106 protein-coding genes (1 of these 106 running past the window's edge) are annotated in these 111,542 nt (G+C 72.7%); 48 read left to right on the top strand and 58 right to left on the bottom strand.

All coding sequences use genetic code 11. The features are described 5' to 3' along the window. Positions 1–179, bottom strand: partial view of a FadD3 family acyl-CoA ligase gene (locus ACF062_RS31160; protein ID WP_392142960.1) — the beginning only. The gene continues 1,429 nt to the left of window position 1, outside the view; only the first 179 of its 1,608 coding nucleotides appear in the window; it begins with the start codon at positions 177–179; its stop codon lies beyond the left edge, outside the window. A gap of 122 nt (positions 180–301) precedes the next feature. Between ACF062_RS31160 and ACF062_RS31155 the strand changes: the two genes are divergently transcribed. The 4 genes from ACF062_RS31155 (at position 302) to ACF062_RS31140 (ending at position 3,434) form a co-directional block, all read left to right on the top strand. Further along, on the top strand, positions 302–1,453 hold the full coding sequence (locus tag ACF062_RS31155; protein ID WP_392142959.1) for a lipid-transfer protein: 1,152 nt from the start codon (positions 302–304) through the stop codon (positions 1,451–1,453). A gap of 96 nt (positions 1,454–1,549) precedes the next feature. Next, positions 1,550–2,014 carry a Zn-ribbon domain-containing OB-fold protein gene (locus tag ACF062_RS31150; protein WP_392142958.1) on the top strand — a complete coding sequence of 155 codons (465 nt, stop codon included), beginning with the start codon at positions 1,550–1,552 and terminating at the stop codon, positions 2,012–2,014. Further along, a complete protein-coding gene (locus tag ACF062_RS31145; RefSeq protein ID WP_392142957.1) occupies positions 2,011–2,796 on the top strand; it encodes an enoyl-CoA hydratase/isomerase family protein in 786 nt (261 codons plus the stop codon). The genes ACF062_RS31150 and ACF062_RS31145 overlap by 4 nt, the downstream gene beginning before the upstream one ends. Positions 2,797–2,873: 77 nt before the next feature. Continuing rightward, on the top strand, positions 2,874–3,434 hold the full coding sequence (locus tag ACF062_RS31140) for a hypothetical protein (protein WP_392142956.1): 561 nt from the start codon (positions 2,874–2,876) through the stop codon (positions 3,432–3,434). A gap of 129 nt (positions 3,435–3,563) precedes the next feature. Here ACF062_RS31140 and ACF062_RS31135 read toward each other — a convergent pair whose 3' ends face one another. After that, the gene (locus tag ACF062_RS31135; RefSeq protein WP_392142955.1) at positions 3,564–5,945 is read right to left on the bottom strand and encodes a PQQ-binding-like beta-propeller repeat protein; all 2,382 of its coding nucleotides are present in this window, start codon (positions 5,943–5,945) and stop codon (positions 3,564–3,566) included. Positions 5,946–6,165: 220 nt separating this feature from the next. Beyond that, positions 6,166–7,029 carry a VOC family protein gene (locus ACF062_RS31130; RefSeq protein WP_392142954.1) on the bottom strand — a complete coding sequence of 288 codons (864 nt, stop codon included), beginning with the start codon at positions 7,027–7,029 and terminating at the stop codon, positions 6,166–6,168. Between the two features lie 158 nt (positions 7,030–7,187). Here ACF062_RS31130 and ACF062_RS31125 point away from each other — a divergent pair, with 158 nt between their 5' ends. Then, on the top strand, positions 7,188–7,835 hold the full coding sequence (locus tag ACF062_RS31125; RefSeq protein WP_223775232.1) for a TetR family transcriptional regulator: 648 nt from the start codon (positions 7,188–7,190) through the stop codon (positions 7,833–7,835). Positions 7,836–7,895: 60 nt separating this feature from the next. Here ACF062_RS31125 and ACF062_RS31120 read toward each other — a convergent pair whose 3' ends face one another. Further along, positions 7,896–8,417: a nitroreductase family deazaflavin-dependent oxidoreductase gene (locus ACF062_RS31120; protein WP_392143028.1), complete on the bottom strand. Its 522-nt coding sequence runs from the start codon at positions 8,415–8,417 to the stop codon at positions 7,896–7,898. Between the two features lie 83 nt (positions 8,418–8,500). Beyond that, positions 8,501–9,718, bottom strand: coding sequence for an acyl-CoA dehydrogenase family protein (locus ACF062_RS31115; protein ID WP_392142953.1), 1,218 nt, complete (start codon positions 9,716–9,718; stop codon positions 8,501–8,503). 157 nt (positions 9,719–9,875) lie between these two features. Between ACF062_RS31115 and ACF062_RS31110 the strand changes: the two genes are divergently transcribed. Together ACF062_RS31110 and ACF062_RS31105 are read left to right on the top strand one after the other, a co-directional pair. Beyond that, complete coding sequence (locus ACF062_RS31110; protein ID WP_392142952.1) at positions 9,876–11,057, top strand: acetyl-CoA acetyltransferase; 1,182 nt, start codon at positions 9,876–9,878, stop codon at positions 11,055–11,057. Positions 11,058–11,191: 134 nt separating this feature from the next. Further along, complete coding sequence (locus tag ACF062_RS31105; protein ID WP_392142951.1) at positions 11,192–11,935, top strand: pyridoxal 5'-phosphate synthase; 744 nt, start codon at positions 11,192–11,194, stop codon at positions 11,933–11,935. Positions 11,936–11,968: 33 nt separating this feature from the next. On the opposite strand, the gene ACF062_RS31100 is transcribed toward ACF062_RS31105, so the two are convergent. The 3 genes from ACF062_RS31100 to ACF062_RS31090 are packed head-to-tail and all read right to left on the bottom strand — an operon-like array spanning position 11,969 to position 13,762. Next, a complete protein-coding gene (locus ACF062_RS31100) occupies positions 11,969–12,841 on the bottom strand; it encodes a GNAT family N-acetyltransferase (protein ID WP_392142950.1) in 873 nt (290 codons plus the stop codon). Positions 12,842–12,893: 52 nt separating this feature from the next. Beyond that, on the bottom strand, positions 12,894–13,313 hold the full coding sequence (locus tag ACF062_RS31095; RefSeq protein WP_392142949.1) for a Zn-ribbon domain-containing OB-fold protein: 420 nt from the start codon (positions 13,311–13,313) through the stop codon (positions 12,894–12,896). After that, the gene (locus ACF062_RS31090) at positions 13,310–13,762 is read right to left on the bottom strand and encodes a DoxX family protein (protein ID WP_392142948.1); all 453 of its coding nucleotides are present in this window, start codon (positions 13,760–13,762) and stop codon (positions 13,310–13,312) included. The genes ACF062_RS31095 and ACF062_RS31090 overlap by 4 nt, the downstream gene beginning before the upstream one ends. A 174-nt stretch (positions 13,763–13,936) precedes the next feature. Here ACF062_RS31090 and ACF062_RS31085 point away from each other — a divergent pair, with 174 nt between their 5' ends. The 3 genes from ACF062_RS31085 (at position 13,937) to ACF062_RS31075 (ending at position 18,753) form a co-directional block, all read left to right on the top strand. Next, a complete protein-coding gene (locus ACF062_RS31085; RefSeq protein ID WP_392142947.1) occupies positions 13,937–15,106 on the top strand; it encodes a flavin-containing monooxygenase in 1,170 nt (389 codons plus the stop codon). Between the two features lie 481 nt (positions 15,107–15,587). Continuing rightward, complete coding sequence (locus ACF062_RS31080; RefSeq protein ID WP_392142946.1) at positions 15,588–17,813, top strand: acetate--CoA ligase family protein; 2,226 nt, start codon at positions 15,588–15,590, stop codon at positions 17,811–17,813. 112 nt (positions 17,814–17,925) lie between these two features. Beyond that, a complete protein-coding gene (locus ACF062_RS31075; RefSeq protein WP_392143027.1) occupies positions 17,926–18,753 on the top strand; it encodes an enoyl-CoA hydratase/isomerase family protein in 828 nt (275 codons plus the stop codon). Positions 18,754–18,806: 53 nt separating this feature from the next. Here the strand turns inward: ACF062_RS31075 and ACF062_RS31070 are convergent, their stop codons facing one another. Further along, positions 18,807–19,769 (bottom strand): hypothetical protein, encoded by a 963-nt coding sequence (locus tag ACF062_RS31070; RefSeq protein ID WP_392142945.1) that lies wholly within the window; start codon positions 19,767–19,769, stop codon positions 18,807–18,809. 83 nt (positions 19,770–19,852) lie between these two features. On the opposite strand from ACF062_RS31070, the gene ACF062_RS31065 reads away from it, so the two are divergent. Then, a complete protein-coding gene (locus tag ACF062_RS31065; RefSeq protein ID WP_392142944.1) occupies positions 19,853–20,476 on the top strand; it encodes a flavin reductase family protein in 624 nt (207 codons plus the stop codon). Here ACF062_RS31065 and ACF062_RS31060 read toward each other — a convergent pair. Continuing rightward, positions 20,466–21,713 (bottom strand): MFS transporter, encoded by a 1,248-nt coding sequence (locus ACF062_RS31060; protein ID WP_392143026.1) that lies wholly within the window; start codon positions 21,711–21,713, stop codon positions 20,466–20,468. The genes ACF062_RS31065 and ACF062_RS31060 overlap by 11 nt on opposite strands. Positions 21,714–21,919: 206 nt before the next feature. Here ACF062_RS31060 and ACF062_RS31055 point away from each other — a divergent pair, with 206 nt between their 5' ends. Further along, positions 21,920–22,927 carry a GlxA family transcriptional regulator gene (locus tag ACF062_RS31055; RefSeq protein ID WP_392142943.1) on the top strand — a complete coding sequence of 336 codons (1,008 nt, stop codon included), beginning with the start codon at positions 21,920–21,922 and terminating at the stop codon, positions 22,925–22,927. Here ACF062_RS31055 and ACF062_RS31050 read toward each other — a convergent pair. From ACF062_RS31050 to ACF062_RS31035, 4 genes are all read right to left on the bottom strand, one after another. Beyond that, positions 22,859–24,100: an MFS transporter gene (locus tag ACF062_RS31050; RefSeq protein WP_392142942.1), complete on the bottom strand. Its 1,242-nt coding sequence runs from the start codon at positions 24,098–24,100 to the stop codon at positions 22,859–22,861. The genes ACF062_RS31055 and ACF062_RS31050 overlap by 69 nt on opposite strands. 349 nt (positions 24,101–24,449) lie before the next feature. Then, on the bottom strand, positions 24,450–24,674 hold the full coding sequence (locus ACF062_RS31045; protein ID WP_392142941.1) for a hypothetical protein: 225 nt from the start codon (positions 24,672–24,674) through the stop codon (positions 24,450–24,452). A gap of 375 nt (positions 24,675–25,049) precedes the next feature. Then, positions 25,050–25,313 (bottom strand): hypothetical protein, encoded by a 264-nt coding sequence (locus ACF062_RS31040; protein WP_392142940.1) that lies wholly within the window; start codon positions 25,311–25,313, stop codon positions 25,050–25,052. Beyond that, the gene (locus ACF062_RS31035) at positions 25,265–25,507 is read right to left on the bottom strand and encodes a hypothetical protein (RefSeq protein ID WP_392142939.1); all 243 of its coding nucleotides are present in this window, start codon (positions 25,505–25,507) and stop codon (positions 25,265–25,267) included. The genes ACF062_RS31040 and ACF062_RS31035 overlap by 49 nt, the downstream gene beginning before the upstream one ends. A 155-nt stretch (positions 25,508–25,662) precedes the next feature. On the opposite strand from ACF062_RS31035, the gene ACF062_RS31030 reads away from it, so the two are divergent. Further along, positions 25,663–26,832 carry a helix-turn-helix domain-containing protein gene (locus ACF062_RS31030; RefSeq protein WP_392142938.1) on the top strand — a complete coding sequence of 390 codons (1,170 nt, stop codon included), beginning with the start codon at positions 25,663–25,665 and terminating at the stop codon, positions 26,830–26,832. Between the two features lie 698 nt (positions 26,833–27,530). Here ACF062_RS31030 and ACF062_RS31025 read toward each other — a convergent pair. From ACF062_RS31025 to ACF062_RS31015, 3 genes are read right to left on the bottom strand one after another with little or no spacing between them, the layout of a single operon-like run. Continuing rightward, complete coding sequence (locus ACF062_RS31025; protein WP_392142937.1) at positions 27,531–28,580, bottom strand: Zn-dependent alcohol dehydrogenase; 1,050 nt, start codon at positions 28,578–28,580, stop codon at positions 27,531–27,533. 10 nt (positions 28,581–28,590) lie between these two features. Further along, complete coding sequence (locus tag ACF062_RS31020; protein ID WP_392142936.1) at positions 28,591–29,811, bottom strand: acyl-CoA dehydrogenase family protein; 1,221 nt, start codon at positions 29,809–29,811, stop codon at positions 28,591–28,593. A 15-nt stretch (positions 29,812–29,826) separates the two neighbouring features. Then, the gene (locus tag ACF062_RS31015) at positions 29,827–30,738 is read right to left on the bottom strand and encodes an SDR family NAD(P)-dependent oxidoreductase (protein WP_392142935.1); all 912 of its coding nucleotides are present in this window, start codon (positions 30,736–30,738) and stop codon (positions 29,827–29,829) included. A gap of 83 nt (positions 30,739–30,821) precedes the next feature. On the opposite strand from ACF062_RS31015, the gene ACF062_RS31010 reads away from it, so the two are divergent. Beyond that, on the top strand, positions 30,822–31,748 hold the full coding sequence (locus ACF062_RS31010) for a cyclase family protein (protein WP_392142934.1): 927 nt from the start codon (positions 30,822–30,824) through the stop codon (positions 31,746–31,748). A gap of 336 nt (positions 31,749–32,084) precedes the next feature. Here the strand turns inward: ACF062_RS31010 and ACF062_RS31005 are convergent, their stop codons facing one another. The 4 genes from ACF062_RS31005 to ACF062_RS30990 all read right to left on the bottom strand — a co-directional run bounded on the left by ACF062_RS31005 (position 32,085) and on the right by ACF062_RS30990 (position 36,159). Next, on the bottom strand, positions 32,085–32,567 hold the full coding sequence (locus tag ACF062_RS31005) for an ATP-binding protein (protein ID WP_223775250.1): 483 nt from the start codon (positions 32,565–32,567) through the stop codon (positions 32,085–32,087). Between the two features lie 400 nt (positions 32,568–32,967). Continuing rightward, positions 32,968–33,807: an acyl-CoA dehydrogenase family protein gene (locus ACF062_RS31000; RefSeq protein WP_392142933.1), complete on the bottom strand. Its 840-nt coding sequence runs from the start codon at positions 33,805–33,807 to the stop codon at positions 32,968–32,970. 8 nt (positions 33,808–33,815) lie between these two features. Continuing rightward, positions 33,816–34,958: an acyl-CoA dehydrogenase family protein gene (locus ACF062_RS30995; RefSeq protein WP_392142932.1), complete on the bottom strand. Its 1,143-nt coding sequence runs from the start codon at positions 34,956–34,958 to the stop codon at positions 33,816–33,818. 7 nt (positions 34,959–34,965) lie between these two features. Continuing rightward, a complete protein-coding gene (locus ACF062_RS30990) occupies positions 34,966–36,159 on the bottom strand; it encodes an amidohydrolase family protein (RefSeq protein ID WP_392142931.1) in 1,194 nt (397 codons plus the stop codon). Between the two features lie 198 nt (positions 36,160–36,357). On the opposite strand from ACF062_RS30990, the gene ACF062_RS30985 reads away from it, so the two are divergent. Continuing rightward, a complete protein-coding gene (locus ACF062_RS30985; protein WP_392142930.1) occupies positions 36,358–37,926 on the top strand; it encodes a class I adenylate-forming enzyme family protein in 1,569 nt (522 codons plus the stop codon). 15 nt (positions 37,927–37,941) lie between these two features. Here the strand turns inward: ACF062_RS30985 and ACF062_RS30980 are convergent, their stop codons facing one another. Continuing rightward, a complete protein-coding gene (locus ACF062_RS30980; protein WP_392142929.1) occupies positions 37,942–38,454 on the bottom strand; it encodes an EF-hand domain-containing protein in 513 nt (170 codons plus the stop codon). Positions 38,455–38,599: 145 nt separating this feature from the next. Between ACF062_RS30980 and ACF062_RS30975 the strand changes: the two genes are divergently transcribed. Beyond that, positions 38,600–39,040, top strand: coding sequence for a hypothetical protein (locus tag ACF062_RS30975; RefSeq protein ID WP_392142928.1), 441 nt, complete (start codon positions 38,600–38,602; stop codon positions 39,038–39,040). A 38-nt stretch (positions 39,041–39,078) separates the two neighbouring features. Here ACF062_RS30975 and ACF062_RS30970 read toward each other — a convergent pair whose 3' ends face one another. Continuing rightward, complete coding sequence (locus ACF062_RS30970; RefSeq protein WP_392142927.1) at positions 39,079–39,453, bottom strand: STAS domain-containing protein; 375 nt, start codon at positions 39,451–39,453, stop codon at positions 39,079–39,081. Positions 39,454–39,765: 312 nt separating this feature from the next. Here ACF062_RS30970 and ACF062_RS30965 point away from each other — a divergent pair, with 312 nt between their 5' ends. Both ACF062_RS30965 and ACF062_RS30960 read left to right on the top strand, forming a co-directional pair. Then, positions 39,766–40,371 carry a sigma-70 family RNA polymerase sigma factor gene (locus ACF062_RS30965; RefSeq protein ID WP_392142926.1) on the top strand — a complete coding sequence of 202 codons (606 nt, stop codon included), beginning with the start codon at positions 39,766–39,768 and terminating at the stop codon, positions 40,369–40,371. Beyond that, positions 40,368–41,684 (top strand): zf-HC2 domain-containing protein, encoded by a 1,317-nt coding sequence (locus ACF062_RS30960; protein ID WP_392142925.1) that lies wholly within the window; start codon positions 40,368–40,370, stop codon positions 41,682–41,684. The genes ACF062_RS30965 and ACF062_RS30960 overlap by 4 nt, the downstream gene beginning before the upstream one ends. A 36-nt stretch (positions 41,685–41,720) precedes the next feature. Here ACF062_RS30960 and purU read toward each other — a convergent pair whose 3' ends face one another. Continuing rightward, positions 41,721–42,602, bottom strand: coding sequence for a formyltetrahydrofolate deformylase (purU, locus tag ACF062_RS30955; RefSeq protein WP_223775259.1), 882 nt, complete (start codon positions 42,600–42,602; stop codon positions 41,721–41,723). A 65-nt stretch (positions 42,603–42,667) separates the two neighbouring features. Further along, positions 42,668–43,168 carry a hypothetical protein gene (locus ACF062_RS30950; protein ID WP_392142924.1) on the bottom strand — a complete coding sequence of 167 codons (501 nt, stop codon included), beginning with the start codon at positions 43,166–43,168 and terminating at the stop codon, positions 42,668–42,670. Positions 43,169–43,286: 118 nt separating this feature from the next. Here ACF062_RS30950 and ACF062_RS30945 point away from each other — a divergent pair, with 118 nt between their 5' ends. After that, the gene (locus tag ACF062_RS30945) at positions 43,287–44,573 is read left to right on the top strand and encodes an ABC transporter substrate-binding protein (protein WP_392142923.1); all 1,287 of its coding nucleotides are present in this window, start codon (positions 43,287–43,289) and stop codon (positions 44,571–44,573) included. 24 nt (positions 44,574–44,597) lie between these two features. Here ACF062_RS30945 and ACF062_RS30940 read toward each other — a convergent pair whose 3' ends face one another. Together ACF062_RS30940 and ACF062_RS30935 are read right to left on the bottom strand one after the other, a co-directional pair. Further along, positions 44,598–46,466: a hypothetical protein gene (locus ACF062_RS30940; RefSeq protein WP_392142922.1), complete on the bottom strand. Its 1,869-nt coding sequence runs from the start codon at positions 46,464–46,466 to the stop codon at positions 44,598–44,600. Between the two features lie 156 nt (positions 46,467–46,622). Then, positions 46,623–48,011 (bottom strand): transcriptional regulator, encoded by a 1,389-nt coding sequence (locus ACF062_RS30935; protein WP_392142921.1) that lies wholly within the window; start codon positions 48,009–48,011, stop codon positions 46,623–46,625. A gap of 326 nt (positions 48,012–48,337) precedes the next feature. Between ACF062_RS30935 and ACF062_RS30930 the strand changes: the two genes are divergently transcribed. The 5 genes from ACF062_RS30930 to ACF062_RS30910 all read left to right on the top strand — a co-directional run bounded on the left by ACF062_RS30930 (position 48,338) and on the right by ACF062_RS30910 (position 53,939). After that, on the top strand, positions 48,338–48,997 hold the full coding sequence (locus ACF062_RS30930; RefSeq protein WP_223775263.1) for a bifunctional DNA primase/polymerase: 660 nt from the start codon (positions 48,338–48,340) through the stop codon (positions 48,995–48,997). 74 nt (positions 48,998–49,071) lie between these two features. Then, entirely contained in the window at positions 49,072–49,848 is a 777-nt protein-coding gene (locus tag ACF062_RS30925; protein ID WP_356574113.1) for an ABC transporter ATP-binding protein, read from the top strand. Continuing rightward, on the top strand, positions 49,845–51,461 hold the full coding sequence (locus ACF062_RS30920; protein WP_392142920.1) for a transporter: 1,617 nt from the start codon (positions 49,845–49,847) through the stop codon (positions 51,459–51,461). The genes ACF062_RS30925 and ACF062_RS30920 overlap by 4 nt, the downstream gene beginning before the upstream one ends. Positions 51,462–51,564: 103 nt before the next feature. Continuing rightward, positions 51,565–52,137 carry a dihydrofolate reductase family protein gene (locus ACF062_RS30915; RefSeq protein WP_392142919.1) on the top strand — a complete coding sequence of 191 codons (573 nt, stop codon included), beginning with the start codon at positions 51,565–51,567 and terminating at the stop codon, positions 52,135–52,137. A gap of 431 nt (positions 52,138–52,568) precedes the next feature. Beyond that, positions 52,569–53,939 (top strand): PAS domain-containing protein, encoded by a 1,371-nt coding sequence (locus tag ACF062_RS30910; protein WP_392142918.1) that lies wholly within the window; start codon positions 52,569–52,571, stop codon positions 53,937–53,939. 199 nt (positions 53,940–54,138) lie between these two features. Here ACF062_RS30910 and ACF062_RS30905 read toward each other — a convergent pair whose 3' ends face one another. Genes ACF062_RS30905 through ACF062_RS30890 form a run of 4 tightly spaced genes read right to left on the bottom strand, consistent with a single transcriptional unit; the run spans position 54,139 to position 57,636 of the window. Further along, positions 54,139–55,359, bottom strand: a complete 1,221-nt coding sequence (locus ACF062_RS30905) for an ABC transporter permease (protein ID WP_392142917.1) — start codon at positions 55,357–55,359, stop codon at positions 54,139–54,141. Next, on the bottom strand, positions 55,356–56,069 hold the full coding sequence (locus tag ACF062_RS30900) for an ABC transporter ATP-binding protein (RefSeq protein WP_392142916.1): 714 nt from the start codon (positions 56,067–56,069) through the stop codon (positions 55,356–55,358). Before ACF062_RS30900 ends, ACF062_RS30905 begins: the two co-directional genes overlap by 4 nt. Continuing rightward, on the bottom strand, positions 56,066–57,136 hold the full coding sequence (locus ACF062_RS30895) for a peptidoglycan-binding protein (protein WP_392142915.1): 1,071 nt from the start codon (positions 57,134–57,136) through the stop codon (positions 56,066–56,068). Before ACF062_RS30895 ends, ACF062_RS30900 begins: the two co-directional genes overlap by 4 nt. Next, positions 57,133–57,636: a hypothetical protein gene (locus ACF062_RS30890; protein WP_392142914.1), complete on the bottom strand. Its 504-nt coding sequence runs from the start codon at positions 57,634–57,636 to the stop codon at positions 57,133–57,135. Before ACF062_RS30890 ends, ACF062_RS30895 begins: the two co-directional genes overlap by 4 nt. A gap of 121 nt (positions 57,637–57,757) precedes the next feature. Between ACF062_RS30890 and ACF062_RS30885 the strand changes: the two genes are divergently transcribed. Both ACF062_RS30885 and ACF062_RS30880 read left to right on the top strand, forming a co-directional pair. Next, positions 57,758–58,426: a response regulator transcription factor gene (locus tag ACF062_RS30885; protein ID WP_392142913.1), complete on the top strand. Its 669-nt coding sequence runs from the start codon at positions 57,758–57,760 to the stop codon at positions 58,424–58,426. 26 nt (positions 58,427–58,452) lie between these two features. Continuing rightward, the gene (locus tag ACF062_RS30880) at positions 58,453–59,643 is read left to right on the top strand and encodes a sensor histidine kinase (protein ID WP_392143025.1); all 1,191 of its coding nucleotides are present in this window, start codon (positions 58,453–58,455) and stop codon (positions 59,641–59,643) included. 8 nt (positions 59,644–59,651) lie between these two features. On the opposite strand, the gene ACF062_RS30875 is transcribed toward ACF062_RS30880, so the two are convergent. Continuing rightward, positions 59,652–60,416 (bottom strand): SIS domain-containing protein, encoded by a 765-nt coding sequence (locus ACF062_RS30875; RefSeq protein ID WP_392142912.1) that lies wholly within the window; start codon positions 60,414–60,416, stop codon positions 59,652–59,654. Positions 60,417–60,565: 149 nt separating this feature from the next. Between ACF062_RS30875 and ACF062_RS30870 the strand changes: the two genes are divergently transcribed. Together ACF062_RS30870 and ACF062_RS30865 are read left to right on the top strand one after the other, a co-directional pair. Further along, positions 60,566–61,258, top strand: coding sequence for a metal-dependent transcriptional regulator (locus tag ACF062_RS30870; RefSeq protein WP_392142911.1), 693 nt, complete (start codon positions 60,566–60,568; stop codon positions 61,256–61,258). A 581-nt stretch (positions 61,259–61,839) separates the two neighbouring features. After that, positions 61,840–62,703 carry an alpha/beta fold hydrolase gene (locus tag ACF062_RS30865; RefSeq protein ID WP_392142910.1) on the top strand — a complete coding sequence of 288 codons (864 nt, stop codon included), beginning with the start codon at positions 61,840–61,842 and terminating at the stop codon, positions 62,701–62,703. 21 nt (positions 62,704–62,724) lie between these two features. On the opposite strand, the gene pdxH is transcribed toward ACF062_RS30865, so the two are convergent. Continuing rightward, complete coding sequence (pdxH, locus tag ACF062_RS30860; protein WP_392143024.1) at positions 62,725–63,360, bottom strand: pyridoxamine 5'-phosphate oxidase; 636 nt, start codon at positions 63,358–63,360, stop codon at positions 62,725–62,727. A 425-nt stretch (positions 63,361–63,785) separates the two neighbouring features. On the opposite strand from pdxH, the gene ACF062_RS30855 reads away from it, so the two are divergent. Beyond that, complete coding sequence (locus ACF062_RS30855) at positions 63,786–64,886, top strand: citrate synthase 2 (RefSeq protein WP_223775273.1); 1,101 nt, start codon at positions 63,786–63,788, stop codon at positions 64,884–64,886. A 12-nt stretch (positions 64,887–64,898) separates the two neighbouring features. On the opposite strand, the gene ACF062_RS30850 is transcribed toward ACF062_RS30855, so the two are convergent. The 11 genes from ACF062_RS30850 to ACF062_RS30800 all read right to left on the bottom strand — a co-directional run bounded on the left by ACF062_RS30850 (position 64,899) and on the right by ACF062_RS30800 (position 78,250). Beyond that, positions 64,899–65,489 carry a TetR/AcrR family transcriptional regulator gene (locus tag ACF062_RS30850; RefSeq protein ID WP_392142909.1) on the bottom strand — a complete coding sequence of 197 codons (591 nt, stop codon included), beginning with the start codon at positions 65,487–65,489 and terminating at the stop codon, positions 64,899–64,901. After that, on the bottom strand, positions 65,477–66,211 hold the full coding sequence (locus ACF062_RS30845; RefSeq protein WP_392142908.1) for an enoyl-CoA hydratase family protein: 735 nt from the start codon (positions 66,209–66,211) through the stop codon (positions 65,477–65,479). The genes ACF062_RS30850 and ACF062_RS30845 overlap by 13 nt, the downstream gene beginning before the upstream one ends. Before the next feature lie 22 nt (positions 66,212–66,233). After that, positions 66,234–67,424 carry an acyl-CoA dehydrogenase family protein gene (locus ACF062_RS30840; RefSeq protein ID WP_392142907.1) on the bottom strand — a complete coding sequence of 397 codons (1,191 nt, stop codon included), beginning with the start codon at positions 67,422–67,424 and terminating at the stop codon, positions 66,234–66,236. After that, positions 67,421–69,298 (bottom strand): biotin carboxylase N-terminal domain-containing protein, encoded by a 1,878-nt coding sequence (locus ACF062_RS30835; protein ID WP_392142906.1) that lies wholly within the window; start codon positions 69,296–69,298, stop codon positions 67,421–67,423. Before ACF062_RS30835 ends, ACF062_RS30840 begins: the two co-directional genes overlap by 4 nt. Before the next feature lie 11 nt (positions 69,299–69,309). After that, on the bottom strand, positions 69,310–70,914 hold the full coding sequence (locus ACF062_RS30830; protein ID WP_392142905.1) for an acyl-CoA carboxylase subunit beta: 1,605 nt from the start codon (positions 70,912–70,914) through the stop codon (positions 69,310–69,312). A gap of 34 nt (positions 70,915–70,948) precedes the next feature. Beyond that, positions 70,949–72,652 (bottom strand): acyclic terpene utilization AtuA family protein, encoded by a 1,704-nt coding sequence (locus tag ACF062_RS30825; RefSeq protein ID WP_392142904.1) that lies wholly within the window; start codon positions 72,650–72,652, stop codon positions 70,949–70,951. Then, positions 72,649–73,455, bottom strand: coding sequence for a TIGR03084 family metal-binding protein (locus tag ACF062_RS30820; protein WP_392142903.1), 807 nt, complete (start codon positions 73,453–73,455; stop codon positions 72,649–72,651). Before ACF062_RS30820 ends, ACF062_RS30825 begins: the two co-directional genes overlap by 4 nt. A gap of 80 nt (positions 73,456–73,535) precedes the next feature. Further along, a complete protein-coding gene (locus ACF062_RS30815; RefSeq protein WP_392142902.1) occupies positions 73,536–73,922 on the bottom strand; it encodes a hypothetical protein in 387 nt (128 codons plus the stop codon). Between the two features lies 1 nt (position 73,923). Then, positions 73,924–74,931, bottom strand: coding sequence for a DMT family transporter (locus ACF062_RS30810; protein ID WP_392142901.1), 1,008 nt, complete (start codon positions 74,929–74,931; stop codon positions 73,924–73,926). Positions 74,932–75,017: 86 nt separating this feature from the next. Further along, positions 75,018–75,260, bottom strand: coding sequence for a hypothetical protein (locus ACF062_RS30805; RefSeq protein ID WP_392142900.1), 243 nt, complete (start codon positions 75,258–75,260; stop codon positions 75,018–75,020). Beyond that, positions 75,257–78,250, bottom strand: a complete 2,994-nt coding sequence (locus tag ACF062_RS30800) for an FAD-binding and (Fe-S)-binding domain-containing protein (RefSeq protein WP_392142899.1) — start codon at positions 78,248–78,250, stop codon at positions 75,257–75,259. The genes ACF062_RS30805 and ACF062_RS30800 overlap by 4 nt, the downstream gene beginning before the upstream one ends. Before the next feature lie 188 nt (positions 78,251–78,438). Between ACF062_RS30800 and ACF062_RS30795 the strand changes: the two genes are divergently transcribed. From ACF062_RS30795 to serC, 7 genes are all read left to right on the top strand, one after another. Further along, entirely contained in the window at positions 78,439–80,442 is a 2,004-nt protein-coding gene (locus tag ACF062_RS30795; RefSeq protein WP_392142898.1) for a sensor histidine kinase, read from the top strand. Beyond that, positions 80,439–80,891: a roadblock/LC7 domain-containing protein gene (locus tag ACF062_RS30790; protein WP_392142897.1), complete on the top strand. Its 453-nt coding sequence runs from the start codon at positions 80,439–80,441 to the stop codon at positions 80,889–80,891. The genes ACF062_RS30795 and ACF062_RS30790 overlap by 4 nt, the downstream gene beginning before the upstream one ends. A 2-nt stretch (positions 80,892–80,893) precedes the next feature. Further along, positions 80,894–81,250 (top strand): DUF742 domain-containing protein, encoded by a 357-nt coding sequence (locus ACF062_RS30785; RefSeq protein WP_392143023.1) that lies wholly within the window; start codon positions 80,894–80,896, stop codon positions 81,248–81,250. Further along, positions 81,231–81,854, top strand: coding sequence for an ATP/GTP-binding protein (locus ACF062_RS30780; RefSeq protein WP_223775285.1), 624 nt, complete (start codon positions 81,231–81,233; stop codon positions 81,852–81,854). The genes ACF062_RS30785 and ACF062_RS30780 overlap by 20 nt, the downstream gene beginning before the upstream one ends. Next, a complete protein-coding gene (locus tag ACF062_RS30775; RefSeq protein ID WP_392142896.1) occupies positions 81,851–83,113 on the top strand; it encodes a cytochrome P450 in 1,263 nt (420 codons plus the stop codon). The genes ACF062_RS30780 and ACF062_RS30775 overlap by 4 nt, the downstream gene beginning before the upstream one ends. After that, on the top strand, positions 83,110–84,348 hold the full coding sequence (locus ACF062_RS30770; RefSeq protein ID WP_392142895.1) for a cytochrome P450: 1,239 nt from the start codon (positions 83,110–83,112) through the stop codon (positions 84,346–84,348). Before ACF062_RS30775 ends, ACF062_RS30770 begins: the two co-directional genes overlap by 4 nt. A 107-nt stretch (positions 84,349–84,455) precedes the next feature. Next, the gene (gene serC / locus ACF062_RS30765; protein WP_392142894.1) at positions 84,456–85,574 is read left to right on the top strand and encodes a phosphoserine transaminase; all 1,119 of its coding nucleotides are present in this window, start codon (positions 84,456–84,458) and stop codon (positions 85,572–85,574) included. Positions 85,575–85,642: 68 nt separating this feature from the next. On the opposite strand, the gene ACF062_RS30760 is transcribed toward serC, so the two are convergent. After that, on the bottom strand, positions 85,643–86,473 hold the full coding sequence (locus ACF062_RS30760) for an ABC transporter permease (protein WP_392142893.1): 831 nt from the start codon (positions 86,471–86,473) through the stop codon (positions 85,643–85,645). Beyond that, the gene (locus tag ACF062_RS30755; protein WP_392142892.1) at positions 86,470–87,501 is read right to left on the bottom strand and encodes an ATP-binding cassette domain-containing protein; all 1,032 of its coding nucleotides are present in this window, start codon (positions 87,499–87,501) and stop codon (positions 86,470–86,472) included. The genes ACF062_RS30760 and ACF062_RS30755 overlap by 4 nt, the downstream gene beginning before the upstream one ends. A gap of 124 nt (positions 87,502–87,625) precedes the next feature. Between ACF062_RS30755 and ACF062_RS30750 the strand changes: the two genes are divergently transcribed. Beyond that, the gene (locus ACF062_RS30750; RefSeq protein ID WP_392142891.1) at positions 87,626–88,393 is read left to right on the top strand and encodes a TetR/AcrR family transcriptional regulator; all 768 of its coding nucleotides are present in this window, start codon (positions 87,626–87,628) and stop codon (positions 88,391–88,393) included. A 58-nt stretch (positions 88,394–88,451) separates the two neighbouring features. Here the strand turns inward: ACF062_RS30750 and ACF062_RS30745 are convergent, their stop codons facing one another. Further along, positions 88,452–89,477 carry a WD40 repeat domain-containing protein gene (locus ACF062_RS30745; protein ID WP_392142890.1) on the bottom strand — a complete coding sequence of 342 codons (1,026 nt, stop codon included), beginning with the start codon at positions 89,475–89,477 and terminating at the stop codon, positions 88,452–88,454. Between the two features lie 86 nt (positions 89,478–89,563). Here ACF062_RS30745 and ACF062_RS30740 point away from each other — a divergent pair, with 86 nt between their 5' ends. After that, on the top strand, positions 89,564–90,265 hold the full coding sequence (locus ACF062_RS30740; RefSeq protein ID WP_392142889.1) for a GDSL-type esterase/lipase family protein: 702 nt from the start codon (positions 89,564–89,566) through the stop codon (positions 90,263–90,265). Here the strand turns inward: ACF062_RS30740 and ACF062_RS30735 are convergent. Further along, positions 90,246–91,136: an MBL fold metallo-hydrolase gene (locus tag ACF062_RS30735; protein ID WP_392142888.1), complete on the bottom strand. Its 891-nt coding sequence runs from the start codon at positions 91,134–91,136 to the stop codon at positions 90,246–90,248. The two genes, ACF062_RS30740 and ACF062_RS30735, sit on opposite strands and share 20 nt — an antisense overlap. Positions 91,137–91,246: 110 nt before the next feature. Between ACF062_RS30735 and ACF062_RS30730 the strand changes: the two genes are divergently transcribed. Then, positions 91,247–92,224, top strand: a complete 978-nt coding sequence (locus tag ACF062_RS30730) for an AraC family transcriptional regulator (protein WP_392142887.1) — start codon at positions 91,247–91,249, stop codon at positions 92,222–92,224. A 90-nt stretch (positions 92,225–92,314) separates the two neighbouring features. After that, positions 92,315–92,761, top strand: coding sequence for a hypothetical protein (locus ACF062_RS30725; RefSeq protein WP_392142886.1), 447 nt, complete (start codon positions 92,315–92,317; stop codon positions 92,759–92,761). 31 nt (positions 92,762–92,792) lie between these two features. On the opposite strand, the gene ACF062_RS30720 is transcribed toward ACF062_RS30725, so the two are convergent. Beyond that, the gene (locus ACF062_RS30720) at positions 92,793–93,203 is read right to left on the bottom strand and encodes a hypothetical protein (RefSeq protein WP_392142885.1); all 411 of its coding nucleotides are present in this window, start codon (positions 93,201–93,203) and stop codon (positions 92,793–92,795) included. A gap of 83 nt (positions 93,204–93,286) precedes the next feature. Here ACF062_RS30720 and ACF062_RS30715 point away from each other — a divergent pair, with 83 nt between their 5' ends. Together ACF062_RS30715 and ACF062_RS30710 are read left to right on the top strand one after the other, a co-directional pair. Next, positions 93,287–94,096, top strand: coding sequence for a helix-turn-helix domain-containing protein (locus tag ACF062_RS30715; RefSeq protein ID WP_392142884.1), 810 nt, complete (start codon positions 93,287–93,289; stop codon positions 94,094–94,096). Further along, positions 94,093–94,356 (top strand): DUF397 domain-containing protein, encoded by a 264-nt coding sequence (locus ACF062_RS30710; protein ID WP_392142883.1) that lies wholly within the window; start codon positions 94,093–94,095, stop codon positions 94,354–94,356. Before ACF062_RS30715 ends, ACF062_RS30710 begins: the two co-directional genes overlap by 4 nt. On the opposite strand, the gene ACF062_RS30705 is transcribed toward ACF062_RS30710, so the two are convergent. Together ACF062_RS30705 and ACF062_RS30700 are read right to left on the bottom strand one after the other, a co-directional pair. Continuing rightward, positions 94,310–95,407 (bottom strand): hypothetical protein, encoded by a 1,098-nt coding sequence (locus tag ACF062_RS30705; RefSeq protein WP_392142882.1) that lies wholly within the window; start codon positions 95,405–95,407, stop codon positions 94,310–94,312. The two genes, ACF062_RS30710 and ACF062_RS30705, sit on opposite strands and share 47 nt — an antisense overlap. Positions 95,408–95,535: 128 nt before the next feature. Next, positions 95,536–96,051: a carboxymuconolactone decarboxylase family protein gene (locus ACF062_RS30700; RefSeq protein ID WP_392142881.1), complete on the bottom strand. Its 516-nt coding sequence runs from the start codon at positions 96,049–96,051 to the stop codon at positions 95,536–95,538. Between the two features lie 24 nt (positions 96,052–96,075). On the opposite strand from ACF062_RS30700, the gene ACF062_RS30695 reads away from it, so the two are divergent. The 3 genes from ACF062_RS30695 to ACF062_RS30685 all read left to right on the top strand — a co-directional run bounded on the left by ACF062_RS30695 (position 96,076) and on the right by ACF062_RS30685 (position 98,296). Further along, on the top strand, positions 96,076–96,585 hold the full coding sequence (locus ACF062_RS30695) for a MarR family winged helix-turn-helix transcriptional regulator (protein WP_392142880.1): 510 nt from the start codon (positions 96,076–96,078) through the stop codon (positions 96,583–96,585). Between the two features lie 81 nt (positions 96,586–96,666). Next, positions 96,667–97,257: a Uma2 family endonuclease gene (locus ACF062_RS30690; RefSeq protein ID WP_356574170.1), complete on the top strand. Its 591-nt coding sequence runs from the start codon at positions 96,667–96,669 to the stop codon at positions 97,255–97,257. A gap of 49 nt (positions 97,258–97,306) precedes the next feature. Next, positions 97,307–98,296, top strand: a complete 990-nt coding sequence (locus ACF062_RS30685) for an aldo/keto reductase (protein WP_392142879.1) — start codon at positions 97,307–97,309, stop codon at positions 98,294–98,296. A gap of 136 nt (positions 98,297–98,432) precedes the next feature. On the opposite strand, the gene thpR is transcribed toward ACF062_RS30685, so the two are convergent. Further along, positions 98,433–99,023, bottom strand: a complete 591-nt coding sequence (gene thpR, locus ACF062_RS30680; protein ID WP_392142878.1) for an RNA 2',3'-cyclic phosphodiesterase — start codon at positions 99,021–99,023, stop codon at positions 98,433–98,435. A gap of 51 nt (positions 99,024–99,074) precedes the next feature. Between thpR and ACF062_RS30675 the strand changes: the two genes are divergently transcribed. Further along, entirely contained in the window at positions 99,075–99,332 is a 258-nt protein-coding gene (locus ACF062_RS30675) for a hypothetical protein (RefSeq protein ID WP_392142877.1), read from the top strand. Between the two features lie 38 nt (positions 99,333–99,370). Here the strand turns inward: ACF062_RS30675 and ACF062_RS30670 are convergent, their stop codons facing one another. The 3 genes from ACF062_RS30670 to ACF062_RS30660 all read right to left on the bottom strand — a co-directional run bounded on the left by ACF062_RS30670 (position 99,371) and on the right by ACF062_RS30660 (position 102,902). Then, positions 99,371–100,732, bottom strand: coding sequence for an MFS transporter (locus ACF062_RS30670; RefSeq protein ID WP_392142876.1), 1,362 nt, complete (start codon positions 100,730–100,732; stop codon positions 99,371–99,373). Between the two features lie 107 nt (positions 100,733–100,839). Next, complete coding sequence (locus tag ACF062_RS30665) at positions 100,840–101,277, bottom strand: MarR family winged helix-turn-helix transcriptional regulator (RefSeq protein ID WP_127910828.1); 438 nt, start codon at positions 101,275–101,277, stop codon at positions 100,840–100,842. 176 nt (positions 101,278–101,453) lie between these two features. Beyond that, positions 101,454–102,902: an NCS2 family permease gene (locus ACF062_RS30660; protein ID WP_392142875.1), complete on the bottom strand. Its 1,449-nt coding sequence runs from the start codon at positions 102,900–102,902 to the stop codon at positions 101,454–101,456. A 157-nt stretch (positions 102,903–103,059) separates the two neighbouring features. Between ACF062_RS30660 and ACF062_RS30655 the strand changes: the two genes are divergently transcribed. Both ACF062_RS30655 and ACF062_RS30650 read left to right on the top strand, forming a co-directional pair. Continuing rightward, positions 103,060–103,317 carry a DUF2530 domain-containing protein gene (locus ACF062_RS30655; protein WP_223775301.1) on the top strand — a complete coding sequence of 86 codons (258 nt, stop codon included), beginning with the start codon at positions 103,060–103,062 and terminating at the stop codon, positions 103,315–103,317. A 95-nt stretch (positions 103,318–103,412) separates the two neighbouring features. Beyond that, the gene (locus ACF062_RS30650) at positions 103,413–105,815 is read left to right on the top strand and encodes an HAD-IC family P-type ATPase (protein WP_392142874.1); all 2,403 of its coding nucleotides are present in this window, start codon (positions 103,413–103,415) and stop codon (positions 105,813–105,815) included. Positions 105,816–105,833: 18 nt separating this feature from the next. Here the strand turns inward: ACF062_RS30650 and ACF062_RS30645 are convergent, their stop codons facing one another. The 3 genes from ACF062_RS30645 to ACF062_RS30635 all read right to left on the bottom strand — a co-directional run bounded on the left by ACF062_RS30645 (position 105,834) and on the right by ACF062_RS30635 (position 111,374). Beyond that, positions 105,834–106,676 (bottom strand): DUF5707 domain-containing protein, encoded by an 843-nt coding sequence (locus tag ACF062_RS30645; RefSeq protein WP_392142873.1) that lies wholly within the window; start codon positions 106,674–106,676, stop codon positions 105,834–105,836. A gap of 206 nt (positions 106,677–106,882) precedes the next feature. Next, positions 106,883–110,041 carry a sacsin N-terminal ATP-binding-like domain-containing protein gene (locus ACF062_RS30640; RefSeq protein WP_392142872.1) on the bottom strand — a complete coding sequence of 1,053 codons (3,159 nt, stop codon included), beginning with the start codon at positions 110,039–110,041 and terminating at the stop codon, positions 106,883–106,885. 394 nt (positions 110,042–110,435) lie between these two features. Beyond that, positions 110,436–111,374 (bottom strand): DUF3027 domain-containing protein, encoded by a 939-nt coding sequence (locus tag ACF062_RS30635; RefSeq protein WP_392142871.1) that lies wholly within the window; start codon positions 111,372–111,374, stop codon positions 110,436–110,438. Positions 111,375–111,542: the final 168 nt, after the last annotated feature.

Here is a 111,542-nt window from a genome sequence, read left to right as displayed (position 1 = left end):
CGGTCGCCGGGCTCGACGCCGTTCGCGACGCAGGCGGCCGCCGCGTGCTCCACGCGCCGGCCCAGTTCTCCGTACGAGACACGGGTGCGGCCCTCCACGACCGCTTCCCGCTCGCCGTACCGCTCGGCGGCCGCCCGCACCAGCCCCGGGACGCTGCCCCACCGCAGATCGCCGCGCATCGCAAGCCCTCCCACCGCAGTAGCTGACCGTCCGTCAGATTAGCGGTAGCCTGACGCACTGTCAGCAGGCCGGACGCAGCCGGGCGCTGACCGTTTCCCGTCTCCCGGAGGTGCCGCTTCCCATGCCCTCGTTCAAGGACGCCACAGCGATCGTCGGGATAGGCCAGACCCCCTTCGCGAAACAACTCGCCGACAGCGAGAAGACGTTGGCGTGCCGGGCCGTCCTCGCCGCGCTCGACGACGCGGGCATCGCCCCGTCCGAGGTGGACGCCTTCGCCTCGTACACGATGGAGGAGACCGACGAGGTCGAGGTCGCCAAGGCCATCGGCGCCGGCGACGTCACCTTCTTCAGCAAGGTCGGCTACGGCGGCGGCGGTTCGTGCGCGACCGTCGGCCACCTCGCCTCCGCCATCGCCACCGGCCAGGCGAGCGTGGGCATCGCCTGGCGCTCCCGCAAACGCGGCAGCGGCCCCCGCCCCTGGAAGAACACCACCGTCCAGCTCCCCACGCCCGCCCAGTGGACCCGCCCCTTCGGCCTGCTCCGCCCCGTCGACGAGATCGCGATGCTCGCGCGCCGCCACATGCACGAGTACGGCACCACCCGCGACCACCTCTTCAACGTTGCCCTGGCCTGCCGCAACCGTGCCAACCAGAACCCCGCCGCGATGATGTACGACCGTCCGCTGACCCGCGACATGTATATGACGTCGCGCTGGATCAGTGAACCGCTCTGCCTCTTCGACAACTGCCTGGAGACCGACGGCGCGCTGGCGTGCGTGGTCGTGTCGGCCGAGCGGGCCCGCGACTGCCGCACCAGACCCGTGTACGTCCACTCCGCCGCACAGGGCCTGCCCGCGCAGCACCACGGCATGGTCAACTACTGGAACGACGACCCGCTCTCCGGGCCCGCCTGGACGGCCGCCCGGCACCTGTGGAAGCAGGCCGACTTCGGCCCCGAGGACGTGGACGTCGCCCAGATCTACGACGCGTTCACCGCCCTCATCCCGCTCTCCCTGGAGGGCTACGGCTTCTGCGGACGCGGCGAGGGCGGCGCGTTCACCGAGGGCGGCGCCCTGGAGAGCGGCGGCCGGCTCCCCATCAACACCGGGGGCGGCGGCCTCAGCGAGGCATACGTCCACGGCTTCAACCTCATCAACGAGGGCGTGAAACAGCTGCGGGGCACGAGCACGGCCCAGGTCCCGAACGCGACGACGTGCCTGGTGACGGCGGGCGAGGGCGTCCCCACGTCGGCACTTCTGCTGCGGGCCCCGTGACCGCGCCGCCCCTGAAGGCCCGCAAGGGGCCTTTCAGGGGCGCGGGGAACTGCGCGACCAGCCACAACGAACCCGCACCCGGCAAAGGACACCCACATGGCAGACGCGACAACCGGACCAACCGGACCCGAACCCCTCCTCCGGCCCACCCCGGACGACGACGGCGCCCCCTTCTGGTCCTACGCCGCCCGAGGCGAACTCCGCATACAGACCTGCACCACCTGCGCCGAGCCGAGGTTCCCACCCAGACCCTGCTGCCCCCACTGCCAGTCCTTCGACACCACCTGGCGCAGGATGACCGGCCACGGCCGCATCTGGTCCTACGTCATCCCGCACCCGCCCCTCCTCCCCGCCTACGCCGCCCACGCCCCGTACAACACGATCCTCGTCGAGCTCGCCGACGCCCCCCGCATCCGCCTCGTCGGCAACCTCGTCACCACCCCCGACGCCCCGCTGAACTCCGTCGACCCCGCGAAGCTCCGCATCGGCGCGAAGGTGCAGGTCGTCTTCGCGGACGTGGCCGGGACGACGGTGCCCCGCTGGATCCTGGAGCGGCCGTGACACCGGCGCGCGCGCTGCGGACGAGCACCGACGACGGCACGGGCGTCACCGTCCTCACCCTCGACCGCCCGGAGCGCCACAACGCCGTCGACGTGGCGATGGCGGCCGAGCTCGGCGCGGCCTGGCGGGCGTTCCGGTACGACGACTCGGTGCGGGCGATCGTGCTGACCGGCGCGGGCGACAAGGCGTTCTGCACGGGCATCGACCGCGCCGCCCAGGTGCCTCAGCCGGGCTCCCCCTACACGATCGACGACCCGCTCCTCGCGATCGGCCCGAAGGCGAACGACCTCTGGAAGCCGGTGATCGCCGCCGTCAACGGCATGGCGTGCGGGGGCGCCTTCTACCTCCTCGGCGAGGCCGAGTTCCTGGTCGCCGACGAGCACGCCACGTTCTTCGACCCGCACACCACGTACGGCATGGTCAGCGCGTTCGAGACGATCCACATGGCGCAGCGCATGCCGTTCGGCGAGGTCGCCAGGATGTCGCTGATGGGCACGGCCGAACGGATCTCCGCGCGCAGAGCGTACGAGACCGGCCTGGTCTCCGAAGTCACCGCGCCGGGCGGGGCATTGGCGGCGGCCGTCCGGGCCGCCGAGACCATCGCGTCCTACCCCACGGAGGCGGTGCAGGGCACGGTCAGGGCGCTCTGGTCGGCGAAGGAGGCGGCCCGCGCCCAGGCCCTGGCGCACGCGCCCCATCTGATCGCCCTCGGGAATCTGCCGGCCGAGCGACAGGCGGAGCTGTTCGAGGCACGGCGGGGGCGTGGCTTCCGCACCCGGTAGCCCCAGGTGAGCGAGGGGCGCCACGTGGCGGCGGGGACGCACCCGGCGTAGCGTCCATCGTGAGAGGAGGCCCCGGCATGGTCCGCAACGTCCTCGGGACGGTCCTCGCTCTCATCGGAGCGACGGCCGCCGTATGGAGCCCCTTCCGAGCCTGGTACGACGGCCGTCTCGGACGCCACTTCCGCCTCGCCGAACTCTTCTCGGGCGGCGGGATCACGGCCGCCCACGCGGAACTCTTCGCCTCGCTCTTCCTGCCCTTCGCCTTCGCGGCGCTGGTGACGCTGGCCGGGCTGCTGCTGCGGTCCCGCCTGGCGGTGGCCTTCGCGGGCGTCGTCGTCCTCGGCTTCGCGGTGCTGTGGATGGTGCGCCAGGGCCAGGCGGCGGGCAGCCTCTCCGTGGCCGGCGACGGCTCGGGCCTCGGCCTCGGCGTCCTCGGCGCACTGGGCGGCGGCGTCCTGCTGCTGCTCGCGGCGGCGCTCATGGCGGGCCGGGTCCGCGCCGCGGGGCCGCCTCCGCCCGACGACGAGACCTACCCGCGGCCGAAGCCGCGCCGCTTCGGCGCCCGCCGCCTCCGCAACCGCTCCCCGCACCACACGGAGGAGCCCCAGCCCCCTGCCGGGCCCCTACCCGGACGGTGAAAGCCGCCGAGTTTCGGGTGGGTGGGTGGGAGACATCCGCCGCGCAGCGGCGGCGCAGACCGGATTCGACCCGCACCCGAGCACCCTCGCCCCCCGCTGCGGGGCACTAGGAGGGCAAGGGGCCCGCCCCTACGTACGGGGCGACGTCCCCGTCCCGCGCTCCGCGTCCAACGCGTACACACAGCGGTCCTTGCTGCACGCGTACACGACCCCGTCCCGCACCACCGGCGCCCCCGTGATCTCCCCGCCCGTCGCCAGCTTCCACCGCAGCCGCCCGTCGTCGGCCTTCAGCGTGTACAGCAGGTGATCCGTGGACCCGAAGTGGATGCGCCGGTCGGCGACGACGGGCGTGCCGACGACCTCGCCACCGGCCTGGAACCGCCACTTCGGGGTGCCGGTCACGGCGTCGAGGGTGTAGAGCCCCTTGCCGCTGCCGACGTGGACGTGGCCGTCCGCGACGAGGACGGGCTCGATGGAGGAGCGGGACTCCGTGGCGATGCGCCAGCGGTCACGGCCGTCCGTGGCGTCGAGCGCGTACACCGTTCCGAGGTAGTCGGCGAGGTACACGCCACCACCCGTCACGGCGGGCCCCGGCGCGAACGCGGGCGGGCAGAGGAAGGCGGCGGGCGCCTCGAAGTGCCAGCGGACATGCCCGGCGGCCACGTCGATGGCGAGGACGCGGGTGCCGGCGGCGACGTACACGTAGCCGTCCTGCGCCTGGGTGACCCGCACGGGCACCCCGCCGCAGGAGGCCGCGTCGCCCACGGGGTACGACCAGCGCTCCTCGCCGGTCCGCGCCTCCAGCGCCCGCAGCCGCGCGTCCTTCCAGACGTACACCGTGCCGTCGAAGACGGCGGGCCCGGCCTCCGGGGTCTCGAAGTCGGTCTGCGCGCCGGTGATCTCCCAGAGCTTCTCGCCGTTGGCGGCCTCCCACGCCTGGACGCCGCCGCCGCGCGTGCCGGTGACGACCGTGCCGCGGGCGGCCTGGAGGGAGTACACCCAGGCGTCGGTCGGCAGCCGCCACAGGTCGGAGCCGTCGGAGCCGTCGAGGGCGTAGAGGGTCGGGCCGTCGGAGGCGTGGACGCGGCCGTCGGCCACCGCCATGGACCAGGCGACGTCCCGCGTCTTGAAGCTGCGCCGGCCGGTGCCGACGTCCAGCGCGTGGACCTCGAAGGAGGTGACGTAGACGAGGTTGCCGGCGACGGCGGGCGTGCCCCACACGTCGTTGGACATCCGGAACCGCCACGGCCGCCACGTCTTGGCCCCGGCGTCCGGCGCCACGGCGGGCGCGGGCACGGCGGGCGCCTGCGGGGCGACGCCGTTGGCCCCGGCCTTGGGCGCCGAGGACCGCGACCAGGACGCGGCGAGCCCGTGGTCGCCGGGCGCGGCGGCCGCCCGGGAGTCGGCGACGCGCGGCCCTGGCCCGATCGGCACCTTCGCCCCGGCGAGCCGCACGGGCCCCGCGTCGGGCGCGCCCGCGAACGGCGGCCGGGACGGCGCGGGCGGCGGCTGCTGCGGGGGCGGCGGCGCGGTGGCGGGTGCCGGGGGCGGCGCGGCACCCCGGCCGCCGCTGCGCCCTGCGGTGGCCGGGACCCGGGCGGGGGGCCGGCCGTTCCTACGGGCCTCGATGAGCGCGACGGCCCGCTCCGGCAGCCAGGCGGAGGCCGTGCCGCTGTCGTCGTTGTCGGCGCTCTCGGAGGCGAAGAGGTGCGGGGCGAGCTGTGCCTGGAGGTCGGCGGGGCTGGGCCGCAGCGCCGCCTCCATCTGCATGCAGGACTCGATCAGCGGGCGCAGCTCGTCGGGGAGCCCTTCGAGGTCCGGGCCCTCCCGGAGCAGCATGAAGACCGTCTCGACGGGGTTGGCGCCGTGGAAGGGCGCGTGCCCGGTGGCGGCGAAGACGAGCGTGGAGCCGAGCGAGAAGACGTCGCTCGCGCCGGTCACGCTGCGCGAGTCCTTGGCCTGCTCGGGTGACATGTACGCGGGCGTGCCCACGGCGACGTTGGTCATCGTCAGCCGGGTGTTGGAGACGCCGGACGCGATGCCGAAGTCGATGACGCGCGGACCGTCCTCGACGACGAGGACGTTCGACGGCTTGAGGTCACGGTGGACCAGACCTGCGCCGTGGATGGACTCCAGGGCCTCGGCCACGCCCGCCGCCAGCCACCGCACCGCCTGGGTGGGCAGCGGCCCGTGTTCATTCACTATTTCCTCGAGGGAGGGCGCGGGGACGTAGGCCGTGGCGAGCCACGGCACGGCGGCCCTCGGGTCGGCGTCCACCACGGCGGCCGTGTAGAAGCCGGAGACGGCGCGCGCCGCCTCGACCTCGCGCGTGAAGCGGACACGGAACAGCTGGTCCTCGGCGAGCTCGGTCCGCACCGTCTTGATCGCCACGCGCCGCCCCGACGCGGAGCGCGCGAGATAGACCAGACCCATGCCACCGGCGCCCAGCCTGCCGAGGACCTCGAACGGGCCGATCCGCCTCGGATCGTGCTGCGTCAGCTGATCCACCACTTGCCCTGCCACCTCCCCGTACGCGGCCGCCGAAGAAGACAGCCCCGTGCAGCGTCTCACCACCCGAGCCGCTACGGCGGCACGCACCCTGATTCTTCCTGTCCGAGGCGGCCGTGGCGAACCCGGGGCGGGATCGGGGTGTCTCGGGTTGTCTGGGGGGTTCCCGGGACAAAAGGCCCGCGGAGGGCACCCCGGGGCGGCCTCTGGTCCAGCAGGAAAGCTAGTCCTGTAGGACAGCGAAGGTCGCCCCTTGGTTGTCCCTGAGGACCGCGATACGCCCGTACGGGATGTCGTGGGGCGGCATCTGCACGCGGCCGCCGAGCCGGGTCACCGCCGCGGCCGTCGCGTCGGCGTCGGTGACGTTGAAGTAGACGAGGAAGTGCGGGGGCGTCTCAGGTGTGCTGTAGCCGTCGGCGGCCGGGTCCATCAGGCTGCGTCCGCCGATGGCGGTCTCGGGTCCGGCCGGGGCCCCGGGGGGCGACCAGGTGCGGAAGGAGACCCCGTCAAGGCCGAGGTCGAAGCCGCCGTATCCGAAGACACCCTCGTAGAAGGGGTCGACCCGGTCCTTGTCCCGGGAGTAGACCTCCGTCCAGCAGTACGAGCCGGGCTGGCTCTCCTTGCCGAAGCCCTGGTGCGTGCCGGCCTGCCAGATCCCGAAGACGGCGCCCTCGGGATCGGCGGCGAGGCCCACCGTCCCGAGGGGTCCGACGGGCATGGGCTCCCTGATCACGGAGCCGCCCGCGCGCCTGACGCGTTCGGCGAGCGCGGCGGCGTCCGGGGTCGCGAGGTAGACGGTCCACACGGTGGGCATACGGCCGTCGGTCTTGGGCGCGAGCGCGGCGACGGGCAGACCGTCGCTGTACGCCTGCGCCCCGGAGCCCACCGAGCCCCCGGTGCTCCCGGTGCTCGCGGTGCTCCCGGTGCTCGCGGTGCTCGCGGTGAACGTCCAGCCGAAGAGCTCGCCGTAGAACCGCTTCCCGCCCTCGACGTCGGGCAGCGTCGCGTCGACCCAGCAGGGCACGCCCTCCGCGTATCCGTGCCGCCCCGTGTCCCCGCCCTCCGCGTCCCGCTCTGCGTAGTCCATGCAAGTCAAGCTAGCGGCCCTCCCGGACCCTCGCAGCGCACACGTATTCGAACGTTTGGTCAATTCCTACGGGCGCGCCCTCCGCCGCCCTCACGCGCCCCAACCCCATTTGCACTCGGCCGAATCGCGCTCCGATCACCCCTCGGTAAGCTGACGGCATGACAGGACAGGTACGTACCGTCGACGGCCGTGTGGCCGGTCGGCGCGGTCAAGCGACGCGTCAGAAGCTGCTCGACTGCCTCAGCGAGATGCTCAGCTCCTCGCCCTATCGGGACGTCAAAGTCATCGACGTGGCCCGCAAGGCGGGGACTTCACCAGCGACCTTCTACCAGTACTTCCCGGACGTGGAGGGCGCCGTCCTGGAGATCGCCGAGCAAATGGCGGCCGAGGGAGCGGAGTTGACCCACCTCCTTGAGGGCCGCTCATGGGTCGGCAAGGCGGGCTGGCAGACCTCGCAGGAGCTGGTCGAGGGCTTCCTCGACTTCTGGCGCAAAAACGACGCGATCCTGCGCGTCGTCGACCTCGGCGCGGCCGAGGGCGACAAGCGCTTCTACAAGATCCGGATGAAGATCCTCAACTCGGTGAACAACTCCCTTACGGACACCGTGAAGGAGCTCCAGGCCAAGGGCAAGGTCGACAAGGACGTCAGCCCGGCGGCCATGGCGGGTTCGATCGTCGCGATGCTGGCGGCGGTCGCCTCGCACCAGCGCGGATTCCAGACGTGGGGCGTCAAACAGGCCGAACTCAAGCCCAACCTGGCGATGTTGGTGCATTTGGGCGTCACCGGCAAGAAGCCGACGAAGTAGCAAAGCGGTACCGACGCCCTGACGGGCGCGCTTTCCCAGTCCTGTCGGCACGGCGGCGGATCACTCAGGTGGTCCGCCGCCGTGCTCTGCGCGCCCGTCGTCGTCCTCGCGTCCCCCTTCGCGGATCCGTCCGCGCCGCTCCAGGCGAAAGAGCCTGATCTCCCGGTCCACCCGGGCCTGGTACGTGGCGTACGGCGGCCAGAAGTCCAGCGCCGCCGCCCAGACCGCCGCCCGCTCCCGCCCCGTCAACAGCCGGGCCCGCACCGGGATGTCCGCGCCGCGCCAGCTGACCGAGGCCTCCGGGTGGGCGAGCAGGTTCGCGGTCCACGCGGGGTGGCCGGGCCGCCCGAAGTTGGACCCGACCAGCACCCATCCGCCGCTCTCCTCGTCGGGCATGCACGCCAACGGCGTACGCCTCGGCAGCCCGCTCCTCGCGCCGCGCGCCGTCAGGACGAGACCGGGCAGCATCCGCGCGCTGAGCAGCACCTTGCCTCGGGTCAGCCGGTGCACGGCGCGGTCCATCGCGGGGATGAAGTGCGGGGCCGCCTTCGCGAAGGCGCGGGTGGTCGACACCTTCCGCATCAGACGCAGCCCGATGCGCGCCCGGCGCGGTCCGGTCGGCTCCGTCCGGCGCGGCGTCTTCGTCCGGCGCGGTCCGGGCGCCATCAGACGGCCTCTCGCAGGGCGTGATCCTCGAACAGCCCGGCCCGTTCGGCCGACCGCGCCCGCAGGCGGTGCGCGGGACCGAAGAGCAGCTCGTCACCGGAGGCCCGCTTGAAGTAGAGGTGCGCCTCGTGCTCCCAGGTGAAGCCGATGCCGCCGTGCAGCTGTACGGCTTCGGACGCGGCGGCCCGCAGCGCGTCAAGGCCCTGCGCGAGCGCGAGCCCGCCGGCTCGCTCGGCGCCCTGCCCGCCGAACCCGGCGGACTCCGCCCCGGCCGCCCACGCCGCGTAGTACGCGGCCGAACGCGCGGCCTGGACCTGCACGTACACCTCGGCGAGACGGTGCTTGACGGCCTGGAAGGACCCGATCGCGCGCCCGAACTGCTCGCGCCGGCAGACGTATTCCACGGTCCGCTCCAGCGCGCGGTCCGCCGCCCCGACGGCCTCGGCGGCGAGCACGGTGGCGGCGACGTCCCCGACGGCGGCGAGCGCGCCCGGCACATCACCCCCGTCACCGCCCAGCAACTCCGCTTCCACGTCGCGCAGTTCGACGCGCGCCTGGGTGCGGGTCTCGTCGAGCGCGGTCTGCCGGTTCCGCGCCAGGCCGGACGCGTCCGCACGCACGAGGAAGAGGAGCGTACGGGACCGGGCGAAGCCCCCCGTGTGCGCGGCGACGACGAGGAGCCCCGCGCTGTGCCCGTCCAGCACCTGCTCCGCCTGTCCGTACAGCCGCCACGTCCCGTCACCGGCCCTCGCCTGTACGCCGCCCGCGCGTCCGCCGCCGGACCAGTCCCCCGCGTTGTCGCCGACCAGGCCGAGGGCCGTGGTGAGCCCCGTGCCGGGCACGGCGAGCGCGACGGTCAGCTCTCCCGCGGCGATCCGGGGCAGGTGCGCGGCGCGCTGCTCCTCGGTGCCGAGGGCGAGGATCAGCGGGGCGGCGAGTACGGCGGTGGCGAGGAGCGGTGAGGGGACGAGGGCGCGGCCCAGCTCCTCGCAGCCGAGGGCGAGCTCCGCGGCCGTGCATCCGACGCCCCCGTACGCCTCGGGAAGCGCGAGGCCGGGCAGGCCGAGCTGCGCGGCGAGGGCGGCCCACAGGGCGGAGTCATGGCCGGCCGGGGTGCGGACGGCGGCCTTGACGTCGTCGGGCCCGCAGCGTCTGGTGATCAGTTCACGAAGGGTGCGGCGGATCTCGTCCTGCTCCGCGCTGAAGGCGGCGTCCATCGGCGGGCTCCTCCCCCGGGCCCGGCGGCCGGACCCGGATCTGACGGACCGTCATGCTAGGACCGCCGCGCCGAGATGCACAGAGCGCGGACGCGGCGAGAGGGGGCGCGGGCCGCGGCCTCCTCAGGCAGCCGCGATCTGATGTACCGTCAGATACATGCCGCCTCATACCGGTTCGACTCCCCGCAAGGTCGCCGTCGTCGGTGTCGCCCTCTCGGACTGCGGCAGGGTCGACGAGGCAACGCCCTACGCCCTGCACGCCCAAGCGGCGCGCCGCGCGCTCGCCGACTCCGGCCTGGGGCGCGACGTGGTCGACGGCCTCGCGTCCGCGGGCCTCGGCACGCTGGCGCCCGTGGAGGTCGCCGAGTACCTGGGTCTCACGCCCCGCTGGGTGGACTCCACCTCCGTCGGCGGCGCCACCTGGGAGGTCATGGCCGCGCACGCGACGGAGGCGATAGCGGCGGGACGGGCGAACGCCGTGCTCCTCGTCTACGGCTCGACCGCCCGCGCGGACATCAAGGCCGGGCGCCGCACATCGAACCTCTCCTTCGGCGCGCGGGGCCCGGCGCAGTTCGAAGTCCCCTACGGGCACTCCCTCATCGCCAAGTACGCGATGGCCGCGCGCCGCCACATGCACGAGTACGGCACGACCCTGGAACAGCTCGCCTCGGTGGCCGTCCAGGCCCGGGCCAACGCGGCGGCCAACCCCGACGCGATGTTCCGCGACCCGATCACGGTGGACGACGTCCTGGCAGGACCGATGATCGCGGACCCGTTCACCAAGCTGCACTGCTGCGTACGGTCCGACGGCGGCTGCGCGGTGCTGCTCGCCGCCGAGGAGTACGTGGCGGACTGCGCGTCGGAGCCGGTGTGGGTCCTCGGCGCGGGCGAGCACGTCTCGCATACGACGATGTCGGAGTGGGACGACTTCACGGTCTCCCCGGCGGCGGTGAGCGGCCGTCTCGCCTTCGAGCGGGCGGGGGTGCGGCCCGAGGACATCGACGTGGCCCAGATCTACGACGCGTTCACCTATATGACGTTGGTGACGCTGGAGGACCTCGGCTTCTGCGGGAAGGGCGAGGGCGGCGCGTTCGTGGAGAAGGGCCGCCTGCTGCGCACGGGCGGCCTCCCGACCAACACGGACGGCGGCGGCCTGTCCGCCCAGCACCCCGGCATGCGGGGCCTCTTCCTGCTGGTGGAGGCCACCCGACAGCTGCGCGGCCAGGGGGGCGAATGCCAGGTCAGACGCCCGGACGCCACCCTGCCGGAACTCGCTGTGGCGTCGGGGACGGGCGGGTGGTTCTGCTCCTCGGGGACGGTGGTGCTGGGGCGGGGGTGAGGGGCCGCCGGGGCGGGGGCGAGGGGTCGCCGGGGCGGGGGCGAGGGGCCGCCGGGGCGGGGGCGAGGGGCCGCCGGGGCGGGAGTGAGGGGCCGATTCGCCCGGTGCCGGGGCGCGCGCGACAGAATCGGCGCATGACGACACCCGGAACTCCGCCGCCGTCCTCCGCGCCCCATGACGCCGCCCCGCCGACCCCGTTCCAGCGGCTGCTGCGGACGCAGCGCGTGTGGGACGTGGAACTGCCCGCCTTCGATCCGGCCGGGGCGCCCGCCGACCCGCTGTCCCTCTTCCACGCGTGGTTCGCGGAGGCGGTGGCCGCCGGGCAGGCCGAGCCGCACACCATGGGGCTCGCGACGGTCGCCGAGGACGGCGGCCCCGACGTGCGGACCGTGATGCTGCACGACGCGGACGACCGGGGCTGGCACTTCGCCTCGCACGCGAGCAGCAGGAAGGGCCGCCAGCTCGCCGCCCGCCCGGAGGCCGCCCTGCACTTCTACTGGGCGTCGCAGGGCCGGCAGATCCGGATCAGGGGCCGGGTCGCCGCGGCCCCGCACGCCGAGAGCCTCGCCGATCTGCACGCGCGGTCGACGGGCGCCCTCGCCGCCGCGCTCGTGGGCCGCCAGAGCGAAGTCCTCGACTCCTACGACGAGTTGGCGCGGTCCTCCGCCGCCGCCTGGGACCACGCCCGGGCCGAACCGGACGCCGACGCGCCGACCTGGACGCTGTACGTCCTGGAACCCTCGGAGGTGGAGTTCTTCCAGGGCGACGAGCGGCGGCGCCACATCCGCTTGCGCTACCGCAGGGCCCTGGCCGACCGGGCCCACCAGACCGACCGGGCCGCCGCCGAGGCCTGGACGCGCGAGCTGCTCTGGCCCTGAGCCGCCCCCCTTCCCGGCCGTGGGGCCGTGGCCTCAACCGCTGAAGTCGTACTGCGTGAAGTCCCCGACCGGGCGGTAGCCGATCCGCTGGTAGAGGCCGTTGCTCGTCGGGTTGGCGAGGTCGGTGAAGAGCAGGACCTCGGCGGCGCCCGCGTCGAGGGCGGCGCGGCTCACGGCGGCGGTCGCGGCACCGCCGTAGCCGCGGCCGCGGAGGGCTGCCGGTGTGTACACGGGGGCGACGCGGACCTGACCGGCGATGCGGCGGGTGACGCCGGCCATCGCCACGGGCGTTCCGTCGGGGGTCTCCCAGAGGGTGACGCCCCCATAGGCGAGGCGGGAGTCCACCCATGCGCCGGAGCCCATGAAGGCCGGTTCGCCGACCGCCTCCGCGAACTCCCCGTGCCAGCGCTCAAGCAGGGCCCTGTCCCCGTCGTCGGCGAGCCGGGCGCGGCCCGGCGGTGCGGGCTCGGGCGGGGTGAGGGCGGCGAGGCGGTAGAGCCGCTGCCGGTGGCCGGGCGTGGCGGTGGCCCCCGTGTGCTTCTCCCAGGCCCGGGCGAAGGCCTCCGCGGTGTCCCGGTCGGCGACGATTCCCGGCGGGGCGTGGCCGGAGTCGGCGAGCTGCCGGGCGAGGATGTCGGCGGCTTCAGGGGCGACGGGCGAGAGGAGCAGCCGGTGCGGCGGGGTCCGCAGGAAGGCTCCCCGGACGCGGCCCGCCTCATCGGCGTACGTACCGAACTGGGGCGCCCCCTCCCCGTACGCCTGGAGCCCCCGCTCGCGCAGGGTGTCGGTGACGCTGAGGAGAGCGGTGTGCGGGGCCGGCGCGGAGGACAGGAACTCCTCGGCGCGCGCGTGAAAGCCGTCGAGGTCGTCGGTCAGCTGCCAGGAGGAACGCGGGTCGGTGGGCATGGGCCATGATCCCGCGGGCCGCCCACCGGAGACAAAGAGATTTCGGCCCTCTCTACGCCGCCCTGAACACCGGCACAGCGAACTCCCCGGCCGCCCGGAACGCCACTTCGAGCCCCATCCCGATCCACGGCTCCTGTGCCCCGGGGCCGACGACCTCCGTCATCATCCGCGGCCCCTCGGCGAGATCGACGACCGCGGCGACGTACGGGACGCGCGCGCCGAACGGCGGCAGGTCGTTCCTGTGCACGACCGACCAGGTGTAGAGCGTGGCCCGGCCGCTCGCCCGCTCCCAGGTGACGTCCTCGCTCCAGCAGCGCGGGCAGAACTCGCGGGGATAGTGGTGCGCCGCCCCGCACGCCCCGCAGCGGCGGATCAGCAGCCGCCCCTCGGCCGCCGCGTCCCAGTAGGGGCGGGTGAAGGCGTCGGGTTCGGGAAGGTCGAAGCGCGGGCCGCCACCCGCCGCCGTACTCATCCGAAGAGTCCGAGCGCGTCGTCGAGGGACCAGGTCTGCCAGGACATGGCGAAGAGGGCGACGAGCGAGATGAGCGCCATCATCGCGTTCTGCCCCTGCTCGGCCCAGTCGTGGATCATGAGGACGAGGTAGAGCAGGTTGAGGAGCAGCCCGCCGACCAGGGCGACGGGGGTCAGGAACCCGGCGACCAGGCCGAGCCCCAGGGCGAGCTCGGCATAGACCACGACGTACGCCATCACCTTCGGGCGCGGCGCGACGACGGCGTCGAAGCCGCTGCGGACCGCGTGCCACCTGTGCTCGGCAGCCACGTCGGACGCCCACGCGATGCCCGTACCCCGCTCGAACCAGCCTTTCTTGTCCTTGTGGCGCCAGCTCTCCAGCCACCACAGGCCAAGGCCTATGCGGAGCACGGCGAGCCATTCGGCGCCGGTGAGCCAGATCGAGTCCATGCCGTGGCCACTCCCATTTCGGCGGTCGTACGCAGCTTTCTGACGGTACGTCAGTTCAGCGCACAGGGCGGCGCATGCGCAAGGGGCGGACGCCGCGCGGGGCCGTGATCGATTCGCAACCGGTTCCGGACTTGACCGTCACCCATCAAGTAGGCGCGCGGTTACTCTCCAGTCATGTCCGACTCGACAGCTCCGCAGTCGCCCCGGCAGGACCGCCCCGTGTACGTCATCGGGGGTGGCCCCGGCGGACTCGCCGTCGCCGCGGCGCTGCGCGCACGCGGTGTCCGCGCGATCGTCCTGGAGAAGTCGGAGCACCTCGGCGCCTCCTGGCGCGGCCACTACGACCGCCTCCACCTGCATACGACGCGTCGCCTCTCCGCCCTGCCCGGCCTGGCGATCCCGCGGTCGGCCGGCCGGTGGGTGTCACGGGACGACCTGATCCGCTACCTGGAGCGGTACGCGGAACACCACGCCCTCGACATCGTCACCGGAGTCGAGGTCACCGGCCTGGAACGGACCGCCGACGGCACCGGCTGGCTACTGCGCGCGACCGGCGGCCGGGAGCTGACCGGCAGCGCGGTGGTGGTCGCCACCGGCCACAACCACACGCCCCTGCTGCCCGACTGGCCCGGCCGCGACACGTACTCCGGAGACCTCCTGCACGCCCGCGACTACCGCGAACCGAGCCCCTTCGCCGGCAAGGACGTCCTGGTCGTCGGCGTCGGCAACACCGGCGCGGAGATCGCCGTCGACCTCGCCGCCGGTGGCGCCGCCCGGGTCCGCCTCGCGGTGCGCACCGCCCCGCACATCGTGCGCCGCTCCACGGCCGGGTGGCCCGCGCAGCTGTCGGGCATCCTGTGCCGCAGGCTTCCAGTGCTCCTGACCGACCGCCTCGCGTCCCTGGTCGCCCGCGCGTCCGTCCCCGACCTGTCGGCACACGGACTGCCACGCCCCCGCACCGGCCTCTTCTCGAGGACCAGGGAAGGGGCGATCCCGGTCCAGGACGTCGGCCTCATCGACGCCGTACGCAAGGGCCTGGTCGAGCCGGTGGCCGCCGTGGAGGCGTTCGACGGCGGCAAGGTGGTCCTGGCGGACGGCACGCGGATCGCGCCGCAGACGGTCATCGCGGCGACGGGCTACCGCCGCGCCCTGGAGGGCCTGGTCGGCGGCCTGGGCATCCTCGACCCCCACGGCCGCCCCACCACCCACGGCCACCGCAGCCCGAAGCAGACCCCGAACCTGTACTTCACCGGCTTCACCACCCCGGTCAGCGGCACACTCCGCGAACTCGCCCGAGACGCCAAAAAGATCGCGAAGGCAATAGCAAGAACCCACCCCCAATAACCGAGGCTTCCAGGACGAACAAAAACCCACCCCGTAGAACCGCCCCACCAGGGGCGCGGGGAACTGCGCAACCAGCCCCCACGACCCGCACCCAAAAACCCACCCCGCAGAACCGCCCCGCCAGGGGCGCGGGGAACTGCGCGACCAGCCCCCACCAACCCGCACCCAAAAACCCCACCCCCAAGGGGCGCGGGGAACGGCGCAGGGCCGCCCCCCGCCCCGCACCCAACAAATCCAGCCCCGTCCGATTCCCCACCTTGGCACCCCCCAATTTCTGCGCTTCCGTAGAAGAAGCAGCCCCGCCCACCCCTCCCACCCCACGCCCCACCACACCGCACAGCCCCGCACCGCACCGCACAGCCCCGCACCGCACACGGCCAGTCTTTGCCTGCACCCCCATTCCTGACACAGCGTCAGTTCAGTAATCTGACTATGCGTCAGGTAAGCAGGTAAGTGCTGTCACACAGGAGCGGGCGGACCGATGCTTGGATCGACACACGGCACCTTCACCACCGACCCCCGCCGCGCGCGTGTCATGGCCTGCGGCGAACCCCCACCCCCCACGGTCCACGGCAGCGCCCCCACCGCCGACGACCTGGACGTCAGCGGCCGCCCACTGCACGCCGACGTACCCGACCTGGACCGCTTCTTCCGCCCCGAATCCGTCGCCGTCATCGGCGCCTCGGACGCCGAGGGCCGCCCCGGCGCCGGCATCACCCGCCGGCTGATCGCCTGGGCCGAGCGGGTCGGCGCGCGCCTGCACCCCGTGCACCCCACCCGCCGGACGGTATTCGGCATCCCCTGCTTCCCCTCCGTCGCCGACCTGCCCGAACAGGTCGACCTCGCCGTACTGCTGGTCGGCGACCCGCTGCCGGCGATCGAGCAGCTAGCCGAGGCGAAGGTGCGCTTCGCCGTCGCCTTCGCCTCCGGGTTCGCCGAGACGGGCGAGGCGGGCGCGGCCGCCCAGGCCCGCCTCGCGGCCGCCGTGCGGCGCTCGGGCCTGCGCCTTCTCGGGCCGAACACCAACCTCAACGCCTTCGAGGAGTTCCGCGAGGATCTCGAAGGCCCCGCCATCGCGCTGATCACCCAGTCCGGCCACCAGGGCCGCCCCGTCTTCACCCTCCAGGAACTCGGCATCCGCCTCTCCCACTGGGCGCCCACCGGCAACGAGGCCGACCTGGAGACCGCCGACTTCATCTCCTACTTCGCCGAGCGCCCCGAGATCGGCGCCATCGCCTGCTACATCGAGGGCCTCAAGGACGGCCGCGCCTTCCTGCTCGCCGCCGACCGCGCGGCCCGGCGCGGGGTGCCCGTCATCGCCGTCAAGGTCGGCCGGACCGAGACCGGTGCCCGCACGGCCGCCTCACACACCGGCAAGCTGACCGGCGCCGACGCGGTGGTGGACGCGGCGATGCGGCAGTTCGGTGTCATCCGTGTCGACGGGCTCGACGAACTACAGGACACCTCAGCCCTGTTGGCACGGGCCCGCAGGCCGTCGGCCGACGGCGTGGCCGTGTATTCGATCTCGGGCGGCACGGGCGCGCACTTCTCGGACCTGGCGGCCGAGGCGGGCCTCACCCTGCCCACGCTCGGCGCCGCCAAGCAGGCGGAGCTGCACCAGTGGATACCGGAGTACCTGAACGTCGCCAACCCCATCGACAACGGCGGACACCCCGTCGGCGACTGGCGCGGCCGGAAGATCATCGACGCGATCCTCGACGATCCGCAGGTGGGGGTGCTCATCTGCCCCATCACCGGGCCCTTCCCGCCGATGAGCGACAAGCTCGCGCAGGACCTGGTGGACGCGGCGGAGGAGACGGACAAGCTGGTGTGCGTGGTGTGGGGATCGCCCCTCGGCACCGAGGACGCCTACCGCCAGACGCTGCTCGGCTCCTCGCGCGTGGCCACCTTCCGCACCTTCGCCAACTGCATCACGGCGGTCCGCGCCCACCTGGACCATCACCGCTTCACGACCGGCTACCGCTCCCCCTTCGACGAGGCGCCGCGCAGCCCCTCCCCCTCCTTCCGCAAGGCGCAGGCGCTGATGCGGCCGGGCCAGCAGCTCAGCGAGCACGCGGCGAAACAGCTGCTGCGCGCGTACGGGATCCGCGTACCTCGCGAGCAGTTGGTGACGAGCGCGGCGGCGGCCGTCCGCGCGGCCGGCCTCGTCGGCTACCCGGTCGTCATGAAGGCGTCGGGGCCCCAGCTGGCGCACAAGACCGAGCTGGGCCTGGTGAAGATCGGCCTGACCTCCGCCAGCCAGGTGCGCGACGCCTATCGGGAGTTGACGGACATCGCCCGCTACGAGGACGTGCCGCTGGACGGCGTGCTGGTCTGCCAGATGGTGGAGCGGGGCGTCGAGATGGTCGTCGGCGTCACGCACGACGCGCTCTTCGGGCCGACCGTGACGGTGGGGCTCGGCGGCGTACTCGTCGAGGTCCTTCGGGACGCGGCGGTGCGGGTGCCGCCCTTCGGCGAGGACCAGGCGAAGGCGATGCTGTCCGAACTGCGGGGCCGAGCCCTGCTGGACGGAGTGCGGGGGGCGGCGCCCGCCGATGTCGACGCGCTCGTCGAGGTCGTGCTGCGCGTCCAGCGCATGGCGCTCGAACTCGGGGACGAGCTGGCGGAGTTGGACATCAACCCGCTGATGGTGCTGCCCCGCGGGCAGGGCGCCGTCGCCCTCGACGCGTTCGCCGTCTGCCGCTGAGGGGCGCCCGCACGAGCCGACCGCCGCCGCCCGTGTCACCGCCGAGACGCCGACTGCCGCGCACCATCGCCCAGCGAAACGGAGCCACGCCCCCATGACGCCCAAGACACCCATGCCGTCCTCCCCCGACCCGACGACCTCCTCCGAACCCCTCGACTCATTGATACTCCACACCACTGACAACGCCGTCTCATGGATCACGCTCAACCGCCCCGAGGCCATGAACGCCGTCACCTGGGACCAGCGCGAACGAATCATCGCGCTGCTCGACGAGGCCTCCGGCGACCCCGACGTACGAGCCGTCGTGATCACCGCCACCGGCAAGGGGTTCTGCGCGGGCGCCGACCTGCGCGGCGCCCCCGCCGCGGGCGAGCGGGTACCGGGGGATGTCGCCCGGACGGTCAGGCAGGGCGCCCAGCGGCTGATCTCCGCCGTCCTGGACTGCGAGAAACCGGTGATCGCCGCGGTGAACGGCACGGCGGCCGGCATCGGCGCCCATTTGGCGTTCGCGTGCGACCTGGCGATCGCCGCCGAACCGGCCACCTTCATCGAGGTGTTCGTGCGCCGGGGCCTCGTACCGGACGGCGGCGGCGCCTATCTGCTGCCGCGGCTGATCGGGCCGCGGCGGGCCAAGGAGCTGATGTTCTTCGGGGACGCCGTGTCCGCCGCCGACGCGGAGCGGCTCGGCCTCGTCAACCGCGTCGTACCGGCCGACGACCTGGAGAGAACGGCGCGGGAGTGGGCGCAGCGCCTCGCGGCGGGGCCGACCCGCGCCCTGGCCCTGACGAAACAGCTGGTGAACGCCTCCCTGGAGGCGGACCGCGCGACCGCCTTCGCGGCGGAGGCCGCCGCCCAGGAGATCAACATGACCACGACGGACGCGAACGAGGGCGTGGCGGCCTTCGTGGAGCGCCGCGCACCCTCCTACCGAGGTCGCTGACCCTTGCCGAGGCCGCTGACCCCTACCGAGGCCGCTGACCGGCGTCGCGCCCCTCAGCCGCGCCGGCGCACCAGCACCTCGATGTCCGGTGAGTCCGGGTCCCCGAAGAGCACGAAGAGTTCGGGCTCGGCCGCCGTGCCGCCGATGGTCCACGTCTGACTGTCGCTGCCGCACCCCTCCACGGCGATGACGACGGCCGGCCGGTCCTCGTATCGGGCTTCGCCGACCCGCCACGTGCCGGTGGAGTCGCAGCGCGCCAGCCTGTCGCTGCCACCGGACGCGTCACTCTCCTCGTACGCGTCACCCATCTCGTACGCGTGACTCGACTCGTACGGAAGCCCGGTGACCACCGCGCGCCCGTCCGCCCCCAGCCGCAGACGCTCGTCGTCCCCGCCCCGCCAGGTGCCAGCGAGCTGCGCGGCGGTCAGCTCGGGCGGCTCGTACTCCTTGATGAGGCCCGTCGCCGTGCCCACGACCGCCCCGCCGAAGACCGCCACACACACGCCGAGCGAGGTGAGTCCCGACAGGATCCACACCTTGCGCAGCGGCCTGCCGAGGCGTTCCTCGCGCCGCCGGCAGTACGCCACGTGCAGCGCGGGCAGTATGCCGCCCGCCGCGATCCACAGTGCGGGCCCTACGAACGGGGCGCCCAGCACGGCGAAGCAAGCCGCCCACGCGGCCCCGACCGGCAGCAGGCAGGCGAGGGACCACGCCCACTCCGGGCCCCGGCCGAGACGCGCGGCGCCCAGGCGGCCGAGCCCGACCGCGGGGAGCGTGAGCACCGCGGAGTGCAGCAGTCCGACGACCGGCAGCAGGAGCGGCCCGAAGACGAAGAGGCAGGCCAGGCCGAGGGCGGGGCCGCCCCCCGTCCCGCGGCTGTCGTCGTCGAGCGTCAGCGTGAACGCCACCATCCCGGCCACCGGCAGCTGCGCCGCGCACGCCGCCCCGGCCGCCCGCATCCGCACGTCACTCCAGGTCCCCCGCGGACGCGCTTCCCCGGTGTTTCCCCACCTCATGGGCCCGAAGATACGCGTGGGGCGGGAGGGGCCCGGCCGCACCCTTCCCATCTGACGCCCCGTCAGCTTCAATGGTGGGCGTGATGGGACACGCAGGGATGGCGGCCACCGCCCTCCGCTACCTCAGGTCGGTCGGGGCCCCCACCACCACGGGCCCGTTCGAAACGCTGCCGCGCCCCGAGCTGCGGGCGGTCGGCGACGACGAGCGTGCCCCGCTCGATCCCGGCGAGTTCCGCCGCGTCCTCGGGCACTTCGCGACGGGCGTCACCGTGATCACGGCTCCCCCGTGCGATGAGGGCGAGGGCCCCGCGGGCTTCGCCTGCCAGTCCTTCGCCTCGCTCTCCCTGGACCCGCCGCTGGTCTCCTTCATGGTGGCCCGCACTTCGACGACATGGCCGCGCATCGCGCGCGCGGGCGTCTTCTGCGTGAACATCCTCGGCGCCGACCAGGGCGGGCTGTGCCGGGCCTTCGCCGTGAGCGGCGCCGACAAGTTCGCCGGGGTGGAGTACGACGCGGCGCCCGTGTCCGGCTCACCCCGACTGGCGGGCGCCACCGCCTGGGTCGACTGCGCGATCCAGGCGGTGCACACCGGTGGCGACCACCTCATCGTGGTGGGCCGGGTGAAGGCTCTCGGCACCGCCGACGGCGACGACGCCGACGGGCCGCTCCTCTTCCATCAGGGCAGGTTCGGCCGCTTCACGTCGTGAGGACGGGAGCGGCCGCCGGGTCGCGCCGCCGGATCACCAGCGCCATCAGCGCCGCCGCCGCGCACAGTGCCCCGGAGGCGTACCAGATGACGTCGTAGGACCCGAAGGTGTCCCGCACGACCCCGCCGAGGAACGCGACGACGGCGGCGCCGACCTGGTGCGAGGCCAGGACCCAGCCGAAGACGATGGCGCTGTCGTCGCCGTACTGCTCGCGGCAGAGCGCGAGGGTCGGCGGGACGGTCGCGACCCAGTCCAGGCCGTAGAAGACGATGAAGAAGATCATCGGCGGGTGGACGTTCGGGGCGAGGAGGATCGGCAGGAAGAGCAGCGAGACGCCGCGCAGCGCGTAGTAGACGGCGAGCAGGCGCCGGGCGTCGAAGCGGTCCGTGAGCCAGCCGGACGCGATCGTCCCGACGATGTCGAAGACGCCGATGACGGCGAGCAGCGACGCGGCGGCCCTGATGGGCATGCCGTGGTCGTGCGCGGCGGGCACGAAGTGGGTCTGGATCAGGCCGTTCGTCGAGGCGCCGCAGATCGCGAAGGACCCGGCGAGCAGCCAGAACGGTCCGGTGCGGGCCGCCTTGAAGAGCACGGCCATGGTGCGCCGGGCGGCCCCCGGGACGGGCGGTGGCTTCGCGACGAACTCCTCTGCCCCGTACGGCTTCAGGCCGACGTCCGCCGGGTGGTCGCGCAGCAGCAGCCATACGAAGGGGACGACCACGAGAGCCGCGAGCGCGACCGTCACGGCGGCGGGCCGCCACCTGTACGTCTCGACGATCCAGGCGAGGAGTGGCAGGAAGATCAGCTGGCCGGAGGCGGAGGCGGCCGTGAGGATGCCGGTGACCAGGCCACGCCGCTCGGTGAACCAGCGGTTGGTGACGGTCGCGGCGAAGGCGAGCGCCATCGAGCCGGAGCCGAGCCCGACGAGCAGGCCCCAGTACAGCAGCAGTTGCCAGGCGTGGTCCATCCACACGGTCAGCCCGGAGCCCAGGGCGATCACGATCAGGGCGGTCGCGACGACCTTGCGGATGCCGAAGCGGTCCATCAGCGCGGCGGCGAACGGCGCGGTGAGCCCGTACAGCGCGAGGTTGATGGAGACCGCGAGGCCGATGGTCCCGCGCGACCAGCCGAAGTCGGCGTGCAGCGGGTCGATGAGGAGGCTCGGCAGCGAGCGGAACGCGGCGGCGCCGATGATCGTCACGAAGGTGACGGCGGCGACGAACCACGCGCGATGGATGCGGGGAGCGCGGCGGCCCGCCGGGGCCGTGGCGCCGGACGGGGGCGCGTCGACGGCCTCGTCGGGCGGCGGGACCGTCCCGCCCGCTCGGCTGGTTCCGCCCGTCTCCGCGCTCGGCTCGGTTGTCTGGGTCACGTCATCAAGGATCGGCAGCCGTCCCCGCGCGAACGAGTGGCCCGAGGGACAGCGTTCGCTAGGATCGGGCCATGGCCGCTTCCGGGGAGTCCCGCGCCGACACGCGCCCGCACCGCGTCGTCGTCCTCGCCCTGGACGGCGTCATCCCCTTCGAACTGGGCATCCCCCAGCGGATCTTCAGCCGCGCGCGCGACGCCGACCGCCGCCGTCTCTACGAGGTCGTGACCTGCTCGGTCCGGCCGCCCGGCCCGGTCCGTACGGACGCCGACTACACGATCCTCGTCGAACACGGCCCCGAGGCGCTGGCCACCGCCGACACCGTCGTGGTCCCGGCGTCGTACGAACTGGGCCCGGTCTACGAGGAGGGGCGGCTCACCGGAGAGCTGGCCGCCGCGCTGGCCCGTATCCGGCCGGGCACCCGCCTCGTCTCGATCTGCACGGGCGGGTACGTCCTCGCCGCCGCCGGCTTCCTCGACGGACGCCCGGCGACCACGCACTGGGCGTCGGCGGCCCACTTCCAGCGGCTCTTCCCCGACGTCAAGGTCGACGCGGACGTGCTGTTCATCGACGACGGCGACGTGCTGACGTCGGCGGGCGTGGCCGCGGGCGTCGACCTCTGCCTGCATCTCGTACGCCGCGACCAGGGCACGGCGGTCGCCAACGACGTGGCCCGCCTCACCGTCGTACCGCCCCACAGGGACGGCGGCCAGGCCCAGTACATCCAGCGCCCGGTCCCCGAGCCGCAGCTGGCGACCACGCGCACCGCGCGGGCCTGGGCGCTGAGCCGCCTCGACCAGCCGCTGCGGCTGCGGGACATGGCGGCGCGGGAGTCGATGTCGGTGCGCACCTTCACGCGGCGCTTCCGCGAGGAGGTCGGCATCAGCCCCGGCCAGTGGCTTACACAGCAACGCGTCGAGAGGGCACGGCACTTGCTGGAGTCCAGCGATCTCTCCGTCGACCGGATCGCGCGGGACTCGGGCTTCGGCACGGCCCAGTCGATGCGCCAGCACCTACAGGCCGCGCTCGGCGTCACTCCCACCGCTTACCGGCGTACGTTCCGCGACGTCGCCGCCGGCTGAGACCACGCCGGGGGACGCGGCGGGCTTCACCTCGCCCAGCACCCCCACCACGGTCAGCAGCACACCGAGCCCGACGCCCGCCAGGATCGCCGTGGAGGGCGACACCACACTCAGCAGCCCGCCCGCCAGCGAGCCGCTCGCCGCGTACCCGGCGCCCACGGCGGCGTACATCACCGAGTAGCCGGCGGCGAGGGCGCTGGGCGGCAGCACCTCGCGCAGCGACAGGTTCCGGGTGAGCATGGCCCCGGCCTGGAGCACCCCGGCGACGCCCAGGACGGCGAGCAGCCACCCCACGCCCGGCAGTACGGCGACGGCGGCCAGGCAGGCCGAGACGGCGAACATCAGCACCATGCCCTGCGTACGCAGGCGGCCCGGCCAGGTCCGCAGCCCGTACACGAACGACCCGACCGCGGAGCCCACCGCGAGCGCCGCGAGGAGCGGCCCGGCCCAGCCCACCGCGATGCCGCGCTGCTCGAGGAGCGCGGGCAGGACCAGCTCGGCGAGAGCGAGCATCGACAGGCTCGCCGCGCCCGTCACGAAGATCGGCCAGGCCCGCACGAGGATCCGCGCCATGGACTCCCCGCCCCGGTCGTCCGCGTCCGAGCGCCACCCCTCGGGCAGCATCCACAGCCCGGCCACGGCGGCGGCCATCAGCGCTCCGGCCGACACCAGGGGCAACGCCGGTGACACCCCGAGCGCGAGGCCGGTCACGGCGGCGGGCGCCACCGCCCAGATGCCGAAGGTCAGGATCGACTCCAGGGACAGGGCCTGGGTGACGGCCTTGTCCGGCACCATGCCGGTCAGCAGGGCGCGCAGCCCGCCGGGGGCGGCGGCGGGCGCGGCCCCGGCGAGGAAGGCGAACGCCCCCAGCACCACCGGATGAGCCTCCGGCAGCAGACCCAGCGCCCCGAACGCGACCGCGCCCACGGCGAGGCCCCACGCCAGCTGCGGCCGGGCCCGCTCGGCCCGCATCCGCATCCCGAGGAGCGGCGCGCCCACGATCTCGCCCACCACGTACACGGCGGCGAGCACGGCACCGAGGGCGTACCCCCCGGGCCGCTCCCGTACGAGAAATACCAGGGCGAGCGGCGCCGCGGCCACGGGCATCCGCGCCCCCACGGCCACGGCCCCCCACCGGACGACACCTCCGGAAACAACCTCGCGATAACTCATCCCCCGAAGCTAAACGCCACCACCGACACCCCCCACCCCTTTTCCAACCTCGCCCCCACAGTCGCGCCACAACGAGAGAGAACATGCCGGTCTCCACCCCAGCGCTGTGCCCCCAACGGACAGCCAGCCCCCGACTCCCGCACTCACGCACCGCGGGAGAGGACGTGCCGGTATGTCCACCCCGACGCCTCCTTCTTGGGGCCACGATGGCTCGGTTCCGGTTCCGGGTGGCCATTGCCGCCTGAGCCCACGGACGGCCCTCCCGCCGCGCAGAAGACCGCCCCGGTCACCGAGGGCACCCGGGACGGTCTCTGCGTCCCGTGAGAGCGACAAAGACCCCATGACGGGCTTACGCGGCCATGGGCGGCTCATCGTCGTCCGCCACAGGCGGCTGCTCGGTCTCCTTCGGCATCGCCGCCTCGTCCTGCTCCTCCTTGAAGCGCTTCCACGCATCGCGCGCCCGGCTGGCGGAGTCGAAGACTTCGGGGAGCTGGTCAAGGACGCCTTTGAGCGCGAACAGCAGCACGGAAACCACGCCGGCGATGGCGAGAATGATGATGGCGGTGCCGTCCACCAACCCCTCCCTTCCCTGTCATGGGCCGGATCGGTGGGTCTGCACGCAGGCAGCCTCGATCCGAACCCTACGGTTCGGACCGAGACACCTGCGCTGACGTGTGCGCAAATGTTCTCGGCGCCGACAGGCAGTTGCCTGTCAGTACGAACATCCAAAAGTCTTCTGGGTCACAAACCCTTTAGGTGGCCGACTCACGTCATGCGGTTACCGTCACGGTTGCCGTAACAGTCTCCAGTCAGCACTCCTGCGACGAGTGTGCTTCGCCGCACCTGGTGCGACTACTACCCATCGGCGAGAAAGTACCACGGAGCGCGACGCCAAGGCGCGCAACTGAGCGCCAAGCCAGCCGAGTTGGAATGGGGCTCGCAGTGTTGTTCAGATCGCGTCGGTTGCCGGCGGCTCCGACTGACGGATCAGCAGTTCGTCACCAGCTGGAAAGCGCGTCGTGCCGCCCTCCTCCCAGGTGACGACGATGGCCAACCCGCCCATCGGCCCCTGGGCTGTGGAGGCGGCCTTGACCGTGCGCCACTCGCCCTCGTAGCCGATCACGTCGCCCTTGCCGACCAGAACCGCGCGCTTGGTGGGGTGTCTCAATCGCCTTCGTCGGCGGGGCGGATGCGGTTCAAAGGGGCCTCCCATTCGATACCACCCCCTCTCGGGCGCATGTAGGCCGTCCGGCTAATCAGCTTGTTGCCCTCCTTGGTGCGCTCCTCGATCACGCCTTGCAACTCGCCCTTGCACCCGGTCTCGTCATCTACGACGAACGTTCCCTTCGGATAGGGCAGCTTGCCGTGACTCAGCATCGTCGGCGGCTTCTCGTGTGTCAGTGCCATAACCCCTCGTCCGACCTGGGCATACGTGGCTCACACAAGACAACTGCTGGGGTGCAGAGCGAACATGCACAGCTCTTGCACAACATCAGGGCACGGAGGTGGCCGGGGTGCCACCATGGGACGTAACGGAAGTCGAGCGGGGAAGACGCACAGACATGAGCGTGACCAAGATTCCCGGACCCGGTGCGAACGTGGCCGTCTGTCGCAAGGCGCGCGGCTTCAGCCAGGTTGCCCTTGCCCGGCGGGCGGGCGTGTCGGTCTCGCTGCTGAGCAAGATCGAGGTTGGCGACCGAGCGCTGACCCAGGGCATCGCCGCCGCTCTCGCTGAGGCCATGGGATTGACGCTTGATGAGCTGCTGGGCACGGCCCCGGTCGACCGAGCCGACGAGAACAGCTTGACCTCCCTCAACTACGCCATCCGGCGTTTCGACATCCCCGACGTTCCGCCGACCCACCCGGAGGACCTGCCACGCCGGCTCGCTGAGCTGAACGAACACCGCTACCGGACCGAGCTGTCGGCGGTGCTGCAGGCGCTCCCAGGGGTGCTGGCCGACGCGACCAGCTACGCGCACGCCACTCAGTCACCGGACGCCTGGACCCGCGTCGCCGACGTGTACTCGGTGGTCTATTGGTTGGCAGCCCGGCACCGCTGGATGCACCTTGCCGAGCTGGCCGTCATGAAGCAGCGTCTGGCCGCCGAGCGTGCTCACCCCATCGCCGCCACGGTGGCCGCCCGCGATGAGGCCGGAGCCTTCCTCAATTCGGGTGACTTCGCGGGCGGACTTGCCATAGTGGACCGCGCCATCGTCGAGGCCGAGTCGAGCCTTGAAGGACGCGACCGCGCGTTCGGTCTGGGCCTCCTGCATCTGCGCGGTCTCACATTGGCCGGCCGGCTCAAGGACAAGGCCACCGCAGAAGAGCACATCCGGGCGGCATGGCGCACGGCCGAGGACTACGGCGCAGACGCCGACGAGCACGGCATCCACTTCGGGCCGGACCAGACCGCCACCCACGTCATCTCGACGTTCTCCGACATGGACCAGCACCGCCGTGCGCTCGATACCGCCGACGACCTGATCAGGGGTGGCACGGACCTGCCGCCCACCCGCATCGGTCCCCTGCACATGAACCTGGGCCGGTCGCACCTCGCCCTGGGAGACCGGGACTCCGCGCTGGCCTCCCTGGAGGAGGCGTGGAGCGTCGCACCCGAGATGGCCCGGGTACATCCGACCAGTCAGGAGCTGATGCGCGTCTTGACCTCGTTGCACCGCCGCAGCAACCCCCGCCTGACACGGCTGGCCAAGCGTGCGGGCGTGCCCTTCTGACGGCGCTTCCGGCGAGCCTCAAAGCGCACAGCTAGTAACCCATGCAGCGGATACCCCTTGACGTCTGAATCGGCGACGGGTGGCAGCAGGTAGCCCTTCGGCGACGGCACCATGACCGAGGACCAAGCCACCGGGATGACGCGATGTTCTACAAGGCGCGCACCGGTGCGCTGGGAGGACCTGCCAGAGCGGTTCGGCGCATGGAAGGGCGTCCATTTGCGTTATAAGACCTGGCGCAACTGCGGGATGCACACAAGGTCATGGCCACCCTGCCGACCGACGGGCTCGGCTACCGGCCGACCCCTGAGCTGAACCTCGTGACACCGTTCCGTATGGACCCGCGCGTCCTGACCGGCCCGGATATCCAGGAAGAAGCGGTGTCCGGAGAAACAGGTAGGCCAGCGCCACACACCCGACGAACAACCGGCGCCCCTCCACCACCCGCACTCGCGTCTCAACGGGAGGGGACGTGCCGGTATGTCCGCCCGGAGCACGGCAACCACGCCCACGGAGCCCCGAAGCACAAGGCGGCCACGCAGGCGCTGGCGAGGACGGACATACCGGCGCGGCCCCGCTCCCCCGCCAAGAAGGCGCCCGAGACGGCGCCGCACCGCACGAAAGACCGAAAACGGCACCGCCCGGAAGACCAAAAGCGGCACCGCACGGAAGACGGAAAGCGGCACCGCACCAATCCCCACTCAAAACCTCAGCACAGCCCGAGCCACCCGCCCCGCCCCCGCATCCGCCACCGCCTTCCCGAAGTCCTCCACCGGGTACGTCACCGTCACCAGCTCATCCAGCAGCAACCGCCCCTCCCCGTACCACCGCGCGTACAGCGCGAAGTCCCGCTGCGGCGCCGAACTCCCGTACCGGCACCCGAGAATCGCCTTGTCCAGGAAGAGCGAGGCCACCACGAACGACGCCTCGGCCGTCGCCCCCGGCATCCCGAGCAGCACCGCCTGCCCATGCCGGTCCAGCAGGTCCACGGCCTCCCGCACCAGCGACACCCGCCCCACGCACTCGAAGACGTGGTCGGCCCCCTGCGGCAGCACCTCCCGCACCGCCTCCACCGACGCGAAGAAGTCCGTGGCGCCGAACCGCCGGGCGACGGCCTCCTTCGAGGGGTTCGCGTCGACGGCGACGACGGCCGATGCCCCGGCGATCCGGGCCCCCTGCAACACGTTGAGCCCGATACCACCGGCACCGATCACCACCACGGTCTCCCCGGCGGCCACCCGGGCCCGGTTCAGCACGGCCCCCACGCCCGTCACCACCGCGCACCCGATCAACGCCGCGGACGTCAGCGGAATGTCCTCGGGGATCTTCACGGCCTGCACGCCCTTGACGAGGGTGCGCTCGGCGAAGGCGGAGTTGGCGGCGAACTGGTACACCGGCTCGCCACCGCGCGAGAAGGGCCGGTCGGGCCGCCCGATGGCCCGCCGGCACATGGTCGGCCGCCCCCGCCCGCACTCACCGCAGGCGCCGCAGTTCGCGATGGTGGACAGCGCCACATGGTCCCCGGCAGCCACATGCGTGACCCCGGCCCCCACCGCCTCCACCACACCCGCTCCTTCGTGCCCGAGGACCACGGGCGACGGGAACGGAATGGTCCCGTCGATGACGGACAGATCGCTGTGGCACAGCCCGGCGGCGGCCACCGCGACCAGCACCTCGCCGGGCCCCGGCTCCCTGACCTCCAGGTCCCCCACGACCTCGGCCGACTCCCCGTCAAAAACGACACCCCTCACGACGCACCCCTCACCGAGGCCCCCTGGCCTCTCTCGGCAGACCGAGCACGCGCTCGGCGATGATGTTGCGCTGAACCTCGTCCGAGCCGCCGTAGATGGTGTCGGCGCGGGTGAAGAGATGAAGCCGCTGGGCCTCGTCGAGTTCGTACGGCGCGTCGGCCGCCCAGTCCACGCGCCCGACGGCCCCCGCCGCACCCCGCACCTGCACGGCAAGCTCCCCGAGCCGCTGATGCCACCGCCCCCACAACAGCTTGGCCACACTCGGCGCCCCGGCCACCCCCGAGGCCCCGCCACCCCCACCCCCACCCCCCAACGTCCGCAACGCGTTCCACCGCATGACCCGCAGTTCCGCCCAGAGCCGCTCCAGCCGCTCCCGCACCACGAGGTCCCGCACGGCCCCCGAGGCGACCGCCTCCCGCACCACCGCAGCCAACTCCGTGGCAAACCCAATCTGTTGGGCCAGAGTCGAGACGCCCCGCTCGAACCCGAGCAGCCCCATGGCGACCCGCCACCCCTGCCCCACGCCCCCCACCACATGGCCGGCACGCGCGCGTGCACCGTCGAAGAAGACCTCGTTGAACTCACTGGTGCCGGTCAGCTGCCGGATGGGCCGCACCTCGATCCGCCCCGGCTGGTCCATCGGCACCAGCAGGAACGACAGCCCCCGGTGCCCACGGGACCCCTCCTCCGTGCGCGCCAGCACGAAGCACCAGTCGGCCTCGTGCGCCAGCGACGTCCAGATCTTCTGCCCGGTGACGGCGTACGTCTCCCCGTCCCGCACGGCCCGCGTCCGCACCCCGGCCAGGTCGGACCCCGCGCCCGGCTCGCTGTACCCCTGGCACCACAGCGCCTCGCCCCGGGCGATCGGCGGCAGGAACTCGTCCCGCTGCTCCCGGCTGCCGTACGCCAGGAGCGTCGGCGCGAGCAGGTTCTCGCCGATGTGCCCGTGGCGGCCGGGTGCCCGCGCGCGTGCGTACTCCTCGGCCCAGACGACCTGCTGGGTGAGCGTGGCCCGCCGGTTGCCGTACGCGTCACTGTCCCAGCCGAGGCCGATCCAGCCGCCGCGACCCAACTCCCGCTCCCAGGCGCGGCGTTCCGCGCCACCCAGGTGCTCGCTGCCGGGGCCGCCGCGCCCGCGCGCGCGGGCGTGGTCGCCGGTGAGGTGTTCGGTGAGCCAGCGCCGCGCCTCCGCGCGGAACGCCTCGTCCTCGGGCCCGAAGCCGAAGTCCACGACCCTCCCCCCGGCCTACGCGTTCGGGCGGGCCTTGGACGCCGCCGCCTTGGCCATGGCCTCGACCTGCGCGAGGAGCGGCATGGGGTCGGTGCCGACCGTGCCGGGCAGGAAGTCGGCGATCTTCTCCGGTGTCCAGGCCCCGTCGGCGTAGCCCGCGCGCAGCTCACGCGGCTGCGCCCAGACGGCGATCTTGGGCCCGGCGATCGTGTAGACCTGCCCGGTGATCCTCTCCTCGTGGGCGCGGTCGCTGAGCAGGTAGGTGACGAGGGCCGCCACGTCCTCGGGCTCGCCGATCTCCTTCAGCTCCACGGGTACGTTCGCCGACATCCGCGTACGGGCGACGGGGGCCACCGCGTTGGCGGTCACCCCGTACTTGTGGAGACCCAGCGCGGCGCTGCGCACCAGCGAGATGATCCCGCCCTTGGCGGCGCTGTAGTTGGCCTGGGCGACGGACCCCTGGTGGTTGCCGCTGGTGAAGCCGATGAGGGTGCCCGAGCCCTGCTTCCGCATCACCGCCGAGGCGGCCCGGAAGACGGTGAACGTGCCCTTCAGGTGGGTGGCGACCACCGGGTCCCACTCCTCCTCCGACATGTTGAACAGCATCCGCTCGCGGAGGATCCCGGCGACGCACACGACCCCGTCGAGGCGGCCGTACTCGGCGAGCGCGACGTCGACGATCCGCTGGCCGCCCGCCATGGTGGCGATGTCGTCCGCGACGGCCACGGCTTCGCCGCCCGCGGCCCGGATCTCCTCGACCACGGCTTCGGCCACCTCGCCGGCGGGCTCGCCGCCCTCCATGGAGACCCCGTAGTCGTTGGCGACGACCCGCGCGCCCTCGGCGGCCGCGGCGAGCGCGACGGCCCTGCCGATGCCGCGCCCGGCACCGGTGACGGCCACCACCTTGCCTGCCAAGAAGTTCCCCACGCCGGCCCCTTCCCGCGGTTTCTGACGGACCGTTAGATTTTATGGCCCGTCGGACACCGGAAGACAAGACCCGCGGAGGGCCCATGTCACTGCCGCCCGAGTTCCACGCCATCGCCAAGCGCGTGAACAACTGGGGCCGTTGGGGCCCCGACGACGAGATCGGCACCCTGAACCTCGTCACCGACGACGTCGTACGGGCGGCCGCCGCCGAGGTCCGCTCCGGGCGCCGCGTCCCGCTCGCGCTGACCCTCAAGGAGGACGGCGCCCAGACGGGCCTGATCCCCGGACGCGTGAACCCCCTGCACACCATGGTGCAGATCAACCAGGAGCTCTTCGGCCCGGGCACAGTCGCCACCAGCGACGACGCCGTGACGATGGGGCTACAGGCGGCCACCCATTGGGACGCGCTGACCCACGTGTCACACTCCGGGAAGATCTACAACGGCCGCCCCGCGGACACCATCGCGGCCCACACGGGCGCCCGGTTCAGCGGCATCGACAAGGTGCCGTACGTCGTCTCGCGCGGCGTCCTGCTGGACGTGGCCCGCGCCAAGGGGCTCGACCGGCTGCCGGGTGATCACGCCGTGACGCCCGAAGACCTGGACGAGGCGGCGGAGTTCGGCGGCGTCACGGTCCGCGCCGGTGACATCGTCCTCGTCCGTACGGGACAGATCCAGGTCTACCTGGCGGGCGACAGACACGCGTACGGCCACCCGTCCCCGGGCCTTTCACTGCGTACGCCCGAGTGGTTCCACGCGCGGGACGTGGCGGCGGTCGCCGACGACACCCTGACCTTCGAGATCTTCCCGCCGGAGATCGAGAACCTGTGGCTGCCCGTGCACGCGCTGCACCTGGTCGAGATGGGGATGCTGCAGGGCCAGAACTGGGATCTGGAAAAGTTGTCCACAGCCTGTGCGCAAGAAGCGCGTTACGCCTTCCTGCTCTCCGCGATGCCCGAGCCGTTCGCCGGCGGGACGGGGACGCCCGTGGCGCCGGTGGCGGTGCTGTGACCCCGGCGCCCCGTCAAGCGGCGGCACGGCGGCGCGTCGGCTTCCGCCCCGAGCGCGATGCCGCGCGCCGCCATCCGGCTCGGCGCTCGACACTGCCCCTCATGCCCCCGAGGGGACCGACGCCGACCACGCGACCCACATCTCGTCAAGGGGGCCTCCGTCACCGAGCGCCCTTGACGTCCCCTCGCGGCGAATCGCTGCTCACAAGCGTGATCAATCGGACAGGTTACGTCAACACCCTGCCGGGGGTTAATGGTCCATGCCTGGTTCGTCCTACCCGCGCACGGGCGCGCGTCGTGGCACACGACGGCGCATACGGGCCCGGGGCGAACGGAGTCAGACGGCTTCGTACGCCACGTCGGCATCGGTGTCGCCGTACGACGCGCCGTCGAAGGTCACCGCGGCGACCCCGGCGTCGCACCGGTCGACCTCGCACCAGATGCTCTTGCCGCCACCCTCCGGCTGCCAGCCCCAGCGGTCGGCGAGACCGTCGACCAGCTCCAGGCCGCGGCCGTTGGTGTCGTCACCCTCCGCGTGCCGCTGCCTGGGCGGGCGGGCGCTGCGGTCGGCCACCTCCACCCGGACCGTCGCCGGCGCGTCGTCGGGAACGCCGGGGAGGAGCATGCGCAGGACGGCCGGACAGCCCGTGTGCACAACGGCGTTGGTGACGAGTTCCGAGATCAGCAGGATCAGCGTCTCGGCCACCGGCTCGTCGGCTTCTATGCCCGATCCCGCCAGTCGGGAGCGGGCCCATCTCCTGGCCCGCCCCACCTCCGCGGGGTCGGCCCCGACCTCCAGCTGAACTTGAAGCACCTGCACCGCTCACACCATCCGAACCGGCGGACACATCGCCTCGCGACTCCACGGGGTCACGGAACGTGATCCCCTTGGGAGACAGCATGATTGACGTTCAGTCACCCCAACAAGCGCTTCGGGCATATTCCAGCGCGAAGGAGTACGCGTGCTGCATACTGTGCGACGCGTAGCGCGGGGGGTCGAACAGACGGGCACGAGGCCCGCTCCTGCACGGCGAGCGGCGCGCATTGCCGGACCCGGAGCCGCCGCGGGGGCAGCACCGGGATGGCTCAGCCTCAGAACCACTCGCATCTGAGACAAGGTACTAGAGGCGGACACCGACTCCGGGCCGTGACGAGTCACGCGGAGGACACAACCCGGTATCGACGCCTCCGTCAACGCTCTGTAGCGTCATCACTCCCTGTCACAGCGCGGCAGCCAGCGCTTCCTGCGCCTCGTCGGCCCGTTGTCCCAGCTCGGCGCGGACCCAGGCCCGCTTGAGGTGCAGATGCACCTCGGACTCCCAGGTGAACCCCATGCCGCCGTGCACCTGGAGACAGTCGCGGGCGTTGCGTACGGCGGCGTCGTCGGCCAGCAGCTTGGCGCCGCGGATCTCGCGCGTGTCCCGGGTCACGGCGGCGGCGTACACGGCGGCGCGGGCGACCTCGGCGCGCACCAGCATCCGCGCGCAGAGATGCTTCACGGCCTGGAACGCCCCGATGGGCTGCCCGAATTGTTCGCGTTCGTCGGCATATCGCACGGCCATCTCGCAGGTCCGGGCGGCGCTGCCGAGCTGTTCGGCGGCGTACAGCAGTGCGCCCCGGCCCGGGCGCGGCGGCCCCGGCACGCGGTGCAGCGGTGTCAGCGGGTCGACGGAGCGCAGGGCGACGGCCCCGCTCACGTCCCCCTGGACGGCGTCCGCCTCCGCGAGCCAGGGCACCAGCGTTCCGTCGACGGCGGTGACGACGGCGTCTCCGGACCAGGCACCCTCCACCTCGCCCGCCGCCAGGAACGACGCCACGGCGGGGCCGGGGAGCAGGGCCCGTCCCGCCTCCTCGAAGGCCAGTACGGCCTCCGGCAGTCCCAGGCCGACGCCCCCGCGCTTCTCGGGCAGGGCCAGGGAGAAGAAGCCGGCCTCGCCCAGCTCCTTCCACAGGGCGCGGTCGACGCGGTCCACGGCGTCCCGCAAGGAGAACCGCCCCACCAGGATGTCCCGCATCCCGGAGCGCAAGACCCGCTGGTCATCCGTGAGTTGGAAATCCATACCGTCCCTCACCGCCCCTTCGGAAGGCCGAGGATCCGCTCGGCCACGATGTTCTGCTGGATCTGCGAGGTGCCCGCGGCGATCGTGTAGGACAGGGAGGACAGCCGGTCGAGGTTCCACGCGTGCCCGAGGTCGAGGGCGCCCGCGCCGAGCACTTCGGCGGCGGCGTCATACAGCTCCTGGCGGGCGTGCGAGTACCGCAGCTTGAAGACCGAGCCGCCCACGCCGGGCACCCCGCCGGTGCGCTGTGCCTCGCTCACGTTCCACTGCGTGAGCCGCCACAGCGCCGTGAACTCCGCGCCGAGGCGCCCGAGCCTGCGCCGCAGCGCCACGTCGTCCCAGCGGCCGTTCGCGCGGGCCTCGCGGGCGATCTCCCCGAGGACCCGCCGACAGGCGACCACCTCCCCCACGAAGGCGGTGCCGCGCTCGTAGGAGAGGGTCACCATGGTCACGCGCCAGCCGTCGTTCTCGGCGCCGACGCGGTTGGCCGCCGGCACCCGCACCTCGTCGAGGAACACCTCGGCGAACTCGGTGGAGCCCGCCAGCGTCCGCAGCGGGCGCACGGTGATGCCGGGGGCGTCCATCGGCATCGCGAGCCAGGTGATGCCGCGGTGCTTGGGCACGGCCTCGCTCACCGGCGCCGTCCGCACGAGCAGCTCGCACCAGTCGGCGACCTCCGCGTGGGATGTCCAGATCTTGGACCCGCTCACCACGTAGTGGTCGCCGTCGCGCCACGCGCGCGTGCGCAGCGACGCGAGATCGGAGCCCGCGTCGGGTTCGCTGAACCCCTGGCACCACACCTCGTCGCCGCGCAGCACGGGCGGCAGCCACCGCTCCCGCTGCTCGGGCGTGCCCTCGGAGGCGATGGTCGGTCCCGCGTGCAGCAGGCCCACGAAGTTGGCGCCCACATAGGGGGCGCCCGCCTTCTCGGTCTCCTCCAGGAAGATCAGCCGCTGGGTGGGCGGCGCGTCCCAGTGGACGTGGCCGTAGCCCGCGTCGAACAGCATGCGCTGCCAGGAGGTGTCGTACGCGCGCCGTGCGGGCCAGTCCTGCGGCGAGGGCTTGGCGGGAAGGCTCGGGAGCACGCTCGCGAGCCACTCCCGCAGTCCTGCCCGGAAGGCTTCCTCCTCCTCGGTGTACGTGAGGTCCACGCGCGGCCTACTTGTCCAGGTCCAGGCCGAGCATGCGGATGGCGTTGCCGCGCATCAGCTTGTACACCGTCTCGTCGTCGAGTCCCTCGACGTGGTCGAGGGCGACCTCCTTGGTGTGCGGGAAGGTCGAGTCGACGTGCGGGTAGTCGGTCTCGAAGGTGGCGTTGTCCCTGCCGACGACGTCCAGGGATGCCACGCCGTGCTTGTCGCGGAAGAAGCAGCAGAAGATCTGCCGGTAGTAGTACGTGGAGGGCGGCTCGGGGATCAGGTCCTTCACGCCGCCCCAGGCGCGGTGCTCCTCCCACACGGCGTCGGCGCGTTCCAGGGCGTACGGGATCCAGCCCATCTGCCCTTCGGAGTAGGCCAGTTTGAGGGCCGGGAACTTCACGAGGACGCCGCTGAACAGGAAGTCCATCATCGACGCCATGGCGTTGTTGAAGGAGAGCGCGGCCTGCACGGCGGGCGGGGCGTCGGGGGAGGCGGCGGGCATCTGGGAGGACGAGCCGATGTGCATGTTCACGACCGTGCCGGTCTCCTGGCAGACCGCGAAGAACGGATCCCAGTAGCCGGAGTGGATCGAGGGCAGCCCCAGGTGGGTCGGGATCTCCGAGAAGGTGACGGCCCGCACGCCCCGCGCGGCGTTCCGCTCGATCTCGGCGACCGCGAGGCCGATGTCCCACAGCGGGATGATGCAGAGCGGGATCAGCCGGCCGCCGCTGTCGCCGCACCACTCGTCGACCATCCAGTCGTTGTAGGCGCGTACGCAGGCGAGGGCGACCTCCTTGTCGTGGGCCTCGGCGAAGGTCTGGCCGCAGAAGCGCGGGAAGGTGGGGAAGCACAGGGAGGCCTCGACGTGGTTGAGGTCCATGTCCTTCAGGCGGGCGACCGGGTCCCAGCAGCCGCGCCGCATCTCCGCGCGCGTGATGCCCTCCAGGGTCATGTCGTCGCGGTCGAAGCCGACGGCGGCGATGTTGCGCTTGTACGGGAACTTGAGGTCCTCGTAGACCCACCAGTCGGTGGGCGGCCCTTCGGGGTCCATCGTGATCTGGTACTTGCCGCCCACGTAGGCGAGTTCGCCGATGCCGGCGGTCAGTGGCCTCGGGCCGCGGTCGCGGTACTTCGCGGGCAGCCAGGTCTCGAAGAGATGCGCGGGTTCGATCACATGGTCGTCGACGCTGACGATCCGAGGAAGCTCGGTCATGGTGTCCCCTCCTTGCGCGAAAGGGGGTCATCCCTCCGGCACCTCCGGGAATCTGATGACCCGTCAGAATGCAGGCTAGCCCCGCGCCTATGGACCGACAAGGCGGCGAGGCCTACGCTCTGCGCACGATCTGACGGGCCATCAGCCGCGGGGGCCGTGGTGCCGTCCGTCCGTTCCTGGCCGACCCGGGGGGACCACATGAGCACCGCACGGCACGAAACCGCGTACGAACTCGGCGCCTCGCGCACGCTCTGGGAACTGGTCGAGCGCCGTGCCGCCCGCACCCCCGACGCGCCCGTCCTCGTCCAGGCCGCCGCCGACCCCGCCGACGACCGCACGCTCACCTTCGGCGCCCTGCGCGAGCGCGCCGAGCGGGTCGCCGCCGGGCTGTACGGCATGGGGGTGCGCCCCGGCACGGTCGTCGCCTGGCAGCTGCCCACCCGCATCGAGACGGCCCTGCTCTCCTTCGCCCTGGCGCGCGTCGGAGCTGTGCAGTCCCCGGTCATCCCCTTCTACCGCGACCGCGAAGTCGGCTTCGCGCTACGGGAGTCCCGGGCGGAGTTCTTCGCCGTGCCCGGCGTGTGGCGCGGCTTCGACCACGCGCGGATGGCGCGGCGACTCGGCGCCGAGGGCGTCTTCGAGGCGTACGAGGACCTGCCCGACGCCGATCCGTCGATCCTGCCCCCACCACCCTCCGACGGCACGTCCGTACGCTGGATCTACTGGACGTCGGGCACCACGTCCGACCCCAAGGGCGTCCTGCACACCGACCGCTCACTGCTCGCGGGCGGCTCGTGCCTGGCCCACGCGCTGCGGCTGACGCCCTCGGACGTCGGCTCGATGGCGTTCCCCTACGCGCACATCGCGGGCCCCGACTACACGGTGATGCTGCTCCTGTACGGCTTTCCCGCGGTGCTGTTCGAGCACTTCGCGCTGCCGGACGCGCTGGACGGCTACCGGCGGCACGGCGTGACCGTGGCGGGCGGGTCGACGGCCTTCTACTCCATGTTCCTGGCCGAGCAGCGCAAGCTGCCGCCGGGCGAGAAGCTCATCCCGACGCTGCGGCTCCTGGCGGGCGGCGGCGCGCCCAAGCCGCCGGAGATCTACCACGCCGTCGTACGCGAGATGGGCTGCCAACTGACTCATGGGTACGGCATGACCGAGGTCCCGATGATCACCATGGGCGACCCGCAGGACACGGCCGAGAACCTGGCGACGACCGAGGGCCGCCCCCCGGCCGGCATGGAGATCCGCGTGACCGGTCCCGACGGCCGGGAACTGCCCCCGGGGACGGACGGCGAGGTCCGGCTGCGCGGGGAGGCCGTCTGCCGTGGCTATGTGGATCCGGCCCAGAGCGCGGCCGCCTTCGACGCCGACGGCTTCCTGATCACCGGCGACCTCGGGCACCTCACCGGGAGCGGCCATCTGGTCCTCACCGGGCGGGCGAAGGACGTCATCATCCGCAAGGGCGAGAACATCTCCGCCAAGGAGATCGAGGACCTGCTCCACCGCCACCCGGCCGTCGGCGACGCGGCGGTCGTCGGACTGCCCGACCCCGAACGCGGGGAGCGGGTCTGCGCGGTCGTCGAACAGCGTCCCGGGACGCCGGGGCTGACCCTGGACACGGTCACCTCGTACCTGCGCGGGGAAGGCCTCGCCCCCTACAAGCTGCCGGAACAGCTGGAGGTGGTCGAGGCCCTCCCCCGCAACGAGACACTGCGCAAGGTGCTCAAGTACAAGCTGCGGGAGCGCTTCTCACCCGCCTGACACCTGAGGGCGGCGCTACTCGGGAACCGTGAAGTACTCCGCGAAGGCCCGCACGATCTCCTGCTCGGCGACCTTGCCGTCACCGTCGGCGTCGAGCCCGTCGGCCGTCGCCCCCGCGAGCTCCTCGGGCACGCCGAGCGCCTTGAGCGCGCGCCGGATCTCGCCCGGGGCGACCTCTCCGTCGCCGTCGGAGTCCGCGATGGCGATCGCCGCGTGCAGGAAGGGCCGCGCGATCTCGGCGAACCGGCCGGGGTTGTCCCGCAGCCGCTTCACCGCGCCGCCCACGAACTCGCCCTGGGTGATCCGTTGGTCGCCGTCCCGGTCCGCGATCCCGGCCATGCCCTGCCAGAACGCCTCGGCGCCGATGTAGAGCGCCTGTCCCTTGTCGGACCGCGCCGTCGCGCCGAACTCCTTGCACAGGGCGGCCGCCGCCGTACTGAAGTCCTCACGGGAGATGTAGTCGTTGCCGTCCTGGTCGAAGGTGGCGAACCGGGCCGCGATCCTACGCTCGTACTCGGCACTGTCCATGGTCTTCGGGCCGCCTCACTTCCGCGGTTGGGTGCACGTCAGGGGGTGGGTACCCCGGCAGCGAGCGTACGTCGTCAAAGGCCACTCGGAGGGGTGATGTGCTGCACTGTCATGTGTGGAAGCGGTCGCGGCGAGTGTCATAGCGGTGTTGGGAACTCTCCTGGGCGCGGGGATCACCCACTCCTTCCAGCGCAGGGCGATCGAGCGGACGGAGGAATTCACCCGTGGCGAGAAGCTGCGCCAGGAACGCATCGACGCCTACAGCGCGTACGCGGGCGCGCTGGTCAACTACCGGCGGACACTGATCGACCGCTGGTTCAGCAGGCACGAGAACCGGACCCCGGCCGGTCAGGACAGCGAGGAGTCGCGCTTCCGTTCGTACGAGATGCGCTCCCAGGCCCAGGAGGCGCTGTTCCGCGTGCAGTTGCTGACCAGCGACGAGGCGCTGGTGCGGCAGGCCTGGGAGGCGCTCGACACGGTCGCCGAGGTGCACAGGACGGACGACCGTGACGACCTCGCCGAGCGGCGCCGCGCCTCACGCGACGCCATCAACTCCTTCGTGGCGGCGGCCAGACGGCACGTCTGACGTGGGGCCCGCGGGCCCCGGGCGGAGAACCGGTGCCGTCAGGCCGAGAGCGGCGTCGCCTCCTCGTCGAGGGCCGCCCCGACGTCCGGGAAGACCTCGAAGAGCCTGCGCACACCGAGCGCCGCGAGGACGCGGTTGACGTGGCTGCCGTCGACGGCGCCCTGCGCGGGCAGGATCAGCCGCAGCCGGCCCTGGCAGGAGCGGATCAGGCGGCGCGTGGCGATCAGCACCCCGACGCCGCTGGAGTCGCAGAACAGCACGTCGGAGAGGTCTAGGACGACACTGCGGCGGCCGTCCGCCACGGCTTCGTGCACGCGCTGGCGCAGCACGGGCGAGGTCAGCAGGTCCATCTCGCCGGACACGCGCAGCACGGCCCAGCCGGACTCCTGGCCCACCGCCACCTTGAGCGTCACGCGCCATGCCTCTCGCTCGCCCTGCCTGCCCCGCGGCCGGAGCGCTCCGGAAAATCCGGAAGCAGTCCTTACGCTTCGTTCTGCTTCGGCTGCCCCACCGCCCTCCCATGAAACACCAGGGGCCCACCGTCAATATCATCCGGTGCCCGGCCAGGGGTGCGCTTTGCCGCAAACAGGAGTGAACCGTCGGTCCCGCCGACTACATTCGACGGAAAGTCAGACACAGGAAGTACCGTCGGAGGGAGCCGGACCGGGCAGACCGGTGCGGTGACGGCAGCAGTCGGAGCAGGGGCAAGCGCACGAGGGGGCCGCATGCCGAAGGACGCGCCGCGGCGCTGGGACCGCCGGATGCAGCAGCGGCTCGCGCACGGGGAGGCCGCCGCCCTGGGCGAGCTGTACGACCGCTTCGCCTCGCTCGTGCACGGCCTCGCCCACCGCGTCCTCGGCGACGAGAGCGCCGCCGACCGCATCACCCGCGAGGTCTTCGCCCACATCTGGGAGAACCCCGACGCGTACGACCCGCGGCAGGGCCCCCTGCGCTCCTGGCTCGCCACCCTCACCCACCAGCGGGCCGTGCGCAGGCTCCGCCAGACCGAGGCCGCCGCCCTCGCCCTCGGCGGCGAGGGCACCACGGAGGACCTGGAGCGCAAGGTCCGCCGCGCCTCCGCGGCGGCCCGCGCCGACTACATCGTCACGGCCATGCCCGCCCCGCTGCGGGCCGCCCTGGAGCTCGCGTACTTCCAGCGGCGCGACTACCGCCAGGCGGCGGCCGACCTCGGCGTGACGGAGGACGAGGCCCGGCGCAGGCTCCGCCTCGGCCTCCAGCTCCTGTCGACGGCCAACGACACCGCGGATCCCTCGGGTCCTTTGGGGAGTCCCGCCTCCGGCGCCTCGCCGGGATACGGGACAGCGCCGTGACCGGCTCCGAGGGCCCCGAGCCCGCCGAGGAGCCGGACGGCCCCGGCACCACCGACCGGCGCGACGGCCCCCGGCAGGACGGCCCGCGCATACCGATGCCCCGCTCCTCCATGGAGGACACCGGGCGGCCCGTGCCCGACCCACCGGCGCCGCCTCCCCCGCCCGCGCCCCTCGTCCTGGAGCACCGCGTCCTGAAATCCCTGCTCGGCGCCTGGGCGCTCGCCGCGTGCTCCGCGGCCGAGGCCACCGCCGTCGAGGAGCATCTGGGCGACTGCGGGCCCTGCGCGGAGGAGGCGCTGCGGCTGCGGGACGCCGTCGGCCTGCTGCACCCCGAGGAGAGCCTCGACCTCGACCCCGGGCTGCGCTCCCGCGTCCTGGAGAGCTGCCTCGGCCGCCGCCCGCCGCGCATCCCCGTGCCCGAGTGGGCCGTGCCCTACGACGCGGAGACCGCCCGCCTCGACGCCCTGCTGCGGGACATCGGTCACTCGGAGTGGCACGCACCCGTGCGGCTGCGCTGGTTCGAGCGGGACGGCCAGGTGCAGAGGAAGACCACCGTGGCCGGCGTCATCGCGCATCTCCTCGCCGTCGACGGCCTGGTCGGGCTCGCCCTCGGCCTCGACGACCCGCTGGGGCCGCCGGCCGGGGACCCGCAGCTGCCGGCCCACCGCACCGAGGCGTACTGGCAGGCGTCGCGCTTCCCGCCCACGCGCGCGGTGCGGGGCCCCTGGCGGGACCAGACACACGAGATCGTCCGCACGGTGTCCTTCGCGGGCGACGGCTCGGGACGCCTCCCCGTGCCGTACGGGACGGTGCCCGCGCCGCCCGAGGAAGGGCCAGGGCAGAAGATCGAGGTGCCGTTGCGGGACGCGATGGTGGACCGCGCCTTCGAGTGCTGGATCCACGCGGACGACATCGCCGAGGCCGTCGACTACCCCTACGACCCGCCCTCGCCCCGGCACCTCCACCGCATGATCGACCTCGCCGCCCGGATGCTCCCGGACACGCTGGCCGGCCGCCGCCGCTCCGGGCTTGCCGCGCCGCCCCGCGATCTCGTGGCGGCCGGTGCGCCGGGCCGCAGCCTGCGCCTGGAGATCGAGGGCCTCGGCGGCGGCGAGTGGTTCATCGCGCTGGACTCGCCGGGCGCCACCGCGTCCGCCGAGCGGGAGGTGGCCCATGTGGCCCTGGACGGCGTCGAGTTCTGCCGGCTGGCCGCGGGCCATGTCTCGCCGGTGGAGGCCGCCGCGGGTCAGGACGGCGACCGCGAGGCGATCCGTGACGTCCTGTTCGCGGCCGCCTCGCTCAGCAGGATGTGAGCCGGGCCCTTCAGCCCGGCTCTTGGGTGAGGGGCGTCAGGCGAAGACGACCGTACGACGGCCGTTCAGCAGGATCCGCCGCTCCGCGTGCCACTTGACGGCACGGGCCAGCGCCTGGCACTCCACGTCACGGCCGATCGCCACCAGCTGGTCGGGGGTCACGTCGTGGCCGACGCGCTCGACCTCCTGCTCGATGATCGGCCCCTCGTCGAGGTCGGCCGTCACGTAGTGCGCGGTGGCACCGATCAGCTTCACGCCGCGCGCGTGCGCCTGGTGGTAGGGCTTCGCGCCCTTGAAGCTCGGCAGGAAGGAGTGGTGGATGTTGATGATCCGCCCGCTCAGCTCCTTGCACAGGTCGTCCGAGAGCACCTGCATGTAGCGGGCGAGGACGACCAGCTCCACGTCCTCCGCGCGCACGATCTCAAGGAGTCGCGCCTCGGCCTGCGGCTTGTTGTCCCTGGTCACCGGGATGTGGTGGAAGGGGATGTCGTACGAGGCGACGAGCTCGGCGAAGTCGGTGTGGTTGGAGACGACGGCGGCGATCTCCACCGGCAGTGCGCCGATCCGCGAGCGGAACAGCAGGTCGTTCAGGCAGTGCCCGAACTTCGACACCAGCAGGACGACCCGCATCTTCTCCTCGGCCCGGTGGATCTGCCAGTCCATGTGGAAGGAGTCGCCGATCGCGGCGAAGCTCGCCCGCAGCTTGTCGACGGTCACCGGGGCCTCGGCGGAGAAGTGGACGCGCATGAAGAACAGACCGGTGTCGTGGTCACCGAACTGCTGGCTGTCCTCGATGTTGCAGCCGGTCATGAAGAGGTAGCTCGACACGGCGTGCACGATGCCCTGCTTGTCGGGGCAGGAGAGGGTGAGGACGTACTGCTCAGCGGGGGCGGCGGGGGCGGCGGACTGCTCGTTCATGCGGCCAAGGTTCCCATATGCCACGGCCGGCGTGGACCGGCGTCCCGCAGGACGGAACGGCCGTCTCAGGCCGAGCGGGTCATGATCCGCAGGACTTCCAGCGTGCGCGGCGGGACGTCGGGGTCCTCGCCGTCCCCGGCCGACAGGCGCACGTGCGCGTCGCGCGCCGCCCGTACGGCGTCGGGCCAGCCCGGGTGCTCCAGATAGGCGGAGACCATCGCGTCGGGTCCGACCTCGTGCATGATCCGCAGGACCCTCAGCACGGCCGTGTCGACGAGGGCCGCCTCCTGCGGGTCCCGGAAGATCGTGCCGACGTACTTCTCGGCGGACCAGTTGTCGAGCCAGGTGTCCTCGACGAGCCGGTAGACGGCATCGGTCACGTCCCCGTACTCCTCGCGCCCCGCGAGCCAGCACTCCCGCTGGAATCCGGGGTCGGAGAGCATGTGCAGCGCCGAGCGCACGTTGCTGCGCCAGCGCCACCACGGCATGTCGTTGGTCGGCATGCCACCCATGGTGCTGGAGCGACGGCCGCGACGGGAAGAGTTCTCCGAACCTTGCACGGTCATCGATCGTACGTTCCCACTTCGTGCACTCGAATCGGCCCCCGCCCGTTCACCTGCGTGTCACTGTCCGTTGAGAATGCGTCACTCCACGGTTGGTCCTCCCCGGGAATCGTGTGGGGACATGACCGGCCGGCGACGCCCCACCCCCTCCCGTACCTCCCGAAACTCCCGCACCTCAGCCCTGGCCGCGGCAGCGGCAGCGGCGGCGTGCCTGTCCCTGACCGCCGGATGCGGGGTCATCCCCGGTACCGCCGAGGACGGCAGGGACGACCCCATCACCGTCATGACCTGGGCCCCCGAGAAGACCAAGGCCACCAACAAGCCCGGCGTCCCCGCGATGGCGCAGGCCTTCGCCCGCTGGGTCAACGCGCACGGCGGCATCGACGGCCGCGAGCTGAAGGTCCTGACCTGCAACGACCACAACGACCCGGTCGGCGCCGCCGACTGCGCGCGCGAGGCGGTCGACCAGGACGTGGCGGCGGTCGTCGGCGCGTACAGCCAGCACGGCGGCTCGTTCCTCGCCCCGCTGGAGGTCGCCGGCATCCCCTACATCGGCGGCTACGGCGTCACCGACGACGAGTTCAGCAGCCCTCTGTCCTACCCCGTCAACGGCGGCGAGCCCGCGCTCCTCGCGGGCAACGGCCGCCAGCTCGCCGACCGCTGCGACCGTGTCGCCCTCGTACGCCCCGACACCCTCGCCGGCGACGAGCTGCCCAAGCTGCTCAACTCCGGGCTCCGCGACGGCCACCACAAGCCCGTCGCGGACATACGGGCCCCCGAGGACGGCACCGACCTCACCCCACAGGCCGAGCAGGCACTGAAGCACGCGGGCGCGAAGGACGGCTGCGTGACGGCCGCGCTCGGCGCCCGCACCGACACCTTCTACGACTCGTTCCGGCGCACCAAGGCCGACTATCCGCCGGTACGGATCTCCTCCGTGCTCGGCAGCGTCGACCAGTCGCTCGTCGACCGCACCGGCGGCGCGGGCGGCCCCTACGAAGGGGCGTACGTCACCGGCTGGTACCCCGCGTCGGGCGATCCGCGCTGGTCCCAGATGCGCCGGGTCATCCGCGAGCAGGCGTTCGGCGACAACCGGGTCGACCCGGCCGACGCGGGCGTGCAGACGACATGGATCGCGTACACCGTCCTGAAGCGGGCCGTCGAGTCGCTGGACGGCGGCGAGGTCACCGCACGCACGCTGCGCCGCGCCCTGGACGGCGGCCTGCGCGTCGAGACGGGCGGTCTCACGCCGACGCTGAGCTGGCGCTTCGAGGACCTGATCGCGGCCAGCGAGTTCCCTCGTCTGATCAACTCCGGCGTCACGTTCCAGGTGGTGCGCGACGGGCGGCTCGTCCCGGCGCGCAAGGGCTTCGTGGACGTCGAGGCGACGCTGGAGCAGTCGGCGTAGCCGCGCACCGGCGCGGCCACGCCGTCACAGCTGGGTCTTGTCCCGCGTGGTCAGGCCGTACTTGCGCGCGATGGGGTTCCAGGCGCCCGCGGCCTGCTCCTTGGCGGTCGTCGCCGCGTTGCTCTGCCGGTTGCCCGCGCCGGCCTGCGGAGTGACCCGGGCGTGGCCCTTCTTGCAGCCCTTCTTGCCGGCCACCTGGTCCGCCCACGCGGCGTAGTGGTTGTCGGCGGCCGCGGACGCCTTCCAGGCCTTGTTGAGCGACGTCGTGAGGTGGTCGTTGGCCGGGAGCTTGTCGACCTTGAGCCCGGCGAGGCGGGTGACCAGGCCGTTGCGCTGCCTGGCCGCCGCGCGCAGGTCCTTCGCGGACTGGCCGAGGTTCTGGCACTTGCCCACGTTGCGCACGGCCGCGATGACCATGTCGCGGCTGTTGTTGCTGTCGGCCAGCAGCTTGTCGAGGGCGACCGCCTGGTCCTTGGCGGGGTCGGCGGACGGCGATGGGCGCTCGTCGGCGGGGGCCGAGGCGGAGACGGGCTTGCCGTCGGCCTCCTTGTCGTCCTCACCGCCACCGGCGCTCAGGAGCGCGCCCGCGCCGACACCGAGCACCGCGATGCCGATGCCGACGGCGGCGATGAGCGGCACCTTCGAGCCGGTACGGGTGCGGCGTCCGCCGCGGCCGCCCGCGCGCGTGGGGGCCGGGGCGGCGGCGTGGCCACCGGCGGGCGCCGGGGCCTCGAAGCGGGGCATCTGCTGCGTGGAGGCCGGCCCCTCGGCCTCCGGCTCGGTGCGGAAGAGGCTGTCGAACTCGGCGGGCGGCTGCCGGTCGCCGGGGGCGCCGGGGCGGATGCCGTAGGGCGCCTTGGCCGGCTCGGGCGGCATGCCGTGCCCGGCGGGGCCGCTGTCTGCGGGGCCGCCGGGGACGGGCGCGATGAACTGCGTGGGTTCGCTGTCGGACGCGGGGGCGGGTGCCTGGGCACGGCCGAGGAACTGCGTGGCGTCGGCGGCGGGAGCCTCGGGCGGCAGCGCGCCGGGTCCCACCGGGGGTATGTACTGCGTGGCCCCTTCATCGGCGCCGCCGGGGATGCCCGGTACGGGCGGGAGGTACTGCGTGGCCCCCTCATCGGCGCCGCCAGGGCCGCCGGGGACGGGCGCGATGAACTGCGTGGCCTCGGCATCGGGGCCAGCGGCGCCCGGCATCGGGGCGCCGGGTGCGGTGACGGGAGGCAGCGGGGCGCCGCTCTGCCCGAGAGGCGGCAACGGCATCCACCGACCACCCTGCTCCTGCTGCCCGCCGTGGTCTTGCTGACCGCCGTGGCTTTGCTGACCGCCATAGGAGGCCTCGGCCTGCCCGGGGGGCGCCGCGTGCGAGCCGGGTCTGTGCGGACCGGCCTGCCCTCCGTGGTCCGGCCGCCCGGCGTGCGCGCCGTGGCCGGGCTGAGCGCCGTAGGAGGCGTCGCCGTAGCCGGGCCGCGCGGCGTGGGCGGGGGCACCGCCGGGCGCCTGCCCGCCACCGTAGGAGGCGTCGGCCTGGCCGCCGTACGAAGCGGCACCGTGGCTGGGGTGGGCGCCCTGGCCCGGCTGCGAGGCGTACCCCTGCCCGCCCGCGTACCCCTGGCCGCCGTACGAGGTGTCCGCGCCCTCCGGGGGCAGCGGCATCGCCGGGGACTGCGGGGCGTCCCAGGGGCCGCCCGGGCCGCCCTGCGGCGCGCCCGGCGTCCCGGGCCCCCAGGGCCGGTCCCAGGGGCTGCCCTCCGCCGGGGTGGCGTGCCGCCCCGCGGTGCCGGGCAGCAGCGGTTCGCTGCCGTCCGCGGGCAGCACGACGCCCTCGTGGGCGGGCCGGGCCGCGGGCTGCCGCGGATCGGAGGAAGCAGCGCCCTGACCGCTCTGCTGCGTCACCGGGACTCCTACGTATGGGGGACCTACGGAACCGTCGGCTCACGCTACCGGGTCGCCACATCCCTCTGCCACGCAGCTTGGAGCACCGCACTCCGCTCGACGGCGGCAGTAACAAATCCCTTCGCGCGGACGCTGAACACAGCGCGCCCGCGCGCGTCACGCCGCCTGCACGTCGACCCGCGCCCCGAACTCCCGCACCACCGGCTCCTCCCGGTACGGCTCAAGGCGCTGCTGGAAGTCCTCCAGGTACTCCGCGCCGCGGTTGGACCGCAGCGTGCCGAGCAGCTCGACGGCCTTCAGGCCCGTGTGGCAGGCCTGTTCCACCTCGCGCCGCTGCACCTGTGCCGTGGCCAGCAGGACCAGGCCGATCGCACGGCGCCTGGCCCGCGTCGGAGGGTGCCCCTCCAGGGACTCCTGTGCGCTGCGCGCCGCCGCGTCCGCCTGACCCAGGTCACGGTGACAATGCGCCATTTCATCGGCCAGATACGCGTGGTCGAAGTGCTGGATCCACACCGGGTCGTCCCCGGAGTCCGCCTCACCCGCGGCCCGGTCCATGGCCTCGACCGCGCGGCCCGCCACGGCCTGCGTGGCCCGCGCGTCGCCGAGCAGCGCGTGCCCGCGCGCCTCGGCGGCGTAGAACATGGCCTCCGCCCGGGGGGTGACCCGCCCGCGGGTGCCCTCCTGCGCGGCCCGCGCCAACTGCGCGATCTCGCGCGGGTTTCCGAGCTGGGCGGCGAGGTGGCTCATCGACGCCGCCAGCACATAGCCGCCGTACCCCCGGTCACCGGCCGCCTGGGCGAGCCGCAGGGCCTGGATGTAGTAGCGCTGGGCGAGGCCCGGCTGGCCCGTGTCCACGGCCATGTAGCCCGCCAGCTCCGTCAGCCGCGCGACCGCCGCGAACAGCTCGCGGCCGACCGCCTCCCGGTAGGAGCCCGCGAGCAGGCCGGAGACCACGGAGTTGAGGTAGTGCACGACCACGGGCCGCACATGGCCGCTGCCGTACTGGTGGTCGAGCCGGGTCAGCGCCTCCGTCATCGCCTTGACGGCCGCGACGTCCGCCATGCCGACGCGCGGCCCGGCGGTCCGCCCGACCTGCGCGTCCGGCGAGGAGATCAGCCAGTCGCGGCTGGGCTCGACGAGGGCCGAGGCGGCCACGGTCGAGCCGGAGAGGAAGTCGCGGCGGCCCACGTCGCTGCGCCACAGCTCGCAGACCTGCTCGATGGCGCCGAGGACGGTCGGCGAGAACTGAAGACCTACGCCGGAGGCGAGGTTCTTGCCGTTCGCCATGCCGATCTCGTCGATGGTGACGGTCCGGCCCAGCTTGCGGCCGAGCGCCTCCGCGATGATGCCGGGTGCCCGGCCGCGCGGCTGCTGCCCGCGCAGCCAGCGGGCCACCGACGTCTTGTCGTAGCGCAGATCGAGACCGTGCTCCGCGCCGCACATGTTGACCCTGCGGGCGAGGCCGGCGTTGGAGCAGCCGGCTTCCTGGATGAGCGCTTGCAGCCGTTCGTTGGGCTGCCGTGCGACGAGTGGCCTGGCGGCCATGGCGTACCCCCTGTGTGCACCGTTGACCATCGGGAACGAGGCGGCCGCCGAGGCCGCCACACGACGATCAATGCCCTGGGGGCAAGTCGAAGATGCGCCACGAAAGAGGCATAAAGAAGCCATAAAACCATAAGACGGATCTGTCGGTTCCGGGCTTCCTCCGAGGCGCCCTCCGATTGCCCTTGACCTGGCTACCCGCACATGGATGCCATTTCCCCCGCGCGCCCCCGCCCGTGCACCCATGCGCCCCGCTCGCAGGATCGATGCTCCTCCCCCGCCCTCGCGTGCGCCCGTAACCCGAGGTGGCGGCGGGAGTTGAGAACTCCGTGGAAGAGACCATCGGAGTCACGACAGCCGCGCACATCCCGAAGCAGCGCGGAGAAGCCTTGCTGGACACGGCCGTGCGATACGCGGAGGAGCGTCACTGGGACATCTTCCCCGGCACCTGGCTGCAGTACGCCGACGGCGCCGAGCGGTGCTCGTGCGGCGTCGCCGCGTGCGCCTCCCCCGGCGCACACCCCGCGCGTGAGGACTGGGCGACTCAGGCCACCGGCAGCGCGACCGTGGCCCGTCGGCTGTGGCAGAAGCAGCCCAAGGCATCGATCCTGCTGCCCACCGGGCGTACGTTCGACGTGATCGACGTGCCCGAGACCGCCGGGTTCCTCGCGCTGGCCCGCATGGAACGCATGGAGCTGACCCTCGGCCCGGTGACCCGCACGCCGGACCGGCGCATGCAGTTCTTCGTGCTCCCCGGCGCCGCCGCCAAGGTCCCCGACCTCGTACGCAAACTGGGCTGGCCCCCGGCCGTCATCGATCTGGTCGCGCTCGGCGAGGGCACCTATGTCGCCGCGCCCCCGACCCGCTTCGGCGCCTCGGGCGCGGTCCAGTGGGCCTGCCGCCCCACCGCCGCCAACCGCTGGTTGCCGGACGCCGAGGAGATCATCTCCCCGCTGGCGTACGCGTGCGGCAGGGAAGCGCGCCGCTGAGCGGCTGACCGCCCCCGGGGAGCCGCCCGCGACGTATCGTGCGGGCACGGCAAAGGCGGCGAAGGGGCGGCACGGTGACCGAAGCGGCGGCGGTACGGGTCCAGGGGCTCTGGAAGCGGTTCGGCGAACAGATCGCGGTGGCCGGGATCGACCTGGCGCTGCCGGCGGGCAAGTTCATCGGCCTGGTCGGGCCGAACGGCGCCGGGAAGACCACCACCCTCTCCATGGTCACCGGCCTGCTGAGGCCGGACCAGGGCTCCGTCGAGGTCGTCGGCCACGACGTGTGGCGCGACCCCGTCGAGGTCAAGGCCCGCATCGGCGTGCTCCCCGAGGGCCTGCGGCTCTTCGAGCGGCTCTCGGGGCGCGAACTCCTCGCGTACACCGGCCGGTTGCGCGGGCTGCCGGGACCGGAGGTCGACAAGCGCGCCACCCAGCTCCTGGACGTGCTCGACCTCGCGGGCGCCCAGCACAAGCTCGTCGTCGACTACTCCACCGGCATGCGCAAGAAGACCGGCCTGGCCGCGGCCCTGCTCCACAACCCCGAAGTCCTCTTCCTCGACGAGCCGTTCGAAGGCGTCGACCCGGTCTCCGCGCAGACGATCCGCGGCGTCCTGGAGCGCTACACCGCCTCCGGCGCCACCGTCGTCTTCTCCTCCCACGTCATGGAGCTCGTCGAGTCGCTGTGCGACTGGGTCGCCGTCATGGCCGCGGGCCGCATCCGCGCGCACGGCACGCTCGCCGAGGTGCGCGGCGCGGCGCCCTCCCTCCAGCAGGCGTTCCTCGAACTCGTCGGCGCGCACGGCCGCGACACCGCCTCCGACCTCGACTGGCTCGGCGGCGGCGCCCGATGACGGCCACCGGGAACGCCCCCGCGAACGCCCAGGCGATCACCCCGGTCCTCGTACGCCTGAAGCTGTCGCTGCTGCGCAACGGACTGCGGCAGTCCGCCGGGCGCCGGGCCGCCTACATCGCGTCCGTCACCGTCACCCTCCTCATCGCCGCGCTCCAGCTCCTCGGCCTGATCGCGCTGCGCGGCAGCGAGCACGCCGCCACCGTGTGCGTCCTGCTCACCGGAGTGCTCACCCTCGGCTGGGCCGTCATGCCGCTGTTCTTCCCGAGCGGCGACGAGACCCTCGACCCCACCCGCCTCGTGATGCTGCCGCTGCGCCCCCGGCCGCTGGTGCGGGCGCTGCTCGTGGCGTCCCTGGTCGGCATCGGTCCGCTCTTCACGCTCTGCCTGGCCACCGGTGCGACGATCGCGCTCGCCCACGGCGCGGCGGCCGCCGCCACCGGCGTCCTCGCGACCGCCCTCACCCTCCTGGTCTGCGTGGCCCTGGCCCGCGCGGTCGCCGCCGCCAACATCCGCCTGCTGACCAGCCGCAAGGGCCGTGACCTCGCGGTCCTCAGCGGTCTCGTCATCGCGGTCGGCGCGCAGGCAGTCAACTTCGGGGCGCAGAAGCTCGGTTCGTCCGGCCTGTCCACCCTCGACCCGGCGGCGGCCGTCGTCCGCTGGATCCCGCCCGCCTCGGCGCTCGGCGCGGTGGACTCCGTGAGCGAGGGCGCGTACGCGAGCGGGGCCGCGCAGCTCGCCCTGGCCGCGGCGGCCCTGGTGGCCCTCCTGGCCCTCTGGCAGCGCAGCCTGACCCGCCTGATGACGGCCCCGGACGGCTCGACACTGGCGGCGGCGGAACCGGACAAGGGCACGTCCCGCGCCTTCGACGCCCTCGGCGGCCTGCTCCCCGCCGGCCGCACCGGCACCGTCATGGAGCGCAGCCTGCGGTACGTGTGGCGCGACCCGAAGACGAAGGCGGCCTGGGTGACCTCGCTGGCCATCGGCCTGATCGTGCCGGTCTTCAACGCCCTCCAGGGCACCGGCTCGGTGTACTTCGCGTGCTTCGCCGCGGGAATGCTCGGGATCCTCATGTACAACCAGTTCGGCCAGGACACCTCGGCGTTCTGGATGGTGGCGATGACGATCTCGTCGACCCGCGACGCCTATGTGGAGCTGCGGGGCCGCGCCCTGGCCCTGCTCGTGATCACCCTGCCCTACGCCACCCTCGTCACCGTCCTCACCACGGCGATGCTCGGCGAGTGGCCCGCCCTGCCGGAAGCCCTCGGCCTCTCCTTTGCGCTGCTCGGCGCGATGCTCGCGACGGGCGCCTGGTCCTCGGCCCGCTTCCCGTACTCGATCCCGCAGGAGGGCTACAAGAACGTGGCGCCCGGCCAGGCGGGCCTCGCCTGGCTCTCCATCTTCGGCGGCATGGTCGCGGCGGCCCTGCTGTGCGCCCCCGTCCTGGCCCTCACGATCTGGCTGCACGCCTCAGCCGCGGCCTCCTGGACCTGGCTGCTGCTCCCCATCGGCACGGCCTACGGCTGGGCGGTCACCGACGCCGGCCTGCGCCTCGCGGCCCCTCGCCTCGCCCGGCGGCTCCCGGAGATCCTCACGGCGGTCAGCAAGGGTTAGCCGCCGGCCGATGACTTTTGTGTGGCGCCGAGGTCTGATGTGTGAGCAGTTGATGACCGGTCCGATGCACCATCGGACCGACGGATGACCAGGAGAGTTCTCGATGCGCCCCTTGATCAGCACTGCCTTCGTCTCGCTCGACGGCGTCGTGGAGGCCCCCGGCGGCGAGCCCGGCTACCGCAACTCGGGGTGGACGTTCAAGGACATGGAGTTCCTCCCCGAGGCCTTCGAGATCAAGGGCCGGGAGCAGGAGGAGGCCACCGCGATGCTGTTCGGCCGGGTCAGCTACGAGGCGTTCAGCCCCCTCTGGCCGGACATGGCGGAGTTCGCGACGTACAAGCCGATGCCGAAGTACGTGCTCTCCACGACGCTCGGCGAGGACGACCTGGTCCCCGGCTGGGGCGAGACGACGATCCTGCGCTCGCTCGACGAGGTGGCCGCGCTGAAGGAGAGCGAGGGCGGCCCGATCATCATGCACGGCAGCGCCACCCTCAACCGGAACCTCTCGGACGCCGGCCTGATAGACCGGTACCACCTGCTGGTCTTCCCGCTGCTGCTGGGCGCGGGCAAGCGGCTGTTCAGCACCACGGACAAGGACACGCAGAAGCTGAAGCTGATCGAGCACGAGGCGTACGCCAACGGCGTGCAGAAGAACGTCTTCGACGTCGTCCACTGACACCGCCCCCGGGCGCGGCACCGCCCGGGAACGCGGACGACCCGCGAGCCGTGGTTCCTGCCGCCCCGGACGGACCGGATCGGAGGAAGCCGGCCGGACGTACCGGCGGCTCGCGGGTCGGGTGACTGCTGGGAAATAGGGCCGGCTGCACGCACATCACACGTGCTGGTCCGGCGCCGAATTCGTACTGCGACGACGGGCCGCTAGCCCGCAGTCACCTCACGCGTCCGGTTTCTGTACATCGGCCGAACCACCTCCCTTCTCGTGTGCACGCCACCCTAGGAACCGCCCCGGGCACCGCACAACCGAATTTCGAGCCCCACGATTTCCCGGCAACTTCCGGGAACTCCCTGTGGGGTGCGTCACGTTCAAGTTGAATGATCTGAAGAACGCTGAAGAACGCTGAAGAACAGGCCTGTAGGGGGTTCGGGGTGAGTGCTTCGCGGCGGAGCGGAACTACCGACGAACTGGGTCCCGACGAGCCGGAGCCCGGCGGGGCGGAGCTGCTCGCGGCGCTGCTGGACGGGATGGACGCGGCGCTGTGCGCGTTCGACGCCGGTGGTGTGGTGACGCACTGGAACCGCGAGGCCGAGCGGATACTCGGCTGGTCGGCGGCGGAGGCCGTCGGGCGGCAGGGGCTGTCCGGGTGGGCGGTGCGGCCCGCCGACGCCGCGGTGGTCGAAGGACGGCTGCTGTCGGCGATGGACGCCCCGGGACGGCAGGTGCACGAGTTCGCCCTGGTGACCAAGGACGGCGGGCGGGTCCTCGTACGGATGCAGTCCGCCGCCGTGCGCGGCGGTGACGGGAAGCCCGCGGGTGTGTACTGCGCCTTCAGCGAGGTCCACGCGCAGATCGACCTGGAGCGGTCCATCGCCCTGAGCGAGGCCCTCTTCGAGAACGCCTCCTGGGGTGTCGTGCTCGTCGACGCGGACCTGCGCGCCGCGGTGGTGAACGAACACGCGGCCCGCACCCTGGGCCTCGGGCGTACGGCGGTCCTCGGGCGGCCGCTGGCCGATCTGCTGGGGCAGGGCGTCGAGGAGCTGGAGAGCGCGCTGGCCCATGTGCTCGCCGAGGGCACGCCGCCCGCTCCCGTCGAGCTGTGGCTGTCGGTGCGGGCCGGGGACGGTCAGGAGGACGGCTTCGAGCGGCGGTGCTGGCGCAGCGGTTTCCTTCGGCTGGCCTCGCCGCTGGCGGAGGAGCCGGTGCCGCTCGGTGTCGGCTGGCTCTTCCAGGACGTGACCGAGGCGAAGCTGACCGAGCAGGAGGCCTCGCAGCTGCGGTTCCGCTCCCAGCAGCTGCACCGCGCGGCGCGGGCCGCCGCCGAGTGCGAGGACCCCATGGAGGCGGCCACCGTCCAGCTCGACTTCGCGCTCGCCGGGTTCGCCGACCATGCCCTGGTGGATCTGGTGACGGGCGAGGACCCGGTGCGGCTGGTGCGGGTGGCGGCGACGCCCGCGGGGCCGGGGCCGTGCCTGCCGGTGGCCATGGCGGGGATACCGCTGCGCTATCCGGAGGGGCATCCGGCGCCGCAGTGCGTGGAGCGGGCGGGCTCGGTGCGGGCGAGCGCGGGCGCGGCGTCCCCGGAGCGGGCCCGTGAGTGGGCGGCGGCCCGGCAGTGGCCGCAGGAGACGGTGCACGCGCTCTGCGCGGTGCTGCGCAGCAGGGGGCGGACGCTGGGCGTCGTGACGTTCCTGCGGGGTCCGGGCCGCGGCCAGTTCGAGCGGGCGGACGCGACGTACGCGGAGAGCGTGGCTGCGCGGGTCGCGGCAGCGCTGGACCTGGCGGGGTTGGCGGGCGGTTGACGGTTTTGGCCTGCCTGCGGTCCAGATCGCGGGCCGACGGCGGCACTCGAGCACTCGGCGGGGCGGCACAGCTCCATCCGTTCAAGCGCGTCACTCAGAACGGTAGCCAGACCCATGGGCGCGTGGGGGGGGCCAGTAGGCCCGACCCTCCGCGCCCCATGAGCCGGACCTGTGCCGCCCACGGCTCGAAGCCTCTGCCTCACCCCGCCTGCAACGCCAGCGTCGGAGACAGCCGTGCCGCCCGGACCGCCGGGTACAGGCCCGCCACCGTGCCGATCGCCAGCGTTGCCGCGAAGCCGCCTGCCATGGACCAAGGGGGGACCACCCACGGCAGGTCGCCGGATGCCGCGTACGCCGCTGTTGCCGCCGCGCCCAGCGCCACGCCCGCGACACCGCCGAGGCCCGACAGGAGCAGGGACTCCGTCACGAACTGGACGCGGATCTGGCCCCGCGTCGCCCCCAGGGAGCGGCGCAGACCTATCTCGCGGCGGCGCTCAAGGACTGAGATGATCATGGTGTTGGCGACGCCGACACCGCCCACCAGGAGCGCGATCCCGCCGAGGCCCAGCAGCAGCGTGGAGAAGGCGCCCTCCGTCGCCGCCTTCGCCTGGAGTGCCGACGACGGGTCGGTGACCTGGACGTTGCGCGGGTTCTCCGGGTCGATGGTGGGGGCGAGGAGCCCCCGGACCCGCGCGACGGTGGCGTCGGTCGAACGCTCGTACACCGATGTCGGACGGCCGTCGAAGCCGAGCAGCTTCTTCGAGGCGTCCCAGCCGGTCAGTGCCGAGCGTTCGACGTCCGGTGCGAGCGGCAGCGCGCCGAGGACGCCGATCACCGTGAAGTAGCGGTCGCCCACCCACACCTGCTGGCCCGGTGCGGTGATGCCCAGCCGCTGGGCCGCCACATGGCCAAGGACCACGGACGGGTAGCGGCTGTTCGCCGCGTTGAACCAGCTGCCGTGCGCCACGCGCCCCCGCAGCACCTTCAGCAGCCCCTCCGTCGCGGCCTTCACGGAGATCCCGCCTGTCTCGTCCTCGGGGATCTTCTCGCTGCGCCGTACCGTGCTGTCCAGGTCGCCCGTCGCGCCCACGTCCTCGACTCCGTCGACCCGCGCCGCGCGGCCGACCGCGTCGCGCGGCAGCGTCACCTTCTCCCCGGCGAACATCGCCTCGCCCGGCGAGGCCACCAGCAGGTTCGTGCCCAGCTTGTCCAGCTCCCGCAGCAGCTGGGCCTGGCTGGAGGAGGAGATGCCGACCACGGCGACCATCGTCGCGATGCCGATGGCGATGCCGAGCGCGGACAGCATGACCCGCACGGGCCGGGCGCGCGGCCCCGCGGAGCCGACGTGCAGGACGTCGCGGAAACCGAGCCGTGCCGCCTTGAGCCGTCGCGCCGCCTTGGGCTTCGAGCGCGCCCTCATACCGCCGCCCCCGCCCGGCGGCCCCGCGTATCCGCGACGACCCGCCCGTCCCTGATCCGAACCTGCCGCGGCAGCCGTTCGGCGATCTCCGTGTCGTGGGTGATGACGGCGATGGTCGCGCCCTCCGCGTTCAGGTCGTGCAGCAAGGCCATGACGGCGTCGCCCGACGCGGAGTCGAGGGCGCCGGTGGGTTCGTCGGCGAGGAGCAGGTCGGGTTCGCCGACGACCGCGCGGGCGATGGCGACGCGCTGTTTCTGTCCGCCGGACAGTTCGTGCGGGCGGTGCTTCATGCGGTCGGCGAGACCGACGCGCTCCAGGGCGTACGCGGCCCTGCGGCGCCGCTCGGCGCGGGAGAGACCGCGGTACAGCAGCCCTTCGGCGACGTTGTCGCGGGCGCTCATACCGGGTACGAGGTGGAAGGCCTGGAAGACGAAGCCGATGTGCCGGGCGCGCAGCGCGGACAAGCTGCGGTCGGCGAGCGCGGCGATGTCGTGCCCGGCGATGGCGACGGAGCCCGCGGTGGGCCGGTCGAGGGTGCCGATGATGTGCAGGAGCGTGGACTTCCCGGAACCGGACGGCCCGACGATGCCGAGGAGTTCACCGGCGGTGACGGTGAGGTCGACGCCGCGCAGAGCGGCGACCCCTCCCGCGTACTCCTTGTTGACGCCCCGCAACTCCACGACCGGCGAGGCCTCTTGGGCGGTGGTCATACCTTCGGCACCCCGACCCTCATCCCGGCCCGCAGTCCGCCGCCGCTGACCTCGACCCGGCCCTGCCCGAACATGCCGAGCCCGACCTCGACCTCACGCGCGTGGCCGCCTTCGACGATCTGGACGCCGAAGCCGCCGCCGGGCAGGGCGAGGAGGGCGTTGACGGGGACGGACAGGACGTTCTCGCGGCGCTCGCCGGTGAGGTCGACGGTGACCGGGGACTGGTCGAAGCCGCCGACCTTCCCCGGGTCGTCGAAGGTGACCGTGACGGGGATCTTGGGGGTCTTGTCGGACGGGTCGTCGCCGGGCTCGGCGGTCTTGCCGACGGCCGCCACCTCGCCGCCCACCGACGTGCCGTCGGGGAGCGTGACGGTGACCTTCGCGCCCTTCTTCGCCGGCTTCGCCTCGGCGACGTCGAGCTGGACGCGTACGACCCGCTCGGAACCGGTCGTGGAGAGCACCGGCCTGCCGGGCGCGACCTGGTCGCCGACGTCCGAACCGGCGGACTTCACGCGGACCGCCGACGGCTGGAAGGAGATCTGCTCGGGGCCCACGCGGCCCGTCTGCTTGCGGTCGTGGGTCTTTTGCCAGCGCTTCACGGCCTCCGCCGTGCCCGCCGTGTACGTGTCGTCGACGGCGAGCCCGGTGCCGTACCCGAGCGCCACCAGGTTCTCCTCCAACTGCCGTACGTCGTTGCCCTCGGCGCCCGGCTTCAGCGTGCGGTACATGGGCTCGGTGCCGTACATGAGGCGGACGGGGGCGCCGTTCACCTCGTACAGGCGTCCGTCGCGCCGGATGGTGGAGCCGGTGCCTGCGCACCACGTGAGGATCCCTGTCGTGCCCGCGTTGACCTTGCGCTCCTTGGCGTAGCCGAGGGTGCCGTCGACCTGGGTGCCGTTGCTGAGGTCGCCGCGCTCGACGGGCGCGGTGGCGGGCGGCAGGCCGGCGCCGCGGGCCGTGGAGCCCTTCCCGCCGCCTCCGTCGGCGAGGGCGGTGACGGCTATTCCGCCGCCGGTGATCGCGAGGAGGGCGACGACGGTCGCGACGACCGCGGTGCGGCGCCTCATTCGACGATGCCCTTGCACGCCTCGGCGGCCTTCTCCATCTTCTTGGCCTCGGCGCCCTTGGGCATGGGCTGGGCCTGCATCGCGCCGCCGTCGAACTTCGGGTCCGGCATGTTGAAGCCGTTCTCGCGCATGCATCGCGCGTACTTGAGCATCTCGTCCTTGTCCGCCTGCGAGACGCCACCGCCCTTGGAGCCGCCGCCCATGCCGCACTTCTTCATGGCGGCCTGCATCTTCTCCGCGCTCATGTCGCCGCCGATGGTGATGCCGCGGCTGTCCTGGCCGGGCTTCGGCTCGGGCACCTTCAGTCCCTGCTCGCGCAGGCACTCGCGCTCCTTGAACGCCTTGTCGGCGTCGGCGCCCTTGCCGGCTCCCTTCCCGCCCGCCGAGCCCCCTCCGCCCCCGCTTCCGCCCCCGTCGGAAGAACACGCTCCGGTGAAGAGCGCGAGCGCGGCGATGCCCGCGGCGATGCCCGCCGAACGCGTACGTGACCTGGTCCTCATGGCTGCTTCCCCTTCATGGCTCTGTCGCTGACGCGCACAGGCTGGCGGGAAGCGGGGTTTCGCTTCTCTCAACAGGGACGCTTACACCGGCGAAAGGTCACTCTCAGGTACACAGGGGCCCATGCGCGTATTGCTGGTGGAGGACGAGGAATTCCTGGCCGAGATGATCGCCGACGGGCTGCGGCGCGACGCGCTCGCCGTCGACGTCGCGTCCGACGGCCTGGCCGCGCTGCGGAAACTGCAGCTCGGGGAGTACGACGTCGTGATCCTCGACCGCGATCTGCCGGGTCTGCACGGTGACGAGGTGTGCCGCCGTCTCGTCGAGCAGCGGCTGCTCACCCGCGTCCTGATGCTGACGGCGGCGGGCACGGTGCGTGACCGCGTGGCGGGGCTCGGTCTCGGCGCCGACGACTACCTCACCAAGCCCTTCGCGTACGACGAGCTGCTCGCCCGTGTCCTGGCGCTCGGCCGCCGCGCCCGCCCCGCGCTGCCCCCGGTCCTCGAACGCGCGGGCCTCGTCCTGGACACCGCCCGCCGCCAGGCCAGCCGCGATGGCCGCCACCTCTCCTTGTCCCGCAAGGAGTTCGCGGTCCTGGAGGCGCTGCTGCGGGCGGACGGCGCGGTCGTCAGCGGCGACGACCTGATCGAACAGGTCTGGGAGGAGGACACCAGCTACCGCACCAACGCCGTCCGCGTGACCCTCTCCAAGCTCCGCGCGAAGCTGGGCGAGCCGCCGGTGGTCGAGACGGTCCCCGGGGCCGGTTACCGGATCACAGGGCGCTCGCTGTGACCCGGCGGGCGCCCCTGCGGGTGCGGATGGGCAGCGAGCGGGCGCGGCTGACCTCCCTGTACGGGGGCCTGCTGGTGCTGGCCGGGGTGCTGCTGACCGGGCTCGTGTACCTGCTGGTACAGCAGGGCCTGTATACGTCGATCAATACGGCGGTGACCACGGCCGTGCCCCGGGGGCCGATCCCTCCCTGGGCCACCATCCCGATGCCCGCGACGTCGGCGACGCCCGCACAGCGGCTGGACGGGGTGCCGGCGCACCTCGACGAGGGCCTCGCCGTGACCAAGATCAGCGACCTCGCCGGGGAGGCCGCGCTCAGCCGCCTCCTGACGGTGTCCGTGGTCGTCCTCACCGTGTACGCGGTGCTGTCGATCGCGCTCGCCTGGTGGATGGCGGGCCGGGTGCTGCGCCCGGTCGCCGTGATCACCGGGACCGCGCGCCGCCTGTCCGGGGCCAATCTGCACGAGCGGATCGCCCTGGACGCCCCGCCGGGCGAGCTGAAGCGGCTGGCCGACACGTTCGACGAGATGCTGGACCGGATGGAGCGGCTGGTCGGCGCGCAGCAGCGGTTCGCGGCCAACGCGGCACACGAGCTGCGCACGCCGCTGGCCGTGCAGCGGGCGGCCGCCGAGATCGGGCTCGCCGGTGCGCCTGACGCCGAGCGAGTGGCGATGATCCGTACGAAGCTCATCTCCGTCGCCGACGACGGCGAGCACCTCATCGAGGGGCTGCTGCTGCTCGCCGCGTCGGAGCAGGGCCTTGAGCGGCGCGAGCCGGTCGCGCTCGACGCCTTGGCGCAGGCGGTGGCGGACGGCCTCGCCGAGGAGGCGGCCGGTCGGGACGTCGCCGTGTCGGTACAGACCGAGCCGCTGACGGTGGAGGGTGACGGCGTACTCCTGGACCGCCTCACGCACAACCTGGTGACGAACGCGGTCCGCTACAACGTGCCGGGGGGCCGGGTGAGCGTTCTGGTCACCCGGGGCGGCGAGCTGGAGGTCTCCAACACGGGCCCCGAGGTCCCGCCGGACACGGTCCCGCACCTCTTCGAGCCGTTCCGGCGCCTGAACGAACGTACGCACGCGAAGGGGGAGGGAGCGGGGCTCGGGCTGTCCATCGTGGCGGCGATCGCGCGGGCGCACGGCGCGGAGGTCTCGGCGGAGGCGAGCCCGGGGGGCGGACTCACCGTCCGGGTGCGGTTTCACCAGGACCACAGGTCCTAGGGCCGCCTTCAGTGCCGGTAGAAGATCCGGTCGCCGTACTCCTGGAAGACGCGGCCGTTCCAGTCGTGGCCGCCGTCCACGTTCCCGGACCGGAGCAGCGGCGGCTGGATGCCCCGCGAGGCCAGTTCCTCGATGGCGGCGGCGACCATGGCCTGCATCAGCGCGTTCGTCACGACGCTGGAGGCGGGGCCGAACGGCGCGTCGACGCCGTCGAGGGTCAGCTCGGCGTCCCCCACCGCGATCTTCGAGTCGATCACCACGTCGCAGTGGTCCTTGAGGAAGGTGCCCGAGACGTGGCGTGACTTGGTCTCCGTGGCGTACGCCACGGAGGTGACGCCGATGACCTTGAGGCCGAGCGCGCGGGCGTTCATCGCCATCTCCACCGGCAGAGAGTTCCGCCCGGAGAGCGAGATGATCACGAGGGCGTCGCCGGAGCGGGCCGGCGAGGAGTCCAGGACGGCGCCCGCGAGGCCGTCGACGCGCTCCAGGGCGGAGCCGAGGGTGGCGGGCATCACGTCGACGCCGACGACGCCGGGCACGGCGAGGAGGTTCATCAGGGCGAGGCCGCCCGCGCGGTAGACGACGTCCTGCGCGGCGAGCGAGGAGTGCCCTGCGCCGAAGGCGAAGAGGCGCCCGCCGGACGCGACCGCGTCGGCGAGCAGGGTGCCCGCCTCCGTGATGTTCCCGGACTCCTCGTCGCGGACCCGCTGGAGCAGGCCGATGGCGGCGTCGAAATACTGACCGACCGGTTTGCTCTCGCTCTTGGAGCTCATTCGCATCACGTTGCGGTCTGGACCAGCGCCCTGTCAACAGGTTCTCCGGACGCCCGGGGGCCGGTTTTCCCACGGCGCGGCACGGTTGTCGGTGGTATGCGTCAGAATTGAGGGCAGGGCCAGCGCACGAGCGATTCTGAGGGGCACCCATGTCGGGGCTGATTGACACCACTGAGATGTATTTGCGCACCATCCTCGAACTGGAGGAGGAAGGTGTGGTCCCCATGCGCGCCCGGATCGCCGAGCGGCTCGACCAGAGCGGACCGACGGTGAGCCAGACCGTGGCGCGCATGGAGCGCGACGGCCTGGTGGCGGTCGCCAGCGACCGCCACCTGGAGCTCACCGACGAGGGCCGCCGCCTGGCCACCCGCGTGATGCGCAAGCACCGCCTGGCGGAGTGCCTGCTCGTCGACGTGATCGGGCTCGAATGGGAGCAGGTCCACGCCGAGGCGTGCCGCTGGGAGCACGTGATGAGCGAGGCGGTGGAGCGCCGCGTCCTGGAGCTGCTGCGCCACCCCACCGAGTCGCCGTACGGCAATCCGATCCCGGGCCTGGAGGAGCTGGGCGAGAAGGACGGCGCGGACCCGTTCCTGGACGAGGGGATGGTCTCCCTCACGGAGCTCGACCCGGGCGCCGAGGGCAAGACGGTCGTCGTGCGCCGCATCGGCGAGCCGATCCAGACGGACGCCCAGCTGATGTACACGCTGCGGCGGGCCGGCGTGCAGCCGGGCTCCGTGGTGAGCGTGACGGAGTCGCCGGGCGGCGTGCTCGTGGGCAGCAGCGGTGAGGCCGCGGAGCTGTCCTCGGAGATCGCCTCGCACGTCTTCGTCGCCAAGCGCTGAGGCCCGCGTGGGCACGCGGCGGCCCCACGGGGGTGGGGTACAGGTCGTCGCGTGCGGGCACTGGGGTCAACTTCCGCTGCCACAGGGAAAGTTGACAAGTCTCCGCGATCTCCGCGAGTTCTAGCGGAGTCCAAGATTCAGTGTGCGGAATCGCAGCGCGGGAGCGTTTTGCGTGCGAGGCTGTCGCAAGAGGCATATGACCTGAGGGCTCTTGACCGTGTCGGCGCCGCACCGCCGACAGTCTTGCCGTGCGGCCGGAGAGGGGGCGGAGGATGTGCCCGTCTGATGGTCCGGGACGCGAGGGCCCCGGCGCCCGAAGGCGCCGGGGCCTGTCCTCCCCTGTACCGACCCGGAGCCCCGAGCTCTCAGGGTCGTTCCCCACGGGCCCGTGTCCCCGAGCGGCCCGCCTCCCGATGAAGATCTCCCCTCGGCCACGCCCGTCAATCCCTGAGCGTGGTCACCCGAACGAGGGGTGTTACCCGCGAACCCGCCGCTTTCGAAAGGGAGTTCGATAGCGTGCGGGGGTGCGAGGCAGGACCAGGCGTGGATCCCGAGTGGAATCAAGGGGGGTGCCAGGAATCATGGTGCGGCGCATCGACGTGACGGGCGCGGGTGGCGTACGCCTCGCCGCCTGGGAGTTCGCCGATCCTCCCAAGCCGAGGGAGGCCGAGGGAGCACCGGGCGGGGTGCTTTTGCTGCACGGCCTGATGGGCCGGGCCTCCCACTGGGCGGGCACGGCCCGCTGGCTCTCCGAGCGGCACCGCGCCATCGCCCTCGACCAGCGCGGCCACGGCCAGAGCGAGAAGCTCCCCCAGGGCCCCTACACCCGCGAGGCCTACGTGGCCGACGCCGAGGCCGCCCTCACGCAGCTCGGCCTCGCGCCCGCCGTCCTCATCGGCCACTCCATGGGCGCGCTCACCGCCTGGCAGCTGGCCGCCCGCCGCCCCGACCTCGTCCGGGGCCTGATCATCTGCGACATGCGGGCCTCCGCGCTGGGCGCGGCCTCGCAGCGGGAGTGGGAGGCCTGGTTCGAGTCCTGGCCCGTGCCGTTCGCGACCCTCGCCGACGTGCGCAAGTGGTTCGGCGAGGACGACCCCTGGGTGGAGCGTCCCAACCCCTCGCGGGGCGCGTTCTTCGCCGAGGTGATGGCCGAGGGGCCTGACGGCTGGCGGCCGGTCTTCGACCCCGCCCAGATGCTGCGGTCCCGTGAGACGTGGGTGCACGACGCGCACTGGGAGGAGCTGATCCAGGTCCGCTGCCCCGCACTCGTCGTCCGTGGCCTCGACGGCGAGCTGGGCCGCGCCGAGTCCCAGGAGATGGTCCGTGTGCTGCCCCGCGGGCAGTACGCCGAGGTGGCCGACGCCGGTCACCTCGTCCACTACGACCAGCCGGACGCCTGGCGCGCGGCCATCGAGCCGTTCCTGGACGGCGTCCTGACGGGATAGGGCGGGCCGGGAGGGCCGGGCTCACGGGCTGAGGCGCTCCACCCGCCACCCCTGACCGCCCTCGCCGCGTACGTACCGCAGCCGGTCGTGCAGGCGGTTCCAGCGGCCCTGCCAGAACTCCACCTCCCGGGGGGCCACCCGGAAGCCGCCCCAGTTCGGCGGCGCTGGGACCTGCTCGCCCTCGGGATAGCGGGCCGCCAACGTGGCGTACGCACGGTCCAGTTCGTCCCGTGAGGCGAGGACCGACGACTGGGCGCTGGCCCAGGCGCCGAGCTGGGAGCCGTGCGGGCGGGTGCGGAAGTAGGCGACCGTCTCCTCGCGCCCGACGCGCGTCGCGGTGCCGGAGACGATGACCTGGCGGGCCATGGCGTGCCAGGGGAAGAGCAGCGAGACGTGCGGGTTGGCGGCGAGCTCGCGGGCCTTGCGGGAGTCGTAGTTGGTGAAGAAGACGAAGCCGCGCTCGTCGAAGCCCTTCAGGAGCACCGTGCGGGAGCTGGGCCTGCCCTCGGTGTCGGCCGTGGAGACGACCATGGCGTTCGGCTCGTGGATGGCGTCCGTGTCGCGTACGGCCTCCTTGAACCAGTGCGCGAACTGTTCCATTGGCCCGGCGGGCAGGTCGGCCTCGGCGAGCCCCTCGGTGACGTAATGCGCACGCATGCCGGCCGGCTCGGGAAGCGGTTCTGGAAGGGAGGCACTGGAGTCGGTCACACGGTCATCTTGCCGTATACGAAGTACGGCTCGCGGGGCTCCCGGGGGCGGCGGCGTACGGTGCTGCGAGGAGGTGACGTCTGGCACTGAGTGCCGCATTCCATCGCCAAAGATGGCACCAAGGGATATCGTCCTGCTGCCGCGATCGGTGGGGGTGACCACCCGCCGCGCGGGGCATCACCGGGATGGCCGTTCCGGACCGCGAGTCGGCCGGGGCGCCGGATACTGGCGTACTCGGCGTACTCGACCGCGGAACCGGATCGTAACCGTCCACCTTTGACGCATGGTCATGAGCTGATAGCAACCGTCTGAGCTGACAGCAACCTCTTCACTTCGCCCACCACCCTGTCGAACCCATCACGAGGAGCCGCCTGATGTCCGACTTCGTACCCGGACTTGAAGGAGTCGTCGCGTTCGAGACGGAGATCGCCGAACCGGACAAGGAAGGCGGCGCGCTTCGCTACCGCGGCGTCGACATCGAGGACCTGGTCGGCCACGTCTCCTTCGGGAACGTGTGGGGCCTGCTCGTCGACGGCGCCTTCAACCCCGGCCTGCCGCCCGCCGAGCCCTTCCCCATCCCGGTGCACTCCGGGGACATCCGCGTGGACGTGCAGTCCGCGCTCGCCATGCTCGCGCCCGTGTGGGGCCTGCGTCCCCTCCTGGACATCGACGAGCAGCAGGCCCGCGAGGACCTGGCCCGCGCCGCCGTCATGGCCCTGTCCTACGTCGCCCAGTCGGCGCGCGGCCAGGGCCTGCCGATGGTGCCGCAGCGGGAGATCGACAAGGCCGAGACGGTCGTCGAGCGGTTCATGAAGCGCTGGCGCGGCGAGCCCGACCCCAAGCACGTGCAGGCCGTCGACGCGTACTGGACGTCGGCCGCCGAGCACGGCATGAACGCCTCCACGTTCACCGCCCGCGTCATCGCCTCCACCGGCGCGGACGTGGCGGCGGCGCTGTCCGGGGCCGTCGGCGCCATGTCGGGGCCGCTGCACGGCGGGGCGCCGTCCCGGGTCCTCGGCATGATCGAGGAGATCGAGCGTACGGGCGACGCGGTGGCGTACGTGAAGCAGGCGCTGGACAAGGGCGAGCGGCTGATGGGCTTCGGGCACCGCGTGTACCGGGCCGAGGACCCGCGCGCGCGGGTGCTGCGGCGCACCGCCCGTGAGCTGGGGGCGCCGCGCTTCGAGGTCGCCGAGGCACTGGAGAAGGCGGCCCTGGACGAGCTGCACGCGCGCCGTCCCGACCGGGTCCTCGCCACGAACGTGGAGTTCTGGGCGGCGATCGTCCTGGACTTCGCCGAGGTCCCGGCGCACATGTTCACGTCGATGTTCACGTGCGCGAGGACCGCCGGATGGTCGGCGCACATCCTGGAACAGAAGCGGACGGGGCGGCTGGTCCGGCCGTCCGCGCGTTATGTGGGGCCGGGTTCGCGTGGCCCCCAGGAGATCGAGGGGTTCGGGGACATCACCCGCTGAGGCCCGTGCCGCTCAGGCCAGCGCCGAGCTGACCAGCACCGTCCACTGCGCCACCACCCGCTCCCTGCGCGCCCCGTCGTCCGTCAGCAGATTCGCCAGGCCGAGGCCCCGTGCCATGTCCAGCAGGCCCTGGATGGTCTCGCGGACGCCGGGGCGCGACTCGTCGGCATGGAGGAGTTCCACCGCTATGCGGTGCGTCTCGCGGCCGACGCGGGCTTCGAGTTCCGTGACGCGCGAGCCCAGCTGGGGTTCGTTCGACGCGGCCACCCAGAGGTGGAGCGCCGCCCGGAACAGCGGGCCGGTGTAGAGGTCGACCAGAGCGGCGACCACCGAGGCCGGGTCCTGGGCGGGCAGCGCGCGCAGGGCCGTGGAGCGCTGTTCGGCGACGTACTCCACGGCGGCCGTGAAGAGGTCCTCGCGGGTCGGGAAGTGGTGCTGGGCGGCGCCCCGCGAGACCCCGGCCCGCTCGGCGACCACGGAGACCGTGGAGCCCGCCCAGCCGTGCTCGGCGAGGCAGGACACGGCGGCCTGGAGGAGCTTCTGCCGCGTGGCGCGGCTGCGGTCCTGCTTGGGCGCCCGGTCGGCGGTGGTCACAGCACCCATGGGGGCTCCCGTCGTTCGAGGAACGCCCCCGCCCCGTCCCGTGCCTCGGCGGAACCGAAGAGCCGCGCGGACAGGGCGACCAGGGCGTCCGAGTGTGCGTCGAATGCGTCGAGCACCTTAGCCGTGAGCAGCTTCTTCGTCTCGGCCAGGGCGCCGGGCGCCGCCTTGCGCAGCCCGTCGAGCATCGGTTGGAGTCCCGCGTCCACGTCATCGGCGTACGCGGTGACGAGGCCGGTCCGGGCCGCCTCCGCCCCGTCGAAGCGCTCTCCGGTGAGGTGGTAGCGGGCGGCGGCGCTCGGGTCGAGGCGGGGCAGCAGCGTCAGGGAGATGACGGCGGGCGCGACCCCGACGCGTACCTCCGTGAGCGCGAAGGAGGCGCCAGGACCGGCCACCGCGAGGTCGCACGCGCCGAGCAGCCCGAGCCCGCCCGCCCGCACATGCCCGGCCACCCGGGCGAGGACCGGTTTCGGCAGCTGGACGATCTGCCGCAGCAGCCGTACGAAGTCCCGGGGGTCCGGCGGCTCGCGCAGGTCGGCCCCGGCGCAGAACGTCGTCCCGGTGTGGGTGAGGACGACCGCGCGGACGCCGGGGTCCGCGCCGAGGTCGTGGAGTGCCTCGGCGAGCGCGCCCACCAGGGCCGCCGAGAGCGCGTTGCGGCGCTCGGGGAAGTCCAGGGTGACGGTGACGATGCCGCGCTGCGGCGAGGAGACGACAAGGCTCATGGGGGGCTCCTCAGTACGGCTCTCAGTACGACTTGGGCAGGCCGAGCGTCTGGTGGGAGACGTAGTTGAGGATCATCTCCCTGCTGACGGGGGCGATGCGGGCCACGCGGGAGGCGACGATGAGCGAGGCGAGGCCGAACTCCTTGGTGAGGCCGTTGCCGCCGAGGGTGTGCACAGCCTGGTCGACGGCCTTCACACAGGCGTCGGCGGCGGCCAGCTTGGCCATGTTCGCGGCCTCGCCCGCGGCCATGTCCTCGCCGTCGTCGTAGAGGCGGGCGGCCTTCTGCGTCATCAGGCGGGCCAGCTCGATCTCGATGTGGGACTGCGCGAGGGGGTGCGCGATGGCCTGGTGGGCGCCGATGGGTGTCTTCCAGACACTGCGCTCCTTCGCGTACTCGGTGGCGCGGTGCAGCGCGTACCGCCCCATGCCGAGCGCGAAGGCGGCCGTCATGATCCGCTCGGGGTTCAGGCCCGCGAAGAGCTGGAGGAGGCCCGCGTCCTTGTCGCCGACGAGCGCGTCGGCGGGCAGCCGTACATCGTCGAGGACCAGCTCGAACTGCTTCTCGGCCGCCTGGAGCTCCATGGCGATCTGCCGCCGTTCAAAGCCGGGGGTGTCGCGCGGGACGATGAACAGGCACGGCTTGAGGCTGCCGGTGCGGGTGTCCGACGTCCGGCCGACGATGAGGGTGGCGTCGGCGATGTCGACGCCGGAGATGAACACCTTGCGGCCGGTCAGGAGCCAGTCGCCGGAGTCGGGGTCGCGGCGGGCCGTGGTGGTGATGCGGTGGGAGTTGGAGCCCGCGTCCGGCTCGGTGATGCCGAAGGCCATGGTGCGGGAGCCGTCGGCGAGGCCGGGCAGCCAGGCCCGCTTCTGCGCCTCGGTGCCGAAGCGGGCGATGACGGTGCCGCAGATGGCGGGTGAGACGACCATCATCAGGAGCGGGGAGCCTGCGGCCCCCAACTCCTCCAGGACGATGGAGAGTTCGGCGATGCCGCCGCCTCCGCCGCCGTACTCCTCGGGCAGGTTCACGCCGAGGTAGCCGAGCTTCGCCGCCTCCGCCCACAGCTCGGTGGGGTGGCCGTCGTTCGCCACGACGCGGGTCATGTAGTCGCGGCCGTAGCGCTTGCCGAGGGCGGCGACGGCGGCGCGCAGGGCCTGGTGCTCCTCGGTCTCCAGGACGGTGTTGCGGGCGGTGGGGCGGGCGGGGCTCATGCGGACTCCTCCGGTTCGGCGGCGGCCTGGACGACGGCGAGCAGGGCGCCGACCTCGACCTGGCGGCCGGGTGCGGCGTGCAGCGCGGTGAGCGTGCCGGAGGCGGGAGCGCAGACGCGGTGCTCCATCTTCATGGCCTCCAGCCAGACGAGGGGTTGCCCGGCCGTGACGGCCGCGCCCTCGGCGAGCCCTTCGGCGACGCGGACGACGGTGCCGGGCATGGGGGCGAGCAGTGAGCCGGGGGCGCGGCGGGCGGCGGGTTCGGGGAGCGGGGGCAGTGCGGTGAGGGCGGTGTCGCCGCGTGCGGTGGTGACGTGCACCCGGTCTCCGTACCGCGTGACCGTGAACTTCCGCCGGACGCCGTCCACTTCGAGCTCGACGCGGGTGGGCGTCACGGCGAGGACCCGCACCCCCTCGGCGGTCGGGCCGCTCCGGGTGTGGTCGTAGCGGACCTCGTGCTCGGCGCCGTCGGCCTCGGTGCGGTAGCGCTTGAGGTGGGGCTGCGAGCGGAGGTTGCGCCAGCCGCCGAACCGGGAGCGGCCGTGCGCGTCGGCGAGGGCGGCCGCCAGCGGGGCGTGCGGGTCGGGGGCGGCGGCCGTGAGCGCGGTGGCGTGCCGGTCGTAGAAGCCGGTGTCCATGCGGGCGCCGGTGAACTCCGGGTGCCGCAGGGAGCGTACGAGCAGGTCGCGGTTGGTGACCGGGCCGTGGACCGTGGCCCGCTCCAGGGCGCCCGCGAGCTTCCGCACGGCCTCGGCGCGGGTGGGTGCGTACGCGACGGCCTTGGCGAGCATCGGGTCGTAGTGGACGCCGATCGCGTCGCCGTCCGTGTAGCCGGTGTCGAGGCGTACGCCCGGCATGTCCAGGCGGTGCAGGGTGCCGGTCTGCGGGGCCCATCCGGCCGCCGGGTCCTCGGCGTACAGGCGGGCCTCGACGGCATGCCCGCGCGCGGGTGGCGGCTCCTCCTCCAGGGCGTGCCCCTCGGCGACCCGGATCTGGAGCGCCACCAGGTCGACGCCGAACACGGCCTCGGTGACGGGATGTTCGACCTGGAGGCGGGTGTTCATCTCCAGGAAGTGCGCCCGGCCGCCGGCCACCAGGAACTCGACGGTGCCCGCGCCGCGGTACTCGGTCACGCGCGCGGCCCGCACCGCCTGGGCGTGCAGTTCCGCGACCAGTTCGGGGGCGAGGCCGGGCGCCGGGGACTCCTCGATGACCTTCTGGTGGCGGCGCTGGAGGGTGCAGTCGCGGGTGCCGAGCGTCCACACGGTGCCGTGCGCGTCGGCCATGAGCTGCACCTCGACGTGCCGTCCGCCCTCGATGTACGGCTCGACGAACACCTCGCCGTCCCCGAAGGCGCTCGCGGCCTCGGCCCGCGCCGCCGCCAGCTCCCCCGCCAGATCGGCCATGTCACGTACGACGCGCATGCCGCGCCCGCCGCCGCCCGCGGCCGCCTTCACGAGCACCGGCAGGTCGGCCTCGGTGACCTCGCCGAGCGGCTCGACGCCCATCAGCTCCTTGGCGCGCGTCTTGGACGCCATGGCCTCGATCGCCTCGGGCGGCGGGCCGATCCAGGTCAGGCCAGCGTCCTGGACGGCGCGCGCGAAGGCGGCGTTCTCGGAGAGGAAGCCGTAGCCGGGGTGGACGGCGTCGGCGCCCGCGGCCTGCGCGGCCTTCACGACGAGGTCGCCGCGCAGATACGTCTCACCGGGCGCCGAGCCGGGCAGCCGTACCGCCGTGTCGGCCTCGCGCACGTGCAGGGCGTCCGCGTCGGCGTCGGAGTACACGGCGACGGTGGCGATGCCGAGGTCGCGGCAGGTGCGGAAGACGCGGCAGGCGATCTCGCCGCGGTTGGCCACCAACAGGGAAGTGATCATCGGGGAGTTCCTCACATCCGGAAGACGCCGAAGCCGCCGCGCGCGCCCTCGAAGGGGGCGGTGTGGATCGCGGACAGGCAGATACCGAGGACGGTGCGGGTGTCGCGCGGGTCGATGACCCCGTCGTCGTAGAGCCGCCCGGAGAGGAACATCGGCAGCGACTCAGCCTCGATCTGCTGCTCCACCATGGCCCGCAGCCCCGCGTCGGCCTCGTCGTCATACGGCTGCCCCTTCGCGGCGGCCGACGCGCGGGCCACGATCGACAGGACGCCGGCGAGCTGCTGCGGGCCCATGACGGCGGACTTCGCGCTCGGCCAGGCGAAGAGGAAGCGGGGGTCGTAGGCGCGGCCGCACATGCCGTAGTGACCGGCGCCGTAACTCGCCCCCATGAGGACGGACAGGTGCGGCACGCGCGAGTTGCTCACCGCGTTGATCATCATCGCGCCGTGCTTGATGATGCCGCCCTGCTCGTACTCCCTGCCGACCATGTAGCCGGTGGTGTTGTGCAGGAACAGCAGCGGGATGTCGCGCTGGTTGGCGAGCTGGATGAACTGGGCGGCCTTCTGCGACTCCTCGCTGAACAGCACGCCTTGGGCGTTGGCGAGGATGCCGACGGGATAGCCGTGCAGCCGCGCCCAGCCGGTGACCAGTGAGGCCCCGTACAGCGGCTTGAACTCGTCGAAGTCGGAGCCGTCGACGACGCGTGCGATGACCTCGCGCGGGTCGAAGGGCTTCTTCAGGTCGTCGGGGACGATGCCGAGGAGTTCGTCCTCGTCGTACTTGGGCGGCTCGACGGTGAGCGGGTGCGGGTCGGCGTACGCCTTGCGCCAGTTGAGGCGGGAGACGACCCGGCGGGCCTGGCGCAGGGCGTCGCGCTCGTCCTCGGCGAGGTGGTCGGCGAGGCCGGAGGTGCGGGCGTGCATCTCGGCGCCGCCGAGCGACTCGTCGTCGCTCTCCTCGCCGGTCGCCATCTTCACCAGCGGCGGCCCGCCGAGGAAGACCTTCGCGCGCTCCTTGACCATGATCACGTGGTCGCACATGCCGGGGACGTACGCGCCGCCCGCCGTGGAGTTCCCGAAGACGACGGCGACGGTCGGGATCCCGGCCGCCGAGGACCGCGTGAGGTGTTTGAAGAGGGCGCCGCCCGGGATGAAGATCTCCTTCTGGGACGGCAGGTCGGCGCCGCCGGACTCCACGAGGTGGATCGACGGCAGCCGGTTGGCGTGCCCGATCTCATGGGCCCGGAAGGCCTTCTTCAGCGTCCAGGGGTTGGAGGCGCCGCCCCTGACCGTCGGGTCGTTGGCGGTGATCAGGCACTCGACGCCCTCGACGACGCCGATGCCGGTGACCATGGAGGCGCCGACGGGGTAGTCGCTGCCCCAGGCCGCCAGCGGCGACAGCTCCAGGAAGGGCGTGTCGGGATCGAGCAGCAACTCGATGCGCTCCCGGGCCGGCAACTTGCCGCGTTTGCGGTGGCGTTGGACGTACTTGTCGCCGCCGCCCTCCAGGGCCTTGGCCTGCTCGGCGTCGAGCGCGGCCAGCTTCTCCAGCATGGCGGCGCGGTGCTCGGCGTACTCGGCGCTCGCGGGGTCGAGCGCGGAGGCGAGGACGGTCACAGCGGTACCTCCGGCGGTGTTCGGTCCTGCGGGCTCACAGCAGCTCCTCCGGGATGTCCACATGGCGGGCGCGCAGCCATTCGCCGAGGCCCTTGGCCTGGGGGTCGAAGCGGGCCCGCGCGGCCACGCCCTCACCGAGCAGGCCCTCGACGACGAAGTTCAGGGCGCGCAGGTTCGGCAGGTCATGGCGTACGACGGTCAAGTCGGCGGTCTCCGGGAGCAGCTCCCGGAAGCGGGCCACCGTCAGCTCGTGGGCGAGCCACCGCCACGCGTCGTCGGTGCGTGCCCATACGCCGACGTTGGCGTCGCCGCCCTTGTCGCCGCTGCGGGCCCCGGCGACGAGGCCGAGGGGGGCGCGGCGGGTGGGGCCCGGTGGCAGGGGTTCCGGGAGGGGTGGTGGCGGCACGTCGTCCAGTACGAGGGTGTCGTCGTCGCCGGACGGCACCGGGCGCCGCTCGCCGTCCGGCAGGACCGCCACGTGCTCGACGGCGGACCGCTCGACGTACGCCGCCTCGAAGACGCCGTAGGGGGCGGCCTTGCCGGGCGGCGCGGTCACGTGGAAGCCGGGGTAGCTGCCGAGGGCGAGTTCGACCGCGGCGCCGCCGATCACGCGGCCCACCGTGTCCGCGTCGGGGTCGCGCACGACGAGCCGCAGCAGGGCGGACGCGGTCTCCTCGGTGGCGGCGTTGGAGCGGTCGGTGCGGGACAGCTCCCAGCGGACCTCGGCGGGGCGGGACTTGGCGCGGTCGAAGGCGTCCTCCAGCTGGGCGCGGACGAGGGCGGCCTTGGCCTCGATGTCGAGGCCGGTGAGGACGAAGACGACCTCGTTGCGGTGGCCGCCGAGCCGGGTCAGGCCGGCCTTCAGCGTCGGGGGCGGCGCCTCGCCGCGCACGCCGTCGATCCGTACGCGGTCCGGGCCCTCCTGGGTGAGGGTGAGCGTGTCGAGGCGGGCGGTGACATCCGGGCCCGCGTACCGGGCGCCCTGCGTCTCGTAGAGGAGCTGCGCGGTGACGGTGCCGACGTCGACGAAGCCGCCGGTGCCTTCGTGCTTGGTGATGACGGCCGAGCCGTCCTCGTGGATCTCGGCGAGGGGGAAGCCGGGGCGGCGCACGGCCTCCGGGGCGTGCTCGGCGAAGAAGGCGTGGTTGCCGCCGGTGGCCTGGGTGCCGCACTCCAGGACGTGCCCGGCGACGACCGCGCCCGCGAGCCGGTCATACGCGTCCGGCGCCCATCCGAAGTGCGCGGCGGCAGGCCCGCTGACCAGGGCGGCGTCGCTCACGCGTCCGGTGACGACCACATCGGCACCGGCGTCCAGGCAGGCCGCGATGCCGGCGCCGCCGAGGTAGGCGTGCGCGGTGAGGGTGCCGGGGAAGCGGGGCCCGCCGAGGTCGTCGCCCTCGACGTGCGCGACGCGTACGGGGACGCCGAGCCGCCCTGCCAGCTCGCGCACGGCGTCGGCGAGCCCCGCCGGATTGAGGCCGCCCGCGTTGGTGACGATCTTCACGCCGCGTTCGTGGGCGGTGCCGAGGCACTCCTCCAGCTGCCGCAGGAAGGTCTTGGCATACCCGCGTGAGGGGTCCTTGAGCCGGTCGCGGCCGAGGATCAGCATGGTCAGCTCGGCGAGGTAATCACCGGTCAGGACGTCGAGGTGACCGCCGGTCAGCATCTCGCGCAGGGCGTCGAACCGGTCACCGTAGAACCCCGAGCCGTTGCCGACCCGCAGAGGCCGCCGGGTCACGCCCCGCCTCCCCGCCCGTGACGCGGCGCGCGTCCCTCGCCCGAGGGGCCCGCGAAGGCCTGGGCGAGGTCGAGCCAGCGGTCGGCGTCCGGGCCCTCGGCGTGCAACGCCAGGTCGGTGCGGTGTGCGCGGTGCGTCACCAGCAGGCAGAAGTCGAGCGCGGGACCCGTCACGCGCTGGGCGGCGCCCTCGGGGCCGTACGCCCACACCTCTCCCGTCACGGGCGAGGTCAGCTCGACGCGGAACTCCCCGACCGGCGCCGCGGCCCCGCGCACGGCGAAGGCGAAGTCCCGCGCCCGGACCCCGATCCGCGCGACGTGCCGCAGCCGGTCCGTCGGCGCCCGTGTCACGCCGAGGGCGTCCGCCACGTCCTGCCCGTGCGCCCAGGTCTCCATGAGCCGCGCGGTCGCCATGGACGGCACGGCCATGGGCGGCCCGTACCAGGGCAGCCGGGTCCCGGCGGGGGCCTCGGCCAGGACCCGCCACAGCGCGTCGCGCCCGGTCCGCCAGCGGTCGAGCAGCTCGGCGGGCGGCAGCGCGGCCCCTTCCTCGGCGCCCTCGTCCACGAACGTGCCCGGGTTAGCCGCGGCCTTCTCGGCCTCGGCGGCGAAGGCCACCGGGTCGGTGGCGGCGAGCAGGGCGGCCCGGTCGGTCCAGGCGAGGTGCGCGATCTGGTGGGCGATCGTCCAGCGGGGCGCGGGCGTCGCGAGGACCCAGCGGCCCTCGTCCAACTCCGCGACGAGCCGGTCGAGTTCCTCGCTCTCGCTGCGCAGGTCGTCGAGCACGGACAGGGCATCGGACATGGGACGCTCCCCTCGCGGGATGGCGGAGTCCTGGGAGCATGGCAGTGCCGACCGAAACAAGCAAGCGTGCTTGCATGGTTTTATGCGCGCGCCCGTCCCGCACGGGACTTCGAGGGGCCCTGCTTCCGCCGCAGGGCCTCGACTTTCAGGGCCAGGACGGCCATGTCACGCAGCCGGGTGTAGTACCCGGCGGCGTACGGGTCGTCGAGCGCCGGGAGGACCGCGTCGAACACCGCCACCAGCCGCGTGAACTCCGCGTACCGCCGGTCGGGAAGGGGGCCCTTGAGGACGCCGGCCGAGTAGGCGTAGGCGTCCGCGTCGAGCAGCACCAGGTCCTGGCCCGCGACATCCCGGCCGCGGGCGCCGGGCGGGAAGGGCCTGTCCATGTGCGCGGCCGCCATCAGCGCGAGGGCGTCGCGCATCTCCTTGAACGCTCCGGGCCCCTCCCCGGACAGGCCGGCGGCCATCTCAGCCCTCCGTCTTCCGCACGGCCTTGGCGTCCGCCCGCCTCCGGCCCCCGCCCCGGCCCACCTGCGTCCGCACCGCGCCCATGCTCGCCGCGATGACCAGGGAGATCGCCAGCGCCTCCGCGATCGACAGGGCCTGGCTGAGGACGAGGAATCCGGCGACGGAGGCGATGGCCGGCTCCAGGCTCATCAGGATCGCGAAGGTGTGCGCGGGAAGGCGCCGCAGCGCGAGGAGTTCGAGGGTGTACGGCAGCACGGACGACATGACGGCGACCACCGCGCCCAGCGCCAGCGTGCCCGGTTCGACGAGCTTCGCCCCGGACTCCACGATCCCGAGCGGCAGGAACACCACCGCCGCGACCACCATCGCGAGCGCCAGCCCGTCGGCCTGCGGGAAGCGCCGTCCGGTGCGCGCGCTGAAGACGATGTACGCGGCCCACATCGCGCCCGCGCCGAGCGCGTAGGCGACACCGGCCGGATCGAGGCCGCTGAAGCCGCCCCCGCCCAGCAGGAAGACGCCGCAGAGGGCCAGCCCGGCCCAGATGAGGTTCACCGCGCGGCGCGAGGCGATGACGGAGAGCGCGAGCGGTCCGAGGACTTCCAGGGTGACGGCGGGGCCCATGGGGATGCGGGCGACGGACTGGTAGAAGAGGCCGTTCATGCCGGCCATGACCACGCCGAAGGCGACCACCGTGCCCCAGTCGGCCCGCGAATGCCCGCGCAGCTTCGGCCGGCACACGGCGAGCAGCACGAGCGCGGCGAAGGCGAGCCGCAGCGTCACGATGCCGAGCGCTCCGACGCGCGGCATCACGCTCACGGCGACCGCGCCGCCGAACTGCACGGAGATCCCGCCCGCGAGGACGAGCCCGACCGGCCCGAGCCGGGCGCGGAGCCCGCCTCGGGGCGCGGCGGCGGCCTCGGCGCTCGCGACCTCCGGCTGCTGGGCCACCACGGGGGCCACTCCGGGGGCAGCCGCCGGTGCCGCCTGATCGCTGCGCGAGACGTTCACGCCTGAGCCTTTCCTGACGCTGGTCGTTCCGAGTCCAGTTTGCTGGACTCCACCGTACAAGGTAATAGACCATGCCCCCGTACGGCTCAGTGGGTGCCGACGGCGTTCCCCCGCGCTGTGCGGAAGGCCACCGAGAAGTCCTTGACCAGGGCCTTACGTTCGTAGTCGTCGAGTGCGACGAGCTCCCGCCCGGTGAGCCCGCGGACGGTGTCGTCCACGGCGTCCAGGACCGACGTCAGCACGCTGTCCCGGCGCTCGGCGTCGATGGCGGCGATCTGGCGGCGCCGCACCTCGCCCGGCCGGCCGACCGACACCCCGGCAGAGATCAAGAACCGTTCCGATCCTTCCGGAATGGACCCTTCCGCCCTACCCACGAATGACCCTTCTGTCCGGGACCTTCGTCCCGGCCGGTCCGCTCCAGCGCGCCCGCGAGGACCTCCGCCAGGTGCCACCCCCGCACCCCCGCCAGTTGCCCCAGCTGGGTCCGGCAGGAGAAACCGTCGGCCAGGACCACCGCGCGGTCCGGCGCCCGGCGCACCGAGGGCAGCAGCTGCTCCTCCGCGCAGGTCACGGACACCTCGTAATGCCCCTGCTCGAACCCGAAGTTCCCGGCGAGCCCGCAGCAGCCGCCGCTCAGCTCGCCCTCGATGCCCGCCTTCGCCCGTAGCCGCCGTTCCGCCGCGTCGCCGAGGACCGCGTGCTGGTGACAGTGCGTCTGGCCGACCGCCGGGCGTCCGACGTGCGGCGGCCGCCACCGCGGCGCCAGTTCTTCGAGGGCCTGCGCGAAGGTCCGCACGGACGCGGCGAGGCGGTGCGCGCGCGGATCGTCGCCCAGCAGCTCGACCAGATCCGTCCTGAGGGCCGCCGCGCAACTCGGTTCCAGGACGACCACCGGTGTGCCGGCCGCCAAGAGCGGGGCCACGCGGTCCAGGGTGGCGCGCAGCACCGCGCGCGCCAGGTCGAGCTGCCCCGTCGAGACGTACGTCAGCCCGCAGCACACACCTTCCGGCGGCAGCGCGACGGTCAGCCCGGCGTCCTCCAGGACCCGTACCGCGGCGCGTCCCACGGAGGGCGAGAGGTGGTCGGTGAAGGTGTCGGGCCAGAGCACGACCGACGCGGGGCGGCTCCCGTCCCTCGGCCTGCCGCGCCACCACTGACGGAGCGTGCGCGGCGCCACCGGCGGAATCGACCGCTCCGGCGCGATCCCGCCGAGCCGCTTGCCGAGCGCCGCCAACGGGCCGATCCGCGCGAGGGCGTTGAGGACCGGGGCCGTGCGCGTGGCGGCGACGAACCGCAGCCAGCGCGGCAGCCACCCCATCGCGTAGTGGGCGGCGGGCCTGCGGCGCCCTTCGTAGTGGTGATGCAGGAACTCCGCCTTGTACGTGGCCATGTCGACGCCCACCGGGCAGTCCGAGCGGCAGCCCTTGCAGGACAGGCAGAGGTCGAGCGCGTCCCTGACCTCCGTCGAACGCCAGCCGTCCGTCACCACCTCGCCCGCCAGCATCTCGTGCAGCAGCCGCGCCCTGCCGCGCGTGGAGTGCTCCTCCTCGCCCGTGGCCCGGAAGGACGGGCACATGACGCCGGTGGGCGATGCCACCTTCGTCGTACGGCATTTGGCGACGCCCACGCACCGCCTGACCGCCGCGGCGAAGTCGCCGCCGTCGGCGCCGTCACTGGGGTAGCCGAAGGCGACGTCGACGGGCTCGCGCGGCAGGGGCGTGAACCGCAGGTTCGTGTCGAGGGGCGCGGGCCGCACCAGCATGCCCGGGTTGAGCAGGCCATCGGGGTCCCAGACGTCCTTCACACGGGCGAAGAGAGCGACGAGTTCGGGCCCGTACATCTTCGGCAGCAGCTCGGCGCGGGCCTGCCCGTCGCCGTGCTCACCGGAGAGCGAGCCGCCGTGCGCGACGACGACGTCGGCCAGCTCCTCGGAGAACCGGCGGAAGCGGGCCACGCCTTCGGGGGTGATCAGGTCGAAGTCGATGCGTACGTGGATGCAGCCGTCCCCGAAGTGCCCGTACGGGGTGCCGCGCAGGCCGTGCTCGGCGAGCAGCGCCCGGAAGTCGCGCAGGTAGGCGCCGAGGCGGGCCGGGGGCACGGCGCAGTCCTCCCAGCCGGGCCAGGCCTCTGTGCCGAAGCCCCGGCCCCGCCCGGACGCGTCGCCGCCGCCGTGGGCGATGTTGTCGGTGATGTAGTCGGTGCTGTAGTCGGTGATGCGCGTGGCGGTGCCGCTGGCGTCCTCCCGTACGCGCCACAGCGCGCGCTGCCCGGCCGGGTCGTCGACGACCACGGCGTCCAGGACGTCGGCGGCGCGCACGATCGTCTCGGCCCGCGCGCGTGCCTCGGCCGGGCTTTCGCCGCCCGTCTCCACGAACAGCCAGGCGCCGCCCCTGGGCAGGACGCTCTCCCGGGGGCCCGCGCCCCGGACGAGGTCGGCCGCCATGCCCTCGACGGTCAGGGGGCCGTGGGGCAGGAGGCCGACGGCGGCTTCGGCGGCGGCGCTCTCGTCGGCGTACCCGAGGACGGCGAGCGCTCGTGCGCGCGGCGCCTCGACGAGCCGCACGGCGGCTTCGGTGAGGAGGCCGAGTGTGCCCTCCGAGCCGCAGAAGACGCGGGCGAGGTCGGGGCCGCGTTCGGGGAGGAGGGCGTCGAGGGCGTAACCGGAGATGCGGCGCGGCAGGTCGGGGTAGCCGGTGCGCAGGAGGGCCAGGTGGTCGTCGATGAGGGGGCGCAGGCCTTCGGGGGCCCCGGTCCAGCCCTGCCCGAGGCGGAGGGTGTGGCCCCGGCCGCTGATGACGGACAGGGAGTGGACGTTGTCGGCCGTTGTCCCCCAGGCCACCGAGTGCGACCCGCACGAGTTGTTGCCGATCATCCCGCCCAGCGTGCACCGGCTGTGCGTGGACGGATCCGGGCCGAACGTCAGGCCGTGCGGGGCCGCCGCCGCGCGCAGGTCGTCGAGGATCACCCCCGGCTGGACCACGGCGGTCCGCGCCTCGGGGTCGAGGGAGACGATCCGGTTCATCCGCCGGGTGAAGTCGAGGACGACGCCGAGACCCGTCGCCTGCCCGGCGATCGACGTGCCCGCTCCGCGCGCCACCACCGGCACGCCCCGCCGCCGGCAGACGTCGAGCGCCGCCGCCACGTCGTCGGCGTCGTGCGGGGCGACCACCGCGGCGGGCACCCGACGGTAGTTGGAGGCGTCCATGGTGTGCAGGGCCCGCGCGGTCACGGAGAGGTCCACCGCGCCGCGCACGGCCGCGCGCAGGTCCCGCTCCAGGCCGCCGGGGTCACTGCCGGAGTCACTGCGGAGATCGCTCATACGGCTCAGAATGCCTCCGCGCGCACCCCCTGGGGCCACCCCGCCACACCCGAAATATCAGGATCCGGAAGGGAACATTCCCACCATGGGCACCAACTCTCCTATAGTGACCACAACTTGAGCAGAGCTTGAGCAAGCCCGAGCACGTTCGAGCAGAGTGTGTCGCTTCCGATCGAGGACCCCGATTGATGACCGCGCCAACCCCCATAGCGCGCCCCGGGACGGAGCGCCCTCCGCTGCGTCCCTCCGCGTTCGTCCTGCTGGCCTGTGCCCTCGTCACCGCGGTGCTCGCCGGTACGGCCGCCGCCCTCGCGCCCGCGTCCGCGCGGGCCCCCCTGGCCTGGGGGGCGGGAGCTGCGGCGCTCGCGTTCAGCGTCGCGGTGACCGTCGCCTTCCACGCCCTGCGGGCGCTCTCCCTGGCCCGGCGCCACCTTGCCGCCGAGCGCCAGGAGGCGGGCCGCCTCCAGCAGGAACAGGCGCGCAGAGCCGCCGAGTTCGGGCAGGAGCACGCCCGTCTCACCGCCGCGCACGCGCGTGAGGTGGCCGACCTCACCGCCGAGCACACGCGCGTACGGACCGAGCTGGCCGCCGAGAACAGCCGCGTCAAGGCGGAACTGACCGCGGAGAACGCCCGGGTGCAGGAGGAGCTCACCGCCGAGCACACGCGCGTACGGACTGAGCTGACGGCGCGGCTGCGCACCGCCGAGTCCGAGCGGGCCGCCGCGCTTGCCGCGTGCGCCAACGCGGCGGGGCGGATGCAGGCCCTGGCCACCGGTACCCTCGCCGACCTGCGGGAGATGGAGGGCCGGCACGCGGACGAGGACGTGCTCACCGACCTCCTCCACCTGGACCACAGGACCGCGCAGGCCGGCCGCATCGCCGACTCGGTGGCGGTGCTCACCGGCGCCCGCTCCGGCCGCCGCTGGGCCAAGCCGATCGTCATGGAGTCGATCCTGCGCGGCGCGATGGGCCGCATCGGCGGATACCAGCGCGTACGGATCCACTCCGCCAGCGAGGTCGCGGTGGCGGGCCACGCCGCCGAGGGCGTCATGCACGCCCTGGCCGAACTGCTCGACAACGCCGCGAACTTCTCGCCGCCGACCTCCGAAGTACATGTGTACATCGAGGAGGTGGCGGCCGGTGTCATCGTCTCCGTCGAGGACAGCGGCCTGGTGATGGGACCGGTGCAGCTGCGCCGCGCCGAGCGTGCCGTGTCCGGCGAGGCGACGGGCCTCGGCGGCCTGTCCGGCACGCGGCTCGGCCTCGCGGTGGTCGGCAGGCTGGCACGCAAGTACAACCTGACGGTGTCCTTCCGCCCCTCGGCGCGCGGCGGCACGGGCGTCCTCCTGCTCATCCCGCAGGAACTCCTCTCCCGCCCCTCGGACCCGACCCCGAGCCCGTCTTCGTCCCTACCGGCCCCTCCGGCCCGCCCGGCGGCTCTGCCGGGCCCTGCGGCTCTCACCGGGCCTGCGGCTCTGACCGGCTCTGCGGGTTCCAGCGGGCCTGCCGCTCTAACCAGCTCTGCGGATTCCACCGAGCCCGCAGACCTCACCGAGCCCGCAGCTCCGACCGCGCCCGCGGCCTCCACCGGCCCCGCGGCCCTGACCCCGGCCCGGCACGCGGCTCCGGCCCAGCCCGCGGCCACACCCCAGCACGTGGCCCAGTCGGCACCCTCGGTTCAGCCCCCGGCCCACACCCCTGACAGCCCCACACCCACGGCGGGCACCACGGCCCAGCCCGCGGCCCCAGCCCCGGCGGCCCAGCCGACGACCACGCCCCAACCGCGACCCGCGCACCCGCAGCCGCAACCGCAACCGCAGCAAACCCACCCCGAGCCCCGGCCCGCGTACCCCCACACCCACACCCCGGACCCCGGCCTCGACCGCGTGGACCGCGACCCCGTCCCCACCCACGAGTCCGCGGCCGAGGGCACCCCCACCCCCCGCACCGCCCTGGACACACCCACCGAAACCATCCCGCTCCCCAAGCGCCCCCGCGGCCGTACCCTCGCCGCCGCCGAGCGGGCCCGTGCCGGCGGTGACACCAGCGACACGGGGGAGCACCCGCGGCCGCGCCCCGCGGACGCCGCCACCACGGCGGCCCGCTTCAGCAGCTTCCGCCAGGCCGTCCGCCCCGCTCCGACGGCCGACCCCGCATCCCCCGAGCACCCGGAAGGCGACACCCCTCGATGACCACCACCGCTTCCCCGGCCCCCGGCACCACCACCGACGCCAAGCTGACCTGGCTCCTCGAAGGCCTCCTGGAGCGCACCCCCGGCGCCCGGCACGCCCTCGTGCTCTCCCGGGACGGCCTGAAGCTGTGCCGCACCCCGGAGCTCTCCGTCGACCAGGCCGACCAGCTCGCCGCGATAGCCGCCGGCATCCAGTCGCTGTCGCACGGCGCGTCCGCCGAGTTCGGCGACGGTACCGGCGGGGTGCGCTCGGCGATGGCCGAGTTCTACGGCGGCATCCTCTTCATCGTCGAGGCCGGCGAGGGCGCGCACCTGGCGCTCGTCGCCGACGAGGACGCCGACGCGGGCCTGGTGGGCCACACGATGAGCGAACTGGTCGAGCAGCTCGGCGAGCATCTGCGCGCCGCGCCCCGCGCGGGCGGCGGCCCCGGCAGCCGGCCCACCGCATGAGCGTGGGCCGCCCCGGCCGGGACGACTCCCCCGACCGGCTGTACACCCTCACCGGCGGACGCAGCCGGTCGGCGCCCGACGCCCCCTTCGACCTGGTGACCCTCATCGTCGCCGAGTCCGGTCCGATGCCCGGCATGCAGTCCGAGCACGCCGCGATCCTGCGGATGTGCCGCCTGCCGACTGCGGTCGTGGAGATCGCCGCCGAACTCGGCCTGCCCGTGAGCATCACCCGCATCCTGCTCTCCGACCTGCTGGACGCGGGCCGGATCAGCGCCCGCCACCCCCGCTCGGGCCCCACCCACAGCCTTCCCGATTCCGAACTCCTGGAGCAGGTGCTCGTTGGACTCCGCAACCTCTGAACGCCGGGAGCTGACCGCGACCGCCGACAACGGCCTGAAGATCGTCGTGGTCGGCGGCTTCGGCGTCGGCAAGACGACGCTGGTCCGCTCCGTCAGCGAGATCCGTCCCCTCAACACCGAGGAGACGATGACGCAGGCCGGCAAGGGCATCGACGAGACCGGCGGCCTGGCCGGGCTCGGCGCCAAGACGTCCACCACGGTCGCCTTCGACTTCGGGCGCATCACACTCGACGCCCGCAATGTCCTGTACCTCTTCGGCGCCCCCGGCCAGGAACGCTTCTGGTTCCTGTGGGACCGCCTCTTCGCAGGGACTCTCGGCGCGGTCGTCCTCGTCGACACCCGGCGCCTGTCGGACTCCTGGTACGCGATCGACCGCCTGGAGCACCACGGCACGCCGTTCATCGTGGCCCGCAACGACTTCGGCGGGCCCGCGTACACCCCCGAGCAGGTGCGTGAGGCCCTCGACCTCGACCCCGGGGTGCCGCTCGTCGACTGCGACGCGCGCTCCCGGCAGTCCAGCAAGGACGTACTGATCACGCTCGTGGAACACCTCAAGACGTTGTACGTCGCTCAGCTGAACGCCCCTCAGGAGTACGCCCAGTGACCTGCCCCGCGACCGGCGCCACACCCGGTCCCGTCCCGCTCTCCGGCCCCCGCTTCGCCACCGAACCCGCCCAGCTCTACCGGGAGATGCGCCGCGACCACGGGCCCGTGGCGCCCGTGCTGCTCGACGGCGACGTGCCGGCCTGGCTGGTGCTCGGCTACCGCGAGCTGCACCAGGTCACCGCCGACCCGGTGCTGTTCAGCCGCGACTCCGAGCTGTGGAACCAGTGGCCGAACATCCCCGCGGACTGGCCGCTGCTCCCGATGATCGGCCACAAGCAGCCGTCGATCCTCTACACCGTGGGCGAGCGGCACACCCGGCGGGCCGCGATGATCGCGCAGGCGCTGGAGGCCGTCGACCCGTTCGAGCTGAAGGCGCACGCCGAGAAGTTCGCGGACGAGCTGATCGACCGGTTCTGCGGCAAGGGCGCCGCCGACCTGATCGCCGAGTACGCGATGCTGCTGCCGGTGCGGGTCCTGGCCCGCATCTACGGCTTCCCGGACGAGCAGGGCCCCGCCCTGGTCACCGCCATGAACGACATGATCGACGGCCGTGAGCGGGCGCTCGCGGGCCAGCAGCACCTCGCGTCGTCGATGGCGCGGCTCATCGCCGACAAGCACGAGGCGCCGGGCGAGGACGTGGCCTCGTACATGCTGCGGACACAGCTCACGGACGGCGCGGACGGGTTCAGCGACGAGGAGATCGCGCAGGACCTGATGGTGATGATGGCCGCCGGGCACCAGCCGACCGCCGACTGGATCGGCAACTCGCTGCGGCTGATGCTCACCGACGACCGCTTCGCCGCCTCCCTCTTCGGCGGTCGGCACAGTGTCGCCGAGGCCATGAACGAGGTCCTGTGGGAGGACACCCCCACCCAGAACGTCGCGGGCCGCTGGGCCTCACGGGACACGCAGCTCGGCGGTCGCCGCGTGCACGCCGGTGACCTGCTGCTGCTCGGCCTCGGCGCCGCCAACGCCGACCCGCAGGTGCGCACCGACGGCTCCGCCCTGACCGGCGGCAACAGCGCCCACTTCGCCTTCGGCCACGGCGAGCACCGCTGCCCCTTCCCCGCCCAGGAGGTCGCCGAGGCCGTCGCGCGGACCGGCATCGAGGTGCTCCTCGACCGGCTGCCCGACCTCGATCTGGCGGTGCCCGCGCGGGACCTGACCCGCCGCCCGTCGCCGTGGCTGCGCGGCCTCACCGATCTGCCGGTGAGCTTCAACCCGACCCCGACCTCAGCGTTTGGAGACCTCAAGTGACCGACAACCCCGCCAGAATCGCCCTGGACCCGTTCGTCACCGACCTGGACGGTGAGAGCGCCCGGCTGCTCGCGGCGGGCCCGCTCGTCGAGGCGGAGCTGCCGGGAGGTGTGCCGGTGTGGGCGGTCACGCACCACGCGGAGGCGCGGCAACTCCTCACCGACAAGCGGCTGGTGAAGGACATCGAGGTCTGGGGCGCCTGGCGGCGCGGCGAGATACCCGCCGACTGGCCGCTGATCGGCCTCGCCAACCCGGGCCGTTCCATGCTGACGGTCGACGGCGAGGAGCACCGCCGGCTGCGGTCGCTGGTCGCGCAGGCGCTGACGCCGCGCCGCGTGGAGCGCATGCGGGAGCGGATCACGGAGCTGACGGACGGCCTGCTGGACAGACTCGCCGTCTCGGACGCCGAAGTGGTCGACCTGAAGGCCGCGTTCGCCTATCCCCTGCCCATGTACGTCATCAGCGACCTGATGGGCATCGACGAGGCCGACCATCCGCGGCTGAAGGTCCTGTTCGACAAGTTCTTCTCCACGCAGACGCCGCCGGAGGAGGTCGTGGCGACGCTCGGCGAGCTGGCCGCGATGATGGGCAGGACCGTGGCGGCCCGCCGCGCGGCGCCGGGCGACGACCTGACCAGCGCGCTGATCGCGGCCTCCGAGGGCGGCGACCGCCTCACCGACGAGGAGATCGTCTCCACGCTCCAGCTGATGGTCGCGGCGGGTCACGAGACGACGATCTCCCTCATCGTCAACGCCGTCGTCAACCTCTCCACGCACCCCGAGCAGCTCGCACTCGTCCGCGCGGGCCAGGTCGGCTGGGACGCGGTGGTGGAGGAGACCCTGCGCCACTCGACGCCGACCTCCCATGTCCTGATCCGCTTCGCCGCCGAGGACGTATCCGTCGGCGACAAGGTGATCCCCGCCGGGGACGCGCTGATCGTCTCGTACGGCGCGATCGGCCGGGACGAGAAGGCCCACGGTCCCACGGCGGCCGAGTTCGACGTCACCCGCGCGTCCGCCACCCGCCACATCTCCTTCGGCCACGGCCCGCACGTGTGCCCCGGGGCGGCCCTCTCCCGCCTGGAGGCGGGCGTGGCGCTCCCGGCCCTGTACGAACGCTTCCCGGACCTGACCTTGGCGGTCCCCCGCGCGGAACTCCGGCACAAGCCCGTGGTCACCCAGAACGACCTCTACGAGCTGCCGGTGCGCCTCAAATCCAGCCCCTCCGGCGTTTGAGGAGCGGGGTCCGGGGCGGAGTCCCGTGGCGTGGAGGCCAAGGGGCAGTGGATCTCAGCGGCCGGACACCAGGAGAACCCCGCGCCCTGAGCCGCTAGGCTCACCCCGTGGCTGAGATCCGGATTCCCGCTGACATGAAGCCCGCCGACGGACGTTTCGGCGCGGGCCCCTCCAAGGTGCGGACGGAGGCGCTGGACGCCCTGGCCGCCACCGGCACCTCCCTGCTCGGCACGTCCCACCGCCAGGCCCCGGTCAAGAACCTCGTGGGCCGGGTGCGTGAGGGCGTCAAGGACCTCTTCTCCCTCCCCGAGGGGTACGAGGTCATCCTGGGCAACGGCGGCTCGACCGCCTTCTGGGACGTGGCGACGCACGGACTGATCGAGAACAAGTCGCAGCACCTGAGCTTCGGCGAGTTCTCCTCCAAGTTCGCGAAGGCGGCGAAGCTCGCCCCGTGGCTGGCCGAGCCGTCCGTGATCACGAGCGACCCGGGCACGCACCCGGACCCCGCCGCGGAGGCGGGCGTCGACGTGTACGCCTTCACGCACAACGAGACGTCGACCGGCGTCGCGGCGCCCGTCAAGCGCGTCGCCGGCGCCGACGAGGGCTCCCTGGTCCTGGTGGACGCCACGTCCGGCGCGGGCGGCCTGCCGGTCGACATCGCCGAGACGGACGTCTACTACTTCGCCCCGCAGAAGTCGTTCGCCTCGGACGGCGGTCTGTGGATCGGCGTGTTCTCCCCGGCGGCGATCGAGCGCGCCGAGCGGATCCACGCGTCCGGCCGGCACGTACCGGAGTTCTTCAGCCTGCCGACGGCGATCGACAACTCCCGCAAGAACCAGACGTACAACACCCCGGCGCTCGCGACGCTCTTCCTGCTCGGCGAGCAGCTGGAGTGGATGAACTCCCAGGGCGGCCTGCGGTTCACCACCGGCCGCACCGCCGAGTCCTCCCGCACGCTGTACGGCTGGGCGGATGAGTCCAAGTACGCGACGCCGTTCGTCACGGACCCGGCCAAGCGGTCGCAGGTCATCGGCACGATCGACTTCTCCGAAGAGGTTGACGCGGCGGCGGTGGCGAAGGCGCTGCGGGCCAACGGCATCGTGGACACGGAGCCGTACCGGAAGCTGGGGCGGAATCAGCTGCGGGTGGCGATGTTCCCGGCGATCGATCCTGCGGATGTCGCTGCGCTCACCGAGTGCGTTGATTATGTGATCGAGCGGCTGTAGTTCCGGTTCTTCGTCTTACGGGCGCGTGGGGGCTGGTCGCGCAGTTCCCCGCGCCCCTTACGGGGCCCTCACCGGCTCAGCTGCTTGAACTTCCGTACCGCCAGGGGCAGGAAGATCAAGGAGATCACCACCGGCCACACCACGGCCATCAGTACGGCATGCTGCTCGACCCAGCTCCCGCCTCCCGCGCCCGGGTTGCCGAACAGCTCCCGCGTGGCGGTGCCCGTCGACGAGACCGGGTTCCACGCGGCGACCGGCGCCAGCCAGCCCGGCATCAGGGACGGCGCCACGAAGACGCTGGAGATCATCGTGAGCGGGAAGGCCACCGCGTAGAGGCCGCCCGCCGCCTCCGGGGTCGGCACGACGAGGCCGAGGAAGACCCCCACCCAGATCAGGCTGAACCGCAGGAACAGCAGCAGCCCGAAGGCGAGCGCGGTGTCGAGGAACCCGGCGCTGGAGCGCCAGCCGATGGCAAGGGCGGTCAGCGCGAGGATGGCCAGCTCCGCACAGGCCACGACGAGGTCGGCGACGCCGCGCCCGGACGCGACCGCCGAGGGGGCCATCGGCATGGAGCGGAAGCGGTCGATGACGCCCTTGGAGGCGTCCGTGACGACGGCCATGGCGGTGTTCATGAAGCCGAAGGCCATGGTCATCACGAACATGCCGGGCATCAGGAACTGCTTGTAGTCGCCGTCGTCCCCGCCGCCGGGCACCTTCATGGCCTCGCCGAAGACGAAGCCGTAGAGGAGTACGGAGATGATGGGGAAGCCCAGTTGCCAGGCGATGGTGACGGGCTGGCGCAGGAAGTGCGTGAGGTAGCGCCGGGTGACGTTCGCGCAGTCGGCGAAGGCCCAGAAGAGCCGGCCGTGCGAGGTGTCGGCGGTGAGGGCGACGCTCATGCCGCGACCTCCTTCTCCAGGTGGGTGCCCGCCGCGGTGGCGGCGGGTTCGGCGGTCTCTGAGGGCTGACCGGTCAGGCGCAGGAACACCTCGTCCAGGCTCGGCCTGCGCAGGCCGATGTCCTCGACGGCGACGCCTTCGTCCTGAAGGGTGCGCGCCACGTCCGTGAGGGCGGCGACGCGGTCGGTCACGGCGGCCTGCACGCGTCGCTCGACGTCGACGACGAGGGGTTCGCCGGCGCAGACGCGGGCGACGGCCCGTACGGCGGCGGGCAGGTCGGCGGCCTCGCGCACGACGACGTCGAGGTGGCTGCCGCCCACGGTGTTCTTCAGGCCGTCGGGGGTGTCGTCGGCGATGGCCCGGCCCCGGTCGATGACGGTGACACGGGAGGCGAGCCGGTCGGCCTCCTCCAGATACTGCGTGGTGAGCAGCACGGTCGTGCCGCCCGCGACCAACTCCCGTACCGTGTCCCACACTTCGAGGCGGCTGCGCGGGTCGAGCCCGGTGGTCGGCTCGTCCAGGAAGAGCACGGCGGGCGCGAGGATCATCGAGGCGGCGAGGTCGAGCCTGCGCCGCATGCCGCCGCTGTACTGTCCCGCGCCCTTCTCCGCCGCGTCCTGGAGGTGGAACTGCTCCAGGAGTTCTTCGGCGCGCAGTGCGGCGCGGCGGGCGCCGAGGTGGAAGAGGCGGCCGAACATCTCCAGGTTCTGCCGCCCGGTGAGGATCTCGTCGACCGCGGCGTACTGGCCGGTGAGGCCGATGCGGGCGCGGACCGACGCGGGTTCGCGCACCACGTCGGCGCCGGCCACCTCGGCGCGGCCGCCGTCGAGCCGTACGAGGGTGGAGAGGATCCGCACGGCGGTGGTCTTGCCCGCGCCGTTGGGGCCGAGCAGTCCGTGCACGGTGCCCTGCTCGACGTGGAGATCGAAGCCGTCCAGGGCGTACTTGTCCCCGTACCGCTTCTGGAGCCCTTCGGCCCGCACCGCGAAGCCGTTCCCGTTCTCGCGCCTGTTCCTGTCCCTGTTCATCGCCCGCCCTCCGGTCCTGCGGCGCCCCGCTTCTGGGTACGCCGTACTCAGTCAAGAGTACACCGTACCCAGTTCCCGTGGGTACACCGTACCCATTTTTTGCCGGGGCGATTAGGGTGAGTACATGACGAGCACGAACGGCGGCGACGACCGGCGCACCGGCAGCGACATCTCCCGGAGCCTGGAGCTTCTCTGGGACGAGGCCGCGCGTCCCACGCGCGGCCCCAAGCCGACCCTCACCCTGGACCGGATCGTCACCGAGGCTGTGCGCCTCGCGGACGCCGAGGGGATCGCGGCGGTCTCGATGCGCAGGCTCGCCACGGAGCTGGGGACGGGCACGATGTCCCTGTACCGCTACGTCCCCGGCAAGGGCGTCCTCCTCGACCTGATGCTGGACCGCGTCTACGCGCCGCCGGAGGAGGACGCTTCCTGGACGGGCGGGTGGCGCGAGGGCGTCGAGACGTACGCCCGCGAGACCCTCGTCCGCTACCGCCGCCACCCCTGGCTGCTCCACGTCAACCAGGCCCGTCCGGTGCTCGGCCCCGGCGCGGTCGGCGGCCTGGACCGGACCCTGTCACGGATCAGGACGATGGGCCTGAGCGACCCCGAACTGATCGGCGTCATCGTGATGGTGGAGGGCTACGTCACCGGCGCCGCCCGCACTCAGGTGCACGAGATGGAGGCGGCGCAGACGACCGGCCTGTCGGACCAGGCGTTCTGGGAGGCGCAGACGCCGACCCTCGACCGCGCCATGCGCAGCGGCCGCTACCCCACGCTCGCGACGCTCTCCCACGACGCGTTCGGCACGGACTTCGACCACTTCGAGTTCGGGCTCCAGCGCCTCCTGGACGGCCTGGACGTCATGGTCGCGCGGCGCGAACAGGACACGTGACCAGGACGTATGACCTGGCCGCGTGACCGGGACGCGTGACCCGGAAGGCTCCTGCCTCTCAGCGCCTGCGCGTCAGCCGCTTCAGCCCGAAGAAGACGAGCAGCACGGCACCGGCCACGATCGCCCCGGTCTTGACTCCGCCGTCGAGGCCCCCGCTCCCCGGGGAGCCGTCCGAACCACCGCCGCCGCCGGACGCCGGACCGGAGCCGCCCCCGCCCTTGCCGCGCACCTCCACGGGCGTGACCTGGCTCTGCGCGCCCTCGGTGCCGTACATCAGGGTCGTGCCGTCCGGGGTGTACGTCACCGACTCGCCCTGCCGCTGGAAGGGCACGCTCAGCCGCCCTTCCCGCTCGGGCTTCTTCCCCGCGCCCTTCCAGGCGTAGGAGATCCCGCCGAAGTACCCGCGCAGGGCCAGCTGTTCGCCGTCGGGCGAGAAGGCGCCGTCCGTCACCCACAGGTCGGTGTCGGCGATCTTCTTGAAGACGTTCGTCCCGGAGGCGGACATCTCGGCGGGCCCTTCGTAGAGGCTGCCGCCCTCCTCCTTCTTGTCGGCGATGTAGATCCGCCCGGTCTTCGGATGCACCATCAGCGCCTCCGCGTCCCGCGCCCCGTCGGCGTACTTCACGACGTACTGCGTGGCGCGCACGGTCTGGTCCTTCAGCGTCTTCGGCTCGGGCAGCCGGTAGATCCACACGTTCGGCCAGGTGCCGCCGAGGTTGTCGCCGATGTCGCCGACGTAGAGGTCGCCGTCGGCGCCCACCGAGATCGCCTCCACGTCACGGGGCGCGCCGACCCCGCTCATGGTGACGGTGGCGACCGTCTTGCCGGTCCGCGAGTCGACCGCGTACAGATAGGCGCCCTTGTCCTGGTCGTTGTGTGTCCAGTAGACGCCCGGGTGGGCGCGGGAGGCGGCCAGGCCGCTGGACTCGACGATCCGCGGGTCCTTGACGGTGAACCCGTCGTGGCCGTCGGGCGCGGCATGCGCAGAAGACGCGGAAGACGCGGAAGACGCAGAAAACGCTGTCACGGCGAGGAGCAGCACGGCACCGGCGAGGACAGACGGAACAGCCCGAAGCGAACGCATGGGCCCAAGCGTGCCATCCGGCACCGGCGCCCGGCGTGCCGAGCCTCACATCGCAGGTGCCGGGCCTGATCCGCCATGATGTGCGGATGCTCAGGTTCATGTTCGTCGGCGACTCGATGACGATCGGAAGCGCCGGGGAACACACCTGGCGCCACCGGATGTGGCAGCACCTGCGCGACACCCTCGGCGCCGGGGAGTTCGCGGTGGTGGGCCCGCGCAGCGCCCTCTACGACAAGGCGGCGGGAGAGCCCCTCTCCCACGACTACGCCGACGCGTCCCCGGACTTCCCCCGCCACCACCTCGCGGGCTGGGGCGAGGGCTGGCTGCACATGGCGCCGCGCATCGCCGACGCGCTGGCCCGCGACCCCGCCGACGTCCTGCTGATCTCCCTCGGCCTGATCGACCTCGGCTTCTACACGAACGCGGAGCAGACCGCCGGCAACGTCCGGGAGTTCATCGCGCGGGCCCGCTCCGCGAACCCGGGAATCCGCATGGTCCTCCTGCCGGTGATACCGAACATCCGGGCCGCGTCGGACGCGCCGTTCGCCGCCGAGGTCGACCGCTTCAACGAACTCCTCGCGAAGACGGCCGCCGACCTGGACACGGGCCGCTCCCCGCTGCTCCTGGCCTCGCCCCCGCCCTCGTACGACATCGCTCTCGACACCTACGACGGTACGCATCCGAACGCGAGCGGTGAGCACAAGCTGGCCGGGGCCTTCGCGGACGCGATGGCGCAGGCGTGGGGCATCGGCGGCCCCTACGCGGCGCTCATGCGGCCCATCGGCTGACGGCGAACCTCCCGCCCTCCCGGCGCACTTGGGCCGCGCCCGCCCCGCGGAAGTGCGCGGGGACGACCAGCTCCCGCTCGTCCGCGGCCCGGCCGAGGATCCGCACGCGGGTCTCTGCGGCCTCCCTCGGGTCCGCGCACAGGCAGCTGCTGTGGGCGGGTTCGAGGATCTGCACCGGGGTGTGCAGCAGGTCGCCGACGAAGACGGCCCGGTCGCTGCCCGAGGCGAGGCGCAGGACGGACGAGCCGGGGGTGTGGCCCGGCGCGGCCTCCAGGGTGAGCTGGGCGTCGATGCGGTGGAAGCCGCTCCACAGCAGGGTCCGCCCGGCCCGGTCCACCGGCGCGACACTGTCCGTGAAGACCGGATCGCGGCTCTCCTCGTCCGCGCCCCGGGGGCCGAAGTGGGCGTGGTCGGCGGCCGGCATGAGGTAGGTGGCGTTGGGGAAGGTGGGCACCCAGTCGCCGTCCTGCTCCCGGGTGTTCCAGCCGACGTGGTCGCCGTGCAGATGGGTGTTGACGACGATGTCGACGTCCTCGGGGCGCACCCCGGCGGCGGCCAGCCGGGCGAGGAAGCCGGTGTCGAGGTGCGCGAAGTGCGGCGCGTCCGGCCGGTCCCGGCCGTTGCCGACCCCGGTGTCGACGAGGACGGTCTTCCCCTCGCTCCTGAGCACCCAGGTCTGTACGGCGGCCATGACCCGGCCGCTCTCGGGGTCCCAGAAGTCGGGCGCGAGCCAGTCGCGGTGCGCGTGCCACAGCTCCTCGGGCACGCCGGGCACGAGCGCGGCGGGCGGGAGGAAGGGCGCCTCCAGCTCGATGACGCGCCGGACCTCGACCTCGCCCAACAGGAGGGGGCCGTCTGTGTGTTCGTCCATGTGCTCGACGGTAGGGAGCGGGCGGTGAGCGTCTCAATGCCTCCGGCGCTCACCTGAATACGCGTACGCCTCACCGCCACCCTGTTGCGCCGCCCGCCTACGCTGCCCCCATGGACGTAGTGAGCGACGCGATCGCGGCGGCGCGGACCGGGCGGCCCGACGCCCACCGGGTCAGGGCCGCGGGCTCTTGGTGCACCCGGCTGCCCGCCTACGACGGGGTGGGCTTCCACGTGGTCCTCGAGGGCGGCTGCCGGCTGCTGCCGGACGACGGCGGGGCGCCGCTCACGCTCGCCACGGGTGACGCCGTGCTGCTGCCGCGCGGCGCGGGTCACGTCCTCGCGGACTCATCGGCCGACGCGGACACGGTGGCACGGGCGGTGCCCTTCGAGCGGTGGCGGCGGCCGCCGGACGCGGGCGCCGAACAGCCGGGGGCGGCGGCGGAGTTGCTCTGCGGCAAGTACCGCTTCGACCGCCGTCACGCCCACCCGCTGCTCGCGGAGCTCCCGGAGGTCGTGCACCTGCCCCGGCGCGCCGGGCGCCATCCGGAGCTGCGGGCGGCGATCGGCCTGCTGGGCCGCGAGACGGGGGCGGCGCGCCCCGGGGCGGACGTGGCGGTCACCGGCCTCCTCGACCTGCTCCTCGTCTACATGGTGCGGGCCTGGGCGACGGACCACGCGTCGGGCCGGGGCTGGCCCGCCGCGCTCGGCGACCCGGTGGTCGCCGAGGCCCTGCGCCTCCTGCACTCCTCCCCCGAGGCCCCCTGGACCAACGACACCCTGGCCTCCCGCACCGGCGTCTCCCGCGCCACGCTCACCCGCCGCTTCACGGCCCTGGTGGGCCGCGCCCCGATGACGTACCTCACCTGGTGGCGCATGTCCCGGGCGGCCAAGCTGCTGCGCGAGACGACGCACCCCCTGGAGGCGGTGGCCCGCCAGGTCGGCTACAGCTCCCCGTACGCCCTCTCGCACGCGTTCACCCGGACGTTCGGCGTCACGCCGGGGCGGTACCGGAAGGCGCCCGGCGCGCACGGCACGGCAGCCGGGGCCACGCTGGAAGGGAGAGGATTTTCCGTACCCCTCAGCAGTTGAGCAGGAAGGAGCCACGACAGCGCTCACGCGGAAGGACACTCCGGTCGGGGTGATCACCGCCTACTGCAGAGGGATGCGAAAGTGCCCGTCATGGGTCAACTAGCAGCCACCCCGCCGGACGTACTGGCACGCACACAGCGGGCCCTCGCGGCTGCACTGTGGCACTACACGGCCACTCCGGTGGCCAAGCCGTACTACGTGCGCGGATGTATCCCGGATCTGAACGAGCCGAGAGTCACCCTCGCCCTGTGGACCGGGCCCGCGGCACGCGAGAAGAGGAACCTCTTCCTGTCTCTCCCGTTGGTCTCCGGCGGCGTGCCCGTCTCGGCGACGCACGTCACGTTGGGGCTGTTGGGGCTGAGCCGGGGAACTCACATGTTCGGCTTCACGGGCCGTTGGTTCGACGGCAAGCATGTCCTCAACGGGAGCTCGCTCCTTGAGGGCGTGGCAGCATCTTGGCCGCCTGTCGAGGACGGAGAACAACTCGGGCCGAGGGGCTTCTACTTTGAGCGGCCGGGGCAGCTGAAGCAGTACTGACTCTCGTGCCGGTCTTCGTCGCTGCCATCGGTCACCGTACCGCCCGTTCAGTCGCCTCGTGCAACAGATCGCCCTCCACGAACGGGACTTCACTCGTCGGGCGTGACCTCCAGTCCAGCGGCCACGTGTAGCCGTCCAGCGCGGGCACGCCCACGTACGCGAGGTTCCCCGCCCGCCTGCTCAGCGCACGCGCGCCGACCGGCCACGTGTACGAGTCTGCCGCCCGCGGGGGCAGCAGGAAGTAGAGGTAGCGCCCGCCCGTCGCCTCGCGGACGATCGGGCCCGCGCGGAAGTCCGTGAACTGCATCAGGTCGTACGCGACCTGCTCGCCCAGCGCGCCTTCGATCCGTACCGCGTCGAAGTGAATACCCGCGTGCCGCAGGGCGTGGCCGGAGGCCGGGATCCAGTCGTGGACCCTGAGTGATGACGTTTCCGAGTTCATGCGGCAGATGTTGTCGGGCGCTCACATACTGTGACCAGGGATTCGCAGGTGACGTGCTGCGCTGTGCACTTGGGGAGGACGTTGTGCACTCCGGTGAACGAGGGTCGGAGACGTTCGGCGCGCTGTTGCGGTTCTACCGCGAGCGCGCCGGACTCACCCTGGAGGCGCTGGGCGCGCATGTCCAGTACTCCAAGTCGCAGGTGGCGATGGTGGAGCGGGGGGAGCGACCGCCCAAGGGCAAGTTGGTCGAGATCGCTGATCAGGTGCTGGGTGCACAAGGTGCACTGACGCTGCTCGCGGAGAAGGAGTTCGGGGGCAGTGGGCTGCGGCCGTGGACCGAGGATTATCTGGCCGAGGAGAAGAAGGCCTCCGCCTTGCACGTGTACCAGAGCCACGTGATCCCCGGTTCGCTCCAGACGGAGGCGTATGCCCGGGCGGTCTACAACTGCAACTGCTACCCGACGCTGGACGATGAGGAGGTGGAGAAGCGGGTGGTCGACCGTGTGGGTCGCCAGCGGCTGTTCCATCGCAAACCCGCGCCGAATGTCAGTTACGTACTGGAGGAGAGCACTCTCACCCGCCCCATCGGCGGCCCGCCCGTCCTCAAGGAGCAGTTGCACCACATCCTCGACATCGGACGGTTGCGGCACGTCGAGATCCAGGTCATGCCGCATGCGCGGCACGTCCACGCGGGGCTGAACGGCTCCATGATTCTCTTGGAGACCGCAGAGCGTCGTCAGCTTGCCTACCTCGAAGGACACCGCGGCGGCTACTTCGTAAGCGAACAGCCAGACCTGGGAGACCTGTTCGGCAAATATGGCATTCTGCGGGCGCAGGCTCTAAACCCGGAAGAGTCAGCGAAGCTGATCGAACAGGTGGCGCAGGGACTATGAGCGTGGGCTTCAACTGGTTCAAGAGCAGCTACAGCACCGACGAAGGCGAATGCCTGGAGGTAGCCCTCACCTGGACCAAGTCCACATACAGCGGCAGCGAAGGCGAATGCCTGGAAGTCGCCGCCACCCCCACCACCATCCACATCCGCGACTCAAAGCTGAACCCCGCCGGACCCACCCTCCGGATATCCCCCGGCACCTGGACCGCCTTCCTCAGCGCGCCTGCGCGGCCCGCGCGCGGTCGGACATCAGCTGGGTGACGGACCGGAGGTCGTCGCTGTCGTAGCGGCGATCCTCGTTGTCCTCGCCGGTGACGACGGTGAGCACCGTGCCGGTGCGGACCATCGTGTAGTTGGTGGTCTCGGTGACGTACCCCCCGCCGCCCTCCGAAACAGAGAACGCGACGAGTTCGTCGCCGACCGCCGGCATCGTCATCCGCCGCGCGCCTCCATCGGCCGCCTTCCGGCTCAGCGCACGGAAGGCGGCGGAGGCCTTGCCGGTACTCGGGTACGCGAGGACACGGAACCGGGTGTCCATGCCATGGCTTCCCTGGTACGCGACCGTGGCCTCGTACGTCGAGCCGTCGTCCTGCGAGGAGACGTCCGCGGTGGGCTCACTGCTCACCGTCCAGCCCGACTCCAGACTGGTCGTACCGGGCAGGACCCGCATGACCGCGTCGGCGTCGGCGAGCGGTTGCGGCTTCCACTCCCCGTCCCCCGCGCCCGTACCGGCGCCGCCGACCGTGGCGTCACCCGCCTTCACCCCGGACGCGGCCACCCCACCCTCGCCGCCCGGCGAGTCGTCACCACTGAATGCCTGCGTGCCGCCGTAGACGGCGAGGACGATGAGTACGACGAGGACGGCCAGGCACGCGACGAGCGCCGTCCGCCCGCCCGGAGTGTTGTTGAAGGTCACGGGACCCAGTGACAGGGTGCTGCCCCGCACCTTCGCCCCGCCGTCGATCACGATGCTGCCCGTGTACTCCCGAGGGGGCTCGGCCGGTGGCGGACCGGCCGCGGGAGGACCGGCCGGAGGCGGGCCCGCCAGCGCCTCCGCGAGCCGGGCGGCGAACTCCGGGTCAGCCGCGACCCGCTCCCGCACCGCTTCCCGCAGCGCGGCCAGCGCCTCCGGGTCCTGCGGCCTCTCCTCCACGACGTCCAGCGCCGCCCGCCCGGAGGGATCCCCGCCGACGCGCTGCCGTACGAGATCGGAGACGGTCTGCCCCACCTCAGCCCCCACCGCGCCCGCCGCGCCACCTGCGAACCCCGTCATCACGCGCACCGCTTCCGCGACCACGTCCACGGACCCCATGCGACCACCCCCGAGTCATGGGCATGCCATCAGACTCATGCCGAGGCCTCCATTGTCGGCCAACCCCGCCTGGATGTAAGGGTGTTGACGGTACCGGCACCAAGGACCGGTCTGCCCGGCCGACTCGGTCAGATCGCCCCCGTCAGCCGGTTCGCCAGCGTCGACATCGTGTACGTACCGATACCGAGGACGACTTCGAGGGCGTTGCGCTCGGTGTGGCCCTGGGACAGGAATGCCTTCAGCTCCTCGTCGCCGACGCCGCCCGCCGTCGCCAGCACGGCCAGCGTGAACTGCCGCACCGCTTCGAGCCGCACGTCCGGCAGCTCCCGCTGCTCGCGCAGGGCCGCCACCAGCTCCGGCCCCGCGCCCAGCTTGCGCAGCTTCCCCGTGTGCAGGGCCACGCAGACGTGGCAGTCGTTGCGGGCGGCGACCGTCATGATGACGACCTCGCGGGCCACGGGCTCCAGCGTCGTACGTTCGAAGGCGGCGCTCAACTCCAGGAAGCCGTTGAGCAGTTCCGGCGACTCGGCGAGCCGCGCCACGGCGTCCGGCAGCTGCCCGAAGGCCTGCGTCACCCGCTCCATGGCGGGGCGGGACGCGGTCGGCGCGCTCTCCACGGTGTGCTCGGTGAACCTGACGGGCATGGCGTACCCCCTACTATCGACAACATGGTTGACGATGTGAAGGTAAACCAGGTTGACGAACGGCACAAGGAGAATGGCAGGGGGTACGAGCTGCCCCTCCTCCTCTTCGCGGGCTTCCGCACCCTCATCGACCGCCTCCACGCCGAACTCGCCCGCCAGGGCCACCCCGACCTCCGCCCCGCCCACGGCTTCGCGATGCAGGCCATCGGCGCGGCGGGCGCCACCGCCAGCGAGGTCGGCCGCCGCCTCGGCGTCTCCAAGCAGGCCGCGGGCAAGACCGTCGACCGCCTCGTCGCCCTCGGCTACGCGGCCCGCACCGACGACCCCGCCGACGCCCGCCGCAAGCTGATCCGCCTCACTCCGCACGGCCTCGACGCGCTGCGCCGCTCGGCGGTGGTCTTCGACCAGTTGCGGGCGGAATGGGCGCAGGCCCTCGGGGCCCGGCGGCTCGGCGAGTTGGAGTCCGGCCTGCGTACGGTCGTTCCCCCGGACGCGCTCCGGCTCGACGCGGCGGGGTGGCTCGGAGGGTCGTGACCGGACGTGCCCTCGGCACCGTGCGTATCGTTGTACTGCGCGGCTGCACTCGACCGAGGGCGGCCGGGGAGGAGCGCCACGATGACCGTCGTAGAGACCGACAGGATCGCCATGGCCGAAGATGACGACGAGTGGGACTTGGACCGATGGTTCGAGCTCATCGAGCGGATGGTCCCCGAGGGTATCAAGGCAGAGGTCGTCGAGGGGGCTGTCTCAATGGTGCCGCAACGGGACAATCACTGGCAGATCATCCGCAGGATCGTGCGGGCCCTGGAGGACCAGTTCGGTATGGACGTCCGGGTGACGTCCGACGTACGCATCGACTTTCCGGGCCTTGACAACGGCTTCTGCCCGGACGTCGCAAAGCTGAGCGAAACGGCCAAGAAGGATGGGCAAGGCCGCTGGCGGTACCAGGACGTGGAGTTCATCGCCGAGGTGATCTCCCGGGGCACCGCAATGAACGACTACGGCCCGAAGAAGGCCGCGTACGCCGAGGCGGGCGTCCCCGTCTACCTCATCGCCGACCCGTATCAGCGCCGCTGCCACGTCTACACCGACCCCAAGGAAGGCGAGTACCGCACCGAGTCGAAGTCCGACTTCGGTGAGGAGATCGACCTGACCGGCACCGTCGTCGATCTCGTCCTCGAAACCGACCGCTTCCCCCGCGACTGACCCGAACCCCCTTGCCTGGAGCCCACTCCACCCCGTTGGCTAGGGCCTCATGAAGTACACGCAGCTGGGACGCACGGGGCTCAAGGTCAGCCGGCTCACGCTCGGCACCATGAACTTCGGGCCGTTCACCAATGAACCCGACAGCCACTCGCTCATGGACACCGCGCTCGACGCGGGCGTCAACTACTTCGACACCGCCAACGTGTACGGCCAGGGCGCGGGCAAGGGCCGCACGGAAGAGATCATCGGCACCTGGTTCACGCAGGGCGGCGAGCGGCGCGACAAGGTCGTCCTCGCCACCAAGGTGTACGGGAACATGACCGCCGACGGCGAGGCCGTCTGGCCCAACCACGACCGGCTCTCCGCGCTCAACATCCGCCGCGCCGTCGAGGCGTCGCTGCGGCGGCTCCAGACCGACTACATCGACATCTACCAGTTCCACCACATTGACCGGCACACGCCGTTCGAGGAGATCTGGCAGGCCGTCGACGTCCTGGTCCAGCAGGGCAAGATCCTCTACGCCGGGTCCTCCAACTTCCCCGGCTACAAGATCGCCCAGGCCAACGAGATCGCGGCCCGGCGCGGCACCTTCGGCCTCGTCAGCGAGCAGTGCCTGTACAACCTCGCCGTGCGCGACGCCGAGATGGAGGTGCTCCCGGCCTCCCAGGAGTACGGCGTCGGCGTCATCCCCTGGTCGCCGCTGCACGGCGGCCTGCTGGGCGGCGCGCTGAAGAAGCAGGAGGGTGCCCGCCGCAGCGGCGGACGGGCCGCCGCCGAGCTGGCCAAGCCGGAGGTGCGCGCGCAGGTCCAGGCGTACGAGGACCTGGTCGACAAGCACGGCCTTGAGCCCGGCGAGGTCGCGCTCGCCTGGCTGCTGACGCGGCCCGGGGTCACCGCGCCGATCGTCGGCCCGCGCACCGCCGAGCAGCTCGCCTCCGCGCTGCGCGCCGTCGAGCTGGAGCTGCCGCGGGAACTGCTCGACTCGCTGGACGAGATCTTCCCCGGGCCGGGCCCGTCACCGGAGTCCTTCGCCTGGTAGCAGCCCCTGAGGGGTACGCGGGGCGGTCGCGCCCGGCTAGCCGCCGAACGCGGCCGCCACCGCCACCACGACGAACATCATCACGAGCACACCGGCCATGATCCGGTTTCTGGTCTTCGGGTCCACACCGTCGAGGTTAACCGGCCGCGTCCGGAAGCCGGGCGCCGCCTCCCAGCGGCCACCTCCCGACCGTCTCGTGGCGGGGCCGCTCCCCCGGCACACCGCTCTTCGGCAGGACGCTGCGTACGAGGATCAGCTCGGCCACCGTCCAGGGGGTGCCCTCGAAGGGGGCGAGGGCCTCGGCGTAGGGACGCAGGTCCGTCGCCCCGTGGCCGCGGGCCAGCGTCAGGTGCGGGCGGTAGTGCCGGGGCTCCTCCATCGCGATCCCCGCCTTGCGCGCCGCCGCGTCCGCCCGCCCGGCGAGGTGGCGCAGCGCGGCCGCCTCCCCCGTGACGCCGGCCCACAGCACCCGGTCGCCGAAGCGCCCGCCGCCGCGCAGGGCGAGGGTGAAGGGCGGGGTGCGGTGCGCGGCCCGCGCCAGGCGGGCGGTGAGGTCGGGCAGGGTCTCCGGCGGCACCTCGGCCATGAACGCGAGCGTGAAGTGCCAGCTGTCCCGGGCGGCCCAGCGCAGCGCGCCGGAGCCGGGCAGGTCCCGCAACGCGGCGGTGACGGCGGCCAGTTCAGAGGTCACGGCGTCCGGCGGCCGCACCGCGGCGAAGAGTCTCATGCGGCGCATTCTCCCTGGACCCGGCGCGCTCGGCCCGCCCAGCCTCTGATCATGAACGACATCAGCCGGGAGCCCCTGCGGATCAGGCCCGGCGGGGCCGACGACATCCCCGCCGTCATCGGACTCTTCGACCGGGCCGTGGAGTGGCTCGTCGCGCGGGGCCCTACGGGGCAGCGGGGTACCAAGCCGTGGTCCGCGCATCCGAAGGCCGTCGCGAGCGACGGCTTCGAGCGGACCGTCCCCTTCACGGTCGCCGACCGCGGGTCGGGCGACGACTGGCCGGGCCAGGTCCTGGCCGGACGCGTCTGATCCGAACCCCGCACCGCCCCCGGAAGGCCACGGCGGCGTCACGCCGCCGTGGCCAGTGCCCTTTCCCTCGGTTCTCTCGGCACGAACCGCACGTGCTGCCGGCCCCGGCGCAGGTCCACCTTCAGGCGGAGGTTCGCGGCGCGGGCCAGCATCAGGCCCACGCCGACCGCGGCGACCGCACAGACCAGGCCGCCCACCGCCATGCTGATCCGGACGCCGTAGGCGTCGGCGAGCCAGCCGAAGAACGGTCCGCCGAGCGGCGTGCCGCCGGTGAAGACCATCATGAACAGGGACATGACGCGGCCCCGCATCTCCGGGTCCGTCGCCATCTGGACCGAGGAGTTGGCGGTGACGTTCACCGTCAGGCCGAGGATGCCGATGGGCACGATCAGCGCGACGAACATCCACAGCTCGGGCGCGAACGCGGCCACGATCTGGAGTACGCCGAAGGCCATCGCCGCCCCGGCGAGCAGCCGCAGCCGCGAGGTGCCGCGCCGGGCCGCGAGGAGCGCCCCCGCCAGCGAGCCGACCGCCATCAGCGTGTTGAAGAGCCCGTACATCCCCACGCCACCGTGGAAGACGTCATCCGCGAAGGCGCTCATCCAGATCGGGAAGTTGAAGCCGAAGGTGCCGATGAAGCCGACGAGGACGATCGGCCAGATCAGCTCGGGGTGCCGGGAGACGTATGTGAGGCCCTCCCGCAGCTGCCCCTTGCCGCGCGCCTTGCGCGGGGTGGGGTGGAGCTCGGAGGTCCGCATGAGGAGCAGGCCCGTGAGCGGCGCGAGGAAGGACAGGCCGTTGGCGAGGAACGCCCAGCCGGGCCCGACGGCCGCGGTCAGCACGCTCGCCACGGCGGGGCCGATGAGCCGGGCGGACTGGAAGTTCGCCGAGTTCAGCGAGACGGCGTTGCGGACCTGGTCCGGCCCCACCATCTCGGACACGAAGGACTGCCGCGTCGGGTTGTCGACGACGGTGACGAGACCGGTGAAGAAGGCCGCGAGGTACACGTGCCAGACCTGGACGTGCCCGCTGAGGGTGAGCGCGGCGAGGAAGAGCCCGCTGATGCTCATCGCGCCCTGGGTGCAGAAGAGCAGGCTCCGCTTGGCGAAGCGGTCGGCGATCACGCCGCCGTAGAGGCCGAAGAGCAGCATCGGCAGGAACTGCATGGCCGTGGTGATGCCGACGGCCGCCGAGGACCCGGTGAGGCTGAGCACCAGCCAGTCCTGGGTGATGCGGGCCATCCACGTGCCGGTGTTCGAGACAACCGCTCCGGTCGCGAAGAGCCGGTAGTTGCGGATCTTCAGCGAGCTGAACATCGAGGACTTGCGGTGGGCCGTTCCGGCCGTCTTGTCGAGGTTGGTCGGTGCGGGGGCGGAGTCTGCTCCGGATCCCGTACTCAAAGTGCGTTCGCCTCCTTTGGCGTACGAAGGGCCGGAAGGGCCGAAAGGGTCACGAGCGTCTGACGAGGTTCAACGGTCACCCGTTCGGCGGCCGTCAAACCCCGCGGTCACAGGTGTGCGAGCTTCTCCAGGACGGGCGCGGCGGCCCGCAGGCGCGCCCACTCGTCGTCGTCGAGGTGTTCGACCAGGCCGGCCAGCCAGGCGTTCCGCTTGCGGCGGCTCTCCTCGAGCATCGCCTCGGCGGTCTCGGTCTGGGTGACCACCTTCTGGCGGCGGTCCTCGGGGTGCGGCTCCAGCCGGACCAGCCCCTTGGCCTCCAGCAGGGCGACGATGCGGGTCATCGACGGCGGCTGCACGTGCTCCTTGCGGGCGAGCTCGCCCGGGGTGGCGCTGCCGCAGCGGGCAAGGGTGCCGAGCACCGACATCTCGGTGGGGCTCAGCGACTCGTCGACGCGCTGGTGCTTGAGTCGACGGGACAGGCGCATCACGGCGGAGCGCAGGGCGTTCACGGCGACGGCGTCGTCACCATGGGAGAGGTCCGGCATGTTCGTTAGAGTAACTCATTACCCTGGCTAAGGACCACTCGGTTTCCCTGATCCACTTCCGGCGAACCCGGCCACCACCCGTACGAGTGAGCCGGCCACGAAAGAAGAGGCGCCCCCCGGTCATGCCGGGGGGCGCCTCTCCGCTCTGCCAGGGCCTTGTCCGCGCCCCGGCGGGCCTACGTCAGGTTCAGCGCCGGCATCAGGTAGTAGAAGGCGAAGACCGCCGACACCGCGCACATCGCGGCAGGCACCTCGCGCCCCCGCCCGGCGGCGAGCCGCAGCACGGTGAACGTGATGAAGCCCATGCCGATGCCGTTGGTGATCGAGTACGTGAACGGCATCATCAGCATCGTCACGAACGCGGGGATGGCGATCGTCGGGTCGCTCCAGTCGATCTGCCGGATCGAGCCGGACAGGATCAGGAAGCCCACCGCGAGCAGCGCGGGCGTGGCCGCCTGGGACGGGACCATCGTGGCGACCGGCGTGAGGAAGAGCGCCACGGCGAAGAGGCCGCCGGTGACGACGTTCGCGAGGCCGGTCCGCGCGCCCTCGCCGACGCCCGCCGTGGACTCCACGAAGCAGGTGGTGGCGGAGGCGGACGAGGCGCCGCCCGCGGCGACCGCGATGCCGTCGACGAAGAGCACCTTGTTGATGCCGGGCATGTTGCCGTTCTCATCGGTCAGCTTGGCCTCGTCGCTGATGCCCATGATCGTGCCCATGGCGTCGAAGAAGGTCGAGAGCAGCACGGTGAAGACGAACAGGACGCCGGTCAGGACGCCGACCTTCTCGAAGCCGCCGAACAGGCTGAGGTCGCCGACGAGCCCGAAGTCCGGCGTCGAGACGGGGTTGCCCGGCCACTTCGGGGTGGTCAGGCCCCAGGACGGCACCTTCGCCACCGAGTTGATGATCATCGCGACGATGGTCATGACGACGATGCTGATGAGGATGGCACCGGGCACCTTGCGCACGATCAGCGCCAGCGTGAGCAGCACGCCGAGCACGAAGACCAGGACCGGCCAGCCGTTGAGGTGGCCGTCGCCGCCGAGCTGGAGCGGCACGGTGGTGTGGGCGGCGTCCGGCATGCGCGAGACGAAGCCGGAGTCGACGAGGCCGATCAGCATGATGAACAGGCCGATGCCGATCGCGATGCCCTTGCGCAGGCCGAGCGGCACGGCGCTCATCACGCGCTCCCGCAGCCCGGTCGCGACGAGCAGCATCACGACGAAGCCCGCGAGGACGACCATGCCCATGGCGTCGGGCCACGACATGCGCGGCGCGAGCTGGAGGGCGACGACGGTGTTCACGCCGAGGCCCGCGGCGAGCGCGATCGGGACGTTGCCGATGACGCCCATCAGGAGCGTGGTGAAGGCGGCGGTGAGCACGGTCGCGGTGACCAGCTGCTCGTTGTCGAGCTGGTGCCCGTACATGTCCTTCGCGCTGCCCAGGATGATCGGGTTCAGCACGATGATGTAGGCCATCGCGAAGAAGGTGGCGAAGCCGCCGCGGACTTCCCTGACCACGGTGGAACCGCGTTCCGTGATCTTGAAGAAGGCGTCGAGACCGCCCCGCGGGGACTTCGGGGCCTCTTTACCGGCGTCGACCGGGGCACTGGCCGAGGGGGACATGGGGAACCTCGTGACTTGTATATTCATACGAAAACAACCGGCCATTCATAAGCCGTTTCAGTATGAATACATGAGGGGGAAATCGCTATCTCCGCGCGTAGACCCCTGCCGCACAAGGGGTGTGGGCGGTGCGAGACCCGCCTCGTAAGCTGTCCCCATGGAGAAGTGGACCCCCAAGCACGAGGCGCCGGAGCCCCTGGAGGGCCCCGTGGTCGCCACCATCACCGGAGGCACGATCCTCTGGTTCGTCCTCTTCCTCGTCCAGCTCCCCTTCTACGGCTGGTTCGACGACCGCGACGCCACCTGGTGGGTGTGGACGTGCCTGGCCGGCGCCGGCCTCGGCCTCATCGGCATCTGGTACGTACGGGTGCGCGACGCCGCGATCAAGAGGGCGAAAGTCACCGAGTCCCGGTAGCCCGTCCGACCACGGGACCGGACGTGTCCTACCGTGGTCGGATCTTCGGGGCATTCGAGGGGTGAAGCCCCGTCACCACCCTTACCGTCGAATGCATGACGCATATCGACGCGGGCGCCGAACTCGACCCGGTCCACCCGGTGCCGCCCCCCGTGGGGCGGCCCAAGGGCCTGAGCTCCACCGAGGTCGCCGAGCGGGTGGCCCGCGGCGAGGTCAACGACGTACCGGTACGCAGCTCCCGCTCCCTCGGCGAGATCGTCCGGGGCAACGTCTTCACCCGGTTCAACGCGATCATCGGCGTGCTCTGGGTGATCATGCTCTTCGTGGCGCCGATCCAGGACAGCCTCTTCGGCTTCGTGATCGTCGCCAACACCGCCATCGGCATCATCCAGGAGTGGCGCGCCAAGAAGACCCTGGACTCCCTCGCGCTCATCGGCGAGGCCAGGCCGACCGTGCGGCGCGACGGCAGGGCCGCCGAGATCTCCACCTCCGAGATCGTCCTCGGCGACCTGGTGGAGCTGGGGCCCGGCGACAAGATCCCGGTCGACGGCGAGGCCGTGGAGACCGACAGCCTGGAGATCGACGAGTCGCTGCTGACCGGTGAGGCCGACCCCGTCGTCAAGAAGCCCGGCGACCGGATGATGTCCGGCTCGTTCGTGGTCGCGGGCGGCGGTTCCTTCACCGCCACCAAGGTCGGCCGCGAGGCGTACGCCGCGCAGCTCGCCGAGGAGGCCTCCCGCTTCACGCTCGTCCACTCCGAGCTGCGCTCCGGCATCTCCACGATCCTCAAGTACGTGACGTGGCTGATGGTCCCGACCTCCATCGGCCTGGTGATCTCCCAGCTCGTCGTCAAGGACGACGACTTCAAGGAGTCCATCGCCTACACGGTGGGCGGAATCGTCCCCATGATCCCCGAGGGGCTCGTCCTCCTCACCTCCGTCGCCTTCGCGATCGGCGTCATCCGGCTCGGCCGCCAGCAGTGCCTCGTGCAGGAGCTCCCGGCGATCGAGGGCCTGGCCCGCGTCGACACGGTCTGCCTGGACAAGACCGGCACCCTCACCGAGGGCGGCATGGACGTCACCGAGCTGCGCACCCTCGACGGCGGGGACGAGTCCTACGTACGCAAGGTCCTCGGCGCCCTCGGCGAGTCCGACCCGCGGCCGAACGCCTCGCTCCAGGCGATCATCGACACCTACCCGGACAGCGAGGAGTGGCGCTGCACCCAGTCGCTGCCCTTCTCCTCCGCCCGCAAGTACAGCGGCGCCTCCTTCAGCGAGGGCGACGGCACCACGTCCGCCTGGCTGCTCGGCGCGCCCGACGTGCTGCTGCCCGACGACGACCCGTCCCTCGCCGAGATCGAGGAGCTCAACCAGCAGGGCCTGCGGGTCCTGCTCCTCGCCCGGGTGGCCGGTGACCTCGACGCCGCCGACGTGGCCGACGGGGCGCGGGCGACCGCCCTGGTCGTCCTGGAGCAGCGGCTGCGCCCCGACGCCGCCGACACCCTGCGCTACTTCGAGGAGCAGGACGTCGCCGCCAAGGTCATCTCCGGCGACAACGCGGTCTCGGTGAGCGCGGTCGCGGGCAAGCTCGGGCTGCCGGGTGCCGCGAACACCGTGGACGCGCGGCGGCTGCCCGCCGAGCGGGAGGAGATGGGACAGGCCCTCGACGACAACTCCGTCTTCGGCCGGGTCACCCCGCAGCAGAAGCGCGACATGGTGGGCGCCCTCCAGTCACGCGGCCACACGGTCGCGATGACCGGCGACGGCGTGAACGACGTACTGGCCCTGAAGGACGCCGACATCGGGGTCTCCATGGGCTCGGGCTCGGAGGCCACGCGGGCGGTCGCCCAGATCGTGCTGCTCAACAACAGCTTCGCGACGCTGCCCTCGGTGGTCGCGGAAGGCCGCCGCGTCATCGGCAACATCACGCGCGTCGCCACGCTGTTCCTGGTGAAGACCGTCTACTCGGTCATCCTCGCGCTGCTCGTGGTCTGCTCGCAGGTCGAGTACCTCTTCCTGCCCCGGCACCTGACGCTGCTCTCCACGCTGACCATCGGCGTCCCGGCCTTCTTCCTGGCGCTCGCCCCCAACAAGGAGCGCGCGCAGCCGCACTTCGTCCGCCGGGTGATGCGGTACGCGATCCCGGGCGGCGTCATCGCGGGCGTCGCCACCTTCGCGACGTATCTGCTGGCCCGGCACCACTACGAGGGCGCGGGCGCGCGGGAAGCCGAGACCAGCGCGGCCACCCTGGCGCTGTTCCTGATCGCCATGTGGGTGCTCGCCATCATCGCCCGCCCCTACACGTGGTGGCGGATCGGCCTCATCGGCGCGATGGGTCTCGGCTTCCTGCTCGTGCTGACCGTGCCCTGGCTCCAGGACTTCTTCCAGCTGCAGCTGGTGGGCACGACGATGCCGTGGGCGGCGGTCGCGATCGCGGCGGTGGCCTCGCTGGCCATCGAGGTCATCTACCGCTGGGTGGACCGCCGTGTCCCGGCGTGAGCCTTGGCTCGGCCGTGACTACTGGACGTCGATGAAGTCGCTGACCGACGTCACGGACGGGGTGGTGGAGGTACCGGCGAAGGAGTAGCGGAAGTAGCCGTCGGCGGAGGCCGTGACGGTGGTCTTCAGCGCGCCCTTGGAGCCGGACTTCACCGTCTTGACGGTGGTGTAGCTGCTGGCGCCCTTCTTCTTGAACTGGAGCTCGACGGACTGGCCGGTGTAGCCCGCGTACTTCGCGGTGTCCCAGTTGGCGCGGGTCAGGGCGCCGGTGACCGTGATGGTCCTGCCCTTCTTGACCGGCTCCGGGGAGGCGTTGGTGGTCAGCTTGGCGGCCCGCTTCACCGAGACGTTGCTCGCGTAGGTGTCCCGGATGATGTAGTCGCCGTCCTTGGCCTGGGCGCCCGCCAGGACCTTCCACTTGCCGGCGAGGATGTTGCCGTAGATGTTCACCTTCGGGTCGGCGACGACCTTGATGGTGCAGGTGCCCGTGGTGGCGTTGACGGCCTTGCAGTCGGCGGCCTCGTCCTCGTCCGGGACCATGGACCCGTCGATGTCGTCCACGGTGAACTTCGAGCCGTGCCACAGGAGCGCAGCGCCGTCCTTGATGCCGCTCGGGTCCGTGGCGGTGACGGTGATGGTGACCGTCTTCTTGGCGGAGGTGCCGACCACGATGTCCTTGCCGCCGTTGACGGTGACCTTCGTGATCTTGGTGTCGCCCACGGTCTCGTCCGCCGGGCCCTTCTGGGAGAAGGTGGTGAGGTTCGGGACCTTCGGGGCGTCGGCGGCCTGGGCGGCCGGAACAGCCAGTGCGGACAGGGCCAGGGTGCCGGTCAGTACGGCCACGGTGGCACGGATGCGCATGCGTTTCCCCAAGTGGAGAAGGGGGCCTCGCGGTGCGTTCGCCGTCACGCGAGGCCCAAGTGATCTAGGAGTCTGTTGACTCGCGAGATCAGACCCGCGACAAGGGCGAACGGTTGTACGAGGGGTGAAAACTCCGCGACCGGTTCGCGGAGTGTCGTTCTGCCCCGTTCGCCGGGGCGGAACAGGACACTCCGCGTGTCGGGGCGTCAGTCGAACCAGCGGTCCCGCGCCAACTCCGCCGTCCGCGAGGGGTCTTCGAGCAGCGCCGCCACCTCGAAGCGCCGGGGCCACTGCCCCGCCGCCCAGGCGAGCCCGGCCGCCACCCCCTCCAGGGTCGCCGCGTGCACGGCGCCGTCCGGGGTGCGCCGCCAGTCCAGCTCCACGCCGCCCGCGACCAGTTCGTCGTGCTCGATGTACGTCCGCGGGGTCGCCGCCCCCAGCAGGATCCGCACCGGTTCCGGCACCGCCCGCTCGACGCCCTGTCCCGCGGGCTCGACGGCCGCCGTCTCGCTGAGCCTGCGCACCTGGAACAGCTCCGCGAGATCCCCGGCCTTGCGCGGGTCGACGGGCAGCAGCGCCGCACCGCCGGCCAGCGGCAGCAGATCGGGGGCGTCGGCGACCACCGCGTCCGCCGCGTCGACCACCACGACCTCGCCGTCCACCACCGCGCGCACCTCGTCCGGGAGCGTCACCTGCTCCGGGTCGAGGTCGGCCAGCGCGCCGTACAGCGCGTGCAGCTGCGCGGCGGAGACGGTCCGCTCCGGGTCCGCGAGCCGGTCGAGCAGCTCGGCGGCGCCGCCCGGCTCGGCGAGCAGCGCGGCCACGGACGTACGTACGCCAAGGGCCCGCAGCACCTGCTCGTCGCCGAACCCGGAGGCGTCCGCCGCGTCGTACAGCCCCACCAGGAGCGGATCACCGCCCTCCGCGCGCAGCCCGGCCGGGCGGCGGCCGCCGAGGACGGGATGGCCGCGCAGCCACCAGGCCGTGTACGAACGGACGGTCTCCGTCGTGCCGTCCGGCAGCAGCACCCGCAGAGGCTGTGTCAGCGCGTCCCGCAGCGGCGGGCGCGAGAGCATGGCGAGCGCCTGCGGCCAGCGGTCGTCGTCGACCAGGTCCAGGTCCCGCACGGCGACGATCTCGGTGGCCACCGGCGGCACCGGCGTGTCCGGCAGCCGGTCCAGCAGGTCCTCGCACCACACGTCCACGGCGTCCAGGAGGCCGGCGTCGTCCGGTTCGGCGAAGTCGCCCTCACGGGGCTCCAGCTCGTCGGGGTCGAGGACGACATCGGTGGCCCGCACCAGCGCGAAGGTGGCGAGCACCCCGCAGGCGGCCAGCGGCTGCTCACCCCAGCGGTCCGCCAGCTCCTGGTCGACGAGCGCCAGTTCGTCGTCCCGCATGACCTCGGCGAAGGCGCTGCCGGGCAGGACGAGTTCACCGGCGGGCGCGAGTTCGCCGTCCTCGTCGGGCAGGGCGAGCGCGCCGAGCCACGGCTCGTCGCCCGGCGAGAGGTTCGCGTCCCGCGCCAGCGCCAGGACGACGTCCGCAAGCTCCTCGGCGTCCAGGGCGTCCTCGTCCCAGGTGTCGTCGTCGAGGGAGGCGGCGACCGCCGCGCGCACCTGCGGCGTGGTCAGGACGGCGCGGGGCGTGGCGGGCAGCGCGCCCAGCTTTTCGAGGAGCGGGTGGGCGGCGTCGGGGTGGGCGACCTTCAGGCCGAGCCGGGCCAGGGAGGCGGGGTCGCGCTCGTCGCCGGACGCGGGCAGCAGCACCTGGCGCGGCCCGATCGTCGTACGTCCTCCCCCAGAGCCGAAAGCCTGGGAGGTGCCCCCAGCGAGCGGCACCGGAAGCCCCGAGAGCCGGTCCGGGTCGAGACCGGCGAGGGTGTCGTACAGCCGCCGCCACCAGCCCGGCTCACGCTCCAGACCCGCGAGGCGGTCGATCGCCTCCGTCAGCGGGACGCGGGCGACACCCAGAGTGCGCAGCTCGGCCCGGCGCTCAAGACCCGCGGGCAGCAGGCTCGGCAGCACCTCGGCGAGCACGCGCACGGTGTCGGCGCCCGCGCCCTCCACGACCTCCGCGTCCCGGGGCCGCAGGGCCTCGGGCAGCTCGTCCTCGTCCTCCTCTCGGCGGGGCAGGGCGGGCGGCAGGAAGGCGGCGCGCGGCAGCCGCTCCAGGACCGCCTGGCGCAGGGCCCCGTCGAGTTCGCTGCGGCCCAGCGGTCCTGGCACGAGCCCGATGATCCCCTCGGTCACCGGCCGCCAGGCGGTGAGGAGTTCGACGTACGCGTCCGCCGCCCGCTGCACGAGGAAGTCGGTCAGCGGCCCGGGCGCCGCGTGGCGCCGGGCGGTGTCCAGCGGGAAGGAGGCGATGAGCAGCGCCGGTACGCCCAGCGGCTCGTCGCTCGGGGTCGGGGCGTGCAGGACGGGGGCGGTGCGGGGCCGCTGCGGGGCGCCGTCGGCGTCGGCGGGGACGGCCCAGGTGACCGACCAGTGCGGGCGCAGCCGCTCCTCGACGGGCCGGTCCTTCAGCAGCGCGGCGTCGAGCGGGCCCTCGTGGCCGACGGTGCGCCAGCGGGTCGTGCCGTCCCGGCTGTCCTCGACGACGGTGTACGGGTCCTCGGTGCGGCGCCGCAGGGTGCGCACGCCGCCGTCCGGTGTCTCGACGCACACTTCGTCCAACCCCGGCAGGGCGAGCAGCAGGGCGTCGTCGATCCCGTCGAGCAGCCGGGTGACGAGGTCCTCCGCGGCGGCGTCGCGCAGCGGCAGGATGACGACGGTGTCGTACCCCTCCGGGGCGATGCCCTCCGCGGCCATCGGCAGCCGCAGCAGCGGGACGTGGCCGTCCCTGCGCCGGATCTCGTCGCCGAGGCCGGGGCTGAACCGGGCGGTCTCGGCGGCCAGTTCCCGCGCCTCCGACAGGGACCAGCGGACGCCGCCGGTACGGCCCACGACGGCGGGCTCGTCGCTGACGGCGAGCACGGCGGCGAAGCCGACGCCGAACCGTCCGACGCTGTGGCCCCGCTGGTCCCTGCTGTCCTCCCGCTTCGCGGAGGCGCGCAGGGTGGACAGGGACTCCACCCCGGCGGCGTCGAGCGGCGCGCCGCGGTTCGCGGCGGCGAGGACGCCGTCGCGCAGCGTCAGGGCCAGGCGCCCGGGGACGCCCGCGCGGGCGGCGGCGTCGGAGGCGTTCTGGGCGAGCTCGACGACCAGGCGGTCGCGGTAGCCGCCGAGGGCGAGGTCCTCCTCGGCGTTGGCGTCCTCGCGGAAACGGGCCGGGGCCGCCGCCCACGCGTCGAGGACTCCGCGGCGCAGGCGGGCGGTGCCGAAGGGGTCCGTACCTTCGGCCGCCGGCCGCACGGTCTTGCTCACGGTCGTCTCTCCTTGGCGGTCGCACTGCGCTGGACGGGTGGCACCGGTCATGCCCCGGCTCACCTTCCACTGTCGGCCGGGGTTGCCGTGGGGGCGAACGGTACCGCGTCCTGGCGGGGTGCTCGGGGGCCTGGGCCGGACGTCCGCGGGGGCCGGAGTTCCGCCGGGCACCCGCCTCCCGGCCCCGAGGCACCCCCCGGCCCGCAGCCGCCCACGCGCCGAAGGGGCCGCGGGGGTAGGTGCGCGCGGAGCACAGTGGTGGTCACCAGGTCCCCGAAGCAGCAAAGGCCCCGCACCAAGATGGCGAGCACGGACCTACCCCCGCGGCCCCGCCCCCAAGACGCCCCGAGGCACCCCGAGCCGCCCCGAGGCACCCCGAGCCGCCCCGCGAGGACTAGCTGTGGCCCAGATCCTCGCTCGGCCCCTCCAGCGTCACCGAGCCGGAGTCCGCCGAGGGCCGCAGCGGCAGTACGTCCACCCGCGTCTCGTCCAGGACCGGCGGCGCCGGCCGGGGCGGCTTCGGCATGACGGCGGCCTCCGAGTGGCCCCCGCAGCCGTACGACAGGGAGACGACATGGCCGTCCGCGGGGCCGAACTCATTGGCGCAGATGCCGAAGGCCTGGCCCAGCGAACCGCCGATGGCCACCAGGAAGCCGCAGCTGACGCAGGCCGCGGGTGCCGCTTGGGCCATCGGGGTCTTCGCGCCGTGCGTCTCCTCCCAGCGGTCGGCGGCGACATGCAGCCCGTACCGCGAGAGGACCCGCGCGCGGCGCATGCCGAGCTCGTCGGCGACGGCCGCGATGGAGCCCCGCGCCGGCGCCACCGGCAGCTCGGCGGGCGAACCGGCCGTGACCTCGGCATCCTCGGCCTCGACGAGCTCCGCCATCTGCTCCGAGACGATGGAGTTCGGCGGCGGCTCCTCCTCACCCGTGAAGCCCGGCTCCAGGCGCAGGTCCTCGGCGTCGGTCGGCAGCAGGTCGCCGGGGCCCATGTCGCCCGGGCGCAGCCGCTCGCTCCACGGCACCCACTCGGGGGCGAGGAGGGCGTCGGGGCCCGGCAGCAGCACCGTCTCGTCGAGCGTGACGACCTTCGCCCGCGAGGCACGGGCCACCGTCACCGCCCAGCGCCAGCCGCGGTAGCCGAACTCCTTGCACTCGAAGAGGTGCGTGACGACGCGGTCGCCCTCGACGACGACCTCGACATGCTCACCGACCACACCGGGCGCGGCGGCCTCCTCGGCCGCGGCGCGCGCCAGGCCGACCGCCTCGGCGCACAGGCGGTCGGGGGTACGCGGGGTGCGCGGGGTACGGCTTCGCGTTGTCGCTGCGCTCACAGGTATCGCTTCTCTCCTACGCCGTCTCACGAGTGCGCCACCTTTACGCGGGGGGCGGACGGAGCGGACCTGGGGGCCGCGTCAACGTCCGCGCCCGACGTCCTCGGGCGCACCTACGTCACCCATTCTGCGGGATGACCGAGAGGCGCGCGGCCAAGAACAACCGCC

Source organism: Streptomyces sp. NPDC015345, assembly GCF_043078805.1.
Lineage (GTDB): Bacteria > Actinomycetota > Actinomycetes > Streptomycetales > Streptomycetaceae > Streptomyces.
Note: the sequence above shows the minus strand (reverse complement) of the source record. Positions and strands in the feature narration are given on the sequence as shown.

Excerpts from the sequence above, each read along its gene's own strand:
- ACF062_RS31085 (WP_392142947.1), top strand. The coding sequence starts at position 13,937 with ATGTCCGACTCGACAGCTCCGCAGTCGCCCCGGCAGGACCGCCCCGTG.
- ACF062_RS30905 (WP_392142917.1), bottom strand. The coding sequence starts at position 55,359 with ATGAGGGCGCGCTCGAAGCCCAAGGCGGCGCGACGGCTCAAGGCGGCA.
- ACF062_RS30735 (WP_392142888.1), bottom strand. The coding sequence starts at position 91,136 with ATGGACGAACACACAGACGGCCCCCTCCTGTTGGGCGAGGTCGAGGTC.
- ACF062_RS30645 (WP_392142873.1), bottom strand. The coding sequence starts at position 106,676 with ATGCGCATCCGTGCCACCGTGGCCGTACTGACCGGCACCCTGGCCCTG.
- ACF062_RS30875 (WP_392142912.1), bottom strand. The coding sequence starts at position 60,416 with ATGAGCTCCAAGAGCGAGAGCAAACCGGTCGGTCAGTATTTCGACGCC.
- thpR (WP_392142878.1), bottom strand. The coding sequence starts at position 99,023 with ATGAGACTCTTCGCCGCGGTGCGGCCGCCGGACGCCGTGACCTCTGAA.
- ACF062_RS31010 (WP_392142934.1), top strand. The coding sequence starts at position 30,822 with ATGTCACTGCCGCCCGAGTTCCACGCCATCGCCAAGCGCGTGAACAAC.
- ACF062_RS31110 (WP_392142952.1), top strand. The coding sequence starts at position 9,876 with ATGCCGCCTCATACCGGTTCGACTCCCCGCAAGGTCGCCGTCGTCGGT.
- ACF062_RS30980 (WP_392142929.1), bottom strand. The coding sequence starts at position 38,454 with ATGGACAGTGCCGAGTACGAGCGTAGGATCGCGGCCCGGTTCGCCACC.
- ACF062_RS30890 (WP_392142914.1), bottom strand. The coding sequence starts at position 57,636 with ATGAGGACCAGGTCACGTACGCGTTCGGCGGGCATCGCCGCGGGCATC.
- ACF062_RS30915 (WP_392142919.1), top strand. The coding sequence starts at position 51,565 with ATGCGCCCCTTGATCAGCACTGCCTTCGTCTCGCTCGACGGCGTCGTG.
- ACF062_RS30710 (WP_392142883.1), top strand. The coding sequence starts at position 94,093 with ATGAGCGTGGGCTTCAACTGGTTCAAGAGCAGCTACAGCACCGACGAA.
- ACF062_RS30920 (WP_392142920.1), top strand. The coding sequence starts at position 49,845 with ATGACGGCCACCGGGAACGCCCCCGCGAACGCCCAGGCGATCACCCCG.
- ACF062_RS30900 (WP_392142916.1), bottom strand. The coding sequence starts at position 56,069 with ATGACCACCGCCCAAGAGGCCTCGCCGGTCGTGGAGTTGCGGGGCGTC.
- ACF062_RS31080 (WP_392142946.1), top strand. The coding sequence starts at position 15,588 with ATGCTTGGATCGACACACGGCACCTTCACCACCGACCCCCGCCGCGCG.
- ACF062_RS31030 (WP_392142938.1), top strand. The coding sequence starts at position 25,663 with ATGAGCGTGACCAAGATTCCCGGACCCGGTGCGAACGTGGCCGTCTGT.
- ACF062_RS31130 (WP_392142954.1), bottom strand. The coding sequence starts at position 7,029 with ATGGACTACGCAGAGCGGGACGCGGAGGGCGGGGACACGGGGCGGCAC.
- ACF062_RS30855 (WP_223775273.1), top strand. The coding sequence starts at position 63,786 with ATGTCCGACTTCGTACCCGGACTTGAAGGAGTCGTCGCGTTCGAGACG.
- purU (WP_223775259.1), bottom strand. The coding sequence starts at position 42,602 with ATGAACGAGCAGTCCGCCGCCCCCGCCGCCCCCGCTGAGCAGTACGTC.
- ACF062_RS31125 (WP_223775232.1), top strand. The coding sequence starts at position 7,188 with ATGACAGGACAGGTACGTACCGTCGACGGCCGTGTGGCCGGTCGGCGC.
- ACF062_RS30935 (WP_392142921.1), bottom strand. The coding sequence starts at position 48,011 with ATGGCCGCCAGGCCACTCGTCGCACGGCAGCCCAACGAACGGCTGCAA.
- ACF062_RS31050 (WP_392142942.1), bottom strand. The coding sequence starts at position 24,100 with ATGAGTTATCGCGAGGTTGTTTCCGGAGGTGTCGTCCGGTGGGGGGCC.
- ACF062_RS31140 (WP_392142956.1), top strand. The coding sequence starts at position 2,874 with ATGGTCCGCAACGTCCTCGGGACGGTCCTCGCTCTCATCGGAGCGACG.
- ACF062_RS30895 (WP_392142915.1), bottom strand. The coding sequence starts at position 57,136 with ATGAGGCGCCGCACCGCGGTCGTCGCGACCGTCGTCGCCCTCCTCGCG.
- ACF062_RS30725 (WP_392142886.1), top strand. The coding sequence starts at position 92,315 with ATGGGTCAACTAGCAGCCACCCCGCCGGACGTACTGGCACGCACACAG.
- ACF062_RS30800 (WP_392142899.1), bottom strand. The coding sequence starts at position 78,250 with ATGAGCGATCTCCGCAGTGACTCCGGCAGTGACCCCGGCGGCCTGGAG.
- ACF062_RS30705 (WP_392142882.1), bottom strand. The coding sequence starts at position 95,407 with ATGGGGTCCGTGGACGTGGTCGCGGAAGCGGTGCGCGTGATGACGGGG.
- ACF062_RS30985 (WP_392142930.1), top strand. The coding sequence starts at position 36,358 with ATGAGCACCGCACGGCACGAAACCGCGTACGAACTCGGCGCCTCGCGC.
- ACF062_RS31105 (WP_392142951.1), top strand. The coding sequence starts at position 11,192 with ATGACGACACCCGGAACTCCGCCGCCGTCCTCCGCGCCCCATGACGCC.
- ACF062_RS31150 (WP_392142958.1), top strand. The coding sequence starts at position 1,550 with ATGGCAGACGCGACAACCGGACCAACCGGACCCGAACCCCTCCTCCGG.
- ACF062_RS30880 (WP_392143025.1), top strand. The coding sequence starts at position 58,453 with ATGGGCAGCGAGCGGGCGCGGCTGACCTCCCTGTACGGGGGCCTGCTG.
- ACF062_RS30730 (WP_392142887.1), top strand. The coding sequence starts at position 91,247 with ATGGACGTAGTGAGCGACGCGATCGCGGCGGCGCGGACCGGGCGGCCC.
- ACF062_RS30885 (WP_392142913.1), top strand. The coding sequence starts at position 57,758 with ATGCGCGTATTGCTGGTGGAGGACGAGGAATTCCTGGCCGAGATGATC.
- ACF062_RS30815 (WP_392142902.1), bottom strand. The coding sequence starts at position 73,922 with ATGGCCGCCGGCCTGTCCGGGGAGGGGCCCGGAGCGTTCAAGGAGATG.
- ACF062_RS31095 (WP_392142949.1), bottom strand. The coding sequence starts at position 13,313 with ATGAGTACGGCGGCGGGTGGCGGCCCGCGCTTCGACCTTCCCGAACCC.
- ACF062_RS30795 (WP_392142898.1), top strand. The coding sequence starts at position 78,439 with ATGACCGCGCCAACCCCCATAGCGCGCCCCGGGACGGAGCGCCCTCCG.
- ACF062_RS30840 (WP_392142907.1), bottom strand. The coding sequence starts at position 67,424 with ATGAGCCCCGCCCGCCCCACCGCCCGCAACACCGTCCTGGAGACCGAG.
- pdxH (WP_392143024.1), bottom strand. The coding sequence starts at position 63,360 with ATGCGTGCGCATTACGTCACCGAGGGGCTCGCCGAGGCCGACCTGCCC.
- ACF062_RS30755 (WP_392142892.1), bottom strand. The coding sequence starts at position 87,501 with ATGAACAGGGACAGGAACAGGCGCGAGAACGGGAACGGCTTCGCGGTG.
- ACF062_RS31070 (WP_392142945.1), bottom strand. The coding sequence starts at position 19,769 with ATGAGGTGGGGAAACACCGGGGAAGCGCGTCCGCGGGGGACCTGGAGT.
- ACF062_RS30845 (WP_392142908.1), bottom strand. The coding sequence starts at position 66,211 with ATGAGCCTTGTCGTCTCCTCGCCGCAGCGCGGCATCGTCACCGTCACC.
- ACF062_RS30950 (WP_392142924.1), bottom strand. The coding sequence starts at position 43,168 with ATGACCGTGCAAGGTTCGGAGAACTCTTCCCGTCGCGGCCGTCGCTCC.
- ACF062_RS30835 (WP_392142906.1), bottom strand. The coding sequence starts at position 69,298 with ATGATCACTTCCCTGTTGGTGGCCAACCGCGGCGAGATCGCCTGCCGC.
- ACF062_RS30650 (WP_392142874.1), top strand. The coding sequence starts at position 103,413 with ATGACGCATATCGACGCGGGCGCCGAACTCGACCCGGTCCACCCGGTG.
- ACF062_RS31000 (WP_392142933.1), bottom strand. The coding sequence starts at position 33,807 with ATGGATTTCCAACTCACGGATGACCAGCGGGTCTTGCGCTCCGGGATG.
- ACF062_RS31115 (WP_392142953.1), bottom strand. The coding sequence starts at position 9,718 with ATGGACGCCGCCTTCAGCGCGGAGCAGGACGAGATCCGCCGCACCCTT.
- ACF062_RS30665 (WP_127910828.1), bottom strand. The coding sequence starts at position 101,277 with ATGCCGGACCTCTCCCATGGTGACGACGCCGTCGCCGTGAACGCCCTG.
- ACF062_RS30740 (WP_392142889.1), top strand. The coding sequence starts at position 89,564 with ATGCTCAGGTTCATGTTCGTCGGCGACTCGATGACGATCGGAAGCGCC.
- ACF062_RS30655 (WP_223775301.1), top strand. The coding sequence starts at position 103,060 with ATGGAGAAGTGGACCCCCAAGCACGAGGCGCCGGAGCCCCTGGAGGGC.
- ACF062_RS31120 (WP_392143028.1), bottom strand. The coding sequence starts at position 8,417 with ATGCGGAAGGTGTCGACCACCCGCGCCTTCGCGAAGGCGGCCCCGCAC.
- ACF062_RS31040 (WP_392142940.1), bottom strand. The coding sequence starts at position 25,313 with ATGGGAGGCCCCTTTGAACCGCATCCGCCCCGCCGACGAAGGCGATTG.
- ACF062_RS30695 (WP_392142880.1), top strand. The coding sequence starts at position 96,076 with ATGGTTGACGATGTGAAGGTAAACCAGGTTGACGAACGGCACAAGGAG.
- ACF062_RS31100 (WP_392142950.1), bottom strand. The coding sequence starts at position 12,841 with ATGCCCACCGACCCGCGTTCCTCCTGGCAGCTGACCGACGACCTCGAC.
- ACF062_RS30965 (WP_392142926.1), top strand. The coding sequence starts at position 39,766 with ATGCCGAAGGACGCGCCGCGGCGCTGGGACCGCCGGATGCAGCAGCGG.
- ACF062_RS30760 (WP_392142893.1), bottom strand. The coding sequence starts at position 86,473 with ATGAGCGTCGCCCTCACCGCCGACACCTCGCACGGCCGGCTCTTCTGG.
- ACF062_RS30690 (WP_356574170.1), top strand. The coding sequence starts at position 96,667 with ATGACCGTCGTAGAGACCGACAGGATCGCCATGGCCGAAGATGACGAC.
- ACF062_RS31055 (WP_392142943.1), top strand. The coding sequence starts at position 21,920 with ATGGCCGCTTCCGGGGAGTCCCGCGCCGACACGCGCCCGCACCGCGTC.
- ACF062_RS30660 (WP_392142875.1), bottom strand. The coding sequence starts at position 102,902 with ATGTCCCCCTCGGCCAGTGCCCCGGTCGACGCCGGTAAAGAGGCCCCG.
- ACF062_RS31065 (WP_392142944.1), top strand. The coding sequence starts at position 19,853 with ATGGGACACGCAGGGATGGCGGCCACCGCCCTCCGCTACCTCAGGTCG.
- ACF062_RS30850 (WP_392142909.1), bottom strand. The coding sequence starts at position 65,489 with ATGGGTGCTGTGACCACCGCCGACCGGGCGCCCAAGCAGGACCGCAGC.
- ACF062_RS30685 (WP_392142879.1), top strand. The coding sequence starts at position 97,307 with ATGAAGTACACGCAGCTGGGACGCACGGGGCTCAAGGTCAGCCGGCTC.
- ACF062_RS30700 (WP_392142881.1), bottom strand. The coding sequence starts at position 96,051 with ATGCCCGTCAGGTTCACCGAGCACACCGTGGAGAGCGCGCCGACCGCG.
- ACF062_RS31155 (WP_392142959.1), top strand. The coding sequence starts at position 302 with ATGCCCTCGTTCAAGGACGCCACAGCGATCGTCGGGATAGGCCAGACC.
- ACF062_RS31090 (WP_392142948.1), bottom strand. The coding sequence starts at position 13,762 with ATGGACTCGATCTGGCTCACCGGCGCCGAATGGCTCGCCGTGCTCCGC.
- ACF062_RS30790 (WP_392142897.1), top strand. The coding sequence starts at position 80,439 with ATGACCACCACCGCTTCCCCGGCCCCCGGCACCACCACCGACGCCAAG.
- ACF062_RS30945 (WP_392142923.1), top strand. The coding sequence starts at position 43,287 with ATGACCGGCCGGCGACGCCCCACCCCCTCCCGTACCTCCCGAAACTCC.
- ACF062_RS30720 (WP_392142885.1), bottom strand. The coding sequence starts at position 93,203 with ATGAACTCGGAAACGTCATCACTCAGGGTCCACGACTGGATCCCGGCC.
- ACF062_RS30820 (WP_392142903.1), bottom strand. The coding sequence starts at position 73,455 with ATGTCCGATGCCCTGTCCGTGCTCGACGACCTGCGCAGCGAGAGCGAG.
- ACF062_RS30750 (WP_392142891.1), top strand. The coding sequence starts at position 87,626 with ATGACGAGCACGAACGGCGGCGACGACCGGCGCACCGGCAGCGACATC.
- ACF062_RS30675 (WP_392142877.1), top strand. The coding sequence starts at position 99,075 with ATGAACGACATCAGCCGGGAGCCCCTGCGGATCAGGCCCGGCGGGGCC.
- ACF062_RS31035 (WP_392142939.1), bottom strand. The coding sequence starts at position 25,507 with ATGGCACTGACACACGAGAAGCCGCCGACGATGCTGAGTCACGGCAAG.
- ACF062_RS30865 (WP_392142910.1), top strand. The coding sequence starts at position 61,840 with ATGGTGCGGCGCATCGACGTGACGGGCGCGGGTGGCGTACGCCTCGCC.
- ACF062_RS30870 (WP_392142911.1), top strand. The coding sequence starts at position 60,566 with ATGTCGGGGCTGATTGACACCACTGAGATGTATTTGCGCACCATCCTC.
- ACF062_RS31075 (WP_392143027.1), top strand. The coding sequence starts at position 17,926 with ATGCCGTCCTCCCCCGACCCGACGACCTCCTCCGAACCCCTCGACTCA.
- ACF062_RS30745 (WP_392142890.1), bottom strand. The coding sequence starts at position 89,477 with ATGCGTTCGCTTCGGGCTGTTCCGTCTGTCCTCGCCGGTGCCGTGCTG.
- ACF062_RS30990 (WP_392142931.1), bottom strand. The coding sequence starts at position 36,159 with ATGACCGAGCTTCCTCGGATCGTCAGCGTCGACGACCATGTGATCGAA.